107 protein-coding genes (1 of these 107 cut by a window edge) are annotated in these 110,776 nt (G+C 68.3%); 69 read left to right on the forward strand and 38 right to left on the reverse strand.

Annotated elements, in window-relative coordinates:
- From dnaA to AC1PK7_RS00060, 12 genes are all read left to right on the forward strand, one after another.
- Positions 1 to 1,341: a chromosomal replication initiator protein DnaA gene (gene dnaA, locus AC1PK7_RS00005; protein ID WP_242157788.1), complete on the forward strand. Its 1,341-nt coding sequence runs from the start codon at positions 1 to 3 to the stop codon at positions 1,339 to 1,341.
- A gap of 274 nt (positions 1,342 to 1,615) precedes the next feature.
- Positions 1,616 to 2,716, forward strand: coding sequence for a DNA polymerase III subunit beta (gene dnaN / locus AC1PK7_RS00010; RefSeq protein ID WP_010340416.1), 1,101 nt, complete (start codon positions 1,616 to 1,618; stop codon positions 2,714 to 2,716).
- Between the two features lie 500 nt (positions 2,717 to 3,216).
- Positions 3,217 to 4,317, forward strand: a complete 1,101-nt coding sequence (recF, locus tag AC1PK7_RS00015; protein ID WP_481099429.1) for a DNA replication/repair protein RecF — start codon at positions 3,217 to 3,219, stop codon at positions 4,315 to 4,317.
- Between the two features lie 112 nt (positions 4,318 to 4,429).
- The gene (gene gyrB, locus AC1PK7_RS00020; protein ID WP_010340414.1) at positions 4,430 to 6,892 is read left to right on the forward strand and encodes a DNA topoisomerase (ATP-hydrolyzing) subunit B; all 2,463 of its coding nucleotides are present in this window, start codon (positions 4,430 to 4,432) and stop codon (positions 6,890 to 6,892) included.
- Positions 6,893 to 6,971: 79 nt separating this feature from the next.
- Entirely contained in the window at positions 6,972 to 7,817 is an 846-nt protein-coding gene (locus tag AC1PK7_RS00025) for a CPBP family intramembrane glutamic endopeptidase (protein ID WP_481099430.1), read from the forward strand.
- Positions 7,818 to 7,885: 68 nt separating this feature from the next.
- The gene (locus tag AC1PK7_RS00030) at positions 7,886 to 8,692 is read left to right on the forward strand and encodes a M48 family metallopeptidase (protein ID WP_481099431.1); all 807 of its coding nucleotides are present in this window, start codon (positions 7,886 to 7,888) and stop codon (positions 8,690 to 8,692) included.
- A 159-nt stretch (positions 8,693 to 8,851) separates the two neighbouring features.
- Positions 8,852 to 10,045: a tetratricopeptide repeat protein gene (locus AC1PK7_RS00035; RefSeq protein WP_019800189.1), complete on the forward strand. Its 1,194-nt coding sequence runs from the start codon at positions 8,852 to 8,854 to the stop codon at positions 10,043 to 10,045.
- A 152-nt stretch (positions 10,046 to 10,197) separates the two neighbouring features.
- Positions 10,198 to 10,872 carry an energy transducer TonB gene (locus AC1PK7_RS00040; protein WP_010340410.1) on the forward strand — a complete coding sequence of 225 codons (675 nt, stop codon included), beginning with the start codon at positions 10,198 to 10,200 and terminating at the stop codon, positions 10,870 to 10,872.
- 97 nt (positions 10,873 to 10,969) lie between these two features.
- A complete protein-coding gene (exbB, locus tag AC1PK7_RS00045) occupies positions 10,970 to 11,734 on the forward strand; it encodes a TonB-system energizer ExbB (RefSeq protein ID WP_010340667.1) in 765 nt (254 codons plus the stop codon).
- Between the two features lie 40 nt (positions 11,735 to 11,774).
- The gene (locus AC1PK7_RS00050; RefSeq protein WP_010340666.1) at positions 11,775 to 12,200 is read left to right on the forward strand and encodes an ExbD/TolR family protein; all 426 of its coding nucleotides are present in this window, start codon (positions 11,775 to 11,777) and stop codon (positions 12,198 to 12,200) included.
- Positions 12,201 to 12,203: 3 nt separating this feature from the next.
- Positions 12,204 to 12,617: an ExbD/TolR family protein gene (locus AC1PK7_RS00055; protein WP_026143210.1), complete on the forward strand. Its 414-nt coding sequence runs from the start codon at positions 12,204 to 12,206 to the stop codon at positions 12,615 to 12,617.
- Positions 12,618 to 12,941: 324 nt separating this feature from the next.
- Entirely contained in the window at positions 12,942 to 13,349 is a 408-nt protein-coding gene (locus tag AC1PK7_RS00060; protein ID WP_481099432.1) for an ExbD/TolR family protein, read from the forward strand.
- Between the two features lie 202 nt (positions 13,350 to 13,551).
- On the opposite strand, the gene AC1PK7_RS00065 is transcribed toward AC1PK7_RS00060, so the two are convergent.
- The 4 genes from AC1PK7_RS00065 to AC1PK7_RS00080 all read right to left on the reverse strand — a co-directional run bounded on the left by AC1PK7_RS00065 (position 13,552) and on the right by AC1PK7_RS00080 (position 16,577).
- Entirely contained in the window at positions 13,552 to 14,304 is a 753-nt protein-coding gene (locus AC1PK7_RS00065; RefSeq protein ID WP_481099433.1) for a pyridoxine 5'-phosphate synthase, read from the reverse strand.
- A 14-nt stretch (positions 14,305 to 14,318) separates the two neighbouring features.
- Entirely contained in the window at positions 14,319 to 14,585 is a 267-nt protein-coding gene (locus tag AC1PK7_RS00070; protein WP_010340662.1) for a hypothetical protein, read from the reverse strand.
- Between the two features lie 102 nt (positions 14,586 to 14,687).
- A complete protein-coding gene (cls, locus tag AC1PK7_RS00075) occupies positions 14,688 to 16,160 on the reverse strand; it encodes a cardiolipin synthase (protein ID WP_481099434.1) in 1,473 nt (490 codons plus the stop codon).
- Between the two features lie 9 nt (positions 16,161 to 16,169).
- Positions 16,170 to 16,577 carry a hypothetical protein gene (locus AC1PK7_RS00080; RefSeq protein ID WP_481099435.1) on the reverse strand — a complete coding sequence of 136 codons (408 nt, stop codon included), beginning with the start codon at positions 16,575 to 16,577 and terminating at the stop codon, positions 16,170 to 16,172.
- Between AC1PK7_RS00080 and AC1PK7_RS00085 the strand changes: the two genes are divergently transcribed.
- Positions 16,564 to 17,649, forward strand: coding sequence for a PA0069 family radical SAM protein (locus AC1PK7_RS00085; protein WP_481099436.1), 1,086 nt, complete (start codon positions 16,564 to 16,566; stop codon positions 17,647 to 17,649). The two genes, AC1PK7_RS00080 and AC1PK7_RS00085, sit on opposite strands and share 14 nt — an antisense overlap.
- A 153-nt stretch (positions 17,650 to 17,802) precedes the next feature.
- Here AC1PK7_RS00085 and AC1PK7_RS00090 read toward each other — a convergent pair whose 3' ends face one another.
- The 5 genes from AC1PK7_RS00090 to AC1PK7_RS00110 all read right to left on the reverse strand — a co-directional run bounded on the left by AC1PK7_RS00090 (position 17,803) and on the right by AC1PK7_RS00110 (position 22,201).
- Positions 17,803 to 18,510 carry a 2OG-Fe(II) oxygenase gene (locus tag AC1PK7_RS00090; protein WP_209029996.1) on the reverse strand — a complete coding sequence of 236 codons (708 nt, stop codon included), beginning with the start codon at positions 18,508 to 18,510 and terminating at the stop codon, positions 17,803 to 17,805.
- 206 nt (positions 18,511 to 18,716) lie between these two features.
- Positions 18,717 to 18,989: a hypothetical protein gene (locus AC1PK7_RS00095; protein ID WP_481099437.1), complete on the reverse strand. Its 273-nt coding sequence runs from the start codon at positions 18,987 to 18,989 to the stop codon at positions 18,717 to 18,719.
- A gap of 217 nt (positions 18,990 to 19,206) precedes the next feature.
- Positions 19,207 to 19,530, reverse strand: a complete 324-nt coding sequence (locus AC1PK7_RS00100) for a hypothetical protein (protein ID WP_481099438.1) — start codon at positions 19,528 to 19,530, stop codon at positions 19,207 to 19,209.
- A gap of 282 nt (positions 19,531 to 19,812) precedes the next feature.
- Positions 19,813 to 20,829, reverse strand: coding sequence for a class 1 fructose-bisphosphatase (locus AC1PK7_RS00105; RefSeq protein ID WP_481099439.1), 1,017 nt, complete (start codon positions 20,827 to 20,829; stop codon positions 19,813 to 19,815).
- A gap of 169 nt (positions 20,830 to 20,998) precedes the next feature.
- A complete protein-coding gene (locus AC1PK7_RS00110; protein ID WP_010340653.1) occupies positions 20,999 to 22,201 on the reverse strand; it encodes an amino acid aminotransferase in 1,203 nt (400 codons plus the stop codon).
- 129 nt (positions 22,202 to 22,330) lie between these two features.
- On the opposite strand from AC1PK7_RS00110, the gene AC1PK7_RS00115 reads away from it, so the two are divergent.
- Together AC1PK7_RS00115 and AC1PK7_RS00120 are read left to right on the forward strand one after the other, a co-directional pair.
- Positions 22,331 to 24,457, forward strand: a complete 2,127-nt coding sequence (locus AC1PK7_RS00115; protein ID WP_481099440.1) for a TonB-dependent receptor family protein — start codon at positions 22,331 to 22,333, stop codon at positions 24,455 to 24,457.
- 293 nt (positions 24,458 to 24,750) lie between these two features.
- Positions 24,751 to 25,221 (forward strand): hypothetical protein, encoded by a 471-nt coding sequence (locus tag AC1PK7_RS00120; RefSeq protein ID WP_481099441.1) that lies wholly within the window; start codon positions 24,751 to 24,753, stop codon positions 25,219 to 25,221.
- A 27-nt stretch (positions 25,222 to 25,248) separates the two neighbouring features.
- On the opposite strand, the gene AC1PK7_RS00125 is transcribed toward AC1PK7_RS00120, so the two are convergent.
- Both AC1PK7_RS00125 and AC1PK7_RS00130 read right to left on the reverse strand, forming a co-directional pair.
- Complete coding sequence (locus AC1PK7_RS00125; RefSeq protein WP_481099442.1) at positions 25,249 to 26,013, reverse strand: SDR family oxidoreductase; 765 nt, start codon at positions 26,011 to 26,013, stop codon at positions 25,249 to 25,251.
- Between the two features lie 314 nt (positions 26,014 to 26,327).
- Positions 26,328 to 28,226 carry a sigma-54-dependent Fis family transcriptional regulator gene (locus AC1PK7_RS00130; RefSeq protein WP_481099443.1) on the reverse strand — a complete coding sequence of 633 codons (1,899 nt, stop codon included), beginning with the start codon at positions 28,224 to 28,226 and terminating at the stop codon, positions 26,328 to 26,330.
- A gap of 245 nt (positions 28,227 to 28,471) precedes the next feature.
- Here AC1PK7_RS00130 and adh point away from each other — a divergent pair, with 245 nt between their 5' ends.
- The 3 genes from adh (at position 28,472) to AC1PK7_RS00145 (ending at position 31,554) form a co-directional block, all read left to right on the forward strand.
- On the forward strand, positions 28,472 to 30,001 hold the full coding sequence (gene adh, locus AC1PK7_RS00135) for an aldehyde dehydrogenase (RefSeq protein WP_010340648.1): 1,530 nt from the start codon (positions 28,472 to 28,474) through the stop codon (positions 29,999 to 30,001).
- 126 nt (positions 30,002 to 30,127) lie between these two features.
- Complete coding sequence (gene adhP, locus AC1PK7_RS00140; protein WP_481099444.1) at positions 30,128 to 31,156, forward strand: alcohol dehydrogenase AdhP; 1,029 nt, start codon at positions 30,128 to 30,130, stop codon at positions 31,154 to 31,156.
- Entirely contained in the window at positions 31,156 to 31,554 is a 399-nt protein-coding gene (locus AC1PK7_RS00145) for a DUF779 domain-containing protein (protein WP_481099445.1), read from the forward strand. The genes adhP and AC1PK7_RS00145 overlap by 1 nt, the downstream gene beginning before the upstream one ends.
- A gap of 191 nt (positions 31,555 to 31,745) precedes the next feature.
- On the opposite strand, the gene AC1PK7_RS00150 is transcribed toward AC1PK7_RS00145, so the two are convergent.
- On the reverse strand, positions 31,746 to 32,048 hold the full coding sequence (locus AC1PK7_RS00150; RefSeq protein WP_481099446.1) for a hypothetical protein: 303 nt from the start codon (positions 32,046 to 32,048) through the stop codon (positions 31,746 to 31,748).
- 162 nt (positions 32,049 to 32,210) lie between these two features.
- On the opposite strand from AC1PK7_RS00150, the gene AC1PK7_RS00155 reads away from it, so the two are divergent.
- Both AC1PK7_RS00155 and ku read left to right on the forward strand, forming a co-directional pair.
- On the forward strand, positions 32,211 to 32,606 hold the full coding sequence (locus AC1PK7_RS00155) for a hypothetical protein (RefSeq protein WP_481099447.1): 396 nt from the start codon (positions 32,211 to 32,213) through the stop codon (positions 32,604 to 32,606).
- Positions 32,606 to 33,586 (forward strand): non-homologous end joining protein Ku, encoded by a 981-nt coding sequence (gene ku, locus AC1PK7_RS00160; protein WP_481099448.1) that lies wholly within the window; start codon positions 32,606 to 32,608, stop codon positions 33,584 to 33,586. Before AC1PK7_RS00155 ends, ku begins: the two co-directional genes overlap by 1 nt.
- Positions 33,587 to 33,628: 42 nt before the next feature.
- Here the strand turns inward: ku and lldD are convergent, their stop codons facing one another.
- From lldD to AC1PK7_RS00180, 4 genes are all read right to left on the reverse strand, one after another.
- Positions 33,629 to 34,789: an FMN-dependent L-lactate dehydrogenase LldD gene (lldD, locus tag AC1PK7_RS00165; RefSeq protein WP_481099449.1), complete on the reverse strand. Its 1,161-nt coding sequence runs from the start codon at positions 34,787 to 34,789 to the stop codon at positions 33,629 to 33,631.
- Positions 34,790 to 34,802: 13 nt separating this feature from the next.
- Positions 34,803 to 35,603 (reverse strand): transcriptional regulator LldR, encoded by an 801-nt coding sequence (gene lldR / locus AC1PK7_RS00170; protein ID WP_481099450.1) that lies wholly within the window; start codon positions 35,601 to 35,603, stop codon positions 34,803 to 34,805.
- Positions 35,604 to 35,705: 102 nt separating this feature from the next.
- Positions 35,706 to 36,161, reverse strand: coding sequence for a DUF2214 family protein (locus AC1PK7_RS00175; protein WP_481099451.1), 456 nt, complete (start codon positions 36,159 to 36,161; stop codon positions 35,706 to 35,708).
- A 10-nt stretch (positions 36,162 to 36,171) separates the two neighbouring features.
- Complete coding sequence (locus AC1PK7_RS00180; protein ID WP_481099452.1) at positions 36,172 to 36,753, reverse strand: methyltransferase family protein; 582 nt, start codon at positions 36,751 to 36,753, stop codon at positions 36,172 to 36,174.
- Between the two features lie 224 nt (positions 36,754 to 36,977).
- Between AC1PK7_RS00180 and AC1PK7_RS00185 the strand changes: the two genes are divergently transcribed.
- The 3 genes from AC1PK7_RS00185 (at position 36,978) to fabV (ending at position 40,268) form a co-directional block, all read left to right on the forward strand.
- Positions 36,978 to 38,075, forward strand: coding sequence for a sensor histidine kinase (locus AC1PK7_RS00185; RefSeq protein WP_481099453.1), 1,098 nt, complete (start codon positions 36,978 to 36,980; stop codon positions 38,073 to 38,075).
- Positions 38,072 to 38,704: a response regulator gene (locus AC1PK7_RS00190; RefSeq protein WP_010340637.1), complete on the forward strand. Its 633-nt coding sequence runs from the start codon at positions 38,072 to 38,074 to the stop codon at positions 38,702 to 38,704. Before AC1PK7_RS00185 ends, AC1PK7_RS00190 begins: the two co-directional genes overlap by 4 nt.
- Before the next feature lie 358 nt (positions 38,705 to 39,062).
- On the forward strand, positions 39,063 to 40,268 hold the full coding sequence (gene fabV, locus AC1PK7_RS00195; RefSeq protein WP_481099454.1) for an enoyl-ACP reductase FabV: 1,206 nt from the start codon (positions 39,063 to 39,065) through the stop codon (positions 40,266 to 40,268).
- 330 nt (positions 40,269 to 40,598) lie between these two features.
- Here fabV and AC1PK7_RS00200 read toward each other — a convergent pair whose 3' ends face one another.
- Positions 40,599 to 41,621: a PfkB family carbohydrate kinase gene (locus AC1PK7_RS00200; protein ID WP_481099455.1), complete on the reverse strand. Its 1,023-nt coding sequence runs from the start codon at positions 41,619 to 41,621 to the stop codon at positions 40,599 to 40,601.
- Positions 41,622 to 41,916: 295 nt separating this feature from the next.
- Between AC1PK7_RS00200 and AC1PK7_RS00205 the strand changes: the two genes are divergently transcribed.
- From AC1PK7_RS00205 to AC1PK7_RS00275, 15 genes are all read left to right on the forward strand, one after another.
- Entirely contained in the window at positions 41,917 to 44,694 is a 2,778-nt protein-coding gene (locus tag AC1PK7_RS00205) for a TonB-dependent receptor (RefSeq protein WP_481099456.1), read from the forward strand.
- A gap of 256 nt (positions 44,695 to 44,950) precedes the next feature.
- Positions 44,951 to 48,790, forward strand: a complete 3,840-nt coding sequence (locus tag AC1PK7_RS00210) for a LamG-like jellyroll fold domain-containing protein (protein WP_481099457.1) — start codon at positions 44,951 to 44,953, stop codon at positions 48,788 to 48,790.
- Between the two features lie 880 nt (positions 48,791 to 49,670).
- Positions 49,671 to 49,919 (forward strand): hypothetical protein, encoded by a 249-nt coding sequence (locus tag AC1PK7_RS00215; protein ID WP_481099458.1) that lies wholly within the window; start codon positions 49,671 to 49,673, stop codon positions 49,917 to 49,919.
- Positions 49,920 to 49,929: 10 nt separating this feature from the next.
- Positions 49,930 to 50,811, forward strand: a complete 882-nt coding sequence (locus tag AC1PK7_RS00220) for a hypothetical protein (protein ID WP_481099459.1) — start codon at positions 49,930 to 49,932, stop codon at positions 50,809 to 50,811.
- Positions 50,780 to 51,676, forward strand: a complete 897-nt coding sequence (locus tag AC1PK7_RS00225; protein ID WP_481099460.1) for an AbiTii domain-containing protein — start codon at positions 50,780 to 50,782, stop codon at positions 51,674 to 51,676. The genes AC1PK7_RS00220 and AC1PK7_RS00225 overlap by 32 nt, the downstream gene beginning before the upstream one ends.
- Positions 51,677 to 52,270: 594 nt before the next feature.
- Positions 52,271 to 52,921: a hypothetical protein gene (locus AC1PK7_RS00230; protein ID WP_481099461.1), complete on the forward strand. Its 651-nt coding sequence runs from the start codon at positions 52,271 to 52,273 to the stop codon at positions 52,919 to 52,921.
- A gap of 451 nt (positions 52,922 to 53,372) precedes the next feature.
- Positions 53,373 to 53,621 (forward strand): SymE family type I addiction module toxin, encoded by a 249-nt coding sequence (locus AC1PK7_RS00235; RefSeq protein WP_481099462.1) that lies wholly within the window; start codon positions 53,373 to 53,375, stop codon positions 53,619 to 53,621.
- A 261-nt stretch (positions 53,622 to 53,882) separates the two neighbouring features.
- Positions 53,883 to 54,200 (forward strand): hypothetical protein, encoded by a 318-nt coding sequence (locus AC1PK7_RS00240; RefSeq protein WP_481099463.1) that lies wholly within the window; start codon positions 53,883 to 53,885, stop codon positions 54,198 to 54,200.
- Positions 54,201 to 54,217: 17 nt separating this feature from the next.
- Positions 54,218 to 54,559 carry a hypothetical protein gene (locus tag AC1PK7_RS00245; RefSeq protein WP_481099464.1) on the forward strand — a complete coding sequence of 114 codons (342 nt, stop codon included), beginning with the start codon at positions 54,218 to 54,220 and terminating at the stop codon, positions 54,557 to 54,559.
- A 237-nt stretch (positions 54,560 to 54,796) separates the two neighbouring features.
- On the forward strand, positions 54,797 to 55,066 hold the full coding sequence (locus AC1PK7_RS00250) for a hypothetical protein (RefSeq protein ID WP_481099465.1): 270 nt from the start codon (positions 54,797 to 54,799) through the stop codon (positions 55,064 to 55,066).
- Positions 55,067 to 55,102: 36 nt separating this feature from the next.
- Positions 55,103 to 55,510, forward strand: coding sequence for a hypothetical protein (locus AC1PK7_RS00255; RefSeq protein ID WP_481099466.1), 408 nt, complete (start codon positions 55,103 to 55,105; stop codon positions 55,508 to 55,510).
- Between the two features lie 17 nt (positions 55,511 to 55,527).
- Positions 55,528 to 55,884 (forward strand): hypothetical protein, encoded by a 357-nt coding sequence (locus tag AC1PK7_RS00260; protein ID WP_481099467.1) that lies wholly within the window; start codon positions 55,528 to 55,530, stop codon positions 55,882 to 55,884.
- A 91-nt stretch (positions 55,885 to 55,975) separates the two neighbouring features.
- Complete coding sequence (locus tag AC1PK7_RS00265) at positions 55,976 to 56,365, forward strand: hypothetical protein (RefSeq protein ID WP_481099468.1); 390 nt, start codon at positions 55,976 to 55,978, stop codon at positions 56,363 to 56,365.
- A gap of 7 nt (positions 56,366 to 56,372) precedes the next feature.
- Positions 56,373 to 56,618, forward strand: a complete 246-nt coding sequence (locus tag AC1PK7_RS00270; protein ID WP_481099469.1) for a hypothetical protein — start codon at positions 56,373 to 56,375, stop codon at positions 56,616 to 56,618.
- Between the two features lie 88 nt (positions 56,619 to 56,706).
- Complete coding sequence (locus tag AC1PK7_RS00275) at positions 56,707 to 57,165, forward strand: T6SS immunity protein Tdi1 domain-containing protein (protein ID WP_481099470.1); 459 nt, start codon at positions 56,707 to 56,709, stop codon at positions 57,163 to 57,165.
- Positions 57,166 to 57,501: 336 nt separating this feature from the next.
- Here AC1PK7_RS00275 and AC1PK7_RS00280 read toward each other — a convergent pair whose 3' ends face one another.
- Complete coding sequence (locus AC1PK7_RS00280; RefSeq protein ID WP_481099471.1) at positions 57,502 to 58,179, reverse strand: hypothetical protein; 678 nt, start codon at positions 58,177 to 58,179, stop codon at positions 57,502 to 57,504.
- A 253-nt stretch (positions 58,180 to 58,432) separates the two neighbouring features.
- Between AC1PK7_RS00280 and AC1PK7_RS00285 the strand changes: the two genes are divergently transcribed.
- From AC1PK7_RS00285 to AC1PK7_RS00320, 8 genes are all read left to right on the forward strand, one after another.
- On the forward strand, positions 58,433 to 58,867 hold the full coding sequence (locus AC1PK7_RS00285; protein WP_481099472.1) for an Imm26 family immunity protein: 435 nt from the start codon (positions 58,433 to 58,435) through the stop codon (positions 58,865 to 58,867).
- Positions 58,868 to 58,967: 100 nt separating this feature from the next.
- Positions 58,968 to 59,249, forward strand: coding sequence for a hypothetical protein (locus AC1PK7_RS00290; RefSeq protein WP_481099473.1), 282 nt, complete (start codon positions 58,968 to 58,970; stop codon positions 59,247 to 59,249).
- 60 nt (positions 59,250 to 59,309) lie between these two features.
- Entirely contained in the window at positions 59,310 to 59,768 is a 459-nt protein-coding gene (locus AC1PK7_RS00295; RefSeq protein ID WP_481099474.1) for a hypothetical protein, read from the forward strand.
- Positions 59,769 to 59,910: 142 nt separating this feature from the next.
- Positions 59,911 to 60,171, forward strand: a complete 261-nt coding sequence (locus AC1PK7_RS00300) for a hypothetical protein (RefSeq protein WP_481099475.1) — start codon at positions 59,911 to 59,913, stop codon at positions 60,169 to 60,171.
- A 267-nt stretch (positions 60,172 to 60,438) separates the two neighbouring features.
- Entirely contained in the window at positions 60,439 to 60,831 is a 393-nt protein-coding gene (locus tag AC1PK7_RS00305) for a hypothetical protein (protein WP_481099476.1), read from the forward strand.
- A gap of 118 nt (positions 60,832 to 60,949) precedes the next feature.
- Positions 60,950 to 61,390: a hypothetical protein gene (locus tag AC1PK7_RS00310; RefSeq protein WP_420008444.1), complete on the forward strand. Its 441-nt coding sequence runs from the start codon at positions 60,950 to 60,952 to the stop codon at positions 61,388 to 61,390.
- Between the two features lie 312 nt (positions 61,391 to 61,702).
- A complete protein-coding gene (locus AC1PK7_RS00315; protein WP_481099477.1) occupies positions 61,703 to 62,167 on the forward strand; it encodes a DUF3828 domain-containing protein in 465 nt (154 codons plus the stop codon).
- A gap of 30 nt (positions 62,168 to 62,197) precedes the next feature.
- Positions 62,198 to 62,416: a MafI2 family immunity protein gene (locus AC1PK7_RS00320; protein ID WP_481099478.1), complete on the forward strand. Its 219-nt coding sequence runs from the start codon at positions 62,198 to 62,200 to the stop codon at positions 62,414 to 62,416.
- 114 nt (positions 62,417 to 62,530) lie between these two features.
- Here AC1PK7_RS00320 and AC1PK7_RS00325 read toward each other — a convergent pair whose 3' ends face one another.
- Positions 62,531 to 63,268, reverse strand: a complete 738-nt coding sequence (locus tag AC1PK7_RS00325; protein WP_481100956.1) for an OBAP family protein — start codon at positions 63,266 to 63,268, stop codon at positions 62,531 to 62,533.
- A gap of 387 nt (positions 63,269 to 63,655) precedes the next feature.
- Here AC1PK7_RS00325 and AC1PK7_RS00330 point away from each other — a divergent pair, with 387 nt between their 5' ends.
- The 7 genes from AC1PK7_RS00330 (at position 63,656) to AC1PK7_RS00360 (ending at position 73,125) form a co-directional block, all read left to right on the forward strand.
- Positions 63,656 to 66,034, forward strand: coding sequence for a TonB-dependent receptor (locus AC1PK7_RS00330; protein WP_481099479.1), 2,379 nt, complete (start codon positions 63,656 to 63,658; stop codon positions 66,032 to 66,034).
- Positions 66,035 to 66,795: 761 nt separating this feature from the next.
- Positions 66,796 to 69,057, forward strand: coding sequence for a TonB-dependent receptor (locus tag AC1PK7_RS00335; protein ID WP_481099480.1), 2,262 nt, complete (start codon positions 66,796 to 66,798; stop codon positions 69,055 to 69,057).
- Positions 69,057 to 69,347, forward strand: coding sequence for a hypothetical protein (locus AC1PK7_RS00340; protein WP_481099481.1), 291 nt, complete (start codon positions 69,057 to 69,059; stop codon positions 69,345 to 69,347). Before AC1PK7_RS00335 ends, AC1PK7_RS00340 begins: the two co-directional genes overlap by 1 nt.
- On the forward strand, positions 69,337 to 69,609 hold the full coding sequence (locus tag AC1PK7_RS00345) for a hypothetical protein (RefSeq protein ID WP_029562102.1): 273 nt from the start codon (positions 69,337 to 69,339) through the stop codon (positions 69,607 to 69,609). The genes AC1PK7_RS00340 and AC1PK7_RS00345 overlap by 11 nt, the downstream gene beginning before the upstream one ends.
- Positions 69,606 to 71,153, forward strand: a complete 1,548-nt coding sequence (locus AC1PK7_RS00350; protein WP_481099482.1) for a PepSY-associated TM helix domain-containing protein — start codon at positions 69,606 to 69,608, stop codon at positions 71,151 to 71,153. Before AC1PK7_RS00345 ends, AC1PK7_RS00350 begins: the two co-directional genes overlap by 4 nt.
- A gap of 202 nt (positions 71,154 to 71,355) precedes the next feature.
- Positions 71,356 to 72,537, forward strand: coding sequence for a GGDEF domain-containing protein (locus tag AC1PK7_RS00355; protein WP_481099483.1), 1,182 nt, complete (start codon positions 71,356 to 71,358; stop codon positions 72,535 to 72,537).
- 60 nt (positions 72,538 to 72,597) lie between these two features.
- Positions 72,598 to 73,125, forward strand: a complete 528-nt coding sequence (locus AC1PK7_RS00360) for a hypothetical protein (protein WP_481099484.1) — start codon at positions 72,598 to 72,600, stop codon at positions 73,123 to 73,125.
- 40 nt (positions 73,126 to 73,165) lie between these two features.
- Here AC1PK7_RS00360 and AC1PK7_RS00365 read toward each other — a convergent pair whose 3' ends face one another.
- Together AC1PK7_RS00365 and AC1PK7_RS00370 are read right to left on the reverse strand one after the other, a co-directional pair.
- Complete coding sequence (locus tag AC1PK7_RS00365) at positions 73,166 to 74,806, reverse strand: carboxylesterase/lipase family protein (RefSeq protein WP_481099485.1); 1,641 nt, start codon at positions 74,804 to 74,806, stop codon at positions 73,166 to 73,168.
- A 97-nt stretch (positions 74,807 to 74,903) separates the two neighbouring features.
- Positions 74,904 to 75,872, reverse strand: a complete 969-nt coding sequence (locus AC1PK7_RS00370) for an alpha/beta hydrolase (protein WP_481099486.1) — start codon at positions 75,870 to 75,872, stop codon at positions 74,904 to 74,906.
- Positions 75,873 to 76,308: 436 nt separating this feature from the next.
- Between AC1PK7_RS00370 and AC1PK7_RS00375 the strand changes: the two genes are divergently transcribed.
- The 9 genes from AC1PK7_RS00375 (at position 76,309) to AC1PK7_RS00415 (ending at position 84,390) form a co-directional block, all read left to right on the forward strand.
- Positions 76,309 to 77,133, forward strand: a complete 825-nt coding sequence (locus AC1PK7_RS00375; protein WP_481099487.1) for a 2-keto-4-pentenoate hydratase — start codon at positions 76,309 to 76,311, stop codon at positions 77,131 to 77,133.
- A 36-nt stretch (positions 77,134 to 77,169) separates the two neighbouring features.
- Complete coding sequence (locus AC1PK7_RS00380) at positions 77,170 to 78,165, forward strand: TRAP transporter substrate-binding protein (protein WP_481099488.1); 996 nt, start codon at positions 77,170 to 77,172, stop codon at positions 78,163 to 78,165.
- A 10-nt stretch (positions 78,166 to 78,175) separates the two neighbouring features.
- Positions 78,176 to 78,694, forward strand: a complete 519-nt coding sequence (locus AC1PK7_RS00385; RefSeq protein ID WP_481099489.1) for a TRAP transporter small permease — start codon at positions 78,176 to 78,178, stop codon at positions 78,692 to 78,694.
- A gap of 2 nt (positions 78,695 to 78,696) precedes the next feature.
- The gene (locus AC1PK7_RS00390; RefSeq protein WP_209029945.1) at positions 78,697 to 79,980 is read left to right on the forward strand and encodes a TRAP transporter large permease; all 1,284 of its coding nucleotides are present in this window, start codon (positions 78,697 to 78,699) and stop codon (positions 79,978 to 79,980) included.
- Between the two features lie 210 nt (positions 79,981 to 80,190).
- Positions 80,191 to 81,249, forward strand: a complete 1,059-nt coding sequence (locus AC1PK7_RS00395; RefSeq protein WP_010343057.1) for a LacI family DNA-binding transcriptional regulator — start codon at positions 80,191 to 80,193, stop codon at positions 81,247 to 81,249.
- A 123-nt stretch (positions 81,250 to 81,372) separates the two neighbouring features.
- Positions 81,373 to 81,765, forward strand: a complete 393-nt coding sequence (locus AC1PK7_RS00400) for a VOC family protein (RefSeq protein WP_481099490.1) — start codon at positions 81,373 to 81,375, stop codon at positions 81,763 to 81,765.
- A 155-nt stretch (positions 81,766 to 81,920) separates the two neighbouring features.
- Entirely contained in the window at positions 81,921 to 82,775 is an 855-nt protein-coding gene (kduI, locus tag AC1PK7_RS00405; protein ID WP_010343055.1) for a 5-dehydro-4-deoxy-D-glucuronate isomerase, read from the forward strand.
- A gap of 61 nt (positions 82,776 to 82,836) precedes the next feature.
- Positions 82,837 to 83,592: a 2-dehydro-3-deoxy-D-gluconate 5-dehydrogenase KduD gene (gene kduD, locus AC1PK7_RS00410; RefSeq protein ID WP_481099491.1), complete on the forward strand. Its 756-nt coding sequence runs from the start codon at positions 82,837 to 82,839 to the stop codon at positions 83,590 to 83,592.
- Positions 83,593 to 83,733: 141 nt separating this feature from the next.
- Positions 83,734 to 84,390 (forward strand): RpiB/LacA/LacB family sugar-phosphate isomerase, encoded by a 657-nt coding sequence (locus tag AC1PK7_RS00415; protein ID WP_481099492.1) that lies wholly within the window; start codon positions 83,734 to 83,736, stop codon positions 84,388 to 84,390.
- 81 nt (positions 84,391 to 84,471) lie between these two features.
- Here the strand turns inward: AC1PK7_RS00415 and AC1PK7_RS00420 are convergent, their stop codons facing one another.
- On the reverse strand, positions 84,472 to 84,990 hold the full coding sequence (locus tag AC1PK7_RS00420) for a hypothetical protein (protein ID WP_010343052.1): 519 nt from the start codon (positions 84,988 to 84,990) through the stop codon (positions 84,472 to 84,474).
- Positions 84,991 to 85,244: 254 nt separating this feature from the next.
- Positions 85,245 to 86,135 carry a phenylalanine 4-monooxygenase gene (gene phhA, locus AC1PK7_RS00425; protein ID WP_481099493.1) on the reverse strand — a complete coding sequence of 297 codons (891 nt, stop codon included), beginning with the start codon at positions 86,133 to 86,135 and terminating at the stop codon, positions 85,245 to 85,247.
- Between the two features lie 127 nt (positions 86,136 to 86,262).
- Here phhA and AC1PK7_RS00430 point away from each other — a divergent pair, with 127 nt between their 5' ends.
- Entirely contained in the window at positions 86,263 to 86,742 is a 480-nt protein-coding gene (locus AC1PK7_RS00430) for an Lrp/AsnC family transcriptional regulator (protein WP_010343045.1), read from the forward strand.
- 233 nt (positions 86,743 to 86,975) lie between these two features.
- On the forward strand, positions 86,976 to 89,183 hold the full coding sequence (locus AC1PK7_RS00435; protein WP_481099494.1) for a TonB-dependent siderophore receptor: 2,208 nt from the start codon (positions 86,976 to 86,978) through the stop codon (positions 89,181 to 89,183).
- Positions 89,184 to 89,284: 101 nt separating this feature from the next.
- Here AC1PK7_RS00435 and AC1PK7_RS00440 read toward each other — a convergent pair whose 3' ends face one another.
- The 5 genes from AC1PK7_RS00440 to AC1PK7_RS00460 form a co-directional block, all read right to left on the reverse strand.
- Positions 89,285 to 90,319, reverse strand: a complete 1,035-nt coding sequence (locus tag AC1PK7_RS00440) for a patatin-like phospholipase family protein (RefSeq protein ID WP_481099495.1) — start codon at positions 90,317 to 90,319, stop codon at positions 89,285 to 89,287.
- A 200-nt stretch (positions 90,320 to 90,519) separates the two neighbouring features.
- The gene (locus AC1PK7_RS00445; protein WP_481099496.1) at positions 90,520 to 91,533 is read right to left on the reverse strand and encodes a TIGR00266 family protein; all 1,014 of its coding nucleotides are present in this window, start codon (positions 91,531 to 91,533) and stop codon (positions 90,520 to 90,522) included.
- 104 nt (positions 91,534 to 91,637) lie between these two features.
- The gene (locus tag AC1PK7_RS00450) at positions 91,638 to 92,468 is read right to left on the reverse strand and encodes an acid phosphatase (protein WP_481099497.1); all 831 of its coding nucleotides are present in this window, start codon (positions 92,466 to 92,468) and stop codon (positions 91,638 to 91,640) included.
- Positions 92,469 to 92,664: 196 nt separating this feature from the next.
- A complete protein-coding gene (locus AC1PK7_RS00455) occupies positions 92,665 to 93,447 on the reverse strand; it encodes a rhomboid family intramembrane serine protease (RefSeq protein ID WP_481099498.1) in 783 nt (260 codons plus the stop codon).
- Positions 93,448 to 93,549: 102 nt separating this feature from the next.
- Entirely contained in the window at positions 93,550 to 94,503 is a 954-nt protein-coding gene (locus AC1PK7_RS00460) for a TerC family protein (RefSeq protein WP_017913055.1), read from the reverse strand.
- A gap of 258 nt (positions 94,504 to 94,761) precedes the next feature.
- Between AC1PK7_RS00460 and AC1PK7_RS00465 the strand changes: the two genes are divergently transcribed.
- The 3 genes from AC1PK7_RS00465 to AC1PK7_RS00475 all read left to right on the forward strand — a co-directional run bounded on the left by AC1PK7_RS00465 (position 94,762) and on the right by AC1PK7_RS00475 (position 98,033).
- A complete protein-coding gene (locus AC1PK7_RS00465; protein WP_152180921.1) occupies positions 94,762 to 95,943 on the forward strand; it encodes a class I SAM-dependent rRNA methyltransferase in 1,182 nt (393 codons plus the stop codon).
- A gap of 87 nt (positions 95,944 to 96,030) precedes the next feature.
- Positions 96,031 to 97,188 carry a glycerate kinase gene (locus tag AC1PK7_RS00470; protein ID WP_481099499.1) on the forward strand — a complete coding sequence of 386 codons (1,158 nt, stop codon included), beginning with the start codon at positions 96,031 to 96,033 and terminating at the stop codon, positions 97,186 to 97,188.
- Positions 97,189 to 97,631: 443 nt separating this feature from the next.
- The gene (locus tag AC1PK7_RS00475) at positions 97,632 to 98,033 is read left to right on the forward strand and encodes a DUF2628 domain-containing protein (protein ID WP_371180758.1); all 402 of its coding nucleotides are present in this window, start codon (positions 97,632 to 97,634) and stop codon (positions 98,031 to 98,033) included.
- A gap of 45 nt (positions 98,034 to 98,078) precedes the next feature.
- Here the strand turns inward: AC1PK7_RS00475 and AC1PK7_RS00480 are convergent, their stop codons facing one another.
- The 6 genes from AC1PK7_RS00480 to AC1PK7_RS00505 all read right to left on the reverse strand — a co-directional run bounded on the left by AC1PK7_RS00480 (position 98,079) and on the right by AC1PK7_RS00505 (position 103,408).
- Positions 98,079 to 98,810, reverse strand: a complete 732-nt coding sequence (locus AC1PK7_RS00480; RefSeq protein ID WP_481099500.1) for a DUF6882 domain-containing protein — start codon at positions 98,808 to 98,810, stop codon at positions 98,079 to 98,081.
- A complete protein-coding gene (locus tag AC1PK7_RS00485) occupies positions 98,807 to 100,249 on the reverse strand; it encodes an amino acid permease (RefSeq protein ID WP_481099501.1) in 1,443 nt (480 codons plus the stop codon). Before AC1PK7_RS00485 ends, AC1PK7_RS00480 begins: the two co-directional genes overlap by 4 nt.
- Before the next feature lie 248 nt (positions 100,250 to 100,497).
- Positions 100,498 to 101,118: a response regulator transcription factor gene (locus tag AC1PK7_RS00490; protein ID WP_481099502.1), complete on the reverse strand. Its 621-nt coding sequence runs from the start codon at positions 101,116 to 101,118 to the stop codon at positions 100,498 to 100,500.
- Positions 101,115 to 102,185: a sensor histidine kinase gene (locus tag AC1PK7_RS00495; protein ID WP_481099503.1), complete on the reverse strand. Its 1,071-nt coding sequence runs from the start codon at positions 102,183 to 102,185 to the stop codon at positions 101,115 to 101,117. The genes AC1PK7_RS00490 and AC1PK7_RS00495 overlap by 4 nt, the downstream gene beginning before the upstream one ends.
- Positions 102,186 to 102,227: 42 nt before the next feature.
- Positions 102,228 to 102,956 carry an MgtC/SapB family protein gene (locus tag AC1PK7_RS00500; RefSeq protein WP_371180763.1) on the reverse strand — a complete coding sequence of 243 codons (729 nt, stop codon included), beginning with the start codon at positions 102,954 to 102,956 and terminating at the stop codon, positions 102,228 to 102,230.
- 125 nt (positions 102,957 to 103,081) lie between these two features.
- Positions 103,082 to 103,408 carry a hypothetical protein gene (locus AC1PK7_RS00505; RefSeq protein WP_481099504.1) on the reverse strand — a complete coding sequence of 109 codons (327 nt, stop codon included), beginning with the start codon at positions 103,406 to 103,408 and terminating at the stop codon, positions 103,082 to 103,084.
- Positions 103,409 to 103,794: 386 nt separating this feature from the next.
- On the opposite strand from AC1PK7_RS00505, the gene AC1PK7_RS00510 reads away from it, so the two are divergent.
- Together AC1PK7_RS00510 and AC1PK7_RS00515 are read left to right on the forward strand one after the other, a co-directional pair.
- Positions 103,795 to 105,384, forward strand: coding sequence for a DNA recombination protein RmuC (locus AC1PK7_RS00510; protein WP_481099505.1), 1,590 nt, complete (start codon positions 103,795 to 103,797; stop codon positions 105,382 to 105,384).
- Between the two features lie 522 nt (positions 105,385 to 105,906).
- Complete coding sequence (locus AC1PK7_RS00515; protein ID WP_481099506.1) at positions 105,907 to 106,449, forward strand: glutathione peroxidase; 543 nt, start codon at positions 105,907 to 105,909, stop codon at positions 106,447 to 106,449.
- Between the two features lie 685 nt (positions 106,450 to 107,134).
- Here the strand turns inward: AC1PK7_RS00515 and AC1PK7_RS00520 are convergent.
- The 4 genes from AC1PK7_RS00520 to AC1PK7_RS00535 all read right to left on the reverse strand — a co-directional run.
- The gene (locus tag AC1PK7_RS00520; protein WP_420008187.1) at positions 107,135 to 108,106 is read right to left on the reverse strand and encodes an IS110 family RNA-guided transposase; all 972 of its coding nucleotides are present in this window, start codon (positions 108,104 to 108,106) and stop codon (positions 107,135 to 107,137) included.
- Between the two features lie 918 nt (positions 108,107 to 109,024).
- Positions 109,025 to 110,107 carry an MlaA family lipoprotein gene (locus AC1PK7_RS00525; protein WP_481099507.1) on the reverse strand — a complete coding sequence of 361 codons (1,083 nt, stop codon included), beginning with the start codon at positions 110,105 to 110,107 and terminating at the stop codon, positions 109,025 to 109,027.
- A gap of 3 nt (positions 110,108 to 110,110) precedes the next feature.
- Positions 110,111 to 110,428, reverse strand: coding sequence for an STAS domain-containing protein (locus AC1PK7_RS00530; RefSeq protein WP_481099508.1), 318 nt, complete (start codon positions 110,426 to 110,428; stop codon positions 110,111 to 110,113).
- Positions 110,418 to 110,776, reverse strand: partial view of an MlaC/ttg2D family ABC transporter substrate-binding protein gene (locus tag AC1PK7_RS00535; RefSeq protein WP_209249430.1) — the 3' portion only. 310 nt of this gene lie beyond the right edge of the window; only the last 359 of its 669 coding nucleotides appear in the window; its start codon lies beyond the right edge, outside the window — the gene reads right to left on this strand; it ends in the stop codon at positions 110,418 to 110,420. Before AC1PK7_RS00535 ends, AC1PK7_RS00530 begins: the two co-directional genes overlap by 11 nt.

Genomic DNA, 110,776 nt, shown 5'->3' on the forward strand with positions numbered 1-110,776 from the left:
ATGGATGCTTGGCCCCGTTGCCTGGAACGTCTGGAAGCCGAATTTCCAGCCGAGGACGTTCACACTTGGTTGAAACCGCTGCAAGCCGAACAGCGCCATGACAACAGCATGGTGCTGTACGCCCCGAACGCCTTCATCGTCGAGCAGGTGCGCGAGCGCTACCTGCCGCGTATCCGCGAACTGCTGACCTATTTCGCCGGCAGCGGCGAGGTGCTGCTGCAGGTCGGCTCGCGCCCGCGCGCGCCGGAACCGGTCGCCGCCCCGCCCAGCGAGACCGCCGCCGCGCGCACGCCCGCGCCGCCGTTGCTGGAGCCGTTCGCCGGCAATCTCGATTCGCACTACACCTTCGCCAACTTCGTCGAAGGCCGCAGCAACCAGCTCGGCCTGGCCGCGGCGGTGCAGGCCGCGCAGAAGCCCGGCGACCGCGCCCACAACCCGCTGCTGCTGTACGGCGGCACCGGCCTGGGCAAGACCCACCTGATGTTCGCCGCCGGCAACGCCATGCGCGAGCAGAACCCGAACGCGCGAGTGATGTACCTGCGCTCGGAGCAGTTCTTCAGCGCGATGATCCGCGCGCTGCAGGACAAGACCATGGACCAGTTCAAGCGCCAGTTCCAGCAGGTGGACGCGCTGCTGATCGACGACATCCAGTTCTTCGCCGGCAAGGACCGCACCCAGGAAGAGTTCTTCCACACCTTCAACGCGCTGTTCGACGGCCGCCAGCAGATCATCCTGACCTGCGACCGCTATCCGCGCGAGGTCGAGGGCCTGGAGCCGCGGCTGAAGTCGCGCCTGGCCTGGGGCCTGTCGGTGGCGATCGATCCGCCCGATTTCGAGACGCGCGCGGCGATCGTGCTGGCCAAGGCGCGCGAGCGCGGCGCGGAGATCCCCGACGACGTGGCGTTCCTGATCGCCAAGAAGATGCGCTCAAACGTGCGCGACCTGGAAGGCGCGCTCAACACGCTGGCGGCGCGCGCCAACTTCACCGGCCGCGCGATCACCACCGAGTTCGCCCAGGAGACCCTGCGCGACCTGCTGCGCGCGCAGCAGCAGGCGATCGGCATCCCCAACATCCAGAAGACCGTGGCCGACTACTACGGCCTGCAGATCAAGGACCTGCTGTCCAAGCGACGCACGCGCTCACTGGCGCGGCCGCGGCAGGTGGCGATGGCGCTGACGAAGGAACTGACCGAACACAGCCTGCCGGAGATCGGCGATGCGTTCGCCGGGCGCGACCACACCACCGTGCTGCACGCCTGCCGCCAGATCAAGCACCTGATGGAGACCGACGGCAAGCTCCGCGAAGACTGGGACAAGCTGATCCGCAAGCTCAGCGAGTAGTGCGGCGGCCGGGGTAGCGGACGCCGGATAAATCGGTGCATGACTTCGCGACAAATCCGGGAGAAACTGTGGATAAAGCGCGACGCGGCGGCGACGGCAAAACTATCCACAGGTTTCCCCACCAGTTCCGGGACAGTAGTACACGGGATTGGGAGCGTCAAAAACTCTTTGTATTCAGTGGTTTGAGCTACATTTGCACCGAATTTCGCTCTACCATCACCACCAAGCTTTTGATTTATTCCACATCTTTTAAAGCATAGGGGCACGGAACCACATGCGTTTCACACTGCAGCGCGAAGCCTTCCTCAAGCCGTTGGCGCAAGTCGTCAATGTGGTCGAACGCCGCCAGACCTTGCCGGTTCTGGCCAACTTCCTGGTGCAGGTGCAGGGCGGCCAGCTGTCGCTGACCGGTACCGATCTGGAAGTGGAAATGGTCTCGCGCATTGCGGTCGACGATGCCCAGGACGGCGAAACCACGATCCCGGCGCGCAAGCTGTTCGAGATCGTGCGAGCCCTGCCTGACGGCAGCAAGGTCACCGTGTCCCAGTCCGGCGACAAGATCACCGTGCAGGCCGGGCGCAGCCGCTTCACCCTGGCCACGCTGCCGGCCAACGACTTCCCCTCGGTCGACGAAGTGGAAGCCACCGAGCGCGTGGTGGTGCCGGAAGCGGCGTTGAAGGAGCTGATCGAACGCACCGCGTTCGCGATGGCGCAGCAGGACGTGCGGTATTACCTCAACGGCCTGCTGTTCGACCTGCGCGACCAGACCCTGCGCTGCGTGGCCACCGACGGCCACCGCCTGGCGCTGTGCGAAACCGAGCTGGAGAACGCCGGCGGCGCCAAGCGCCAGATCATCGTGCCGCGCAAGGGCGTGACCGAGCTGCAGCGCCTGCTGGAAGGCGGCGAGCGCGAAGTCGAGCTGGAAGTCGGCCGCGCGCACGTGCGGGTCAAGCGCGACGATGTCACCTTCACCTCCAAGCTGATCGACGGCCGCTTCCCCGATTACGAAGCGGTGATCCCGATCGGCGCGGACCGCGAGGTCAAGCTGGATCGCGAAACCCTGCGCGCGGCACTGCAGCGTGCAGCGATCCTGTCCAACGAGAAGTACCGCGGCGTGCGCGTGGAGGTCTCGCCGGGCCAGCTGAAGATCAGCGCACACAACCCGGAGCAGGAAGAGGCGCAGGAAGAAGTGGAAGCCGATACCAAGGTCAGCGACCTGGCGATCGGCTTCAACGTGAACTACCTGCTCGACGCGCTGTCCGCGCTGCGCGAGGAGTTCGTGGTGATCCAGCTCCGCGACGCCAACTCGTCGGCACTGGTGCGCGAAGCCAGCAGCGCCCGCTCGCGTCACGTGGTGATGCCGCTGCGTCTCTGACGATCCCGCTTCGTGTTCCACGTGGAACACGTGCGAAAGCAACCCGGCCTTGTGCCGGGTTTTCTTTTTTGAGCACTGGACGACCGGTTTGTTGGTGCGAGAGCGACGCCTGATGCGGCTTCCGGAAATACGTTCCCCGTCGTGGGACATACGGCGATGGAGCGTCTCTACTGCTGCGGCTGGCCAGATCGATAACTCCGTAGGGCGTCGTGCAGCCTGGTAGCGGTGCATCGCCCGTAGGACGGCGTCCCAGCTGGAGCCACAGAATCCGCATAGGACCCAACTTCGCTGGGAACGCCCTCTGCTCTCCGGCTAGACCTGATTTGCATAGCCCGCGGGACGGCTCCCACGCGACGGCTCCATCGGTCCATTGAGATGGCACTCCCTGCCCTGACAGTGGAGGCTCACCGACACTCACAGACCATTTTGGGTATGCTGCCGCCCTGCCCCAACCTCGATCTGCGTGCGCCCGGTGCGAGCGCCCTCGCTTCTATCCCCGCATGCACGTCTCCCGTCTCGATTTCCATCACCTGCGCCGGTTCGCGACGCTCGAGTTGGCGCCCGCGCCCGGGCTGAACCTGATCACCGGCGACAACGGCGCCGGCAAGACCACCGTGCTTGAGGCGATGCACCTGATGGCCTACGGCCGCAGCTTCCGTGGACGCGTGCGCGATGGCCTGGTTCGACAGGGGCAGGACGCGTTGGATGTCTTCGTCGAATGGCAGGAACACGCCGGTGACGCAGGTCCGACTCGTCGGCGTCGCGCCGGCCTGCGCCACAGCGGCCAGGAATGGCGTGGCCGCCTCGACGGCCAGGACGTCGCCCATCTCGGGACGCTGTGCGCCGCGCTGGCAGTGGTCACCTTCGAGCCAGGCAGCCATCTCCTGGTCAGCGGCGGCGGCGAGCCCCGGCGTCGCTTCGTCGATTGGGGCTTGTTCCACGTGGAACCTGATTTCCTGTCGCTGTGGCGACGCTATGCCCGCGCGCTCAAGCAGCGCAATGCCCTGCTCAAGAGCGGTGGCAGCGGCGCTGCGCTGGATGCCTGGGACCACGAGCTGGCCGAGTCCGGCGAGCCGCTGACCTCGCGTCGCCAGGACTACCTGGACCGCCTGCTGCAGCGCCTGCTCGCCCTCGCCCCGGATCTGGCGCCAGCGCTGGGCATCGCGCATTTGCAGTTCGCGCCCGGCTGGCGGCGCCAGGAGGTGTCGCTGGCCGATGCGCTGCTGCTCAACCGCGAACGCGACCGTCAGCTCGGCTATACCTCGGCCGGTCCGCACCGGGCCGACTGGAGCCTCAGCTTCGCCGAGATTCCCGGCCGCGACGCGCTCTCCCGCGGCCAAGCCAAGCTCACCGCGCTGGCCTGCCTGCTGGCGCAGGCCGAGGACTACGCCGAGCAGCGCGGCGAGTGGCCGGTGATTGCCCTGGACGATCTGGCTTCGGAACTGGACCGCCACCATCAGGCCCGCGTACTGGAGCGGCTGCGTGCCGGGCCGGCCCAGGTCTTCGTCACCGCCACCGAAACCCCGCAGGCACTGGCCGATGCCGGCCTACCGATCGCGCGGTTCCACGTGGAACATGGGCAGATCCTGGCCGTCTCCTAGGCCGCCGCGGGTCCGGCGGCCCGGGCTGCTATAATTTCTGCCAATCCCCTATCCAGCGGCGCGAACCGGCCCCCGCCTGTCTTCGCCGCCTCGTGGAGCCTACGGCACCCGCATGACCGACGAACAGAACACCCCGCCCAGCAACGGCAACTACGACGCCAACAGCATTACCGCCCTGGAAGGGCTGGAGGCGGTCCGCAAGCGGCCCGGCATGTACATCGGCGACGTCCATGACGGCACCGGCCTGCATCACATGGTGTTCGAGGTCGTCGACAACTCCATCGACGAAGCCCTGGCCGGGCATGCCGACCACGTCGCGGTGACCATTCACGCCGATGGCTCGGTTTCGGTGTCGGACAACGGCCGTGGCATCCCGGTCGGCAAGCACGCGCAGATGAGCGCCAAGCTCGGTCGCGAGGTTTCGGCGGCGGAAGTGGTGATGACCGTCCTGCACGCCGGCGGCAAGTTCGACGACAACAGCTACAAGGTGTCCGGCGGCCTGCACGGCGTGGGCGTCAGCGTGGTCAACGCGCTGTCGGAGAAGCTGCTGCTGGACGTGTTCCAGGGCGGTTTCCACTACCAGCAGGAATTCAGCAATGGCGCGGCCGTCGCCCCGCTGGTCAAGCTCGGCGAGACCACCAAGCGCGGCACCACCGTGCGCTTCTGGCCGTCGGTGGTGGCCTTCCACAACAACGTGGAATTCCACTACGACATCCTGGCGCGCCGCCTGCGCGAGCTGTCCTTCCTCAATTCCGGGGTCAAGATCGTGCTCGCCGACGAGCGCGGCGAGGGCCGGCGCGACGACTTCCACTACGAGGGCGGCATCCGCAGCTTCGTCGAGCATCTGGCGCAGCTGAAGACCCCGCTGCACCCGAACGTGATCTCGGTCACCGGCGAGCACAACGGCATTACCGTGGACGTGGCGCTGCAGTGGACCGACTCCTACCAGGAGACGATGTACTGCTTCACCAACAACATCCCGCAGAAGGACGGCGGCACCCACCTGGCCGGCTTCCGCGGCGCGCTGACCCGTGTGCTCAACACCTACATCGAGCAGAACGGCATCGCCAAGCAGGCCAAGATCAACCTGACCGGCGACGACATGCGCGAAGGCATGATCGCGGTGCTGTCGGTGAAGGTGCCGGACCCGAGCTTCTCCAGCCAGACCAAGGAAAAGCTGGTCAGCTCCGACGTGCGCCCGGCGGTGGAGAACGCCTTCGGCGCGCGCCTGGAAGAGTTCCTGCAGGAAAACCCCAACGAGGCCAAGGCCATCGCCGGCAAGATCGTCGATGCCGCCCGCGCCCGCGAGGCCGCGCGCAAGGCGCGCGATCTGACCCGTCGCAAGGGCGCGCTGGACATCGCCGGCCTGCCCGGCAAGCTGGCCGACTGCCAGGAAAAGGATCCGGCGCTGTCGGAGCTGTTCATCGTCGAGGGTGACTCGGCAGGCGGCTCGGCCAAGCAGGGCCGCAACCGCAAGAACCAGGCGGTGCTGCCGCTGCGTGGCAAGATCCTCAACGTCGAGCGTGCGCGCTTCGACCGCATGCTGTCCTCCGACCAGGTCGGCACGCTGATCACCGCGCTGGGCACCGGCATCGGCCGCGACGAGTACAACCCGGACAAGCTGCGCTACCACCGCATCATCATCATGACCGACGCCGACGTCGACGGCGCACACATCCGCACCCTGCTGCTGACCTTCTTCTACCGGCAGATGCCGGAGCTGATAGAGCGCGGCTACGTCTACATCGGCCTGCCGCCGCTGTACCGGCTCAAGCAGGGCAAGCAGGAGCTGTACCTGAAGGACGACAACGCGCTCAACGCCTACCTGGCCAGCAGCGCGGTCGAAGGCGCGGCGCTGGTCCCGGCCAGCAACGAGCCGCCGATCACCGGTGCGGCGCTGGAGAAGCTGCTGCTGCTGTTCGCCAGCGCCAACGAGGCGGTGGCGCGCAATGCGCACCGTTACGACCCGGCGCTGCTGAGCGCGCTGATCGACCTGCCGCCGCTGGACGTGGCCCAGCTGGAGAGCGAGGGCGAAGCGCACCCAAGCCTGGACGCGCTGCAGGCGGTGCTCAACCGCGGCAGCCTGGGCTCGGCGCGTTACGCCCTGTCCTTCGAACGCGGCAGCGAGCAGAAGCCGGCGATGTTGAAGGTGATCCGTCGCCACATGGGCGAAGAGCTCACCAGTTGGGTGCCGATGGCCGCGTTCGAGAGCGGCGAACTGCGGGCCTTGCGCGAGGTCGCGCTGGCGCTGCACGGGCTGGTGCGCGAGGGCGCGCAGATCGTGCGCGGCAACAAGACCCAGGCCATCAGCAGCTTCGCCCAGGCGCATGCCTGGCTGTTCGAGGAGGCCAAGAAGGGCCGCCAGATCCAGCGCTTCAAGGGCCTGGGCGAAATGAACGCCGAGCAGCTGTGGGAGACCACGGTGAACCCGGACACGCGCCGCCTGTTGCAGGTGCGCATCGAGGACGCGGTCGCCGCCGACCAGATCTTCAGCACCCTGATGGGCGACGTGGTCGAACCGCGCCGCGACTTCATCGAAGAGAACGCGCTGAAGGTCGCCAACCTCGACATCTGACCGTGGCGGTGCCCGTCCCCGGCTCGTGCCGGGGTGCGCGTTCCGCTGCGCCTTCCGCCCGCTCCCGCCCAGGACCGCGATGACCGCACCGCCGTTGCCCGCCACCCCGCTGCCGTTGCCGTCCGCGCCGCCGGCCCGCCCGCGCCGGCCGATCCTCGGGTTCTTCCTCGACGTGCTGCTGGCGGCGGTGGTGCTGCTGGCGGTGAGCGTCCTGAGCGGCCTGGTCTGGGGCGTGATTCGCGGCTTCCAGCTGGCGATGGAACTGAAGGCGCACGGCATCCCCGCCGATCGTCTGGCATCGGTGGTGGCGCAGCGGGTCGGCCAGCCGGGCGCGCTGGCGCAACTGCTGATCGCCTTGGTCAGCACGCTCTCCGCGGCGCTGTTGCTGTACTTCCTGCGCCGCCCGGCCAGCGCTGCCGAGCGGCGTGCCTCGTGGCAGGCGGCGCGCACCCCGTCGACCTGGGGCTGGGTGCTGCTGGTCGCGGTCGGGGTGTTCGTCGGCAGCGCGGCGATTTCCGCGCTGGCGGCGCAGATCGGCATCAAGCCGGTGCCGACCAACCTGCCGTTGATGCAGGACGCGATGGCGCAGATGCCGCTGTTCCTGATCGTGTTCGCCGTGGTGATCGCCCCGGCCTACGAGGAACTGCTGTTCCGCCGCGTGCTGTTCGGGCGGCTGTGGGACGCAGGCCGGCCGCGGTTGGGCATGCTGCTCAGCGGCGCCGCCTTCGCCCTGGTGCACGAAGTGCCGGGGACGACCGGCAACAGCCTGGCCGCGACCGCGCAGCTGTGGCTGGTCTACGGCGGCATGGGCGCGGCGTTCGCCTGGCTGTACAAGCGCACCGGCACCTTGTGGGCGCCGATCGCCGCGCATGGCCTCAACAACGCCATCGCGGTCGCCGGGCTGTACTGGTTTGGCGCAACCTGAAGGTTTGTTTGACGAAATGTTAAGACGCGGCCCTCCACACTGCGACGCGTGTCAGGAGGGGGGACCGTATGAAGCAAGTGGTACTTGGCGCGTCGCTCGCGATGCTGCTGGCAGCGTGTGCGACGACGACATCGCCAACCGGGCGCACCCAGGTCGTCGGCGGCATCTCGCAACAACAACTCGACCAGATGGGCGCGCAGGCGTTCGCCGAAGCCAAGGCCAAGGAACAGCTGGACACCGATCCCAAGCGCAACGCCTACGTGCGCTGCGTGGTCAACGCGCTGGTCGCGCAATTGCCCGACCAATGGCGCGGCACCGGCTGGGAAACCGCGCTGTTCAACGACAAGGAACCCAACGCCTTCGCCCTGCCCGGCGGCAAGGTCGGGGTCAACAGCGGCATCTTCAGCGTGGCCAAGAACCAGGACCAGCTGGCCGCCGTGCTCGGTCACGAGATCGGTCACGTCATCTCGCGTCATCACGAAGAACGCATCACCCGCCAGCTCGGCGCGCAGGCTGGCCTGAGCGTGATCGGCGCGCTGGCCGGCGCCCGCTATGGCCAGGGCGCGGCCGATACCGTCGGCCAGGTCGGCGGCATGACCGCGCAGACGCTGTTCCTGCTGCCCGGCTCGCGCCAGCAGGAAGCCGAAGCCGACGTCGTCGGCCAGCGCCTGATGGCGCAGGCCGGATTCGACCCGGCGCAGGCGGTGGATCTGTGGAAGAACATGATGGCCGCCGGCGGCGATCGTCCGCCGCAATGGCTCTCCACCCACCCCGATCCCAGTGCCCGCATTGGCGAGCTGCAGCGTGATGTCGCTGCGCTGGAACCGGTGTATGCGCAGGCGCGCAGCGCCGGCAGGACGCCCAAGTGCGGCTGAGCCTGGCGTCGTCCCTGCGCCGGCCGCCGGCACTGTCACAGAAAACGCATCCAAAAACGTTTTCACGGCGTACAGGTTTCTGATAGGTTTGCTGGCTCGGCCGAGGAATGGCCGCTCCGTCTTCCGTGCCGCTCCGGGCGGTATCCACCGAGGTGACCCATGAAATTCCGCATTCGCAAGCAAGCGTTGTTGTCCCTGGTGATCGCCGCCGCCCTCGGTGGCGCGGTGGTGACCGATGCCGCTGCGCAGAGCGATCGCACCGACCACCGTTCCTCGCGCAATGCCAAGAGCGAGAAGGCGGCGGTGTTGTTCCCCAATGCCGAGCGCAAGGAGCCCAACGGCAAGCCGTCGTCCAAGCTCGGCAGCAAGCTGCAGAAGCTGATCGATACCTACAACAAGGGCGAGGACTACGCGTCGGTGCGCAGCCAGGCCGATGAGATCCTGGGCAACAGCGGCGCCAACGAGTACGACAAGTCGGTCGCCGCGCAGCTGGCCGCGCAGGCCGCCTACAACCTCGACGACAGCAAGGCCGCGCAGGCGTACCTGAAGCAGGCGATCCAGTTCAACGGCCTGGACAACAACGGCCACTACCAGTCGATGCTGATGCTGGCGCAGCTGCAGCTGCAGGACGACCAGACCGCCGAAGGCCTGGCCACGCTGGACAAGTTCCTCGCCGAAACCAAGTCGACCCGCCCGGAAGACCTGATCCTCAAGGGCCAGGCCCTGTACCAGGCGCAGCGCTACCAGGAAGCGATCCCGGCGCTGAAGCAGGCCATCGCCGCGTCGCCGGAACCGAAGGACAGCTGGAACCAGCTGCTGATGGCGTCCTACGCCGAGGCCGGCCAGACCGGCGAGGCGGTCAAGGCCGCCGAGGCGCTGGCGGCCAAGTCGCCCAACGACAAGAAGGCCCAGCTCAACCTGGCCAGCATGTACATGCAGGCCGACCAGATGGACAAGGCCGCAGCGGTGATGGACAAGCTGCGTACCTCCGGTCAGCTGACCGACGAGAAGGAGTACAAGCAGCTGTACTCGATCTACGCCAACACCGACGGCCATGAGAAGGACGTCATTGCGGTCATCAACGAAGGCATGCAGAAGGGCATTCTGAAGCCGGACTACCAGACCTACCTGGCGCTGGCGCAGTCGTACTACTACACCGACCAGCTGCCGCAGGCGATCGAGAACTGGCAGAAGGCCGCGCCGCTGTCCAAGGACGGCGAAACCTACCTCAACCTGGCCAAGGTGCTGCATTCGGAAGGCCGCGTGGCCGAGGCCAAGCAGGCGGCGCAGCAGGCGCTGGCCAAGGGCGTCAAAAAGCCGGAAGACGCCAAGAAGATCATCAACCTGAAGTAGCACGCAAAAAAAGCCCCCGATTACCAGTGCTGAAAGTAGTGCAGGTAACAGGGATTGGTATAAGCTTGGAGGTTCCTGCGGTGTCATCGCCGCGTGAACTTGGGTCCCGCTCCACCGCGGGATCCGCCCCCCTTTAATCGAGTCATTGGCGCATGACGGAACAACTGGTCATCCATCGGCATTACGACAAAGATGACGCCTCCGGCCTCAGCTGGCCGCGCATCATCGGTATTGCCTTCGTAATCGCGCTGCACCTTGCAGCGCTGATGTTGCTGCTGATTCCGGCCGTTGCGCCCAAGGCGGTGGCGGAGAAGGAACGCAACATCATGGTCACCCTGGTGGACGCACCGCCGCCGCCGCCCCCGCCGCCGCCGCCGCCGCCGAAGCCGCCGGAAACTCCGCCGCCGCCGGTGAAGAACCTGGCGCCGCCGAAGCCGACCCCGCTGCCGCCGCCGCCGGAAGCCCCGGTGATCGACGTGCCGACGCCGCGCGACACGGACATCGCCACGCCGCCGTCGCCGCCCGCGCCGCCGGCCGCACCCTCCGACATCAGCGCTAGCGTCGATATCTCGTCGAAGAACATGAACCCGCCGAAGTACCCGCCGGCTGCATTCCGGTCGGGCGCACAGGGCGAGGTGATCCTGATCATCGACGTCGACGCCAGTGGTAACGTCACGAACGTTGCCGTCGAGAAATCCAGCCGCAACCGCGACCTGGACCGCGCCGCCATGGAAGCAGCGCGCAAGTGGCGGTTCAATGCCGCTGTCGTCAATGGACAGAAGACCGCCGGCCGCGTCCGCGTCCCGGTCAACTTCGCGCTGAACTGATACAAAGGTTGCGCGGACCGGCGCACCGCCGGTCCGCAAGCCCTGTCTACTCTTTGCACCACCCTCATCACCACCACACACAACAAAGGTAAGCGTCATGCTGCAGGAAATTTTCATCGCCGCTGCTGCGGGGGGCAACAACGCATCGAACGCCCTGTCGCAGATGGGCTTCGAGCACCTGATCACCGAAATGACCTCCAAGCCGGGTGACTTCGCCGTCTCCTGGGTGGTGCTCATCACCCTGATCATCATGTCCGCCTCGTCCTGGTACTGGACGATCATCAACATCTTCCGCGCCACCCGTCTGAAGAGCCAGGCCGACCGCGTCACCAGCCTGTTCTGGGACACCCCGAACGCCCAGGACGCCATCCGTGCGATGGAAGAGCAGCCGGCCTCCGAGCCGTTCTCGAAGATCGCCCTGGACGCTGCGCAGGCCGCCGCGCACCACCAGCGCGCCGAAGCCGGCACCGGCACCGGCCTGGGCGAGACCCTGAGCCGTTCGGAGTTCGTCGACCGCGCCCTGCGTCAGGCCGTGACCCGCGAAAGCACCAAGCTGCAGTCGGGCATGACCCTGCTGGCGACCGTCGGTGCGACCGCGCCGTTCGTCGGTCTGCTGGGTACCGTGTGGGGCATCTACGGCGCGCTGATCAAGATCGGTGCCACCGGTTCGGCCTCGATCGACGCCGTCGCCGGCCCGGTCGGTGAAGCGCTGATCATGACCGCGATCGGTCTGTTCGTCGCGATCCCGGCCGTGTTCGCCTTCAACTTCTTCAGCAAGGTCAACAGCTCGGTGATCGCCAAGTTCGACACCTTCGCTCACGACCTGCACGACTTCTTCGCCACCGGTTCGCGCGTTCGCTGATCCCGGCTAAGTCGTCCACGCAACGTTAACGGAGCCCGTTATGGCTTTCAGTAGTGGTAACAGCGGCGGCCCCATGGCCGACATCAACGTCACGCCCCTTGTGGACGTGATGCTGGTGCTGCTGATCATCTTCATCATCACGGCACCGCTGATGTCCCACAAGGTCAAGGTGGAGCTGCCCCAAGCCAACTTGAAGCAGGATCCGGACAAGGACGACAAGCGTTCGAATCCGATCACCCTGGCGGTCAAGGAGGATGGGTCGCTGTACTGGAACGATGAGCCGATCTCCAAGGAAGCCCTGGAGTCGCGCTTCTCGACCGCTGCACAGCAGACCCCGCAGCCGCCGCTCAACCTGCGTGGCGACCGCACCACCAAGATGCGCACGATCAACGAGATCACCAAGATCGCGCAGAGTCAGGGCATGCTGGACGTCGGCTTCGTTGCGACCAAAGAGAAGGGGAACTGAGCCATGGCGTTCAGCTCAGGAGGCGGCCGTGGTCCCATGGCCGACATCAACGTCACGCCGCTGGTCGACGTGATGCTGGTGCTGTTGATCATCTTCATCGTCACCGCGCCGATCATGACGTACCCGATCGACGTGGATCTGCCGCAGCGGGTCATCAACCCGCCGCCGCAGTTGCGCGATCCGCCGCCGCCGATCGATCTGCGGATCGATGCGTCGAACCAGGTGTTCTGGAACAACAGCCCGGTGGCGGTGACTGCGCTCCCGCAGATGATGGAAAACGAAGTCCAGCGCGATCCGACCAACCAGCCGGAACTGCGCATCGATGCCAATCCGGATTCCGAGTACGAAGTGATGGCCAAGGTGCTGGCCGCCGCCAAGAACTCGGACATGAAGAAGATCGGCTTCGTGCAGCAATAAGCTTCACCGCAATCCGTTTCACCGCAACACCTCAGTCATGACGCGACTGCAAACGCCACCGGAAACGGTGGCGTTTTTTTTGCGTGCACGGTGGGCTGCCCTGCCCGTTGCGACGATGCCGGCCTGCGGTCCGGCATGTAGCGCGGTATGTCGTCCCGAGTGTGGACGTGCCTCCCTGCTCGACGGCCACCCGGCCTGGGCCGTTGAGGAGCTTCGCCGCCGGACCAAGCCGAATCCGCCCTGCGCCTTGTCTCCGCCTCTCGCACACCGCCGCGCCGCGGGTGTAGGCTGGTGGCGCGACACCACACCCACAGGAGGCTGGCCATGGCGTTCAGTGCTGCAGGGAATCGGGGACCGCTGGCGGAGATCAATGTCACTCCGCTGGTCGATGTGATGCTGGTGCTGTTGATCATTTTCATCGTCACCGCGCCGATGCTGGCGCGACCGATCACCATGGACTTGCCGCAACGCAATTCGACGCCGACGCGACCGCTGCCACCACCGGAGCCTATCGAGTTACGCCTGGACGCTGGCGGGCAACTCTTCTGGAATGCCATGCCCCTGCCCTTGCGCGAACTGCAGCCGCGGTTGCAGGAAGCGATGGCACAGGCCGGCAACAACCCACCGGATGTGCGCATCGATGCCAGCCCGGACGCCGACTACGAGGCCATGGCCAAGGTGCTGGCGGCGGCCAAGAACGCCGACGTGCAGCGCATCGGTTTCGTGCAGTAACAGGCAGCCGGTGATGCGACGCCACCGTTGTCGGTGGCGTCGCCCACTCGGGCACCGCACGGCGCGCCGCCTGGGGGAGACAGCCAAAAACCCACGATGACTGGATTGCGCCGAGCGCGACAGCCCTGCGGGACGGGATGGCCGCGCCCGCCAAGCGGCCAGTCTGTCAAGGAAACGCCCTGCCTCGCGTTGCCGGCGTCGCTCAGCGTGCGCCGGCCAGCACCGCCAGATAGGCCTTCACCGTGGCGTGGAGGCCGGCGTAGAGCGCCTCGCCGATCAGCGCGTGGCCGATCGACACTTCCAGCACGTCCGGGACCGTCGCCAGGAACGCGCCGAGATTGGCCTGGGCCAGATCGTGGCCGGCGTTGACGCCCAGCCCGGCGGCCTGCGCGCGGCGTGCGGCGGCGGCGAACGCCGCAGCCGCGGCGCTGTCGCCCTGCTCCCACGCGGCGGCATAGGGACCGGTGTACAACTCGATGCGGTCGGCGCCCAGTTCGGCCGCCACCGCCAGGTCGGGGTTGTCGGCATCGACGAACAGGCTGACCCGGCAGCCCACGGCCTTCAGTTCCGCGATCAGCGGGCGCAGGCGGTCGCTGTCGCGGCCGAAGTCGAAGCCGTGGTCGGAGGTGAGTTGGCCGTCGCCGTCGGGCACCAGGGTGGCTTGCGCCGGGCGCGTCTGCGCGCACAGCGCGATCAGCCCGGGATAGCCGGGCCGCGGTGGCGCGAACGGGTTGCCCTCGATGTTGAATTCGACGTCGCGCTCGCGGGTCAGCTCGGCCAGCGCCAGCACGTCCTCGGCATGGATGTGGCGCCGGTCCGGGCGCGGGTGCACGGTGATGCCGTGCGCGCCGGCATCCAGACAGGCGCGCGCGGCGTCGAGCACGCTGGGCAGGTCACCGCCGCGCGAATTGCGCAGCACCGCGATCTTGTTGACGTTGACGCTGAGCTTGGTCATCGCCGACGAACCGCTTACGGCGCCGCGGCGTCGTCGCTGGCGGCGGCCGCGGCGCGGCGCGCCTCGGCCTGCTCGCGCAGCCGGCGCAGTTCGGCCGGGTCGATCATCGGCATCGCATCGCGCTGGCTGGCGTCGCCGATCTTGGCCACGTACCAGCCGCGTGCCCAGGCCAGCAGAAAGGCCAGCGCGGCCAGCAGGCTCACCACCAGCAACCACATGTGCGGCGTCGTGAACGCCAGAACGAAAGCACCCAGCGCGAGCGGCAGAAAGAGCCAGTACATGACGATCTCCCCAAGGATGGCGCAGTGTAGCGCCGCCGGGCGTGCCGGTTCCACGTGGTGCGGCGGTCGGCGCGCGCCGGCCCCGGCGCCGGGGCGCCGCGCTTACAGCAGCGGCGAGGTCAGCCGCGCCACCGCCTCCGGCAGCCGGTAGCGCCACAGCGAGCGCTTGCGGTCGTCGCGCACGCGCACCGCATCGGCCATCTCCCCTTCCAGCAGCTCGGCCAGTTGCCTGGTCAGCCCGCGGTCGCGGAACAGCGTGGCGACCTCGAAATTGAGTCGGAAACTGCGGTTGTCGAAGTTGGCGCTGCCGACCAGGCACAGGTCCTCGTCGGTGATCAGCGCCTTGGTGTGCAGCATGCGCGGGCCGTACTCGTAGATCCGCACGCCGGCCTGCAGCAGTTCGTCGAAGTACGAGCGCGCGGCCAGCGTCACCAGCCGCGAGTCGCTGCGCTTGGGCACCAGCAGGCGCACGTCCAGCCCGCCCAGGGCCGCCGAGGTCAGCGCCATGCGCGCGGCCTCGCCCGGCACGAAATACGGCGTGACCAGCCACACCCGCCGCTGCGCCTCGTAGATCGAGGCGACCTGCAGGCGGTGGATGCTCTCCCAGGACGAATCCGGCCCCGACACCAGCACCTGCGCGTGGATGCTGCCGGCATCGCGGCTGGGCATGTCGCTGGGCCAGATCCGCGCCATGTCGAAGGCGTCGCGGCCCTGCCGGGTGGCGTACAGCCAGTCCTCCACGAACACCAGCTGCAGGCTGCGCACCACGTGGCCTTCGCAGCGCAGGTGCAGATCGCGGTAGGCATCGGCGCGCAGCGCTTCGTTCTCCTCGTCGGTGACGTTGATGCCGCCGGTGAAGGCGATGCGGCCATCGATCACCACGATCTTGCGGTGGGTGCGCAGGTTGACCCAGGGCCGCTTGAACTTGAACGGTCGCAGCAACTGGGTGGGATGGAACCAGGCGACCTCGGCGCCAGCCTCCAGCAGCGGCCGCAGGAAGCGCTTGCGCACCTGCGAGGAGCCGACCGCATCCAGCAGCAGGCGCACGCGCACGCCAGCGCGGGCGCGCTCGACCAGCGCGTCGCGGATGCGCGTGCCGGTGCGGTCGGGATTGAAGATGTAGTACTCCAGGTGCACGTGATGCTGTGCGGCGCCGATGTCGCGCACGATCGCGTCGTAGGTGGCGGCGCCGTCGACCAGCCACTGCACCGCAGTGGCCGAACTCGGCGCCAGGCCGGTGGTGGCCTGGGCGATCTTGGCCAGCTCGGTGCAGTCGGCATCCGGCGGACACACGCTGCTGTAGTGCTCCATGCCCGAGCGCGAGCGGCCGCGGCGCAGGCGCTGCCGCTTCACCTTCTGCGGGCCCAGCAGGTAATAGATGACGAAGCCCAGGTAGGGCAAGGCGGCCAGCGACAGCACCCAGCTCAGCGTCGCCGCCGGCTCGCGCTTCTGCAGCACGATCCAGCCGCTCAGCCACAGGATGTACAGCAGGTAGGCGGCGGTGAGGTAGGCGCCGATGTGGGGGATGCCGGTCAGCCGGTCCCAGGTGTTCTGCAGAGTCGCGATCACGAGCATCGGCGGATTCTAGAGGGTGGCGCGGAGGTTGCGGCGAAGGCGATGCCGGCCCGGCACCTTGGCGACGGGCCGGATCGCGCGGGTTTGCTGTCTGGCGTGCTGGTAGCCATCGGCTCTGCGACCCTGCGCTGCGCTGCGGGTGTATGACAGCAGGCGTTCGCGGCAACCGGGTGACACCAAGGCGTCGGCGTTCGCGTGCGCCCGCGACAAGGCCCCGGTTCGGCGAATGGCAGCGTCATCGCCGAAGAGCGACATGCCACCGGCCCGCCGTGGAACGTCGATCTGCTGCGCCGCCGTGCGCAACGGACGGAGGTGCGCCACACTGATTGCGTCGCCTGAAAGATTCAGCGCCGCCGTCGGTGCCGTCGCATCCGCCGAGACGGTCGGCGCGTAGCCTATGCCGATGAGCACCGCCATCAAGGGCCGCGGCGCCGGCAGCCACCTGCCGGGCCGCTTCGAACGGACCGTCAGCCAGGCCGAGGACGACGGCTGGCATCCCGACGACAGCGAGGAATTCGCCGCTCCGCGCCTGCGCACGCAGGTGAGCGAGGAGACCGCGCGCAGCATCATCAGCCGTAATCAGTCGCCGGACGTGGGCTTCGCGCAGTCGGTGAATCCTTACCGCGGCTGCGAGCACGGCTGCAGCTACTGCTTCGCCCGTCCTAGCCACGCCTATCTGAACCTGTCGCCGGGGCTGGACTTCGAGACACGGCTGTTCGCCAAGACCAATGCCCCGGAACTGCTGCGCCGCGAGCTGGCCAAGCCCGGCTATGTGCCCAGCCCGATCGCGCTGGGCATCAACACCGACGCCTACCAGCCGATCGAGCGCAAGCTGCAGCTGACCCGGCGCCTGATCGAGGTCTTCGCCGAAACCCGCCACCCGTTCTCGCTGATCACCAAGAACGCGCTGGTCGAGCGCGACCTGGACCTGCTGGCGCCACTGGCCCGCGACAACCTGGTCAGCGTGCACTTCTCGGTGACCTCGCTGGATCCGCGGCTGTCGGCCAGGCTGGAGCCGCGCGCCTCGGCGCCGCACGCGCGGCTGCGCGCGATGCGCACCCTGCATGAGGCCGGGGTGCCGGTCGGAGTGATGGTGGCGCCGGTGATCCCGTGGATCAACGACCATGCGCTGGAAGCGGTGCTGGAGGCGACCCGCGCCGCCGGCGCCGAGTCCGCCGGCTACGTGCTGCTGCGCCTGCCGCACGAAGTGGCGCCGCTGTTCCGCGATTGGCTGCAGGCGCACCATCCCGACCGCGCCGCGCACGTGATGAGCACGGTGCAGCAACTGCGTGGCGGCAAGGACTACGACAGCACCTTCGGCAAGCGCATGCGCGGCGAAGGCGTCTACGCCGACCTGCTGGCGCGGCGCTTCGCCCTGGCGCACAAGCGGCTGGGCTACGCCGAATCCCCGCGCCGCCGTCTGGACTGCAGCCACTTCGTCAAACCGCTACCGCCGCGCCCGTCGTCGCCGCAGGGTGTGTTGTTTTGAGCGGGGATTGGGGATTGGGGATTGGGGATTCGTAAAAGCTGCTTTCTTGGCGTGAATTGCAATGGCGGTGGGCCGCGGCATCGCGCCGCTTTTGCGAATCCCGAATCCCGAATCCCGAATCCCTGCTTTCAACGAATCCCCATTCCCCATTCCCTATTCCCTGCCGTAAAGCGCCTGGGCCGACTGGAACAGGATCCAGCTCGTGGCGATGAACTTGTCGCCGCGCTGCGGGCGGTTGCCGCGGTGGGTGTGGGTGAAGGCGGTCGGGGCGATCAGCAGGCTGCCGGCGCGCGGGGCGATCTTGCGGCGCTGGAACAGGAATTCGGTCTCGCCCTCGTCGAAATCGTCGTTGAGGTACAGGGTCCACAACAGGTGCCGGTGCAGGGTCTCGGCGCCGGGATCGCGCGGGTACAGTTCGCAGTGCCAGTACGGATAGCCGCCCTCGCCCGCCTCGTACCACTGCAGGTTGATCGCGCCCGGGCGCAGGCAGGTGCGCGCCAGGTTGGACAGCGCCGCGTCGTCGAGCAGGGCGAAGTCCTCGGCGCCGAGCCGGTGCGGCTGGCCGTCCGCGCCTGGCACCTGCAGCATCAGCGGCGAGATCAGGGTCTGCGGATACTTGCGCAGATAGCCGAGCAATCCGCCGAACACCGCCTGCTGCAGCCGTTGTTCCACATCGCGCCACGGCTCCAGGCCGCTGATGCGCAGGTCGCGGCTGCGCTTGAGCTCGGGAAACACGCCGCTGCCGACCTCGCCGGGCCGCAGTTGGGTGCTGCCGCGCAGGCGCCGCAGGATGGCGGCGCAGTCCTCGCGGGACATGGCGCCCTCGAACACTTCGATGAAATCGGGATGCGTGTCGGACATCGCGCGACCTTACCAGCGATTTCGCGGGGTTGCAGCCGCAGCGAAGCGGCCGCGAGCTGCGGACGGCGCCGGCCGGTGGACCGCATCACCGCAGCGCACGTGCGGATTGGGCTTGCGCGTGCGGCGAAAGCGGCGAGGACGGCGTCCATGCCACCTCCAGCCGCGCGGCCATGCGTCAGCGGAACACGCGCTGCCGTGGCTGATGCCTAGCGCGTGTCGCCCGGCGCTGGATTGCCGCGGATCGCGATGCCAAGCAGGGCCAGCCACACTGCCAGCGCCAGCAGGGTGGGCAGTTCGAAGCGACTGGAGTTGTACAGGGTGAAACTCCGGGCGGCGAAGAACAACAGCGTCCACAACGCCAGGTTGATCAGCACGATCCGCTTTCGCCAGCGATGGCGGGTGAACAGCGCGATGACGGTGGGCATCAGCGCGACCGGTGCGGTGGCGAAGAAGAACAGCACGACGAGGGTCTGGTTCATGGGTTTCCTCCTGCCCGGTACGGCAAGGTGCACGCGATGAACAGCCAACGGTTCTCGCGCTGCGCGTGCCGCTGGGCGCAGCCTACCTCAGCAAGGCAAGCGCGCCGCCGCCACCATGCCGGCCCCAGGCTCGGCAGTGGACGGCCCAGTGGTACCACGACAAGCATCCTTTGCCAAAGCGCGACAGGCGTCCATGCCAACCCTGGTGTGGACCCAGTCAGTACGAAAGATCGATGTACTGAACCCTTTTCGCGCCGAATGCACTGCATCCTTCGCTGGTCGCATAGTGCAGGACGACCGGAGTCCTGGTACTCGCCGCAGTGAGAATGGCGGAATATTTTTCTTTCGCGATCGAATCTGCCGAAAAATCGATCACCCATCTGCCATCGGCCGGGCACTCGTTATTCGTCGGTTGATTCTCCAGCCAGATGGATGCGTAATTGCCTTCGACCACGAACCGGACGATTTTTCCCTGTTGCGCGGTGTCGGCCAACGCACTACCGCAGACCAGCAACAATGCTGCTCCCAGCATGATTTTCATTGCATTCCCCCTGGATTAATCGAGTTTCTTCGGATATCAACACCGCGACACCCATGTCGGCGAAGTCCTGCACGTGACAGGCCGTCATCGGTACGCCGCGTCGAACCACGTCAGTGCGAACGTCGCGCAACATCCCCGTTTCTGTTCCAGCGCCCGCAAGACACCCCTGACAGGCAACTGGACGCATGTGTTCGTGCGCGACCCCGCCGACTATACGCCATCGTCAGCGGCAGCCGCTATCGGCGGACCGCCGATAAAACGGCTTGCCCGACTGCAAACTTCTCAAGGACGCTGCGCGTCGTGTTCCACGTGATACCGCACCGCCTCGGCCACCTCGTTCCTGGAGCCCAGGAATACCGGCACGCGCTGGTGCAGCTGTTCCGGCTGCAGGCCGAGGATGCGGGCGCGGCCGGTGCTGGCGGCGCCGCCGGCCTGCTCCACCAGCATGCCCATCGGGTTGGCTTCGTACATCAGCCGCAGCTTGCCGGCCTTGCCCGGGTCCTTCTTGTCCCAGGGATAGATGAAGATGCCGCCGCGGGTGAGGATGCGGTGCACGTCGGCGACCATGCTGGCGATCCAGCGCATGTTGAAGTTCTTGCCGCGCACGCCTTCGCTGCCGGCCAGCAGGTCGGCCACGTACTGCTGCATCGGCGCTTCCCAATGGCGCTGGTTGGACATGTTGATCGCGAATTCGGCAGTGTCCTCGGGGATGCGCATGTCGGCCTGGGTCAGCAGGAAGCTGCCCTCCTCGCGTTCCAGGGTGAAGGCGTGGGTGCCGTGGCCCAGGGTCAGCACCAGCATCGTGCTGGGGCCATAGATGCAGTAGCCGGCGGCGACCTGCGCGGTGCCCGGCTGCAGGAAGTGCTCGTCGCCGGGGGTGTCGGTGCCTGGGGGCGCGCGCAGCACCGAGAAGATGGTGCCGACCGAGACATTGACGTCGATGTTGGAGCTGCCGTCCAGCGGATCGAACAGCAGCAGGAAATCGCCGCTGGGGTACTTGTCGGGCACCGGCTGGCAGTGGTCCATCTCTTCCGAAGCGCAGGCGGCGAGGTGCCCGCCCCAGGCGTTGGCTTCGAGCAGGATGTCGTTGCTGAGCACGTCCAGCTTCTTCTGCGCCTCGCCCTGCACGTTGCCGGTGCCGGCATCGCCGAGCACGCCGCCCAGGGCGCCCTTGCTGACCGCGATGGAGATGCGCTTGCAGGCGCGGGACACGATCGTGATGAGCTGGCGCAGTTCCGGGCCGATACGCCCGGCATGCTGTTCTTCGATCAGGAAGCGGGTCAGCGACGTTCGCGACATGGGCAGGACGGCCTTGGGTGAGAAAGGGGATCGCCATTGTCGCGGGTTGCGCCGTAGATTTCGATCAACGGCGTTCTGCGAGCCTGCCTGCGCTACCGACGTGGCCACCCCGCAGGCACAAAAAAGCCGGAAGCGCAGGCGCTTCCGGCTCGGTGCGGGACCGCGGGACTCAGCCCTTGTGCACGGTCGCCACGGCCTGGGTCACGTAGTCCAGGTTCTTCTGGCTCAGCGCGGCCACGCAGATGCGGCCGGTGCCGACGGCGTAGATGCCGAACTCCTCGCGCAGCCGGTCCACCTGCGCCTTGCTCAGGCCGGAGTAGGAGAACATGCCGGCCTGCTGCTGGATGAAGCCGAACTCCGGCGCGCCGAGGGCGGCCAGCTTCTGCACCATGCCGGCGCGCAGGGCGTGGATGCGCTCGCGCATCTCGGTCAGCTCCTGCTCCCACATCGCGCGCAGTTCCGGGCTGTTGAGCACCCCGGCGACCAGTGCGGCGCCGTGCGTGGACGGGCTGGAGTAGATGGTGCGGATGATGCGCTTGACCTGCGACTGCACCGCCTTGCTCTCGGCGGCGTTGGCCGAGACCACCGACAGCGCGCCGACGCGCTCGCCGTACAGCGAGAACGACTTGGAGTACGAACTGGCGACCACGTAGTTGTCGATGCCGACCTCGGCCAGCAGGCGCACCGCGTAGGCGTCGGCGTCGATGCCCTTGTCGAAGCCCTGGTAGGCGATGTCCACGAACGGGAACAGGTTGCGTTCCTTCAGCAGCTCGGCCACGGTGCGCCACTGCGCCTGGCTCAGGTCGGCGCCGGTCGGGTTGTGGCAGCAGGCGTGCAGCAGCACCACGCTGCCGGGGGCGAGCGCGCGCAGGTCGGCGAGCATGCCGTCGAAGTTCAGGCCGTGGCTGGCCGGATCGAAATAGGTGTAGTCGACCACGTCGAAGCCGGCGGCGGTGAACACCGCGCGGTGGTTCTCCCAGCTCGGGTTGCTGATGGCGATGGTCGAGGTGGACAGCAGCTTCTTCAGCAGGTCCGCACCCACGCGCAGCGCACCGCTGCCGCCCACGGTCTGCGAGGTGGCGACGCGGCCGGCCGCCAGCAGCGGCGACTCGGCGCCGAACAGCAGTTTCTGCGTGGCCAGGTCGTAGGCGGGCAGGCCGTCGATCGGCAGGTAGCCGCGCGGCTTGGCTTCCTGCGCCAGCTGCTGCTCGATCTGCTGCACGGCGCGCAGCAGCGGGATGCGGCCGTTTTCGTCGTAGTAGATGCCCACGCCCAGGTTGACCTTGGTCGGGCGGGAGTCGGCGTTGTAGGCCTCGGTCAGGCCCAGGATCGGGTCGCCTGGGACCTGTTCCACGTTTGCAAAGAAGGACACGGCGGTACTCGTTCGGTGGCGGAGGTGGGGGCCGGAAGGACCGGAGCCGGCACGGTCAAACACCTCATCCTAACAAACGCTGCCGCGCTTGGCCGGTGCGGCCGGGCGGCAGTTGGGCGATGATGGGCCATGTCTTCTTCCCTGCCCTCTGCCCTGCTCTGCGGGGCCTGTGCCTTGGCGCTGTCGTCCCTGGTCCACGCCGCTCCCGGCGAGGAGCCGGCCACCACCCTGCCCGCCTTGCAGGTCCAGGCCGCCCGCGTCGGCGGCGTGGCCGATTTCGACCTGCCGGCGTCGCTGACCACCACCGGTCTGGGCGACAGCGACCGCCTCGGCATACTGGCGTCCGAGGCGCTGGTCGGGGTGCCCGGCCTGCTCGCGCGCGATCGCCAGAACTATGCGCAGGACACCCAGCTGTCGATCCGCGGCTTCGGCGCGCGCTCGGCGTTCGGCGTGCGCGGCGTGCGCCTGCTGCTGGACGGCATCCCGGCGACGATGCCGGACGGCCAGGGCCAGTTGTCCAACTTCAACCTGTTCGGCAGCGAGCGGGTCGAGGTGCTGCGCGGGCCGTTCTCGGCGCTGTACGGCAATTCCTCCGGCGGCGTGGTGCAGCTGTGGAGCGCCGACGGCCAGCCGGACGATCCGTGGCGGTTGCGCAGCGCGCTCGGCAGCCACGGTACCGCCGCGCTCAGCGCGCAGGCGCTGGGCCAGCAGGGCGAGGTCCACTACAACCTGGCCGCCACCCATTTCAGCACCGACGGCTACCGCGACCACAGCCACGCCCAGCGCACCACCTTCAACGCCAAGCTCGGCATCGACCTGGCGCCGGGGCGGCGCCTGGACCTGCTGCTCAACGCGCTGGAGGCGCCCGATGCGCAGGATCCGCTGGGCCTGAGCCGCGCCCAGGCCGCCGCCGACCCGCGCCAGGCCACCGCCGCGGCCGACCAATTCGACACCCGCAAGTCCACCCGCCAGCTGCAGGCCGGCGCCATCTTCACCCAGCAGGTGGACCAGCAGATCTGGCGCCTGATGGGCTACGCCGGGCGCCGCGACGTCACCCAATACCTCTCGGTCCCGGTGAGCGCGCAGAGCAACCCGCTCAACGCCGGCGGGGTGATCGACCTGGACGGCGACTACGGCGGCCTCGATGCGCGCTGGGCCTGGCAGGGCCAACTGGCCGGACGCCCGTTCCAGTTCACCGTCGGCGCCAATGCCGACCGCCAGCAACAGCACCGCACCGGCTACGAGAACTTCGTCGGCAGCACGCTCGGGGTGAAGGGCCGGCTGCGCCGCGACCAGCAGGACCGGGTGGAGAACGTGGACCAGTTCGCCCAGGCCTGGTGGCAGTTCGCCGAGCGCTGGTCGCTGCTGGCCGGCCTGCGCCACAGCCAGGTACGGTTCCGCTCGGACGACGCCTACATCGTCGGCCGCAACCCCGACGACAGCGGCCGCACCGACTATGCCGCGACCACGCCGGTGGCCGGACTGGTGTTCCGCGTCACCGACGACCTGCGGCTCTACGCCTCGGCCGGGCGCGGCTTCGAGACCCCGACCTTCAACGAGTTGGGCTACCGCCGCGACGGTGGCGCCGGCCTGGCCCTGGACCTGGCCGCGGCGCGCAGCCAGAACCTGGAACTGGGCGCGAAGTGGCGCAACGCCGCCGGCGCCAGCTGGGACGCGGCGCTGTTCCGCGCCAGCACCGACGACGAACTGGCGGTGGCCAGCAACACCAACGGCCGCAGCACCTACCGCAACATCGGCCGTACCCGCCGCCAGGGCGCCGAGACCAGCCTGACCCTGCCGCTGGGCGACAGCGCACAACTGCAGCTGGCCTACACCTGGCTGCAGGCGACGGTGCGCCAGGCCTACCTGACCTGCGCCAGCAGCGGCTGCGCGACCCCCACCGCGGTGGTGGCCGCCGGCACCCGCCTGCCCGGCGTGCCGCAGCAGCAACTGTTCGCGCGCTGGCAGTGGCAGCCGCGCGCCTGGCAGTTCGCGGTCGAGGGCGTGGCCGCCGGCGACACCGTGGTCAACGACCTGGCCAGCGAGGCCGCGCCCGGCTACGCCCTGCTCAACCTGGAGGCGGCGCGGCGCTGGACCACCGCGCACGGCACCCTGCGCACCTTCGCGCGCATCGACAACGCGTTCGATCGCCGCTACATCGGCTCGGTCATCGTCAACGACGGCAATGGCCGTTACTACGAGCCGGGGCCGGATCGCAGCTATACCGTCGGGTTGCAGTGGGACTTGCCGCACTGAGTTGGTCTTAGGCGGGGAGCATCTCGCAGCGCCATCCGAGCGTGGCGTTTTTCGGTAGTTCGCTGATCGCCGCTAGCGATGGGCGGCACCATGGGACGCGGGATTCCTGTTCGGCGGCGGCACAGGACTGCTTCGTCGAGCAGCGCCGGGGCCCCTGCCCTGACCTGTCCGCAGGTCCTGCGGCACACCGTGGCATGCGCGCTTCACAAACCGCCGCCGGCGACGCTTAGACGCAGTGACGGCAGCGCCGCATGGATGGCCCATGCAGGCGTCGATGTCGCGGAGGGATTGCCGTGGAAGACAAGCTCGACCGGTTGCTGAGCGACGTCGCCCGGCTCAAGCAGGCGCTGCAGACGCGGAAGACCCCGGCCGAGCGCGCGTTCCGACTCCTGGAGAAGATGCTGGCGCCGTTGGCGATGGCGGTGTTGGCGTTCTACGGCAATGCCGCCGCGGACAAGATTTCCGCAGGCCAGTTGGCGCTGGCAAAGCTCAGCGTGGAAGACAAGAACAGGGAATTTGCGCGCTCGTTGCAGAGCAAGTACGTGGAACTCTTCTACGCCGACATCACCTCGGGCGATCCGGTGCGGCAAGGCCACGCGCTGGGCCTGCTGCGCCTGATGGATCCACCGCTGGCGCTGCAACTGGCGGCGTTCGTCGCGTCCAGCCCCGCGGCGCCGCCGGCGCTCAAGGAGCAGGCCGAAACCACCGGCCGGCAGATCCGGCGCGAACCCCGCGCGCCGTCGGCACCTGCACGGCCGCGATGAGCCAGGCCGACGGCAGATGCGCGCCGCTCAACTGCGGTTGATCGACACCCCGCCGTCGACCAGCATCGCGCTGCCGGTCATGAACGCAGCCTCGTCCGAGGCCAGGAACAGGGCGGCCCGCGCCAGTTCGTCAGGCTGCGCCAGGCGCTTGAGCGCATGCAGCTGCGCGACCTGCGCCAGCGCCTCTGGCGTGCCATTCATCGCCTCCGCCATCGGCGTCTGCGTGCCACCCGGCAGCAAGGCGTTTACCCGGATCGCCTGCGGTCCGAACTCCGCCGCCAGCGCCTGGGTCAGGCCGATCAGGCCGGCCTTGCTGGCGGCATAGGCGGCGGTGCATGGAAAGCCGACGGTGTGGCCGACGAAGGTCGAAGTGAAGATCAGCGATCCGCCACCGCGCGCCAGCATCGCCGGAATCTGATGCTTGGCGCCGAAGAATGCGCCGCTGAGATTGACGTCGAGCGCCTCGCGCCAGGCCTGCGCGTGCAGCTGCGTGGTCGGCACCAGGGTGCCCAGGCTGCCGGCATTGTTGAAGCCGATGTCCAGGCCGCCGAAGCGCTCGCTGGCCAACGCCACCAACGCCTGCGCATAGGCCTCCTCGCAGACGTCGCCGGCCAGCCACGCGGCCTGGCCGCCGGCCTCCTCGATCTCCGCGGCGAGTGTCTGCAGCAGCGCACCGCGGCGCGCGCCCAGCACCACGCAGGCGCCTTCGCGCGCGAACAGGTGCGCGGCGGCGCGGCCGATGCCGGAACTGGCGCCGGTGATGAGCGCGATCTTGCCGTGCAGGCGTTGCATGTGATGCTCCATGGTCTTGAAGGAACCTGGAGCATCGGCGGCGCCACCGCGCGCTGCTCGCCGTGTTCGGACGCGGCAGTCGCGGGCGATGTGTACTGCTTGAAACAGACGGTGGATGCGAGAGCGACGGTCAACCGTGACGCGGCGTTCTGCAGGATCTGTCGAAAATCGGCAAGAAGCATTGCTGTCCTGTAGGAGCGGCTTCAGCCGCGACTGGCGTGACCGATGGAGTCGCGTCGCGGCTGAAGCCGCTCCTGCGAGAAACCCGACGTCGACAACCGCGCGGCGCAGCTGGCACGCAGCGAAACGCGATCTCAGTGCGCGCCCAACTGCAGCCGCCGGTACAGCGTGCTGCGGCTGATGCCGAGCCGGCGTGCGGCCTGCGAGACGTTGCCGTTGCAGGCGTCCAGAGCCTGGCGCATGGCGCCGAGCGCGAGACTGTCGAGGTCGGCATCGGGCAATGGCATCGCGTTGCCGGCATTGCTGCCCTGCTCTGCCGCGCGCACGCCGGGCAGATAGGCCGGCAAGGCATCGGTATCGACCAGCGCGTCCGGCTCGCTCAGCGCCACCAGCGTGCGCAGGCAGGCCACCAGCTGGCGCAGGTTGCCCGGCCACGCATAGGCGCTCAGCGTCGCCAGGGCGGCCTCGGTCAGGCGCCTGCCCTGGCCAAGCCGTGTCCACAGCTCGGCGACCAGCGTGCGCCGGTCCGGATGCGCGCGCAGCGCCGGCACCTGCACGCAGTGGTGGGCGATGCGGTAGTACAGGTCGGGGCGGAAGCGCTGCTCGGCCATCGCCGCGTCCAGGTCGCGATGGGTGGCGCAGATCAGTGCGAAATCCAGCTTCACCGGTTTGCCGCCGCCCAGCGGCAGCAGTTCGCGTTCCTGCAGCACGCGCAACAGGCGCGGCTGCAGGGCCAGCGGCATGTCGCCGATCTCGTCCAGGAACAGCACGCCGCCATCGGCCTGACGCAGCAGGCCGGGGTTGCCGTGCTTGCGCGCGCCGGTGAAGGCGCCGTCCTCGTAGCCGAACAATTCCGCTTCGATCAGCCCTTCCGGTAGCGCCGCGCAGTTGACTGCCACGAACGGGCGTCCAGCGCGTGCGCTGCGCCGGTGCAGTTCGCGCGCGAACACTTCCTTGCCGGTGCCGGTCTCGCCCTGCACCAGCACCGGCAGTTGCGCGTCGAGCACGCGCCGCGCGCGTTCCAGCGCCAGCTCCTGTGCGGCGTCGAACAGCGGTGCGTCGGACGCCGCCGCGGCTGAGGGGCGCGACGACGCGGTCACCGTGATCGGCGCCTGCTGCGGGCGCCGCCGCGGACGATCGTCGGCCGGGCTGTCGATGCGCCCATGCAGCGCCCGTCCCTGCAGGTCGAACACGCTGCCCTGCTGGCGCAGCCGCGACAGCGGTTCCTCGAACAGCGCCTCATAGGGCGTTCGCCCGAGTTCGTGGCGTTCCAGCCCGAACAGCCGCAACCCGGCCTGGTTGGCCGCCACCAGGCGGCCGTTGCGGAAGGCCAGCAGCGCCTCGCGTGCGGTGCCGAGCAGCGCGGGGTCGTGGTGCACGCGCAGCAGTTCGCAGCCGGGAATGCCGTCGTCGAAATAGCGGTGCTCGATGTTGGCCACCGCCATCCGCGCCAGCGCCAGCGCGTGCATGTGCTGCACGCTGGCGTCGCCGGAGATGTCGAGCACGCCGGCGAGGGCGCCGTACGGATCGAAGATCGGCACCGCGGCACAACTGAGGATCTGGTGCGGGGCGAAGTAGTGTTCGCCACCGCGCACTTCCACCGAGCGGCTTTCGACGATGGCGGTGCCGATGGCGTTGGTGCCGACCTGGGGTTCGCTCCAGCATGCGCCGGGCATCAGCGCCACCCTGCCCGCCTTGTCGAGGAAGCGCGGGCTGCCTTCGGCATCGAGGATCCAGCCGGCCTCGTCGGTGAGCAGCACGATGCTGCCGGTGGCCGCGGCGTCGCCCGCCAGGCCTTCCAGCTCGGCGCGGGCCAGCCGCCACAGGCGCTCGTGCGCCTCGCGCAGGGCCCGCAGGCGCGAGGCCTCCAGTGGTTCGATCGCCGGTTTAGCGTCCGCGGCCAGGCCCAGGCGCTGGCAGCGTTGCCACGACTGCAGGATGGTGTCGGGCACCTGCCCGACCGGCGCGCCGCCGCGTTCGAAGAAGGCCCGGCGGGCTTGGCCGAGTTGGTGTTGCGAAGGGTGCTGCGCCATGTCCGGCTCCGCTGTCGCAGATTGCGACACCTGGTGATACGGGTGTTCCGATAAACAGCACATCCGCCGACGCAGCGCAATCGACAGACGTGACGCGACGCAGCAAAACCGGGCGGGGTGCGTCGATGTGTCGCGGTGCGAACGCGTGACGCGGCGCAGCACGCAAAACCTGGCATCGGTCTTGCGCATGTGCAGCTACCCGGACGGGCCTGCCCTGTCCTTCTCGACCGCCGAAGGAGAACACGATGAACGCCGTCAGCACCGCCAAGCCGCATGCCACCGATCCGCAGTCCATCTTCAAGTCGCGCTACGGCAACTTCATCGGCGGCAAATGGGTGGAGCCGAAGAGCGGGCAGTACTTCGACAACAGCACCCCCATCACCGGCAAGGTGTTCACTTCGGTGGCGCGCTCCAACGCCGAGGACATCGAGGCCGCGCTGGACGCCGCGCACGCCGCCAAGGACGCCTGGGGCAAGACCTCCAGCACCGAGCGCAGCAACGTGCTGCTGAAGATCGCCGACCGCATCGAGCAGAACCTGGAGCTGCTGGCCTATGCCGAGACCTGGGACAACGGCAAGCCGGTGCGCGAGACGCTCAACGCCGACGTGCCGCTGTGCGTGGACCACTTCCGCTATTTCGCCGGCGCGGTGCGCGCGCAGGAAGGCGGCATCTCCGAGATCGACCACGACACCATCGCCTACCACTTCCACGAGCCGCTCGGCGTGGTCGGCCAGATCATTCCGTGGAACTTCCCGCTGCTGATGGCGTGCTGGAAGCTGGCGCCGGCGCTGGCCGCCGGCAACTGCGTGGTGATGAAGCCGGCCGAGCAGACCCCGGCCTCGATCCTGGTGCTGATGGAGGTGATCGGCGACCTGCTGCCGCCGGGCGTGCTCAACGTGGTCAACGGCTTCGGCCTGGAGGCGGGTAAGCCGCTGGCCAGCAACCCGCGCATCGCCAAGATCGCCTTCACCGGCGAGACCACCACCGGCCGGCTGATCATGCAGTACGCCAGCCAGAACCTGATCCCGGTAACGCTGGAACTGGGCGGCAAGTCGCCCAACATCTTCTTCGCCGACGTGATGGCCGAGGACGACGATTTCCTCGACAAGGCGGTGGAAGGCTTCGTGCTGTTCGCCTTCAACCAGGGCGAGGTGTGCACCTGTCCGTCGCGCGCGCTGATCCAGGAATCGATCTACGAGAAGTTCATGGAGAAGGCGCTCAAGCGCGTGGCGGCGATCAAGCAGGGCAACCCGCTCGATCCCAACACCATGGTCGGCGCGCAGGCCTCCAGCGAGCAGCTGGAGAAGATCCTGTCCTACATCGACATCGGCAAGCAGGAAGGTGCCGAAGTGCTGATCGGCGGCGAGCGCAACGCGCTGGATGGCGAGCTGGCCGGCGGCTTCTACGTCAAGCCCACGGTGTTCAAGGGCCACAACAGGATGCGTGTGTTCCAGGAGGAGATCTTCGGCCCGGTGGTGTCGGTGACCACCTTCAAGGACGAGGCCGAGGCGCTGGCGATCGCCAACGACACGCTGTACGGCCTGGGTGCCGGCGTGTGGAGCCGCGATGCGGCGCGGCTGTACCGCATGGGCCGCGCGATCCAGGCCGGGCGGGTGTGGACCAACTGCTATCACGCCTATCCGGCGCATGCTGCGTTCGGTGGCTACAAGCAGTCGGGCATCGGCCGCGAGAACCACAAGATGATGCTCGACCACTACCAGCAGACCAAGAACCTGCTGGTCAGCTACTCGCCGAAGGCGCTCGGCTTCTTCTGACGCGCGGGCAGGGCGGCGGCACGCGCACAGGCGTGCCGTCGCGTTGCCGCCAACTGATCTGGATCAAGGCACTCCGTCGCCGGTCGCGCGATGGTGACATCACCCGTTTTTCTCAGGAGCGTTGCAATGGACAAGACGATGAAAGCCGCCGTGGTGCGGGAATTCGGCAAGCCGCTGGCGATCGAGGAAGTGGCGGTGCCGCGGCCGCAGGCCGGCGACATCCTGGTCAAGATCGAAGCCTGCGGCGTGTGCCACACCGACCTGCACGCGGCCGAAGGCGACTGGCCGGTGAAGCCGAACCCGCCGTTCATTCCCGGCCACGAGGGCGTGGGCCACGTGGTGGCGGTCGGCGCCGGCGTGGATCACGTCAGGGAAGGCGACCGTGTCGGCATTCCGTGGCTGTACTCGGCCTGCGGCCATTGCGAGCACTGCCTGGGCGGCTGGGAAACCCTGTGCGAAACGCAGCAGAACACTGGCTACTCGGTCAACGGCGGCTTCGCCGAGTACGCGCTGGCCAACGCCAACTACGTCGGCCACCTGCCGAAGAACATCGGCTTCGTCGAAGTCGCGCCGATCCTGTGCGCCGGCGTCACCGTGTACAAGGGCCTGAAGGTCACCGACACCAAGCCTGGCAACTGGGTGGTGATCTCCGGCATCGGCGGCCTCGGCCACATGGCGGTGCAGTACGCCAAGGCGATGGGCCTGAACGTGGCCGCGGTGGACGTGGACGACGCCAAGCTGGCGCTGGCCACGCGCCTGGGCGCGACGGTGACGGTGAACGCGCGCACCACCGACCCGGTGGCCTACCTGAAGAAGGAGATCGGCGGCGCGCACGGCGCGCTGGTCACTGCGGTCTCGCCGAAGGCGTTCGAGCAGGCCATCGGCATGGTCCGCCGCGGCGGCACGCTTTCGCTCAACGGCCTGCCGCCGGGCCAGTTTCCGCTGGACATCTTCGGCATGGTGCTCAACGGCGTGACCGTGCGCGGCTCGATCGTCGGCACGCGCCTGGACCTGCAGGAGTCGCTGGAATTCGCCGAGCAGGGCAAGGTGGCCGCGACCGTGGCCACCGACACCCTGGACAACGTCAACGATGTGTTCGCACGCATGCATGCCGGCAAGATCGAAGGCCGCATCGTGCTGGACATGGCCGCCTGATGGACGCGTCCGCGCCCGCCGACGCGCTACCGCCGCCGCAGGTGCTGGCGACGCTGCCGGCGCTGCAGCTGATCGCCAAGCTGCGGGCGCGGCACGGCGCACTGCTGTTCCACCAGTCCGGCGGCTGCTGCGACGGTTCCTCGCCGATGTGCTATCCGCAGGACGACTTCATCGTCGGCGACCGCGACGTGCTGCTGGGCGAGATCGGGCAGGCGCCGTTCTACATCAGCCCGTCGCAGTTCGCCTACTGGAAGCACACCCAACTGATCATCGACGTGGTGCCCGGCCGCGGCGGCATGTTCTCGCTGGAGAACGGCGAGGGCGTGCGCTTCCTGGTGCGCTCGCGCCTGTTCACCGACGGCGAGTACGCCGCGCTGGAGGCGGCGGGGAAGGTGTAGGAGCGGCTTTAGCCGCGACAGGGCGTTTCTCGATCTCGCGTGGTCGCGGCTGAAGCCGCTCCTACAGTAGGAACCCCGGTGTGGGAGCCGCTGTTGCGATTCCCCATTCCCTATTCCCCAATCCCGGCTCCATCGCGGCTGAAGCCGCTCCTACCGATGTGATGCATCGCGCCGACGGTGCCCTCGGCGCCCTACGACGCCTTCGGCGGCTTCGCCGGCACGAACGGCGAGACCGGGTCGCTGGCGGGGAAGGTTTCTTCCAGCGCTTCGTCCTGGTTGGCGTCGGCGTGCCGTCCGTGCGCGGTGTCCGGTGTGGAGTGCGCCGGCGTGTCCGGCGGGGCAGGGCGATCCTCGCCGGTGCGTGGTTCGTGCTCGACGATGGTCTCGGGCCGGTCGCCGGCGCCGCGGTCTTCGCTGAGCTGCGTCTCGCGTTTGCCGCGTTGTTCGCCGGGGAGGGGGGCCGCGCGGCGCAGCGGGTCGGTGGGCGTGGACATGTCCGGTTCCTCCAGAGGAATGACGGCGGAGGTCCAGTTCACCGCCGCGGCAGTGAAGCCATTGCGAATCGCAGCCCTTGCACGCGTCGGTCACGAACCGCTAACGGGGCGGGCGCTACTGCTGCGCATCCCCCCGCCGACGTTGCCGCCCGGAGCCTTGCCATGCGCCCCAGCGACCGCCCCGACCCGCTGCTGTTCAACGCCCATCTGGATCCCTTGCCGAGCGTGCCGCCGCTGCGCCGCCGTGGCGCCGCGCCGCGCCCACACGATGCGCCGGACTACCGCCGCTACAGCCTGGCCGACTATCGCCAGCGCCGTGCGCGCCACCGCACCCCGTGGCGCGATCTGTGCCCGGCCTATGCCTTCGCCCTGCAGACCCACGCCCGCGGCTGGCCGCGCGGGCCGGAGGCCGAGACCGATGGCGAACTGGCCGCGCACTGGGACCTGATGCGCGGCGACTCGCGGCTGGACTGGGACCAGGCGCGGCAGGTGGTCGAGGACGCCTGGCAGGCGCTGGACCACCTGCCGGCGCAGGCGACCGGCATGGAGGCGCACTGATGCCGCGCCCGATCTGGACCGGCACGCTGTCCTTCGGCCTGCTCAACGTGCCGGTGTCGTTGATGTCCGGCGAACGCCGGGTCGACCTGCACTTCCGCATGCTCGACGCGCGCGACAAGCGCCCGATCCGCTTCGAGCGGGTCAATGCCGACACCGGCGAGGAAGTGCCGTGGAAGGACATCGTCAAGGCCTACGAATACAGCAAGGGCAACTACGTGGTGGTCGAGCAGCAGGACATCGCCTCGGCCGCGCCGGAAAGCCACGAGGCGGTGGAAGTGGAGGCCTTCGTCGACGCCGCCGAGATCGACCTGCGCTATTTCGAAAAGCCCTACGTGCTGGTGCCGGGCAAGAAGGCCGAGAAAGGCTATGTGCTGCTGCGCGAGACCCTGCGCAGCACTGGCAAGGTCGGCATCGCGCGGGTGGTGATCCGCACCCGCGAATACCTGTCGGCGGTGATGCCGCTGCAGGACGCGCTGGTGCTGATCCTGCTGCGCTATCCGCAGGAACTGGTGGACCTGGACGACTACACGCTGCCCAGCGGCAAGGCCGCCGACTACCGGATCAGCGCCAAGGAAACCGAGATGGCGGCGCAGCTGATCGACTCGATGTCCGGGCGCTGGGACCCCGACGCCTACCACGACGAATTCCGCGAGCGGCTGCATGCGGTGATCCAGAAGCGGATCAAGGCGCAGGAGGGCACTACCCAGGTCGACGAGGACGCCGAGGCGCCGCACCGCGAGGACGCCACCACCAACGTGGTCGACTTCATGTCGCTGCTGCAGAAGAGCCTGGAGGCCAAGCAGCGCACGCCGGCCAAACAGGACGAGCGCGTGCCGGTGCGCAAGACCGCGGCGAAGAAGAGCGGCAAGCCGGCCAAGAGCGCGGCCGGCAAGGCCAAGAAGGCGACGCGCGCCAAACCGGCGGCGGCCAAGGCCAAGCCGGCTGCGCGCAAGGCCCCGGCGCGACGCAAGGCCGGCTAGGGCAGGTCGGTCGCGGCGGCGACAGGGCCGCCGCGACCGGCTTTACGCCGAGACCATCGCCTCGCGCGTCACCTGCGCCAGCGACTCGCGCGAAATCGCCGCGATCGACTTGGCGCCGGTCAGGGTCATCGCCACCTGCATCTCCTTCTCGATCAGGGTCAGCAGATGCTCCACGCCGGCCTGGCCGGCGGCGGCCAGCGCATAGACGAAGGCGCGGCCGAGCAGCACCGCGTCGGCGCCGAGCGCCAGCATGCGCACCACGTCCAGGCCGCTGCGCACGCCGGAGTCGGCCAGGATCTTCAGCTCGCCCTTCACCGCATCGGCGATCGCCGGCAACGCCCGCGCGCTGGACAGCACGCCGTCGAGCTGGCGTCCGCCATGGTTGGAGACGACGATGCCGTCGGCGCCGAAACGCACCGCATCGCGCGCGTCGGCCGGGTCGAGGATGCCCTTGATCAGCATCGGCCCGGTCCAGAATTCGCGGATCCACTCCAGGTCCTTCCACGAAATCGACGGATCGAAGTTGGCGCCGAGCCAGCCGATGTAATCGGCCAGCCCGGTGGGGTGGCCGCGGTAGGTGGAGATGTTGCCCAGGTCGTGCGGGCGCCCGCGCAGGCCCACGTCCCAGGCCCAGCGCGGATGCGTGACCGCCTGCAGCATGCGCCGCAGCGGCGCGTTGGGGCCGCTCATGCCCGAATGCGCGTCGCGGTAGCGCGCACCCGGCACCGGCATGTCCACGGTGAACACCAGGGTGGTCACGCCGGCCGCCTTGGCCCGCTCCAGCGCGTTGCGCATGAAGCCGCGGTCCTTGAGCACATACAGCTGGAACCACATCGGCCGGTCGATCGCCGGCGCCACTTCCTCGATCGGGCATACCGAAACGGTGGACAGGGTGAACGGCACGCCCTTGGCCGCCGCCGCCCTGGCCGCCTGCACCTCGCCGCGGCGCGCGTACATGCCGGTCAGGCCCACCGGCGCCAGCGCCACCGGCAAGGCCAGGCGTTCGCCGAACAGCTCGGTGTGCAGGTCCAGCGCCGACATGTCGCGCAGCACCCGCTGGCGCAGGGCGATGTCGCCGAGGTCGGACACGTTGCGGCGCAGGGTGTGTTCGGCATAGGCGCCGCCGTCGATGTAGTGGAACAGGAACGGCGGCAGCCGGCGCTGGGCGGCGGCACGGTAGTCGGTGGCGGCGGAAATGATCATCGGGGCAGGGCGGTCAGGGAGAGGAGGGCAGGCGCGAGGCACGCGCGCGGCGTGCATCGTCCTCGTCGAGCGTGCGCAGCGCGCTGTGCACGAATTCCAGGTGGGCGTGCGCGGCGGCGCGGGCGCGTTCTGGGTCGCCGGCCAGGATCGCGTCGCGCAGCGCGCGGTGCTGGGCGTGCAGGGCGGCGAAGATGCGCGGCGAGGCGAACAGCTGCTGCCGGCTCTGCGAGATATTGGCCTGTAGCAAGTCGAACAGGCCACGCATCACCTGCAGCAGCACGCGGTTGTGGGTGGCCTCGGCGATGGCCAGGTGGAAGTCGGCGTCGGCGTGCGCCTGGGCGGTGGCATCGGCCTGCGCGTGGGTCTGCAGCAGCGCCTCGAACGCGGCGTCGATGCGCGCGCGGTCGTCGTCGGTAGCGCGCAGCGCCGCGTGCCAGGCGGTGGCGCCTTCCAGCGCATGGCGGGCCTCCAGCACGTCGAAGCGGTACTCCGGGTCGGCGTGCAGCAGCGGCAGGAACGGCTGCAGCGGCGCCACCACCTGGTCCTCCGGAGTCGGTGGCCGTTGCACGTAGGTGCCGCCGCCCACGCGCGCCCGCAACAGCCCCTGGCTGGCGAGCTGGGCGATGGCCTCGCGCAGCACCGGGCGGGACACGCCCAGTTCCGCGGCCAGGGCCCGCTCGGCGGGCAGGCGCGCGTCGACCGCCAGGCCGCGTTGCGCGATCAGTGCGCGCAACTGGGCGGCGACCCGGTCGCTGAGCCGGGCAGGGGGCTCATCCGCGGCGTCGGTGCTGGCGGCAATGGACAGATTGGTCATACCAATTGCGTGAAAGTGAGCGCGCGGTCTGGCCATTAGGCGCCACGTTTCACGCAACGTCAATCACCGCAGCACGATACGGCGCTTAATTGGTCATACCAATCAGAACATCCGATAGCGCGCCATCGCCGCGGCCAGCACCACCAGCACGGCCACCAGGGCCAGTTCCAGCCCGAGCAAGCGCTGCAGCGTGCGCACCTGCGCGGGCGGCGGCGCCCAGTCCGGCTGCCGCCGCGCCTGCCGGCGCCAGCGCAGCAGGCGCAGCGTCGGCACCAGCGAAAGCAGGCCGATCGCCGCGAAGGTGCCGAGCTTGGCCCAGAACCAGGGGTTGTGCAGGTAGTAGTCGGCGCCTTTGAGTCCGTAGCGCACGCGCAGCGCGCCGATCGCCAGGATCAGCAGCGCGGCCACGCCGTACATCGCGTCGATGCGGACCAGCCGCGTCAGCTGGATGCGCGCCAGCGGCGTGCGCAGCAGGGCCCATTCCGCCACCAGCGCGGCGATCAGCAGCAGCATCGCCAGGTGGTGCAGGGCGGCCAGCAGCAGGTCGACAGTGCCCATCGACGCGGCCTCACCACACCCACGGCAGCAGCCGCCAGCTGTGCGCGGCGTAGTCCGGGTAGTCCTCGGGGAAGGCCTGGGTCAGCATCGCTTCCTCGACCTGGATGCGGCGCAGGAATGCCCAGGTCACCGGCAGCACGATTGCCAGCAGCGACAGCACGTTGCCCATGCCCAGCGCCAGCCCGTAGAACGCCAGCAGCGCGCCGGTGTAGGAGGGATGCCGCAGATAGCGGTACGGCCCATGGCGGACCAGGCGGTGGCCCTCCTGGATGGTCACGTCGACGGTGAACCAGCGCGCGAGCACCCGGATCGACCACAGCCGCAGCGCCAGCCCGCCGCCCAGCAGCACGCAGGCCGTCCAGCGCAGCGGCTCCTGCAGGTGCGGCGCATACCGCCACACGCCGAGCATCGACAGCACCACGCCCAGCGCCACCGCCGCGTACAGCACACGCCACAGCAGGCGCAGCGTGCCCTGGTCGCGGGCACCGCCGTCGGCGGCGCGGCGGCGGCGGCTGAGCAACATCTCGTAGGCGCCCCAGCTCAGGCCGAGCAGCATGAACAGCAGATCCGGATGGCGCAGGGTCAGGGGCATGGCGGCGTCCTCGTGGCGGCGTGCAACAGCGGCATTGCGTGGCAAGGTGGATGAACCGGGCCCGTCCTGCGTGTCGATCGTCCGGCATGCAGCGGGGATGGACACAGTGTGCCGTGCGCCCGGTGGTGCGGCAGTGGCCGCAGGTCATGCCGTCCGCCTGCCGGAAGTCACTTTCTGCGCCCGCCCCATTGCCGTGGCATCGGCCCGCGGTCAGCATCGGCCGCATGAACCGATTCCTGCGCGACCTGATCGAACCCAAGCGCCTGGCCGGGCTGCTGACCGTGGCCACCGTGCTGTGGTCGTTCCAGTTCGCGACGCATGCGTTGGCCGTCTGGCGCTGGCTCGCGGCGACGCTGTTCCTGCTGCCGCTGCTCGGCGCCCACTACCTGCCCGCGCGTTGGCGCGACGCCGCGCTGTGGGTCGAAGCGGCCGCGGCGATGGCCCTGGTCTGGCTGGAGCCGCACGTCGGCACCGCGCCGGTGCTGCTGGTGGTGGTGGTCGCGCAGGTGGCGTTGCAGTGGCCGCCGCGGCCGGTGCTGGCGCTGGCGCTGCTGGCCAACCTGGGCACGTTCCTGGCGCTGTCCGCCGCCGGCATCAGGCATCCGCTGCTGACCACGCTGATCTACGCCGGCTTCCACGCCTTCGCCGGCCTCAGCGCGCACTACGCGCGCACCGCCGAACTGGCGCGCGAGGCGCTGGCGCGGGTCAACGCCGACCTGCTGGCCACCCGCGCGCTGCTCGCCGACAGCACCCGCGACGCCGAGCGCCTGCGCCTGGCCCGCGAACTGCACGACGTGGCCGGACACAAGCTCACCGCCCTGCGCATCCAGTTGCGCCTGCTGCTGGCCGATCCGGCGCTGGCGCAACGCCCGGAGGTGGCGACGGTGGAGCGGCTGTCCGGCGAACTGCTGGCCGACATTCGCGCGGTGGTGCAGTCGCTGCGCGACGAACGCGGCGTGGACCTGGAGACGGCGTTGTGCGCCCTGGCCGCACCGTTCCCACGGCCGCAACTGCAACTCCAGATCGATCCAGCGCTGCGCATCACCGATCCGCACCTGGCCGAGACCCTGCTGCGGCTGGTGCAGGAAGCCCTGACCAATGCCGCGCGGCACGCCGACGCGGCGCATGTGCGGGTGCGCCTGGGCCAGGACCGGCAGCAGCTATGCCTGGACATCGAGGACGACGGCCACCGCGCCGAGCGCATCCGCGAGGGCAACGGCATCGCCGGCATGCGCGAGCGTCTGGCCGCGCTGCACGGGCGCCTGGAACTGGGCCGCACGCCGCTCGGCGGCATGCAGCTGAGCGCGAGGCTGCCGCTGTGAGCGCGCTGCGGATCGCCCTGGCCGACGACCAGGTGCTGGTGCGCGCCGGCCTGCGCGCGCTGCTGCAGACCCAGGGCATCGTCGTCGCCTGCGAGGCCGACGACGGCCAGGCCTTGCTCGACGTGGTGGCGGCCACGCCGGTGGACGTGGTGCTCAGCGACATCCGCATGCCGGGCATGGACGGCATCCAGGCGCTGCAGCAACTGCGCGCGCGCGGCGACCGCACGCCGGTGCTGCTGCTCACCACCTTCGACGACTCGGACCTGCTGCTGCGCGCCACCGCCGCCGGCGCGCAGGGCTTTCTGCTCAAGGACGCCGCGCCGGAAGACCTGCGCGAGGCGATCGCGCGTGTGGCCGCCGGCGAGACCCTGCTGCAGCCGGTCAGCACCGACCCGGTGCGCGCGCGCTACCGCTACCGCGACGAGGACGCCCCGCGCGACACCTTCAACGAACGCGAAGTGGCGATCCTGCGCCTGCTCGCCGGCGGCTACTCGAACAAGGAGATCGCGCGCAGCCTGTTCCTGGCCGAGGGCACGGTGAAGAACTACGTCTCCACCATCCTCGACAAGCTCGGCACCCGCGACCGCACCCGCGCCGTGCTCAAGGCGATCACCTTGCGCATCATCTGATGCGTGCACCAGCGGCAGGGCTGCGGCGGCGATGGGCAGCGCGTCGGGACTGAAGTCCCTCCCACAACGCTGCCACCGCGCCGTGTCGCAGCCTGCCGTAGGAGCGGCTTCAGCCGCGACAACCGACGGCGCGATGCGTGGTGCGCCGACCAGCGTGATTCACCTCGCGCCAGCGCAGCGCCCGCCACCACGCTGCCTGCCTTTGTAGGAGCGGCTTCAGCCGCGACGCGACACCACCCGAACGCGCGCACACACCCGCAGTACGCTCCATACCCCGCCGTGTGCTGCCACCGGGACTTCTGTGCGCCCGCCGCAGACATTAAGATGCCGCGGGCATTGTGCCGACGAGGAATTCACGTTGATCATCCATCCGAAAGTCCGCGGTTTCATCTGCACCACCACGCATCCGCTCGGCTGCGAGCGCAACGTGCTCGAGCAGATCGCCGCCACGCGCGCGCGCGGCGTGCGCCACGATGGGCCAAAGAACGTGCTGGTGATCGGCGCGTCCAGCGGCTACGGCCTGGCCTCGCGCATCACCGCCGCGTTCGGCTTCGGCGCCGCCACCCTCGGCGTGTTCTTCGAGAAGCCCGGCAGCGAGAAGAAGGCCGGTACCGCCGGCTGGTACAACGCCGCCGCCTTCGACAAGCAGGCCAAGGCCGCCGACCTGTACAGCAAGTCGATCAACGGCGACGCGTTCTCCGACGAGGCGCGCGCCAAGGTCATCGAGCTGATCAAGCAGGACATGGGCGGCCAGGTCGACCTGGTGGTGTATTCGCTGGCCTCGCCGGTGCGCAAGCTGCCGGGCACCGGCGAAGTGAAGCGCTCGGCGCTCAAGCCGATCGGCCAGACCTACACCGCCACCGCCATCGACACCAACAAGGACGCGATCATCGAGGCCTCGATCGAGCCGGCCACCGAGCAGGAGATCGAAGACACCGTCACCGTGATGGGCGGGCAGGACTGGGAACTGTGGATCGATGCGCTGGATGCGGCCGGCGTGCTCGCCCCGGGCGCGCGCACCGTGGCCTTCAGCTACATCGGCACCGAGATCACCTGGCCGATCTACTGGCACGGCGCGCTGGGCAAGGCCAAGGTCGACCTCGACCAGACCGCGCAGCGCCTGCATGCGCGCCTGCAGCAGCACGGCGGCGCGGCCAACGTGGCGGTGCTGAAATCGGTGGTGACCCAGGCCAGCGCGGCGATCCCGGTGATGCCGCTGTACATCTCCATGGTCTACAAGATCATGAAGGAAAAGGGCCTGCACGAAGGCACCATCGAGCAGGCCGACCGCCTGTTCCGCGAACGCCTGTACCGCGAGGACGGCCAGCCGGCCGCCACCGACGACGAGAACCGCCTGCGCCTGGACGACTGGGAATTGCGCGACGACGTGCAGGACGCCTGCAAGGCGCTGTGGCCGCAGGTGACCACCGAGAACCTGTTCCAGCTCACCGACTACGCCGGCTACAAGCACGAGTTCCTCAAGCTGTTCGGCTTCGAACGCCAGGACGTGGACTACGACGCCGACGTCGACCCGGACGTGAAGTTCGATTGCGTGGAGCTCTGAGGAGCCAGGAATGGGGAGTGGGGATTCGGGCGTCGTCGTGATCCCGGATCCTGGAGAGAACATGCGGCCGGCAGCGATGTCGGCCGTTTTCTTTCGCGCCTCGCATCGCCAACGTGCGATGGCCGGTCGCGGCTGAAGCCGCTCCTACAAGAGCACGCGCTGCACCCGTAGGAGCGGCTTCAGCCGCGACAAACGAAGCCGCGATGCCCGAACTGCCCGCACACCACCAAGCCTAAAAAATCCGCCACACCGTAACGCCAATCCGCACGCAAACCCCGCAGCGCCAGCGCCTTCACGATTCCCCACTCCCCATTCCCCATTCCCGGCCCCTCACCGCCTCACATCGAACCGCGTCGCTCCCACGCAGGCCTGCACCTCGGCCTCGCTCAGCGCCAGCACGTCGCCCGGCAGCGTGTGCTTGAGGCAGCCGGCGGCCAGGCCGAAGCGGATCGTGGCGGTGTCGTCCCATCCGCGGCTCAGCCCGTGCAGCACGCCGGCGGCGAAGGCGTCGCCGCCGCCGATGCGGTCGACGATGCCGCTCAACTCTTCGGCCGGCGCCTGCGCGACGCTGCCGTCGCGGCGCAACAGCATCGCGCCCAGGCTGTGCCGGTCCACGCTGTGCGCCACGCGCTGGGTGCAGGCCATCGCCTGCAGCTGCGGGAACGCGGCGAAGGCATCGCGCGCGCCCGCTTCCACCCGCACCTGCACGCTGTCCTGCGGATAGCGGTGGCCCAGCACCACTTCAAGGTCGCGGTAGTCGGCGAACAGCAGGTCCGCCTGCGCCAGCAGCTGGCGCAGGATGCCCGGCGCATCGCCGTTCCAGGCTTCCCACAACTTGGGCCGGTAGTTGCCGTCGAACGACACCCGCACCCCGGCCGCGCGTGCCGCCTGCGCGGCCGCCAGCGCCGCCACCGCGCCGCGTTCGCCCAGCGCCGGGGTCACCCCGGACAGGTGCAGCCACTGCGCGCCTCGCAGCAGCGCAGGCCAGTCGTGCTGGTCGCCCGCATCCAGCGCGAAGGCCGACCCGGCGCGGTCGTAGGTGACCTCGCTGGGCCGATGCCCGGCGCCGGTGCTGAGGAAGTACAGACCCATGCGCCCGGGCACGAAGCGCACTCCGCCGGTGTCCACGCCATGCCGGCGCAGTTCGCCGGCCGCAGCCTGGCCCAGCGGGTTGTCGGGCAGCACGCTGACCACCGAGACGGCATGGCCGAAATGCGCCAGCGCCACGCCCACATTGGCCTCGGCACCGCCCACCTGCACCTCCAGCCGCGGCGTCTGCAGCAGCCGTTCGTGGCCGGGCGCGCCCAGGCGCAGCAGCAGTTCGCCGAAGCAGACGATGCGGGAAACGGTCATGGCGGGCGGGTCCGGGCGGCCGAAGGGACGCCAAGCATGCCGCGAAACGCGCACCTCGGCCAGAAAAACTGACTAGCGGTGTCATTTTCGTGCGGCAGCACGCGGTTCGGCACTGGTCCGCGTCGCGATCATGCGCTATCTCATTGACTGAAAAGACCCTGCGGTCGCAGGCCACTCTGTTGCGCTGCAAGATGCCGCAATGTTTCGCAACTGTTAACGTTGGTTTTGACTAGCGGTGTCATCGCGACAACGCCCGTAGTTCAACGCCGTCATGGAACCCTTGGGAGGGGAGGACATGCAATCACGTACCGAACGCCGGAAGACACCGGTTACCTTGCTCGCGCTGTCGATCGGCCTGGCCCTGCAGGCCGGTGCGCTGCAGGCGCAGGAGGCGCCGGCGTCCGCGCCGCCCGCCACGGCCTCGGCCGACGCCACCACCGAGCTCGACACCGTCGTCGTCACCGGCTACCGCGCCAGCGTGGAGAAGGCGCTGGACATCAAGCGCGCCGAAAAGGGCATGGTCGACGCCATCGTCGCCGAGGACGTGGGCAAGTTCCCCGACACCAACCTGGCCGAATCGCTGCAGCGCATCCCCGGCGTGGTCATCACCCGCGACGCCGGCGAAGGCCGCAACATCTCCGTGCGCGGCCTTGGCCCGGACTTCACCCGCGTGCGCATCAACGGCATGGAAGCGCTGACCACGGTCGGCGCCAGCGACCAGAGCGGCGGTACCAACCGCGGCCGCGGCTTCGACTTCAACGTGTTCGCCTCGGACCTGTTCACCCAGATGGTGGTGCGCAAGACCGCCTCGGCCGACGTCGAGGAAGGCTCGCTGGGCGCCACGGTCGACCTGCGCACCGCGCGGCCGTTCGACTACGACGGCTTCACCTTCGCCGCCAACGGCCAGGCCACCTACAACGGCATGTCGCAGAAGGCCGATCCGCGCATCGCCGCGCTGGTCGCCAACACCTGGGCCGACGGCACCTTCGGCGCGCTGATGTCGGTGGCCTATTCCGAGCGCCAGGTGCTCGAGGAAGGCAGCGGCACCACGCGCTGGGCCAACGGCCCTAGCAATAACGGCTACAGCGCCGCCTCGCCGTTCGCCGCGGCCAACAGCGCCAACGTGTTCAGCCCGCGCATCCCGCGCTACACGCAGATGGAGCACGAGCAGAACCGCCTGGGCGTGACCGGCTCGCTGCAGTGGAAGCCCAACGACAGCACCGAGTTCTCGCTGGACGGCCTGTACTCGAAGATCGACGCCAAGCGCGACGAGCACTACATCGAGGCGATCAGCTTCAGCCGCGGCCGCTCGCAGAACGGCAAGCCAGACATGATCGTGCGCGACGGCTACGTCGACCCGGCCTCTGGTGCGCTGCTGTACGGCCGCTTCGACAACGTCGACATCCGCTCGGAGAACCGCCACGACGAGTGGAACACGGTCTTCAAGCAGCTCACCCTCAACGGCGAGCACCGCTTCAGCGACACCTTCAAGATCACCGGCGAGATCGGCAGCTCCAGTTCCAAGCACCGGAACCCGATCCAGACCACGATCATCATGGACAAGAACAACGTCGCCGGGTACAGCTACGACTACCGCAACAGCTACACCTCGCCGGTGTTCAACTACGGCATCGACCCGACCGCCGCCAACGGCTGGACCCTGGCCGAAGTGCGCATGCGTCCGCAGTCGGCCAACAACAGCTTCGACACCGGCTCGTTGAACTTCGAGTGGAACCTGGGCCCGAACTTCACCCTCAAGGGCGGCGTGCTGGCCAAGAACTACGGCTTCGACACCAAGGAGTTCCGCCGCGCCTCCGAAACCAGCGTGCCGACCTTCGCCACCGGCAACCGCATCGTGCCGGTCGACCTGGTGACGCTGGCCGGGCTCAAGGGCATCGAGGGCACGCCGTCGACCTGGGCGGTGCCCGACCTCAACGGCATCGCCGATGCGCTGGGCATCTACAGCGGCACCGGCACCTGGACGCTGACCGAGCGCGCGGTCAACACCCGCAGCGTGGAAGAAAAGGACCGCGGCGCCTGGTTGATGGGCGACTTCGCCTTCGACATCGGCGCGATTCCGTTCTCCGGCAACGTCGGCGTGCGCTACGTGAAGACCAACCAGTCCTCCACCGGCTACGCCCTGGTCGGCACCAACCTGATCAACACCACGGTCGAGCGCGACTACCACGACACCCTGCCGTCGCTGAACCTGGTCGCCGAGATCACCCCGGATTTCCTGATCCGCTTCGGCGCCGCCAAGGTGATGACGCGGCCGGGCCTGGGCAGCCTGACCCCGGGCGTGACCGTCGCCGTGGCCGGCGGCGCGCGCACGGTCAGCGGCGGCAATCCGAACCTGGATCCTATCCGCGCCAAGACCGCTGATCTCGGTTTCGAGTGGTACCTGCAGGAAGGCGCGATGCTCGGCCTGGCGCTGTTCTACAAGGACATCGACAGCTTCGTGCAGACCGCGCGCACCATCGCCCCGTACTCCAGCAGCGGCCTGCCGGTCAGCCTGCTCGATGGCACCGGCGCGGCGGCCAGCGACGACTTCGTCTTCAGCGTGCCGCTCAACACCCCGGGCGGCAAGCTGAAGGGCGCCGAGTTCAACTACATCCAGCCCTTCAGCTTCCTGCCGGGCAAGTGGGCCAACTTCGGCACCCAGTTGAACTACACCTACGTACAGTCGAAGATCCAGTACGTCACCGGCACCGGCGCGCTGTCGTTCAACACCGACCTCACCGGCCTGTCGAAGAACTCGTACAACGCCACGCTGTTCTACGAAGGCGAGCGCTTCAGCGGCCGCGTGTCGCTGACCCACCGCGACGGCTACCTGACCCAGGTGCCGGCCACCGAAACCGGCTTCGACATGCACGGCATGCGCGGCACCAATGTCGTCGACGCCAAGCTGACCTACAAGATCGACGAGAAGATCGACATCAGCCTGGAAGGCTCGAACCTGACCAACGTGCCGTACTACGAGTGGGTGCAGACCAGCGCGGGCGGCGCGCAGCTGCCGCTGACCTACAGCGAGACCGGCCGCCAGTACGCGATCGGGGTGCGTTACAAGTTCTGATGTCTGCGTGCGCCGGTGCCGCGCTGCGGCATCGGCAACGCCCCGCTGCCCGCATACTCGCGGGCTGGGGAGGGAGATCGACGCGCGCCGTCGCGGTGCGCGCCGATCGCAAAGGAGCGAGATGAAACAGGCAATTCGCAGTGGCGCCGTCGCCGACCACATCGTCGCGGCTGAAGCCGCTCCTACGCGCGCACCGGCTCCTCGCAGGAGCGGCTTCAGCCGCGACAGCTGGCCTCGGTCTTCCACTGCAGTCCCCATGCGCCTGCGCAGCATGCTCCACGGTTTCGCCCTGCTGTGCGGACTCGTGTGTCCCACCATCGCCACAGCCGCCACTCCCGAACTCCTGTTCCGCGTCTCCGCCGACCACGGCCTGGACGCCGATGTCGCCCAAGGCGACCCGACACCCAACTTCCGCGACAAGATCGCCCTGGTGCCCACCGGCGTCTCCGGGCAGGCGATCGAATGGGCCGACGACGGCGTGCTGTCCTGGAACGCCCCCGGCAACCTCTACACCCAGCGCGGCACGCTGTCGTTCTTCTGGCGCTCGCGCTACCCGGTGGGCGAAGCCCCGTTCGTGATCTTCCGCGTCGGCTATGCCGACCACACCAGCTGGGACATGGCCTGGCTGCGCATCGACTGGAATGGCCACGGCTTCGATGCCTTCGTCACCGACGCCAACCTGGCGCGTACCCGCGTCTCCTTCAAACTCGACAAGTTCCCCGCGCCCAGCGCCTGGACCCACCTGGCCTTCGCCTGGGACGAGACCCGCGGCGTGCGCCTGTACGTGAACGGCAAGGAGGCGGCGCGCGTGGACTGCACGCAGGCCTGCGCCGATGGCGGCTCGCTCGACTTCGACGCCGCGCTCGACCAGCTCGGCCTGGCCGCACGCGTGCTGGCGCCGCACCAGGTGCAGAGCCGCTACAACTTCCTGCGCGGCAGCGACGTCGACGAGATCCGCGTCTACGACCGCATACTCGACGCCGCCGGCGTCGCTGCGCTGGCCAAGCAGCAGGAGCCGCGCAGCGCCGAGACCGTGCCCGAGAATGCTGCGCGCAACGCCTGGCTGCACCGCTTCGGCTGGGACCACGGCCGCGCCCCGCCGGCGCTGGATGCGCCATCCACGCGCATTCGCAAGGTCGAGTTCGCCGATGCCAAGGACCTCAAGGAGTGGATGTGGAAGGCGACCGACGGCATCGCCGAGACCACCTGGCCCGGCGTCTACAACCGCTCGCGCCTGCCCGGCCGCAACGACTACTTCCAGTTGCCCGACTGGAACGTCTACGTCGAAGGCGGCAAGGCGCTGGACCTCGCGCTGCCCGACGAACCGTTCAACCGCATCGAACTGCGCGGCGCCGCCTACGGCCAGGCCACCTATGCCGCCGATGGTGCGACGCCCACGCCGCTGTTCGCGCGCGCCCAGGGCACCGTGCGCAGCGTCGACCAGTTCGAACGCCGCCGCGGCGGCCACCTGCGTTTCACCAACGTCGCCCAGGAAACCCCGATCCAGGAGATCTGGGCCTACGACGTGGGCGCCGGCGCCGAGCCGGCCAACCCCAGCGCCACGCTGCGCTACACCGTGCACAGCGACATCGCCCCGGACTACGCCAACCTCGCCGCGCTGCGCGCCTACATCGCTGGGCGCTACCCGCCGGCCGAGCGCAGCACCGTGGTCGCGCTGCCGACCAAGGCGCCGTCGCGCAAGCGTGCCGACGACAAGACCGCGGTCCAACCGCTGCCCATCGTGCACGTGCTCATCCCCTCCAACCTCGGCGACGCACCGGCCGCGCAGCCGCTGATGCGTAGTTGGTCGTACGGCTGGGAGAACATGCACGACGGCCTGGACGGCATCGCCATCGACCTGCCGGCGCTGCAGCTGCCGGCTACGCACAACGGCCTGATCCCGCTCAATATCCGCGTCAAGGATCCGATCTGGCCTGGCCGCGACATGCTCGACGTGTCGGTCTCGGTCGCGCCCGGACAGGCGCGCACGCTGTGGCTGGACCTGCGCGACCGCATCCTGACCGACGACAGCCTGATGCTCAGCATCGCCTCGGCCGCCCCCGGCTTCGACGCGCGCGCGCTGGACGGCGCGCAACTGCGCCTGCTGTTCAAGCCGCGCGACCAGGCGAAAGTCGAGCACATCGCCGACCGCTTCAACCAGGTCAAGGACAACTGGGGCTTCCTGGTGGAGGAACACACCACCTCCAAGCGCCAGCGCCTGTACGCGCGCCTGGATGCCGACATCCACGACCTGCTGCGGGTGGACCCGGATAACGCGCTGGGCCGCCAGTACTGGGCCGACATCAGCTACGGCAACCAGGGCCCGCTGCCGGTGCAACTGCCGCAGCCGCCCAAGGGCGTGCCGGGCTGGGCGTTCTGGCAACTGGAAGACCTCAAGGCCACGCGCCGCTACATCAACTGGTGGATCGACGAACGCCAGGTCGACTACGGCGATTTCGGCGGCGGCATCTCCGACGACTCCGACCTCACCCAGCAATGGCCCGGCGTCGCCCTGATGGGCGTGGACCCGGACAAGCTCAACGCCTCGCTCACCGCCCTGTCCGACGCCAACTACCGCAACGGCATGTTCACCGACGGCCTCTCCACCATCGAGACCGACGAACTGCATTCCTACGAGGACGGCATCAACATCAACAGCGAAATGCTCTACCTCAACTGGGGCGACCCGCTGACGGTGGAGCGGCTGATGCGCACGGTGAAGGCGTTCGAAAACATCATCCAGGTCAACCCGCAGGGCCACCTGCTGTTCGCCAGCAATTGGTTCGGCGGGCGCAAGGTCTACCGCGAACCGAACTGGCAGTGGCAGAAGCCCTACTCGTTCCCGATCCTGCACCCGGCACTGCTGCTGGGCGGCTACAACGCCGACCCCAACAGCCGCCGCATCGTCACCGGCCTGGCCGACGGCTACCTGGCCCACGCCTATACCGACGCCAAGGGCCAGTGGGCGCTGCCCAACGAGATCAACTGGGCCACCGGCAAGACCCGCGGCGGCAGCCTGTTCGACGGCAGCGGCGGCCCCGACACCCTGCACACCTTCTGGGCCGCCTACCGCTGGACCGGCGACACGCGTTATCTCAAGGCCATCGACTACCGCGTCGCCAAGGCCGGCCCCGGCGGCCTGTCCCTGCTCAACGAGAACTTCCTCGACGTGCTCGGCAAGCGCGACAGCTGGGGCGCCAGCCTGACCAAGACAGCGGCCGATGCCGAGGCCGACGACGCCCCGGATTTCGCTCACCACGTCGCCTGGGAACAGAGCGGCGACCCGCGCTGGCTGGAAACCCTGTACCGCGCCGAGACCCGCGACAAGCTGCAGACCTTCTACATGAACACCGAAGGCCACTGGTGGAGCGACCGCGTCGAATCGCCCACCGTGAACCTGCAGCGCGCCCGCCTCGGCGGCGTCGCCCTCAAGCGCAACCAGACCTACCCCGGCCACACCGTCAGCTGGCGCTTCGCCGATCCCGAAGGCGCGGTGCAGGTGGCGCTGCTGCTGCCCAAGCCGCGGCAGGATCGCTTTACCGTCATCGGCTACAACACCAGCGGCAAGACGCAGCGGGCGCAGATGACCGGGTGGAACGTCGCCGCCGGGCAGTGGCGGATGCGTGCGGGCGTGGATCGCGATGGCGATGGGAAGATCGATGGCAAGGCCGCTACGCGTGAGTTTGCGTTCGAGAAGAGCGGGGCGGTGGACGTGGAGTTCCCGGCCGGGCAGACGGTGGTGATGGAGTTCGAGCTGGTCGCGCCGGCGGCGGTGCCGGTCGAGCTACGGCCGGATCTGGGGATCGGGCGTGGGGATGTGCGGGTGACCGCGGATGCCATCGAAGTCACCGTGCATAGCCTGGGGCATGTGGATGCGCCGGCTGGGTTCGTGGTGTTGGAGGATGCGCGGGGCAGGGAATTGGCGCGGGCGGGGTTTCCTGCGTTGGAGGCGCCGCGCGATCTGGAGCCGAAGACGGCGCAGGTGCGGTTGGTGGTGCCGGGTGGAAAGAGCGCCAAGGGAGTTCGGCTGCGTATCGTCACCCAGGGCGACGTGGCGGAACTGACCCATCGGAATAATGTGGTGGATGTGCCCTGATCTAATCATGGTGCCTTTCGACGACACCATCTGCCCTAGCTAGGCACCTTCATCTGGGATGTTCCGGGCCGACGACTGCATTTGTCTCCCTATAAAGTGTGACGTCGTGCTAGAACAGTATCTTCTGCGGGAGAGAACGGACTTCCATTCGGAACTGATTGGACGGTTGCACCTGCGCGATAAGCGTCGCAGAGCATCAGTCTGCAATGGGAAAGCTAGGACGCCACATCTACTCAGGGGAAATCGATGTTTACCAAAGTCTCCATCATCGCGGTGCTGGCCGGGTTTGCCATGTGGCTGGCCGCGGCATCCGCGGGTGCCCAAGTCCGCGCACCCTGCGCATATCACTCTTTCAGTCACGGTGGCCACTACGCGTCGGGCCACTGTTTCGCATAAGGGCGGTAGCTATCTTAGTCCAAGCGCCAACAATTAATATCGCCGAAATAATTACTGATTTCTAAATTAATAGGTAATGGCAAAGAAATAAGCTAATTAAGGTTGTCGAAATTTAATGGTATCCACTCCGTGTCCGCTTTTTCAAAAAAGCACTCTGACCCCGATTTTCTTCTCACGTCAAACGTTAGCCATATTTACTAAACACATAGGTTAGCAATGAACCAAAACGATCAAAGGCTCGCACTGGCATTAAAAATTAGATTTGGAACCGCCCCATCTGAACCAAATGAACAACAGCTTGCGGCAATCAAGAGAGACATTCAAACCCTAGTAGCTCGGGGAAGGGCGCCAACAGACGCTGATTGGCAAGTAATTGTCTCAAAGCACTGCCCGGGGGCGGGAAAATACAAATATGCAGGCGCTGACAATTCTGACTTGACAACCCTACTTCAGATGGCAACAAAAAAATAACGCGGAGACAAACATGACCATACTTGATCTTAAAAAAGAAATTGAGGCGGCCCTGCTTATTACGAGTTGGTCGCCGACTGGCTCTGATCTGAGGGAAATAGCCAGAAAAATACGGGAAAAGAAAGGTAGCCTCACAAGAGGCGAGCTTGAGGTAATTGTTTCTGGCGTCGTTGGCTCATTCACACACGCAATGATGGAGGGCGTGGACAACTCCGATTTGATAACTATTTTGATGATGGCTACAAAAATTGAGAACAAATGAGCAGGCCATCTTGGAAGCTGAAGGACGGCTATCAATACTTAAAGACGAGTATTTGCGCTTCCTAACGCCGGTAGCGGTAAAGATTAATTCGGAGGGTTACAACCCTACTATTGAAGAGCTGCTGCAGTGTCAGCAACTAGGTAGCAGATATTTCAATTATTTGGAGAGCTTTGTTGGTACAAGTGATCTACTAGGTGCCCACAATAGCGGTCTTTGGGTTACAGGATTTGCAGAAACGTGTAAATCCGTTCTTGGCGCCTACGTTGTCCACATCAACTTTTTGAGGAGTTACAGAGAGACCTTAGGGGGCGTGGACGTCGAGCCAGATCAATTCGCATTTGCGAACATGCAGAGGGTAGTAAAGCAGTATCTTGTTGCGGAATGTTCGGCGCAATTGGAATCTTTGTATGTGAAAAATAATTTACCTACTTCGGGGTTCAAAGTGAAAGCTCATGGGGATATTCAAAAAACGCCAACATGGCAGATTGTCACTAGTGTTGCAATTGGCATAATTTCAGTGGTTGCCATATTGTTTCTGTCCGTGGCTATACCAAACCCTACAGCGTGGCAAGGCTTCGTTTTTCGCGGATGTTTGGCTCTGGGCCTGGCTGCCGTTGCGGTGATTGTCCCGGGCTTTTTAAATGTAAATGCACAAGTCAGGGGTGCTGGAAGTTACTTCAAAATTTTTGCTGGGGGCGCAATCGCCATATTCATTGTTATTTGGCTAGTGAATCCACCGAAAGTTAATTCAGAAAACCAAGATCAGAAAACTGAGCGAAATACAGCTAACTATTCGTTCAACGGGACGTCGTCGCTCTTCCGGCGCCGCCGCCTGTTAACTTTAACGTTAGAGGGCACACATGACATCTCTGGTACTAGAACTGCAGCGTGATGCACTTGATAAGTCAGTAGGCACCGCCGACCTTCTTCGGAAGGCACTAGTCGTAGCGCGGAAGCTAAAGGTCACGGATTTGGTCGAGTGGCTCAGCCATGAACTAAACGGCTATCCCGAAGGAAAGGATGTTCCCGAGTACCGGAACCTGCGCGGCGAACTGAAGGTTCATAATCCTTACCACGGCTGGGTCCCGCTGATGATGAAGGATGCCAGGCAAGCTGAGCTTCTCTCAAAGCGTGGCACGTCCCAGGCAATTTCGGAGTTGGAGAGTATTGCGAACGGCGACGGAGGCGTGGTCTACGTGCGCTTGCCGAAGAAGATCGAGCACAGCCTGATGAAGGGCATGGACGTCCCACTTGAGCCAGCCGTTATTCTTTCAAAGACCCAGATCCATGGCCTCGTGGATAAGGTTCGTAACACCGTCTTAGAATGGGCTCTCGGGCTCGAAGAGCAAGGAATAATGGGCGAAGGCATGAGTTTCTCGCCAGAAGAGCAGCGGCAGGCGAGCAACGTGACTCTGCATGTTGCTAGCTTGGGAAGCGTCATTGGCACGATGCACAACTCGCAGATCCAGCAAGGCACTCACAACTCAACCCAAACCTACACACAAACGCTGGACCTCGATGCTGTGGCCCGAGTCATCGGCGAACTGCGTAGCCGCCTTGACGAGGCGCAGCTGCCAGTGGAAGAGGGCGCGCAGGTCAAATCGGATATTGCTTGTGTGGAGGCCCAACTTGCTGCACCCAAGCCGAACGTGAACGTCATTAGGGAAAGCCTGCGCAGCACGAGGTCCATCCTTGAAGGCTTGGCCAGCTCAGCGATCTTCCAAGGCATCATTACGGCGCTCGGAGCACTTAGCTAATGCCCTCTAAGAGTGGGAATAACGGGGCTAGGTTCACTTCTTAAGTCAACCTAACCCTGTTTTCTCCACTGGAATTGGCGAGTAAAGTCGAGAAACCCCAGCTGGCCCAAGACGGGTACTGCGTAGCCTGTCAGCATCGGCTAGCGTTCTTGCTGTTCCGCCGGCGCGCAATCGACCACAATGCTGCCTAACAGTTCGTCCAAGCCGACGCCGCTTCGCGGCACGGCTTAACTCAGGTGTTAGGCCCTAGAGGAGAGCTCGATGCAGTCGTTCAAACATTCTGAAACGTGCATCTGCTGTCAGCGGTCGTTCCAGTTCGGCCGCGGGGTGTCCGCGGGACGCCCCCTGCCTGGGTACAACATAGTAGTCTGCCGCAATTGCTACGATAGCAACTGGGATGGCTGGGCCCCGCACTACGAGTGGCTCATCATCAAGCATCTCCGAGAGCAAAGCGTCACACCGCCGCCCCGGAGCAAAGATGGTTGGCTTCCTCATAATTGGCCGGAGGCGGCCGGTGGGGCCTAACAATTCGTCCAAGCCGACGCCGCTTCGCGGCACGGCTTACTCATGTGTTAGACCGGATGAGGGAGAGAAATGGATCGCCCGTCAGAAGAACTACGCCACCTAGTACGTCGCCACATTGAGCTTCTGATCGATTACGAGCATTTCCTCGAACGCAATCCGGAGCACACTCACACGCCGCTGTTTCGGGCGCGGTATGAGCCGGTGATGATTGAGCGCGCCTGCCCCTTGGAGCGTGACCCTGGCGGCTTCATGGAAATGCTTGTCGCTCCGGGGAGTCGACAGCAGGGGCTTCGCAACATCAGTAACGAGACACGCGACTGCCGAAAGCTGATCATCCTGGACCCGTACATCTTTTCCGGCCCATCTGCTCGCGCCGCCGACATTGCCGCCGACCTTGAAGAAGCATTGTTCTCCCGGCGGAAGAGCATCCAAAGCGTGCATATCGTGTACAGCGACAAGCCAGGGGATCGAACAGGTGCCGTCCGCGACGCCGTGCTGTCGATGTTCGAACGGCATAAAACGTTCGTTAGTGAAGCCCGTAGCCACGCGCTACATGATCGCGTTTGGATCTACGATCGCACCAGCGCGCTGGTAGTCGGGACTTCGCTGAACGGGATCGGCAACCGCTTAGCATTCATGCTGCCGCTGCCCAATGAAGACTTATTGCACCTTCTGAGCTATCTCGACGACAACGGGCTATCTAGGCATATCCCAGCGTAGCTTGCGTGCGCAAATAATGGGGTCAGGTTCACTTATAGATCAGTAGCGGGGTCAGGCTTACTTTTACTTCTCGTTAGAGATCTTCCCTGCTTGACATCTAAAGAAGTCAGTAGCAATCTCCATTCCAAGGAGCGTAGAAACTCCTCTAACAGCGGTACCCACCTCCGACAAACCGGTGGGTTTTTTGTGCCTGATCCTCAGGCACAACCGACGCGATGCCTACGTCGGGAGGGCGGCTAATACAACACCCTTCGGGGGAATACGCCCGCCGTCTGTTAGCGGTTTCTAACCTCCCGACATCCCGTCGTCGGTCGGCGGCGGGTTTCTGGCCGTCAAGGAGGGCTTCGCCATGCATCCACCGTCATCCCGTCCCGCCCCTGCCCGCAAGCGGGCAACACGGAAGGCAACCTGCTGCCCGAACTGGACCATCGTCGAGTCCGAGCTCATCCCCATGCTGACGCCCGAGCAGATCGCCGTGGCCGACGCCGCCGATCTCGCCCGCCAGAAACGCCCCCCGCGCCGCACGCGCCCGCCGCAGCACTGCACCGTCGGCTACGGTCACTACGCCAACGGCAAGCGCATGCCGGCGGTGCACCTCGCCGGCCGCTGGATGGAGGAACTGGGCTTCGCCATTGGCAAGAAGCTACACGTGCGCGTGCGCGACGGCGAACTGGTGGTAAGCCTGGCCACGGAGGACTGACGTGGACATCCTGCACCTGCCGGAACAGAGGTCAGAGTTCACTTTGTTGTGCGCGGCACTTTTGGAAGTTCGCGGACGATTGTGCGCTTGCGTGGCAATGCCATTAGCGACGTCCGGCGGAGAAGGCTGCGGAACTAGGTACGCAGTTGATCGAGTGATGCATCAAGCGAATTCCTAGCAAGGCTGCGCGCTATTGTGGGCAGAGCACAGACAGGTCTACTCTGATCCAACTGTCTGGTCGATCACATTAGGGGGTGTGATATGAAGTGTGGACTGCTGTCGTTGATTCTGCTGGCGGGCCTTGCGGCATGTCACTCCGCGCCGTCGCCGCGGCCGGCCGTCGCACATGGGGATGGCGCATCGCCGGACCGTCCCGTCGATCTGTCTTCGGCGCATAGCGAAGGCGCGGGCATCGCCGCGCAACGCACATGGCTCGATCAGCACTACCCCGGCGCGCGCATCAAATCGCAGTCGCTGTTGTTCGAGCCGTCGGCCATGGACCTCATCACGATCGTGCTGCCCTCCGGCGAGGAGCGTGAGGTCTATTTCGACATTTCGTCCTACTTTGGGAAGTGGTGAGTGGCGCAAGGCATGTCATGCAGGCATTTGTCATCGGATTCCTGGCGCTGATTGCGTGCGCCGGAGCGGCCTTCGTCGTGGCGGTCGTCTTCCCATCCCGCCTGGCGTTGCGGCTGTTCCTGTTTACGTCGACCATGACCTTCCTATGCCTGTTTTGCGTCGCCTGGTTTCTACGGGATGGATTGGGACCGGACGCGGTCACATCGCAGGGAATGCTGGCGGCCTTGCGTGTCGCCGACAGTGCCTGGTTTCCGGCGTTGTGCTGGGCGCTCCTCAACGGTTTGGCCCATTTGGTCTATCGATGGAGACGCGGAAAACGTGGAGAACGCACCGCACTGGGCGACATGCGCTCCGGGTGAAGCGTGGCGACTAGCTCGCCTTACAATAGGTGCTGAGTCGCGAAGCCGATCGCTTCGCGCATTCCGCCGTAGACACGCCCGCCGTTCCAGTGATTGGTAGCGACGACCGCAATCACTGGCTCGGCGAGGATCGCGCCACGCCGCGCTTCTGCGGCAACAGGAACAAACGGGCCGCAGATGGACGATACAGCGATTCGGTTAGGAATTGTGGCCCTTGTCTTTTTCACATGTGCTTCGGTGAACTATTCCGCTTTCCGGATGGCCGGTGGCCTGCCTGGGAGGATGAAGACACTTGGCGTGATGTTTGGCGCTGTCGGCATCTTTTTGATGGTTCTGGTGGTGCTATGCGTCTTCATCTCCCTGCTTCAATACTTCATCGGCGGCGGCACCTATGTGGTCGTAAGGCTGCTTGATCCACTCCTCTTGGGCGTAGGGTTCTGCACCACCGGCTCTCTCATTACCCTGGTGCTTGGCACGCGAGGCAGGCATGACAAAAAAACCCGCTGACTCAATCGGACCTACTGCGCTCAGTGGAGCGACGCAATGCAAGCGGACATCGCTTTGAACGCCACCAACGTTGTTGCCCGCAACTTCGCCCGATGCGCTGCATACGACGACTGCTCGTTCGTCGGTCGTCTCAATGAAGAGATGCGCTGGGACTGGGACGAGTACTGGCTTCTGGAGAAGGCACTGTATGACCTGGCGACCGATGGCGAACTTGAGCGCGAGACGGCATGGCCTCTGTTCCGGATCTTCAGCTTCGTGCTGATGCTCCTTGGTTGTCACTTCAATCCCAACGACGTCTTTGCGCTCAAGGGCGCCTCCGACGAAGATGTCCACGATCTGCGCGACCGACTCCAGTTGGTTTTTGAAGGCTTCTATGCTGGCAGCATGCCGGCACATGACAGGCTTGACCCGTCTAACCCGTTGTTGATGTCGACTCACCACTAAGCACATCAGGCGCACTTATGGATCTGTCCCAATTGGAATTTCACGACGCGGTGCTATTGGGCGTTTCCCTCGACCCGGTCGAGCGCGCTGCCGAGATACGACTCGCCTACTATCCATCGAGCCAATCGCGCGAGCGGGTATTGGGCATCCTTTGCTTTCGCGGAGTGGCGCGCCTCAATCAGATCACGGACCTGGACGCTTTGCAGCAGCACGCCGGACCCGGCAACATCAGTCAGTTCGTCACTGGCGAGCAGCCCGGTGTCAGTCATCTCTACCATGTTCGCGGATTGATCGAAATCGCAGCGACATCAGTTGCATTCCTGGATGTGCCTGAGAACTCACAGAAACCAGCATTGGCGCTTGATGTCGCTTGAATTGGAATCCAGCCGGCAAGGACCGTACCAATGAGTTCGTGGTCTCCGCTGCTGATTTTTTGCCTTGGCAAGCGATCCATTGAGGCAACCTATGCGCCCTGACCGCCCCAAAGCCGTTTCTGTCTCGGTCGCCCTGCTTGTCGCGACGCACATGATCGGGCTAGCGCAGATGATCGGTCTGTCAGGCACGCTGGATGTGCCGCTCTGGCTGCCTTACAGCGCCTTGGCGGCCCTCTATTCACTGTTGATTTTTCTGATCGTGATGCTGATGCGTGGCAGCCAGCTGGCGCGCACTACATACACAGTAGTTGGCTTACTTGGTCTGGTTTCTACGGCAAGCTCCGCCAATCATCTCGGCATGGGCTGGTTGATCGTGGCGGCAAAGCTCACTGCTCTGACATTGCTGTACATACCTTCCAGCGATGCATGGTTTGCCGCCCGAAGCGGTGGCGAGACACATTCTTCAAAAAAGACAGCTTGAGCGCCTGATGACCACATTCCAATTCCAACCCCGCTGGAAGGAAGAACTCGTCTGCATCGGGCCGGGTGGCGCGTTCGTGCTGGACTTCCCGATGGGCGTGCCGACCGTCTACGTGCCCACCGAGCATGCCTGGGCGCAAAGTGCACCCGAATGGGCGCGCGACTTGTGGCCGGTGTTCAAGGCCGAGCTGGAAGCTTGGTGCCAGGCGCGCGACGTACAGTTCTTCCTGGACGGGTCGGCCAAGTGCTACTGAGCCATCGCCACGGCCGAGGTGAGAACCACGCCAGCAAGCGGAAGTGCGCGGATTGGTATCCTGGCGCGCCATCGCAGCAAGGTCTCCAATGAGCCAGAGTACAGAGCGCGCTGACGCGACGAACATCCCGCTGTACCACTTGATCGCGTCGGAATCGCACGAGGTCCTCGGTCCGTGGGCGGACGCGTTCCCGGCGTATACCGTCGTGGTCGGCTACTCGAGTCTCGGTCACTTCTTTCTGCATGACCCGGCCAGCCAAGATTACGCGGTGCTGCACCCGTTCAAGGCTGCCGGCAAATCCTATGGCGCGCACGCGTCCACCACGGCGTTCGAGGTGGCCATGCTGCGCGATCCGGGCTTCGAGGCGTACGTGTTGCGCGGCGACCATGTGCGAGCGATCGCGGCGCGTCTTGGCCCGTTGAAGCCCGGGCAGATCTACATCCCGCAGCCGTATCCGACGCTGGGCGGCACGGAAGCGCCCGAGACGTACGACAAGGGCGATGTGTGGGTGTTCGCGGATCTCGTCGCGCAAAGCGTGGGCTTGTGACGTGAACCCGAGCGATTTCGTAAGGCACGGCTGATACGGATGGCGCGCGCAAGTCGCCGATCGACACGTGTGTTGTGCGTGCTTGCCGGCGCGCTACTTGGTGTTGCCGCGTTCTGCGTGGGCGTTGACCCTGCGTCGCCGCTACGGTCGGGCGCGTGCGTACTGCTTGCGATCGGCGCCAGCGTCCATGTGGTCTCCGCGTTCCTGGGCAGCGACGCCTGGCGGAGTCGCTTGATCGGGCTATGGCCGGGCATCTGAAGGCCCGCTTTCGAGAAGCCGGGCGGCACGGCCTCGCCGCCCGGATCACATGCAACGCGAACGCCGTAGACGCTCGCCTCAGTGCTTGGCGGCCTTGCGTCGGTACACACCATTGAAGCTCACATTGGCGCCGCCGCACTGCAGGTTGTCCGAGACCACCAGCAGGTCGCCGACCAGCTGCAGGCGGACCTTGCAGTCGCCCTCGTCGAGCTCCAATCGGTTGCCTTCCGGAAACCCCCGCGCGGTGACGGCGCCGATGTTCGGGCCGCCCGGCCGGTCTTCGGGGCTCGGGTTGGCGCTGGGCCAGTAGGCGTCGCCGTTGGCGGTGATGGTGCCGTCGCCGTTGGCGATCAGTTGCAGGCCGTTGTCGCCGTCGTGCCACTGACCGACCCAGGCCTGCGGCTTCGGCGCGGCCGTCGTCGGCAGCGGCTGCACGCTGGACGCCGCCACCCAGCCGGCGCTGCCGCCGACCTTGTTGGGGTAGAACGCGCAGACGAAGCCGCCCTGGCGCTGCGCCAGGATCACCGTGTCGTCCTTGACCACATAGGCGCGCTGCCGGCACGCGGCCTCGCCCTTGGCCGGGCAGCCGTCGTCGTCGTTGAGCAGGTACAGGCGCGGCACCGCGACCTTGGCGAGCGAGAACCCGGCCGTGCTCATGGGGAAGCCGCCGTTGCGGCACATCGCCGCGTCCTCGTCCGGCGCCGCGTAGGCCAGGGCGGGAACCGCCAACAGGGCGAGCAGCCAGGTCTTGTGCATCAGAGTCGCTCCAAAGGTGGGGCGACAGTGTGGGCCAACGGGGGTGAACCGGTGGCGAGCGAACCGGCAGGCGAGGGCGTCGTGGTGCCTGCCAGGCACTGCCGCCAGGGGGGGGCAGTGGTCCAGCCGCAAGCCAGTCGGCTTGCGACGCCCACGCGGAAAAACGTCTCGGCCTGTAAGGGAGATGCCATCAGGCACGTTGCAGGGATTCCCCTTTACGGCGATCCAGGTTTCAGACGCAGACGGTAGTGGAATGGCAGTGAAGTACCGGGCAGGCGATGTCTTTGCGATCCCGTTGGACACGGGAACGTATGCGTTATGCCAGGTGCTGTGGGCGCCGCAGGGCGACTATCGCCAGGTGGTCGGCTTCTGCGTGCTGGAACGGCATGCCTCCACGCCGGCGCTTGGCCCGTCGCCGGGACAGCCGCTGCCCGCGCGCGACGGGGACCAGGACATCCGCTTGCTGTTCACCGGCACCCAGAAGCTCAAGCGCGGCGACTGGCAGATCATTGGCCACGCGCCGCTGCCCAGCGACATCGTGGACCTGCTGACCTTCCACATCGCCGGGGAGCTGCACGAGGGCGACAGCTTCGTGCGGCTGCTGGCGGTGGATGAGTACGCCCGCTATCCGTCGATGTCGGTGCTTGGATTCGAACTGGTGCACCGGCTGCTCAGCGGCAGCCAGTGAGCCGTTGACGGCCACCGGCCGCTCGGCGAGCATCGCATGCAGGCCCAACGCAGGGGCGTGGCCGGCGCCGTACATCACTCTGTCTGGATCAGCTGACATCATGCCCGCAAGCCTGTTGACCGAGATCGTCCTGCGCCCGCTGCTGGAGATCGTCCTGTACGGCCTGTGCTATGTGGTCGGCATGATCGTGGTGCCGGCGTTCTCGTTCGGCTACTACAGCGTCGAACCGTGGAGCAGCAAGCAGCGCAGGAAATCCGGCAAGCGCAGTGCCTATCTGGCGCCTCGCGTGGTTTCGGCCGACACGGCGGCCTTTTGGGGCGGGTTCATCCTGGTGGGCGTTGGGCTGTTGGGCTATGCGCTGTGGCAGGCGGCGGGCGCTTAACCCCGAAGCCACACCGCGTTACGCTTCCTGGACATCGACTGCAACGGATTGCATCCGCTCATGCCTCACTCCGCCGCCTGCTTCACCACGCGACACACGCTGTCGGCGCTGCGCGATCAGATCGACGAACGCCCGGAACTGGAGATGGCGTTGGAGTGCATGATCGAGGTGGAAGAGGAACATTTCCCGGACCCACCGACCTTTGCGGCGCTGTCGCATCTGGCGCAGTGCACGGCGTGCCAGGCCTGGAGAACCGCCTGGATGGACGCGCAGTTCCCGGAGCGTGTGGTGTGGCGCAAGCGAATCGCTCGCTACTGCTGCAGCAGCATGTTCGCCGCGGTGACCAAGCCGGACAGGACGGTACGGATCGAATTCGAGCTGTTCCGCGGCGAGGATCCGACCTGGTACCTCAACGACGCGATCTGTGTGCGGTTCTGCCCGTGGTGCGGGCAGCGTCTGCCCGATCGGCCTTTCGAGCCGGATCTGGAGTCCGAGCAGGAGCCGGGACACACACCGTGACACTGTGCCGCCGCCGCGTCGCCATGACGGCTTCAGGGCTGCCGCGACGGTCGATCGTCCTGTGGCTGCTCAACCGGCTTGCGGATCCGTCGCACGACCACGCTGCTTGCCGCATGGCGACGTCGGCGCATGGCGGTGTGCGATGAAGCAGCGACTGCTCGCTCTCGCGATCGCGCTGCTGTCAGCCGGTTGGGTGCTGCCGCTGTGGTGCGGTGTCGAGGCGTGGCTGACGTTCTGGCAACGCGAGGGCATAGCGTCGCTGCAGCGCGGTCCTTCCGGCGACTCCTTTCCGTACCTGGCCTTCGCCTCGGCCTGCTGCAAGGCCGCCAGCGTCTGGCTTGCCGTCGCAATCGGCATCTGGGCGTATCTGGGCGCGCGTGCCTGTCTACGGCGGATGCGATGAGTTGTCATGCGCGCGTGCTGCAATGGGTCCGGCCAGTCGCTGCACCACGGTGTCCTGCCCCGGTGGCCGGGCGTTGCGAGAGACGCCCATGTGCCGCAGGCGGCGGTGCCGGCCGCCACCGGGTTGCATGACGTGCCGCACCGCTGTCCACCTGGATGGCCGTGCGTGCGTTACCCTCCTGGACCGCCCATCCGCGCCCGCTCGCCCTGACGCAGCCACGCCGATGCGTGCGTCCGCCATCCGATCGTTCGAGAGTCAAGCTGCCGCATGCATCCTGTCATCCACTTCCGCTCCCGCCTGCTTGAGGTGAGCGCCGAGCCGGAGAATCCGATCAATCCGATCCGCGGCAGCTCGCTGCTGGACTGGCTGCGTGTCCGCGTCGGCGACAGCATGGTGCTGTCCGAGCCGGACCCGGAAGACTGGGGCTGGGCCTCCGAAGCCGAATGCCAGGGGCGCACCTACCTGGTCGGCGCCTACGCCGAGGAAGAGGTCGATGGCAACCATACCTGGATGTTGCAGATCGAGAAGGAGCGCTCGTTCTGGGAGCGTCTGCTCGGCCGCCATGCGATGCATGACGACGATCCGTGCTTTGTGCGGTTGCATGCGCTGATCGCCGCCGAACCGCGGTTCACCGACGTGGTGGTGGAACGCGAACCCTGACGGCCTCCGCCGCCTCGATGCCGGCGCAGCACGGTGCGCGACGGTGGGTGCCTGGCTGCAGCACGCCCGCCATCGTGCTTGGGTATGCTCGCAGGTCCGTCCACGTCCGCGTGCTCCGATGCCGAGTCGAACCCTGTCGCTGTTTCCGCTGCTGTTGATCGGCATTGCGCCCGCGCTGATGGCGGCGCCCAAGCACTGTCTGCCGTACGGGCCTACCCAGGTCACTCTGTCCGGCACCTTGGCGCCATCGCCCACCGCGTCCGCGGCGCCCACTGCGCCGCATGCCCACGCGCATGTCGATGCCGCTGCGGCAGCGCCCCAGGAAGAGGTGCTGATCCTGCCGCAGCCGCTGTGCGTGGCGGCATCGGCGGACGGGCGCCAGCCGCGGCACGAGCAGGTGCGCCAGTTGCGGCTGGCGGTCACTGCTGACCAGGCGGCGCACCTGCGCGAGGAAGGGAGCGGCCAGGTGGTGCGGGTGACCGGAAGACTGGCGCATGCGCCGGCCGGTCCGGATGCACCGCCGCTGCGCCTGAGCGTGCTTGGGGTGGATAGCGACTGAAGGACCGCCCTGGTACGCGCTTTTGCTTCGACTCAGTGAAATGTGTCGTGGTCTTGTAGGAGCGGCTTCAGCCGCGACGGGCATTCCCGGTAACGCCTGTCGCGGCTGAAGCCGCTCCTACGCGGGTGGAGTCTCGGTGAGATCGGATGTCTCCTGTTACCCAGGCCACCTGATTGCTGCGTCCACGCCGGTTGCTGGCGCGCACGGGGAGCGCGCATTGACGGCGCGCAGTGCCTCGTTGAGGATCGCCATGCCGCGCCTGGCGGCTCAAGGTGTCGGCGATCGATGAGGGGAATCCGTTTTCTGTGTGCGATGAGCCTGTGGTTGAGCGCGTTCACCGCCATCGCGGGCGAGTCGCCGGCGCGCACGGTCCAGACGTTCTATACCTGGGCGATCGTGCCCGAGCACGCCGACGGGGACGTTGCGCAGGTCCGGCACCTGCTGGGGCGGGACTTGTTCGCGGCGCTGCAGGCGCAACGCGCCTACGAGGCGGCCTGCGCCAAACTGGTGCCCGCAGACGTCAAACCGCACATGCTCGACCAGAGCCCGTTCTTCCTGTGGCCGGACCAGCCCACTGCGCTGGTCTCGACGATCGCCCAGGTCACCGGCGACACCGCGCAGGTGCGCGCCCGCCTGGCCGTCGACGGCCAGCAGTGGACGGACACGGTGGTGCTCGGCCGCCAGGACGATCGCTGGGTGATCCTCGACATCGCCTGGCAGGAAGGGACACTCACCCGACGTCTGACCGAATTCGCCGCGCAGCCGTGCACGCAGTGATGGCCACCGGCGCGGACGAGAGAAGGCACGATGGATGACGTCGGCAGCCGTGCCGCGTTGCTGCTGAGTCTGCAACGCGGCCTGCTCGGCGAGGGGCACCCGCAACTGCGGCAAGCCTCGATCGAGGCCGATCGGGCGCGGCGCGTGGTCCGATTGCGCTTCGAATACGATGGCCCGCCCATGGAAGCGCCGCACGAAAGCTGCTCGCGCGCCGCCACCGAGGTGATCTCGGACTTCCCGGCAGGCTGAACCTCGAAGAAGCGCATGTCGCCGTGCCGATGCCGGCGCCGCTGCAGGCCCTGCAGCACGTGGCATACCGCCGTGCAGAAGCGGATCATTCGGCCTGACTGGCGCCGCCGGTCCCTACCGTTCCTCCGTGCCCGCCTCCACCACCCCGGGAATCGGCGTGGCCGCGGGAAACGCGTCGCGCAGCAGGTCCACGCCCTGCTGCGGCTTGGCCAGCGGCGTCAGATCCTGGCGGTCGGCGCGCAGTTCGGCGCTGCGGTGCGGGGCGATGGCATCGCGGCGGGCCTGCAGGTCCGGTTGCAGTTCGCCGTCGCGGTTGAACGACCAGGCCAGCATCGGCTCGCCCAGCGGCAGGGCGTCGCCGGCGGCATCGCCGTCGCGCGAATGCCAGGTGTGCCAGGTCTTGCCGTAGCTGTTGAGCTTGCTGCGCATCAGCGCCTTCTCCGCGGTCAGCGGCAGCCCGGGCGCGGACAGCTGGCCGGACAGGATCTCGCCGTTGTGCGGATGCCAGTAGCGGCGCTCCTCGGGCGGGAGTTGCTGGAACAGCCGCTCGGAAATGATGTACTCCACGCCGGTGAGGTTGGCCTGCGCGGTGTCGCCGTCGAACAGGGCGCACTGGGCGAAATCCTCGTTGGCCTGGCGGCAGAAGTGGTGGGCTTCCATCTGCTGGTGCGGATGCTCGCGCATCGGATGGAAGCCGACCAGGTGGATGTCCAGCACCGCGGCCGGGCCACTGTCCTGCAGTGCCTTGGCGCCGGCTTCCAGGACCCGGGTCTTGGCGCTCTCGGCCGCGCCGGGCGGTTGCGTGGCGGGTTCGGTGCGGTCGCGCCCGCAGGCGGCCAACGTCAGCAACAGGGGAGCGAACAGGATGCGGCGCATGCGGTGTCTCCAAAGGCGGCGCGCCGGCGTGGGCCGCATGGCCCGGACGCGTGGCGCACGACAAGGGGCAGCATCGGCTGCGCCACGTCGATCGGCCGTGGCCGGGGTGTCTGCACGGTGTCGTGACGCGCAGAGCCGACCATGTGGTGTCGCGCATGCAGGTCCGCGGATGTCCGCTGCAGCGGCTTCGCGCGACGTCGGGCGGTCACGCGTCGTTGCGCCGTGGCCGCCGCGCGGTCATTGCAATGGCGTTGCAACACAGACGACATATCGTGCCGCGCTGCGCCACCGTATGGCGCATGCCGTCGCGGGCTGCTGCGCAAGCCGAACGGACTCGATTCTGCGCGCTCACAAGGATCCGACATGCTGCTCTCCTCTCTCTCCCCGCGGCCGCTGACCGCGCGCGCCGCGCCGGCCCGTACCCGCCTGGCGCAGGCTTGCGCCGCCCTGGTGCTGGCCTCGGTCGCCGCCGCGGCCGCCGCGCAGGACAGCGCGCCGTCGCTGGCCGGCAGCGAGACCCGCCCGGCCAATGCCGCCGGCACTGGCGACGCGGCGACCTCGCTGGACACCATCATCGTCACCGCCGAGCACCGCGAGCAGAACCTGCAGGAGGTGCCGGTGTCGGTGGGCGTGGTGCAGGGCGAGGCGATGCGCGACTTCACCGCCGGCGGCGACGACACGCTGCTGGCGCTGTCCGGCCGCGTGCCCAGCTTCTATGCCGAGACCACCACCGGCCGCATCTTCCCGCGCTTCTACATCCGCGGCCTGGGCAACATCGACTTCTACCTTGGCGCCTCGCAGCCGGTGTCGATCATCCAGGACGACGTGGTGCTGGAGCACGTGGTGCTGAAGTCCAACCCGGTCTACGACGTGGACCAGGTGGAAGTGCTGCGCGGCCCACAGGGCTCGCTGTTCGGCCGCAACACCACCGCCGGCATCGTCAAGTTCGACAGCATCAAGCCCAGCGACGACTACACCGGCCGCGTCACCGCCAGCTACGGCAGCTACGACACCGTTTCGGTGGACGGCGGCATCGGCGGCCCGATCAACGACGTGCTGTCGTTCCGCGTGTCCACGCTGTATCAGCACCGCGACGACTGGGTGGACAACACCTACACCGGCCCCAGCGCCGACGGCACGGTCACCCCGAAGAAGGACGCGATGGGCGGCTACGACGACCGCAACGCGCGCCTGCAGCTGCTGCTGAAGCCGAGCGAGAACTTCTCGCTGCTGGGCTCGTTCCACACCCGCGACTACGACGGCACCTCCACGCTGTTCCTGCGCGGCGCACTGCACAAGGGCTCGAACAGGGTCGACGTGCCGCGCGACCAGGTGGCCTACGACGAGGCCCACGACAACCCGCAGGCGTACAAGACCCACGGCGCCTCGCTGAAGGCGATCTACGACTTCGGCGGCGTGTCGCTGACCTCGATCAGCGCCTACGAGACCACCTCCGGCTACAGCCGCGGCGACACCGACGGCGGCGCCGCAGCCAACTTCCCGGTCAACGGCGTGCCCAACGGCTACGGGCAGTCGATGGGCCAGGTGCGCGATCTGGACCAGTACACCCAGGAACTGCGCCTGGCCAGCGAAGGCGACGCCCCGCTGCAGTGGCAGGCCGGCGCGTTCTACTTCGACGGCAAGGACACCACCGATTTCTACCAGCGCGCCTACTTCCTCCAGACCGCCGCACGCAATCCCAACAACTGGGTGCGCCTGCACAACCGCAACACCTCCTGGGCCGGCTTCGGCCAGCTGACCTACAAGGTCACCGACGCATTGACCCTGACTGCCGGCGTGCGCCAGACCCGCGACAGCAAGGAGACCAAGCTGCTCAAGACCGCCGACACCGCGGCCGGCGTGGTCACCTACAAGGGCCGCCGCGACGTGCGCCTGGCCGACACCCAGCCGAGCTGGGACCTGAGCGCGATGTACGAGATCAACCCGAACGTCAACGTGTACGTGAAGGTCGCCCGCGGCTTCCGCGGCCCGACCATCCAGGGCCGTTCGGCAGTGTTCAATTCCGACTTCACCACCGCCGACTCGGAAACCATCCTGTCGTGGGAAGCGGGCATCAAGAGCAACTTGTTCGACAACCGCTTGCGTTTGAACGTCACCGGCTTCACCTACACCGTCGACGACATCCAGCTCAACGGCAACGACTCCAACGGCAACGGCGTGCTGTTCAACGCCGACAAGGCCAAGGCCTACGGCATGGAAGCGGACCTGGACTGGCGCCCGATCCCCAACCTGTCGCTGACCGCCGGCCTGAGCCTGCTGCACAGCGAGATCCAGGACAAGCGCGTGTACGCGCAGGTGTGCGGCCTGAACGGCGTGGTGGTGTGCACGGTGAAGGACCCGACCATCCGCATCGGCAACAACACCTTCGCCCAGATCGACGGCAACCCGCTGCCGAACGCCCCCAAGTACAACGTCAACCTGGCCGCCCGCTACGACATCCCGGTCAACGACGGCGGCGCCTTCTTCGTCGCCACCGACTGGAACAAGCAGGGCTACACCAGCTTCGTGCTGTACGACTCCACCGAGTTCACCTCCAACGGCAACTTCGAAGGCGGCCTCAAGCTGGGCTACACCGGCGATTACGGCGCCTGGGAAGTGGCGGCGTTCGCCCGCAACATCACCAACGAGAAGAACCTCAAGGGCGTGATTGAGAACTACATGGCGGCCGTGTACAACGAACCCCGCATCGTCGGCGTCTCCTTCAACCTGCACTGGCACTGATCGCAGGCATTGCAGCACACGCGCCGGCAGCACACGCCGGCGCCAGCGGGCGGGAGGGCGATGGTCCTCCTGCCCGTTTTGCGTTTGGTAGGGGCACGTTGCGTCGCTGTGACGATAGCCGTCGCCGTCGCCGTCGCCGTCGCCGTTGCTGTTGCTGTTGCTGTTGCTGTTGCCTGGCTTTGGCTCTTGCTTTTGATTCACCGGGTTCCCTTCCGAAGCGGCGGCCATCGCGGGGAAACACCCGAAGGGCGGCGTACATGGATGTACGCCGTCCGCGGCAGGGGCAGGATGCCCCTTCCGCGGATCCCCGTGATGGACGCGGACCCGGAGCGCGCAGCGCGGAGGGCGCAAGGCAGGGCGCGCTTTCTTTTGGTTACCTTTTCTTTGCGCGAGCAAAGAAAAGTAACTCGCCCGAAAGGGCGAAAGCCTTTGCTGTTGCTTCAAAGCATGAGTGTCAGACAAGAAAAACCGTAGGAGCGGCTACGGCGGCGACCGCGACCTCCACGGTAAAGCCCGGTCGCGGCTAAAGCCGCTCCTACGACCGCCCGAGGCCCTCGAGGCCCGAGGTCCCGACCCCGACGCCTGCGGCCTGCGGCAAACCCGCCACCCATCCCAAATCCCATAGCGCCCCCGCCCCCGCTCTGCTAAAGTCCGCGCCCAGCGCTGCCGGGTCCGGCAGCCGGGCACAGCCGCCGCCATGCCTTCATCCGTGCGTTTTTCGGGGGGAGTGGTGCATGCGCGTCGCGCGATCGGTGTTGTCCTTGTCTGTCGTCTCCATCCTGCTGGGCTGGGCGCCCACAACGCGCGCCGCAGGCGGTGAGGCCGCGCCTCCCCCCGATCCCACCACCCTCGACCAGATCGTCGTCACCGGCGAGAAGAGCGGCCGCAGCGTGCAGGACACCACCAGCTCGGTCGCCGTCACCACCGAAGCGCGCATCGAGCAGGAGAACCTGCAGAACGCCTACGAGGTGTTCAACCGCACCGCCAACATGGCCCAGACCTACGGCGATGCCGGCTTCAGCATCCGCGGCATCCGCAACATCGACGGCGGCAGCGATGCACCGCTGGCCACCATCTACCTCGACGGCGCCGCCCTGCCATGGAAAGCGATCAGCTGGGCGCCGCTGAGCCTGTGGGACCTGCAGCAGGTGGAAGTCCTGCGCGGCCCGCAGTCCACCCTGCAGGGCGAGAACGCCCTGGCCGGCGCGATCGTCCTGCGCACCGCCGAGCCGACCATGGACTGGCAGGGCAAGCTGCGGGTACTGGCCTCCGACCCGTCCGACCGCAGCCTGGCCGGCGCCATCGGCGGCCCGATCGTCGCCGACGAACTGGCGTTCCGCGCCTCGGTGGAGCAGCGCAGCTTCGACGGCTACACCTGGAACCTCACCCGCCAGGCCGCCGACGACGCGCAGGTCTCGGCCATCTACCGCGGCAAGCTGCTGTGGACGCCGTCGGCGATCGCCGGGCTGAAGGTGCAGCTGGGCTACACCCGCTCGCACCGCACCGGGCCGTACATGTACAGCTACGTACGCACCGACCTGCCCGACTACTTCGTGCACCGCTATACCACCAACAACACCCCGGACCGCACCCGCAGCGACAGCGACATCGTCACCCTGCAGGCCGACTACGCGCTCTCCGACGCCTGGTCGCTGTCCTCGGTCAGCGCCTGGAACAAGGTCACTTCGTCCAGCCTGTGGGACATGGACCATGGCCCGGACAACGCCGGCTACGCGCGTCGCCAGCTCGACGACACCACCGCCTCGCAGGAACTGCGCCTGCACTACGCCGGCACCGCGGTGCAGGGCCTGCTCGGCGCGTACTGGGCGCGGCACGTCGAAGACAACGACGCGCAACTGCTGAACAACGTCGCCACGCCGACCACCACCATCGCCGGCCTGCTGCGCAGCGCCGGCTTCCCGGCCGCCACCGCCACCGCGATCGCCACCCGCTACGCGCAGGCGCTGCCGGTGATTCCGGTCGACTACGTCAGCGCCAGCCCGACCCGCTCCAGCAACCGCGCGCTGTTCGCCGACGGCCAGTGGCAGATGGGCAGCGGGTTCTCGCTGCTCGGCGGGCTGCGCTACGACCGCCAGCGCTACGCCATGGCCTCCGACACCACCGCCGCGTTCGCCGGCCGCTATCCGGATCCGGCCGCCTTCGCCGCCAGCGGCACCGCGTTGTATCGGGCCATCGTCGCGATCAACCAGGGCGTGGCCGGCATCGTGCGCTCGGCCAACGGCGAGGTGGCCTGGAACACGCGCGACTTCGACGCCCTGCTGCCCAAGCTCGGCGTGCGCTACGACTGGAACCCGGACCTGTCGGCCAGCCTGGTGGTGCAGCGCGGCTACCGCTCCGGCGGCTCCAGCTTCAACTCCGCGCGCAGCCAGGCCTTCCCCTACGACCCGGAATACACCTGGAACTACGAGGCCGCGCTGCGCTCGCAGTGGCTGGACCGGCGCCTGACCCTCAACGCCAACGCCTACTACATCGACTGGAAGGACAAGCAGACCACCGCCTACTTCGGCCTCAACAGCTTCGACTTCAACACCGTCAACGCCGGCCGCGCGCATCTGTACGGCGCCGAGCTGGAGGCCAGCCACCGCCCCAACGAGGCCTTCGACTGGTACGGCTCGCTGGGCTATGCGCGCACCCGCTACGACAGCTTCGCCACCATCGCCGGCGCCTCGGTCATCGACTACGCCGGCCGCGAGTTCGCCTACGCGCCGCACTGGACCGCGGCGCTGGGCGCCAACTGGCGCTTCGCCGAGGGCTGGCTGGCCAACCTCAACGCCAGCTTCCGCGACCGCGTGTACACCGACATCGGAGCCGGCGCGGTGCAACTGGCCTCGCGCACGGTGGTCAACGCCAAGTTCGGCTACGAGAACCTGGACTGGAGCGCGTGGATCTTCGCCAACAACCTGCTCGACCGCGACTACGTGCAGTACCGCTGGGCCACCGAGCCGGTCGCGATCCTGGGCGCGCCGCGCGTGGTCGGCATCGGCTTCGAGGCACGCTGGTGATGCTGGCGGTCGCCACCGCCGGCTACCTGCTGGCCGCCGCGCTGGCGGCGCTGGCGTTCTACCTGGCCACCGCACACCAGCGGCTGCGCCCGGCCTGGCGCCGGCACGCGCGCGCGCTGCGCGTGGCTGGCACCCTGCTGTGCGTGGCGGCGCTGGGCGCGGCGATCGCCGCGCTGGGCGTGTGGGCCGGCGTCTTCGCCGCGTTGAGCGCGACGATGCTGGCGGCGGTGGCCTTGCCGTACCTGGATGCGTGGCGGCAAGTGCACCGAGGGGCTGGCGATGTGGGCTAGGTGGCTGGCGGCGATAGTGCTGGGCCTGCCGCTGGCGGTGGGTGCCATCGGCCTGTGCGTGCTGCTGTGGCCTGGCAATCTGCAGGTGCATACGCTGCCCTGGCTGTTGCTGGTGTTCCCGGCGTGGGTCGGCGCGATGTCGCTGGCCTTCGTGTTCCGCAGCGGCGCGCGCGCGTGGCTGTGGCTGGGCGGTGCGACCGTGCTGTGCTACGTGGCGCTGTTCCTGCTCAAGGCCTCCCATCTCGTGCAGGTGACGCCATGAAGGCCGCGACCCTGCGGCAGTTCCTGTCGGCGCACAGCTGGATGGGCCTGCTCGCCGGTATGGCCTTGTTCATTGCCTTCTATGCCGGGGCGATCAACGTGTTCACCCACGATCTGGAACAGTGGCCGCGGCCGTCTGACGTGCAAGCCCAGGCGCTGCCGCCGGAACAGGCCGCGCAGGCGCTGGCCGATGCGGTGCTGGCACGGCATCCGGCGCTGGCCGAGTCCTACACGCTGATGCTGCCGGGCGAAGGGCGCGCGTTGCCGCAGCTCTATGCGTTCGGGCCGGCCGCACAACAGGCCTTCGGCGGCATGGTGCAGTTCCAGCCGGGCGCCGATGGGCAACCGCTGCAACTGCCGCAGCGCAGCGGCTTCGTCGATTTCCTGTACGACCTGCATTTCACTGCCGGGCTGCCGCGCACCTTCGGCACGTATCTGTTCGGCGTGGTCTGCCTGCTGTACGGGCTGGCCCTGGTCAGCGGCGTGGTGCTGTATGCGCCGGTGCTGCTCAAGGACCTGTTCGCGCTGCGCCGCGGCCGCAACGTCAAGCGCCTGTGGCAGGACGCGCACAACGCCATCGGCATGCTGTCGCTGCCGTTCCACGTGATCTTCGCCTGGTCCGGCGCGGTGCTGACCCTGGGCGTGCTGCTGCTGGCGCCGTTCCAGTATCTGGTGTTCGACGGCAAGCTGATGCAGGTGCTGCAGCCGGATTTCGAACTGGCGCCGCACGTGCAGCCCGCGCACGTGCCTGCGCCGATGCTGCCGGTGGCCGAGCTGGTGGCGCGGGCGCGCGCGGCCAATCCCGGCTTCGTGCCGGAGAGCCTGTCCTTCCACGATGCCGGCGACGCCAACGCGCAGGTCGAGCTCTACGGCCACCAGGACCAGCGCCGCCTCAACACCCTCGGCGGCGTGGCCCTGCGGGCGGCCGACGGCACTGTGCTGCGGGTGCTGTCGCCGCAGACCATGTCGCCGGGCGTGGCCGCGCTGCGCGGCCTGCAGACCCTGCACTTCGGCAACTACGGGCGCTGGCCGCTGCAGTGGCTGTACTTCCTGCTCGGCCTCGGCGGTGCGTTCCTGTTCTACAGCGGCAACCTGCTGTGGGTGGAAGCGCGGCGCAAGCGCCGCCAGCATGCGCAGCCGTTGCGTACCCACGTCATGGCACGGCTCACCACCGGCGTCTGCCTGGGCTGCGTGGCCGGGGTGTCGGCGCTGTTCGTTGCCGCGCGCCTGCTGCCACCGGGCATGGAGCGCGGCGCGTACTACGTGGTGTTCGCGCTCGCGGTGGCCTGGGCGCTGCTGCGGCCGACGGCGCGCGGCGCCTACGAACTGCTGCTCGCCTGCGCGGCGCTGACCGCGCTGGTACCGCTGGCCGGCTTGCGCGGCGACGCCGGTTGGGTGGCGCCGTGGAGCAGTGGCACCCTGCTGGCGATCGATGCCTGCGCGCTGGTATTGGCCTGGGCCTATTGGCAGATGGCGCGCGCGGCGTACCGTCGTGGGCAGGGCGGCGATCCGCACAGCGTGTGGGCGTTCCCGCCGCCGCGCTGAGGCACCGCAGTGCGCTCCATGCGGCGCAGTAGGGTGCCGCTGTCACGCAATCGATCGCCCCGAAAGTGGACAATCGCGCGCCGGTGCTTTTTCATGGTCTCGACGTGGGCACCGCAGCGTCCGCACGAAATGGAGTCGGGTTCCACGACCTGATGTGACCCGCTCCGCACTTCGCGCCGCGCTGCCGTCGACAGGGGACTGCATGCACGAGCGTTACCAGGAGCCACACGACACGCCGCCGGGCGAGGCCTACGCGGCGCAACTGCGCAAGGGATTCGCCGCGCTGCGTTTCGATCCTCCACTGGAACGGGCGTACCGCCATTACACCGCCACCACGTTGGGCTTCGCGCAGCGCGTGGCGGCCTCGCTGGGCGTGTTGATCGCGCTACTGCTGCTGGGCTGGGACGCGGTGCATTTCGGCTGGCGCGGCGGCGGCGGCCTGTTGGGCTATGCGATCGCGGTGCGCGCGGCGACGCTGCTGGCGTTGCTGTGGGTGGCGGCGGCGATCCACCGCGCCGACACGCATGGCCCCGGCCGCGCCGCGCTGCTGCTGCTGGTCGGCGGTACCGGGCTGGTGCTGTCGAGCATCGGCTACCCGCCGCAGGAGCTGCGCTACGCGGCGGCGGTGATGACCCTGGTGCTGGTGGCCGGTTTCTTTCCGCTGGGCCTGGCGCTGTGGCAGAGCGTGGCGGTAGCGCTGTTGCTGTGTGCGATCAGCGCCGCGGCCGGCCACCTGCTGCTGGACGGCGCGACCCGGGATGCCTACCTGCGCCTGCAGTGGCTGCTGTGGACGGCGGTGCCGGTCGGCGCGGTCGGCGGCTACCTGCGCGAGCACTCGCGCCGCGAGGGCTTCCTGCAGCGCCGCGTGCGCGACGACGAGGCCTTGCGCGACGCGCTGACCGGTCTTGGCGATCGCCGCCGCTTCGAGGAGCACCTGGCGGTGGCGCTGGCCGAAACCCGGCGCCTGCAGCGCGGGTTGGCGTTGATCCTGGTCGAACTGGATGGATACGCCGCCTTCGTGCAGCGCTACGGCGCGCACGAGGCCGATCGCGCCGTGGTGGACGTGGCCGAGGTGCTGCAATGCCTGCTGCGGCCGATGGATGTGGCCATGCGCATCGAGGCCGACCGCTTCGCGCTGGTGCTGTACGACGCCAGTGGCGCGCACCTGCGGCAGGTGGCGCCGGCCTTGCGCGACATGGTCGAACTGCTGGCGATCGCGCACGCCGACATGGCCAACGAACGGCTCGGAGTCAGCGTCGGCGCCTTGCTCGCCGCGCCCGCCGATACCGCAGCCACGCTGATGCAACGCGCCGAGGCGCTGCTGCAGCGCGCGCGCATCGGCGGCGGCAACCAGGTGGTGCTGGCCGAGGAGACCGGTTGGTAGTCCTGCCCCGCGCGACATGCAATGCTAGCGGCTGCGCATAGCCCTTCGCCGAGGTGATCGATGCGTCTGGTGAAGCCGTTGCGGGTACTCGCGCTGTGGTTGGTGATCCCCTTGGGGGCGATCGTGCAGTTGCAGATGGTCGGCATGATGCGGCACAACTACAAGGCCGTCGGCGCGATGCGCGATCAACTGCAGCGCAGCGGGCTCGCCCAGGTCACCTCCTTGCGCGGGATACCGCAATTCTGCGAGGACGTGGGATTCCTCGATGGGTTCTTCTATTCCTATGCCGTCGATGTGGCGAGGATTCCCGACACCTACTGGGCCACCGCCACCGCGCGGCGGCATTGGCAGCGCGGTCCCTTCGACCTCGATAAGCAGTTCAAGCTGGAACAGTGGGCCGAACCCGAATCCCCGCTGATAAAGGGTTGCCCCAAGTTCCCCGTGGCAACGTCCTCGCGTTTCGTGGTCACCTTCTTTTACGACGAATCGGGCAAGCTTGGTCCGCAGACCGAGTTCACCAAGGGCGCGGGGGTGATGGTCTACGACACCCGGACATCCAGGCTGTACTGGAAGTACTCTGGCTCGTAGCGGACGGTCGTGCGGCTGCCATGGAGGACGGCGCGCCCGCTCACAACGTCCCGCGCTGCACGAACGGCACCTGCTGGTACAGGCGCCGCTCGCCGCCGCGCGGGTCGTGCGCCAGGCGGCTGTCGCTGTCGAACAGCAGGGTCTCGCGTTGGGCCAGCGAATACGGTTCCCAGCGTGGCAGGCCGGCGTGGTTGGGATCGCCGTGGCGGGCGAAGGCCAGCAGCGCTGTGCTCATCGCATCGGCCATGCGCTGCGCGTCGGCGCCATCGCCGGTGCGCGATCCGGGCTGGCGGATGTTGTCGAACACCAGCGGGATGTCCAGGGTGTGGAAGGCGCCGAACTTGCCGCCGTCCAGCGGCGAGCCCCAGTCCAGTTGATAGACCCAGGTCGGTGCGCCTTGCCGCGCGCGCGCCTCGGCTTCCTCCACCGCGCCGCGCCAGGAGCGGCCGGCGGTGGTGGCAGCGAAGAACACCTCGCTCGGCGTGTAGTGCGGATACAGCCGCCGGTACTCGGCGATCACCACCTGCGGCGACAGGTCAACATACTGCTCCTGCGCCAGCTTGGCCGGCAGCGTGTCCCAGGTCAGCGCGAAGTTGGCCGGATCGTGGCCGAGGAAGGCGCGGGTCTCGTCGTGGGTGTTGCCGATCACCATCGGGATGCGCGCCGACTGCGGCGGCGCGTCCGGCCAGAACGGATGGCGGTGCAGCACCTGCGCATCCAGCACCGGGCCCAGGTACAGCGCGGTGTCCTCCGCGCGCGATGGATCGCGGATGCGGGTGGCCTCGAGCACGCGCTGCAGTGGCAGCGTGTGCAGCGCGTCCAGTTGCGCTGGCGCCAGCTGCAGGGCTTGCAGCAGCAACTGCGCGCGCTGGCCGGCGGCCCGCGGCCCGGCGGCGGTGACCTGCTGCCCGCTCATGGTCCAGGCGCGGTGGAACAGGCCCTGCGCGGCCGGCATCGCCATCAGCGTGGCGATCTTGGCGCCGCCGCCGGACTGGCCGAACACGGTGACGTTGCCGGCATCGCCGCCGAACTCGGCCGCGTGCGCGCGCACCCACTGCAGCGCCTGCACCAGGTCAAGCTGGCCGATGTTGCCGGAGGCGGCATAGGCCGGCCCCCCGAACGGCGCCAGGTACAGATAGCCGAAGGCGTTGAGGCGGTGATTGACGCTGACCACCACCACGTCGCCGCGCTGGCACAGGCGCATGCCGTCGTACAACGGGTCGCTGCCGGAGCCGTTGTTGTAGGCGCCGCCGTGGATGTAGAACAGGATGGGACGGCGCGCGCCGTCGCGTAGGCCGGGCGTCCAGACGTTGAGGAACAGGCAGTCCTCGCTGACCGGCTCGGACCCGCGCTGTGGCGCCGATGCGCCGTAGGCGCTGCAGTCGCGCACGCCGTGCCAGGGCCGTTCCTGCAGCGCCGGCTGGAAACGTCGCGGCGCGGTATCGGCGCCGTAAGGAATGCCCTTGAACACGCACACGCCCTGATCGCGCACGCCGCGGACGCGGCCGCTGCGGGTGCGCGCCAGCGGTGCCGCTGGCGTCGGCGCCGATGCGCTCGCGAGGCCGGGCAGCACGCCACCGACGGCCAGCGCGCCGAGCGCGCCGTTGCGCAGGAAGCGGCGCCGGCCCTGGTCGTCGAGCGCGGTGGGATGCGGGGCGGGCAGGCGAGGGCGGGCGGTCATGCGTGGACGGACTCCTGATGAGGCGATCGGGGACGCGCGTGCGGCGTGGCGGCGCGATCGCCTGGCGGGGCAGCCAACGGCGCGCAGGCCATGTGGTTCACTTTCCCCCCGCCGGCGGCGGGATCGGTGCGCGGGCGCGCGGATCGTCCTGCACGTTGCGCATCCAGCTCAGCGCCAGTTGCGGCCATGCCGCCAGCGGCAGGCCGGCGATGCCGCGGACACCGAAGCCATGGCCGCCGTGCGCGAACAGGTGCAGCTCGGCCGGTATCCCCGCCTGGCGCAGCGCCTGGTAGAACAGCAGGCTGTTCTCCACCGACACCACCGGGTCGTCCTGCGCCTGCACCAGAAAGGTGGGCGGCATGCCGGCGTGCACGCGGTTCTGCAGCGAGTAGGCGGCCATGGTCGCCGCGTCCGGGTGGCGGCCGAGCAGCCGCAGCCGCGAGCCGGTGTGCGCCGCGGTGCCGCTGCCCATGTCGATGACCGGGTACAGCAGTAGCAGGAAATCCGGGCGCGCGCTGACCCGGTCGATCGCATCGCGCGCCGGATACACCGCGTCGTCGTAGCGGGTGCCGAGGCTGGCGGCGACGTGGCCGCCGGCGGAGAAGCCGATCGCGCCGATGCGCTGCGGGTCCACCCCGTAGTCGGCGGCATGCGCGCGGATCAGGCGCAGCGCGCGCTGCGCATCGGCCAGCGGCTGATCGCGCGCCGCGGCGTCGTCGACCGCCGCGTCGGGAAGCCGGTAGCGCAACACGAACAGGGTGATGCCGGCCTGTTCGGCGAAGATGGGCACCAAGGCCGTGCCTTCCTTGTCCAGCACCACGCGCGCGTAGCCGCCGCCAGGCGCCACCAGCAGCGCACTGCCGTTCGGGTGCTTCGGTCGGTACACCACCATGTAGGGCTGGTAACGGCCGCTGAGCGCGCGGTCAGGCAGGGCCGGGTCGTCGCTGCGCTCGACCAGGTGCGCTTGCTCGGGTCCGGCCGTCGACCCCGGCGCCGGACCGGACCACAGCGGCAACCGCGCCGCTATCTCGGCGGCGCTCTCGCTGGCCGGCCGCTCGGCCGCCATGGCTGCGCCGGGAGAAAACGCACAGCACAGCGCGCCGGCCACGGCCAGCAATGCGGTCCAGACACACGCTCCGCGACGGCGGACAACAGCGACTGGCGGCCGCGCGCTTGTCGCATAGCGCAGATCCGCGTGGCACGCATCTTCGTGGAATGACTGCAGTTTCATTGGTTCCTCGCCGGTCGTGGCATGGGCATGGCGCTCAGTCTGCGGCACCGTGCGGCACCACCAACGCGCCGTCACACCGCCGTTGCCGATGTGTTTGCTTTTGCCATTGCCGTTGACCAATCCCGAATCCCCAATCCCGAATCCCGGCCGCCCAAAGGCGGCCCTTTGCCGCACCGCACATTGCCAATGACACCGGTTTACCATATACAACGGCGCAACGCGCTGTCGATGCGCGGCGCAGCAATTCCGATCCCCCACATTCCTTGCGGAGATGCCCTTGAGCCTTCCTTCCGGCCCGTCGCAGACGCCACCGCCCGCGTTGGCCGACATCGCGGCCCGCTTCGTCCAGGCCCGTCGCCAGGGCCGCGCACTGCCCGATTTCCCCGGCGTCATCCCCGACGATCTGGAGACCGCCTACCGCGTGCAGGACTTGGCGATCGCGCAATGGCCGGACCGCGTGGTCGGCTGGAAGGTCGGCTACATCGCCCCCGATCGCCGCGACCACTCCGGGGACGAGCGCCTGCTCGGCCCGATCTTCGCCGCTGCGCTGTGGAATGCCACCGGTGGAACAGCCGACATCCCGGTGTTCGATGGCGGCTTCGGCGCGGTCGAGGCCGAGTACGTGCTGCGCCTGGACGCGGACGTGCCGGCCGACCAGTTGCACTGGACCGCGGAGCAGGCCGCGCAGGTGCCGGCGACGCTGTTCGTCGGGGTCGAGGTGGCGAGCAGCCCGCTGGCCACGATCAACCAACTGGGGCCGCGCGTGGTGATCTCCGATTTCGGCAACAACAACGGCCTGCTGCTGGGGCCGCAGGTGCCCAACTGGACCACGCTGGACGAGACCGCGCTGCGCGCCGAGACCTGGATCGAGGGCCAGTGCGTGGGCACCGGCGGCGCCACGCTGCTGCCGGGCGGGCTGCGCGCGGCGTTCGCGTTCGCGCTGGCGCGCTCGGCCAGGCGCGGCCGGCCGCTGCGCCGCGGCGAGCTGATCGCCACCGGCAACGCCACCGGCATCCACGACATCGCCATCGGCCAGCAGGCGACGATCCGCTTCGATGGCTATGGCGAACTGCATTGCAGGGCGGTCGCAGCCTAGGCTGCGCGCTGACCACGACGCGCGGGAGGGCGCAGCATGATCACTCGTAGACGATTCCTGGGTGCGGGCCTGACCGCGGCGGCCGCGGCCGGCGTGCCGCTGGGCGCGCTGGCGCAGCGCGGCGACACCCGCCTGCTCACCGCCACCGACGTGCACGTGGCCGACTACCCCACCGTGGAGGCGGTGCGCTGGTTCGGGCAGACCCTGGAACAGCAGACCGGCGGCCGCCTGCGCCTGCGCCAGTACCACTCCGGCCAGCTCGGCCGCGAGGCGGAGGCGATCGACATGGCGCGCTTCGGCGCCATCGACATCACCCGCGTCTACTCCGGCGCGCTGAACAACACCTTCCCGCTGACCCAGGCGCTGTGCCTGCCGTACGTGTTCGACTCGGTGGCGCACCTGCGCCGCGCGATCGACGGTCACGTCGGCGACAGCATCCTGCGCAGCTTCGAACAGCGCGACCTGGTCGGGCTGGCGATCTACGACTCCGGCGCGCGCTGCTTCTACAACACCAAGCATCCGCTGCGGCAGCCCAAGGATCTGCACGGGCTCAAGCTGCGCGTGGCGAACTCGGACATCTTCCTCAAGCTGATGCGCATGCTCGGCGCCAACCCCACGCCGATGTCGCTGGGCGAAACCTTCTCGGCGATGGAAACGCACATGATCGACGGCGCCGAGAACAACATGCGTAGCTTCCAGTCCAGCCGCCACTTCGAGGCCGCGCACTACTGGTCGCAGAGCGATCACTCCTACGCGCCGGACGTGCTGGTGATGTCGCGGCGCAGTTTCGAGGCGCTGGCGCCGGACGAGCGCGCGCTGGTGTTGGAGACCGCGCGGCAGTCGGTGACGGTGATGCGCCGGCTGTGGGACGCCTCCGAGGCGCAGGCGCGGCAGCAGGTGATCGACTACGGCGTGGCCATCAATGAGGTCGACATGCCGGCCTTCCGCAAGGCCGCCGCGCCGCTGCTGGCCGAGTACCGGCAGCAGCCGGAGATCGAAGCCCTCTACCGCCGCATCCGCGATTTCGCCTGAGCCCATGCCGATGACCGACCACGACCCCGCCCTCCCGGTGCCGCCGCTGCAGCGGCTGCTGGACCGGATCGCCAACCTCGCCATCGGCATCGCCGCCGCCGCCCTGCTCGGGCTGGTGGTGGTGCAGGGCTGGCAGGTGTTCACCCGCTACGTGCTCAACGACTCGCCGAGCTGGACCGAGCCGGTGACGCTGCTGCTGCTGAGCACGGCGATGAGCCTGGGTGCCGCCGCCGGCGTGCACACCCGCCGCCATTTCGGCTTCTTCCTGCTGGCCGAGACGTTGCACGCCAACCTGCGCCGTTTCATCGACCTGCTGCGCCCGCTGCTGGTGGCGGCGATCGGCGCGGTGATCGCGTGGTGGGGCGCGGTGCTGCTGCTGGACGGGCTGGACATCAAGATGGCCGGCGCGCAGATGCCGCAGAGCATCAACTACCTGCCGCTGTCGCTCGGCGGCGCGCTGATGAGCGTGTTCGCGCTGTACCAGGCCTGGCGGGTGCTGCGCCCGGGCACCACCGTGGGGAGGAACTGAGCATGGCCATCGCCATCCTGTTGGGATTGTTCGTGGTGCTGCTGCTGATCGGCGTGCCGGTGGCGTATGCGCTGGGCGCGGCGGCGCTGGCCACGCTGCTGTATCTGGACCTGCCGGCGGTGGTGCTGGTGCAGCAGATCTCCGCCGGCAGCGGCTCGGCGTCGCTGATCGCGATCCCGTTGTTCATCTTCGCCGGCGAACTGATGCTGCGCGGCGGCATCTCCGACCGCCTGATCGCGCTGGCGTCCTCGCTGGTGGGGCGCATGCGCGGCGGCCTGGGCCAGGTCAGCGTGCTGTCCTCGCTGTTCTTCGGCGGCGTGTCCGGCTCGGCCATCGCCGACGTCTCGGCGGTCGGCGGCACCATGATTCCGCAGATGATCAACCGCGGCTACGACCGCGACTACGCGGTCAACGTCAGCATGACCGCGGCGCTGGTGGCGCTGCTGGTGCCGCCCTCGCACAACCTGATCCTGTTCTCGGCCGCGGCCGGCGGCGGCCTGTCGATCGCCGACCTGTTCGCCGCCGGCATCGTCCCAGCGCTGCTGATGACCGCGGCGATGATGCTCACCGGCTACGCGGTGGCGCGCTCGCGCGGCTACGGCACCGAGGCGTTCCCCGGCTGGCGCGCGGTGGCGCTGCGCCTGGTCGGCGCGCTGCCGGGTCTGGGCCTGGTCGCGCTGATCTTCGTCGGCATCCGCGCCGGCATCTTCACCGCGGTGGAGAGCGCGGCGATCGCGGTGGTGTACGCGTTGCTGGTCACCGCGCTGCTGTACCGGCAGCTGCGCTGGGCCGAGTTCTTCGGCGCGGTGACGCATGCCGCGCGCACCACCGGGGTGATCCTGTTCGTGATCGCCACCGCGGCGGTGTTCGGCTGGCTGCTGGCCTACCTGCAGGTGCCGGCGGCGGCGGTGCACTTCCTGCAGTCCATCGCCCACAGCCAGCACACGGTACTGCTGATGATCGTGGTGATGCTGCTGCTGCTGGGCATGTTCATGGACCTTGCGCCGAAGATCCTGATCTGCACGCCGATCTTCCTGCCGGTGGCCAAGGCCTACGGCATCGACCCGATCCACTTCGGCCTGGTGATGGTGCTGGCCGGCGGCATCGGCCTGATCACCCCGCCGGTTGGCTCGGTGCTGTTCATCGGCACCTCGATCGGGCAGATCACCGTGGCCCAGAGCATGCGCACCATCTGGCCGTTCTGGCTGGCGGCGCTGTGCGTGCTGCTGATCGTGGCGTTCTTCCCGGAGCTGTCGCTGTGGCTGCCGCGCGCGCTGCGCGCCTGAGCCGGGCAGCCGGCGCCGGGTCGCGTCATGGCGCGCCACCGGCGTGAAACGCACGCCGCTGCGGCCGCGGCAGGCGCCTGGCGTCGACACCGGCGCCAGGCCGGGTCGGGTCGGCGCCGACGCGCTGCGTTTACCCCGGTTCCGTGACCGTACGCTGGAGCGAGCATGACACCCAGTAGAATCCCCTCTCTTTCGTCCGGTTTTCCGTCCATGGCGCCGAACAAGCCCCGCCCCGCCGATGCTCCCGCTTCCGCCCACGGCAAGGCCGCGACGATCAACGACATCGCGCGCCTGTCCGGGGTGTCGAAGAAGACCGTGTCGCGGATCATCAACAACTCGCCGCTGGTGCGCAAAGACACCCGCGAGAAGGTCGAGGCGCTGATGCGCGAGGTCGGCTACGCGCCGGACCCGCTGGCGCGCGGGCTGGCGTTCCGCCGTTCGTTCCTGATCGGCATGGTCTACGACAACCCCACCGCGCAGTACATCGTGGACATGCAGTACGGCGCACTGGACGCGCTGCGCGGCTCCAGCTTCGAGCTGGTGGTGCATCCGTGCGACAGCCGCAGCCCCGGCTACATCGAGGGCGTGCGCCGCTTCGTGCAGCAGCAGAAGCTGCACGGGGTGATCCTGGTGCCGCGCGCCTCCGAGGACCAGGCCCTGGCCGACATGCTCGCCGGCATCGGCGTGCGCTACACGCGCATCGCCTCGCTGCCGCTGGACGACACCTCGCAGATGGTGGTCACCCACGACCGCGACGGCGCCGCCGAGGCCGCCGACTACCTGCTGTCGCTGGGCCACCGCGACATCGCCTTGATCACCGGCCCCAGCGCCTACCGCTCCGCGCACGAGCGCACCGCCGGCTTCATCGACGCGCTGACCCGGCGCGGCATCGAACTGCCGCCAGCACGCATCGTCGAGGCCGGCTACACCTTCGAATCGGGCGTGGCCGCGGCGGAGAAGCTGCTGCTCGGCAAGCAGCGGCCCAGCGCGATCTTCACCGGCAACGACGAGATGGCCGCCGGCGTGTACAAGGTCGCCCTGCGCGCCAACATCAACATCCCGCGCCAGCTGTCGATCATCGGCTACGACGACAGCCCGCTGGCCTCCCGGCTGTGGCCCTCGCTGACCTCGGTGCGCCGGCACACCCGCGACACCGGCCGCACCGCCGCGGCGATGCTGATCCAGCCCGAGGGCACGCCATCGCTGGCGGTGGCCAGCGTGCGCCCGCACCTGATCGTGCGCGATTCCTGCCAGCCGCCGGAAGACTGAGCCCGCCGCGGCCGGTGTAGACTGCCCGGCGACCGTGCGGACACCGCTCCGCCCATCGAAGGCCCGCTCCGTCCCGGCACCGCCCGCGCGGACCCACGCGGCCCTCCTGCGAGGAGCTTCGCCATGTCGTCCCCCGTCCCTGCCGCCGCCGCGGTCCGTTTCGGCCGCCTGGCGCCGACCGTGCCCGTCGCCGAGATCGCCCGCGCCGTCGCCTTCTACACCGAGCGCCTGGGTTTCCGCAGCGTGTTCCAGAACGGCAGCCCGGTCGGCTTCGTGATCCTGAAGAAGGACGCCGCCGAACTGCACCTGACCCTGCGCCCCGACCACCGCGGCAGCACCAGCAACGTCGCCCACCTGATCGTCGACGACGCCACGGCCCTGTACGACAGCCTGCAGGCGCAGGGCGTGCGCATCATCAAGGCGATTCGCGACGCCGACTTCGGCCTGCGCTGCTTCGTCTTCGCCGACCCCGACGGCAACCGCATCGACGTGGGCGAGCCATTGCCGCCTGGCTAGCACGCCGTCAGCGAGCGGCGCAGCGCTCTTATCCCCAATCCCGAATCCCCAATCCCGGCCCTTCGTGCACTGCGGAATGACACCGGTTTACCAGACCCGCTAGACTGTCCTCCGTGGCGGGCTGCCGCATGCCGTCGCCTGCACTGGAGAGGCCCATGTCCCTGTACTGCAAGACCCACTACGCCACCCATCCCGACGCGATCAAGGGCGCCAGCAACGACCAGTTGCGCGACCTGTACCTGCTCGACGGCCTGTTCGTGGACGACGCGGTGACCCTGAAGTACACCCACTACGAGCGCTTCGTGCTCGGCGGCGCGGCCCCGCGCACGCGGGCGCTGACGCTGCCGGCGCAGACCGAGCCGGCCTCGGCCGCCGGTCACCCGTTCCTGGAGCGGCGCGAGCTGGGCGTGATCAACGTCGGTGCCGGCAGCGGCACCGTCACCGTCGACGGCACCGCGTATCCGCTGGGCCCGAAGGATGGCCTGTACGTGGCGATGGGCAGCGCCGAGGTGGTGTTCGCCTCCGACGACGCAGCCAACCCGGCGCAGTTCTACCTGGCCTCCACGCCGGCGCACGCGCGCTTCGCCACCAAGCGCCTGTCCATCGCCGAGGCGGTGGCGCTGGACCGCGGCGCGCTGGAGACCAGCAACGAACGCACCATCTACCAGTACATCGTGCCGGCCACCTGCCAGTCCTCGCAGCTGCTGCTGGGCCTGACCGTGCTCAAGCCGGGCAGCGTCTGGAACACCATGCCGCCGCACCTGCACGACCGCCGCAGCGAGGTCTATTTCTACTTCGACCTCGGCGCCAACGACCGCGTCTACCACTTCATGGGCGAGCCGGACGCGCAGCGCCACATCGTGGTGCAGAACAACGAGGCCGTGGTGTCGCCGCCGTGGTCGATCCACATGGGCGCCGGCACCGCCAACTACGCCTTCATCTGGGCGATGGGCGGCGAGAACCTCGACTACACCGACATGCACGTGCTGGACATCTGCCAGCTCAAGTAGGCCGCCGTCGCGCGCGCCGCTCCCATTCCCGTCGTCCGCAGTCCCTCAAGGAGTCCACGCAATGACCCACCCGTTCAGTCTCGAAGGCAAGGTCGCCCTGGTCACCGGCGCCAACACCGGTCTCGGCCAAGGCATCGCCGTGGCGCTGGCGCAGGCCGGCGCCGACATCGCCGCCGCCGGCATCGCCGCGCCCACCGAGACCGAGGCCAAGGTCACCGCGCTGGGCCGCCGCTTAGTCGCCATCGAGGCCAACCTGATCAGCATCGAGCCGGTGCAGCGCATCCTCGACGAGACCCTGGCCGGGCTCGGCCGGCTGGACATCCTGGTCAACAACGCCGGGCTGATCCGCCGCGCCGACGCGGTGGACTTCAGCGAGCAGGACTGGGACGACGTCATGAACGTCAACATCAAGTCCGCGTTCTTCATGTGCCAGGCCGCCGGCCGCCACTTCATCGCCCAGGGCAGCGGCAAGATCATCAACATCGCCTCGATGCTGTCGTTCCAGGGCGGCATCCGCGTGCCCTCGTACACCGCCAGCAAGTCCGGCATCGCCGGCATCACCCGCCTGCTGGCCAACGAGTGGGGCGCCAAGGGCGTCAACATCAACGCCATCGCCCCGGGCTACATGGCCACCGACAACACCGCGCAGCTGCGCGCCGACGCCGCGCGCAACCAGGCGATCCTGGACCGCATCCCGGCCGGTCGCTGGGGCGTGCCGGAAGACCTGGGCGGCACCGCGGTGTTCCTGGCCAGCAGCGCCTCGGACTACGTCAACGGCACCGTGATCCCCGTCGACGGCGGCTGGCTCGCCCGCTAACGCTCCTCCTTCTCCCTTCGGGACCTCGGCCCCCTTTTTGGGGGAAGGTGCCCGTAAGGGCGGATGAGGGTACGTCAGCCGCCGACCCATGTTCCGCCCAACCTGCCCCCATCACCCAATCCCCCACCCCAAAGGACCCCCATGAAAATCGCCCTAATGAACGAGTTCAGCCAGGCCGCCAAGAACCCGGTGATCCTGCAGCAGCTCAACGACGTCGCCGCCGCCCAGGGCCACAGCGTGTTCAACGTCGGCATGGACGGCGACGCCGACCACCGCCTGACCTACATCCACCTGGGCATCTGCGCCGGCCTGCTGCTCAACGCCGGTGCGGTGGACTTCGTGGTCGCCGGCTGCGGCACCGGCCAGGGCGCGATGATGTCGCTCAACGCGCACCCGGGCGTGTTCTGCGGCTACTGCATCGAGCCGACCGACGCCTACCTGTTCGCCCAGGTCAACAACGGCAACGCGCTGGCGCTGGCCTTCGCCAAGGGCTACGGCTGGGGCGCGGAGATCAACGTGCGCTACATCTTCGAGAAGGCCTTCAGTGGCGAGCGCGGCATGGGCTACCCGGCCGAGCGCCGCGAATCGCAGCAGGCCAACGCCGGCATCCTGACCCAGGTCAAGCAGGCCCTGGCCAAGTCCTACCTGGACGGCCTGCGCGCGCTGGACCCGGAACTGGTCAAGCAGGCCGTGGGCGGCGCACGTTTCCAGCAGTGCTTCTTCGACAACGCCAAGGACGCCGAGCTGCGCGCCTTCGTCGCCGGCGTGCTGGGCAAGGCCGAGGCTGCGGCGGCCTGAGGTCGCGCAGACGCCCGGGCGGGCGCGCCCAGGTGCTGTTCGCAAAACGCCCCGCACCCGCGGGGCGTTTTGCATACGGTCTTACTGCACCAACAGCAGGCCTTCGGCCAGCGGATAGTTCCGCTCCGGGCAGGCGATATGCATGCTGTCTACCACGTAGAACGTCTGGCCCAGCTTCTGCTCGGTGTGCACGACATAGGTCAGGGTGCCGCGCGGCGCGTAGAGTTTGGCAAGGATGCCGTGGCCAACCAGCAGTCGCTTCAGGTCCTTGGCGAAGTTGTTGGCGATGGAGTTGGTCTGGCTCTGCGCGCCGACCTGGCACGCCATCAGCACGATCTCCTCGAACGAGTCCTTGCCCAGCCCCTTGTTCAACAGTTGCTGCAGGAACGCCTCCGGCGTCAGCCCGGCAAAGACGTTGACGTTGCCGTGCGAATTGATCACCAGGCGCTTGCCGCGCGTCTTGTTGCTGGGCGACAGCGACGTCGCATCGAGCAGGGTCAAGGCATGCGACTGGGTTTCGCCGAAGTGGGATTGCAGGGCCTTCAGCTTGGCGCCGCGCTGATCCGCTTGATCGCCGTCCAGGCCGACATAGATGAGCATGATGAAGTCTCCCGACGCGCAGGACCGCGCACGAACGTGGCGCGGGAGCGCCCGGATCTCCGTGGTGGCCGCGTCGTGACGCACCGATGTCGCTCGCCGTGCAGCGTAGGTTCGGCGTGCAGGGCGCGGGATCGGGCCGAATCCGATTTGCCGGGGCGCGCAGACCGATGCGCAGGACCGGCCGCGCTCGGGCATCCGCGCCGCACGAGCTTGGGAGGCGGATGCAACGCGCGCTTGCGACGCGCGTGCCTACCTCACACGTCGCCGCCGTCCGCCCAGCCTTCGCCGCTGCCGGCATGGAACACGCGGTCCTGCGCCTGCACCTGGCCCGCCGGCAGATGCGCCTGGTCGGCCAGTGCCGCATAGATCGGAGTGAAGTCCGGCGCGGTCGCCTGCATCAATTGTTCGAAGCTGTCGATGACGAAGTAGGTCTTCTGGTAGGTGTCGATGCGGTAGCGGGTGCGCATGATCCGCTGCAGGTCGAAGCCGATGCGGTTGGGCGCATCCGATTCCAGCGAGTACAGCGATTCGCCCTTGGACGAGACGATGCCGGCGCCGTAGATGCGCAGGCCGTCCGGGGTGTCGATCAAGCCGAACTCCACCGTGTACCAGTACAGCCGGGTCAGGTTCTGCAGCGCGTCCGGGCCGATCGCGTGTGCCTTCACCCCGCCGCGGCCATAGGCCTGCATGTAGTCGGCGAACAGCGGGTTCATCAGCAGCGGCACGTGGCCGAACAGGTCGTGGAACAGGTCCGGCTCGGCGATGTAGTCGATCTGCTCGGGACGGCGGATCCACCAGGTCACCGGGAAGCGGCGGTTGGCCAGATGGTCGAAGAAATCCAGTTCCGGCAGCAGCCCTTCGACGCCGACCAGCGTCCAGCCCGTGGTCGCCTGCAGCACCGCGTTGAGGTCGTCGAAGCGCGGGATCGCCTGCGGCGTCATGCCCATCGCGTCCTGCGCCTGCAGGAATTCGTCGCAGGCGCGGCCGACCAGCAGCTCGCGCTGGCGCGCGTACAGCGTGCCCCAGGTGGCATGGTCGTCGGCGCTGTAGCTCTCCCATGGCTGGGTCACCACCGACGTGGTGTAGACCGGCACGTAGCCCTTGTCGGTCTGCTGGTGTTCGACGCGGCGCGGTGCGGTGTCCATGGTCGACGCTCCGGAAAGGAATAGCCACGATGGTAGGCGTGCAGCCGCGCAATGGGCTTGCGAAGTTGCGCCGTTCCGCGCGATGCGCGCAAGATTGTTGCGTAGATGCCATGTTGCAGAGCAATAAATGACCGGATCGCCGACCTTCGACCGTACCGACCTGCGCCTGCTCGCCCTGCTGCAGCGGGAAGGCCGTGCCAGCAACGCCGAGCTGGCCGCGCAGGTGAACCTGTCGCCCTCGGCCTGCCTGCGCCGGGTGCAGCGGCTGGAAGCCGAGGGCGTGGTCGCCGGCTACGCCGCGCGGTTGGTGCCGGCGGCGATCGGCCTGGGCCTGCAGGCCTTCGTCCGCGTGCAGTTGGAAAAGCACGGGCAGAGCGGCATCGCCCATTTCGCCGACAGCGTGCAGGGCTGGGACGAGGTGGTCGCCTGCCACGCGCTGACCGGCGACATGGACTACCTGCTGCACGTCTACGTCCGCGATCTGGCGCACTTCTCCGCGTTCCTGCTGGACAAGTTGCTCAATGCCGCCGGCGTTGCCGACGTCAATTCCAGCTTCGTGCTGCGCACGGTCAAGGACTTCGCCGGCCTGCCGCTGCCGCGCGGCTAGCGGCACGACGCGGATGTGCCGCCGCGTGTCGGCGCATGGCAACCCTTGTTAAGTTGTTGCTAACGATTTACATTTGCGTTCTGCGACGGCCATCCACGGCCACAGCCCCTCCGCCAGCCCTGCCGGGCCAGCCACGCCGGTTCCCCGCCGTGGGGTGCGGCTGCGCCTGTCCTTTTCCTGCCACCCGCGGCGCGACCGTGTCGCCCCGTGCCCCAACTTCGCGAGATCGATCCATGCTTTCCTCCGCTCCACGCCGCCTGCTGTCCCTCGCCGTGCTGTCCGCGCTCTCCGCCGCCTCGGCACCGCTGCTCGCCGCCGACGCCGAGGCCGCTGACTCGGCCGATGTGCAGCCGACCACGCTGGACAAGGTGGAGGTCAGCGGCAGCCCGAGCCGCGCGCAGCCGTCCACCACCACCCGTCTGCCGCTGACGCTGCAGGAGACGCCGCAGTCGGTGAGCGTGCTGGGCCAGCAGCGGCTGGAGGAGGAATCGCTGTTCAGCATCAACGACGTGATGCGCAATGTCACCGGCGTCAACGTCTCCTTCTACGACACCCAGCGCCCGCTGTACTTCGCGCGCGGCTTCCAGATCACCGACTTCCAGGTCGACGGCCTGCCCACCTACAGCGGTTCCACCAACCAGGAATACGACATGGTCTTCTACGACCGCGTCGAGGTGATCCGCGGCGCCAACGGCCTGCTCAGCGGCGCCGGCATTCCCTCGGCCACGGTCAACCTGCTGCGCAAGCGTCCGGGCAAGACCTTTGATGCCGCGTTCGCGGCCTCGCTCGGCACCTGGGACTTCCGCCGCACCCAGGCCGACGTCACCGCGCCACTGACCGCCGACGGCCGCTTCCGCAGCCGCTTCGTCGCCGCCTGGCAGGACCGTGGCTACTACTACGACCACTACAGCGACCAGAAGATGTCCGGCATGGCGGTGCTGGAGGGCGACCTGACCGACACCACCACGGTCACCGTCGGCTACCAGCGCCAGGACAACGACCCGGTCGGCGCGACCTGGGGCACGGTGCCGTACTTCTTCGCCGACGGTGCGTACGCCGACCTGCCCACGTCCACCAACCTGGCGCCGAAGTGGACGCGCTGGCAGCGCAACACCCACACCACCTTCGCCAACCTGGAACAGCGCTTCGGCGAGAACTGGCTGCTGAAGGTCAACCTGGCGCGCACCGAAGGCGAGGTCAACAACCTGCGCGTGTACGGCAGCGGCTATCCCAAGCGCGACGGCAGCGGCATCTACCTGCGCGCGGCCGCCGGTCGGACCACCGACACCCGCGACGGCCTGGACGTGTACCTGTCCGGCACGTTCCCGCTGTTCGGCCGCGACCACGACGTGGTGATCGGCGGCAGCTGGCAGGATCTGCAGTCGACCACGCCGACCCTGGCGCTGCGCTATCCGGGCGACTGGACCACCTGCGGCCGCGAGCGCTGCTACTACATCCCCAACGTCTACGACTGGCGCGGCGACGTGGGCCAGATCACCACCACCCGCACCGGTGCGCGGCGCGAGGCACGCACCACCCAGCGCGGCGTGTATGCCTCCACCCGGCTGCGCCTGGCCGAGCCGCTGTCGTTGATCGCCGGCGCGCGCCTGAGTTCCTGGCAGACCCGCACCCAGGCCTTCGCCGCCGACGGCAGCTACACCGGCACCAGCGGCCGCTACCGGGTCAGCGACGAGGTCACGCCCTACGTCGGCCTGGTCTACGACATCACCCCGGCCATCTCCACCTACGCCAGCTACACCGAGATCTTCAATCCGCAGAACTACAAGGACAAGGACAACAACCTGCTGGCGCCGGTGCAGGGCTCCAACCTGGAAGCGGGCATCAAGGCGCAACTGGCCGATGGCCGCGCGCTGCTCAGCGCGGCGGTGTTCGAGGCCAGGCAGGACAACTACGCGGTGCGCGACATGACCCAGCCGGAAGCCTCGCTGCCCGACGGCAGTTCGGCCTACATCGGCGTCGACGGCACCAAGAGCCGCGGCTGGGAAGTGGAATACAACGGCGAACTGCGCCCGGGCTGGACGCTCAACGCCGGCTACACCCGCGCCAAGGTCACCCGCGCGCCGACCGACGCGATCTACGCCAACCTGCCGGAAGACTACCTGCAGCTGTCCACCCAGGTGCGCCTGCCCGGCGCCTGGCAGCGCCTGAGCCTGGGCGGCGGCGTGAGCTGGCAGAGCGCGGTGCGCGGCTACAACATCCAGCGCCCGGTCGGCGACGGCAGCGCTGCCACGCGCCCGGTCACCGTGGTGCAGGATCCGTACGCGCTGGTGCACTTCAACGCCAACTACCAGCTCAGCTCGCAGTGGACCGCGACCCTGGCGGTGACCAACGCACTGAACAAGAAGTACTGGGCCAACCTGGATTACCAGAACTACGGCGAGCCGCGGTTCGTGAGTTTCACGCTGCGCTGGCGGTACTGAGTGGCGGTGGGTGCCGGTGGGACTGCGCCTGGTAGGAACTGGCGCTAGCGGTCGCACCCTCACCCCCGGCCCCTCTCCCGGTGGGAGAGGGGGGCGACGCCTCAGTCCTTGGGCTTGCAGGGATCGTCGCGGCGCAGCAGGCGGCCCAGCCGCGACTGCGGTTCGCACGGCGGCGGCGCCGGTTGCGCGGCCTTTGCCGCCGCGGCGGCGGCGTCGCTGCGCTGCTGCTGCAGTTGCGCCAGCTTGGCCTTGATCTGCGGCATCGCCGCCAGTGCGGCCTTCTCGCCTTCCAGGATCGCGGCGTTGCGCTGGGCGAAGTCGGCGGCGCCGATGTCGTTGACCTTGGGCCGGATCACGATGTCGGCACGGCCCAGTTCCTGCTGGCCCAGGCGCTGGCCCATGATCGCGATCGACTGGTTGACGGTGCCGAGCATGCTGCCCGGGTTCTTGCCGCTGGCCTTGCTGGAGATGTCCACGGCGATGACGAAATCGGCGCCGAGCTGGCGCGCCGCATCCACCGGCACCGGGCTGACCACGCCGCCGTCCACGTAGTGGAACTTGCCGATGGTCACCGGTTCGAACACGCCTGGGATGCTGCTGGACGCGCGCACCGCCTGGCCGGCGTTGCCGCGCACGAACACGGTGCGCTCGCCGTCTTCCAGCCGCGTGGCGACCGCGGCGAACGGCTTGGCAAGCTTCTCGATCGGCTTGCCCTTGAGCTGGGCGTTGACGTAGTCCTGCAGCGCCTGGCCCTGCACCAGGCCGCCGGAGAACAGGCGCATGTCGCGGATGCTGCTTTCGTCCAGCGCCACCGCCGCCTGCTGCATCTGGAACGCGTCCATGCCGCTGGCGTACAGCGCGCCGACCACGCTGCCGGCGCTGGTGCCGGACACCACCGTCGGCTCCAGGCCGTTGGCCTGCAGCATCTTGATCACGCCGATGTGGGCGAAGCCCTTGGCCGCACCGCCGCCCAGGGCGATGCCGATGCGCAGCGGCTTGGCCGCCGGCGCAGGTAGCGGCGCCGGTCCGGTCACCACCCGGGCCGGCGGGGCCGGCTTGGGTTCGCCGCCGCAGGCGGCAAGCAGGCCGAACAAGGACAGGGACAGCAGCAGGCGCGGGGAACGGAACACGGTCATGGAAGCGTCGCGGAAAGGAAAAGAGGAAGGAGCCGGCGCGAGCATAGCGGCATCCTCCTGCACCGCCCACGACTGGAGGTCATGCGGGGGTGGTCCGGGCGCTTCAGTGACGGCGCGGAGGTCGAGTCTGCGAGGCGCTTCGCGCCCCGGACCCTCACCCCAACCCCTCTCCCGGGGGGAGAGGGGCTGAGCATGCCGTCTTAGAACCTGTTGTCGCCGTCCAGGATCCGGCCGAAGTCGCCCAGCACCGAGCCTTCGCCGCGGTTCTGCCCGCCGCCCTGCGGTGCGGCGGCGAGCATGCGTCCGGCCAGGCGCGAGAACGGCAGCGACTGCAGCCAGACCTTGCCGGGGCCGGTGAGGGTGGCCAGGAACATGCCTTCGCCGCCGAAGAACATGCTCTTGATGCCGGTGACCGGGCGCACGTCCATGTCCACCGAGGCGTGGAACGCGACCACGCAGCCGGTGTCCACGTCCAGCCGCTCGCCGGCGGCCAGTTCGCGCTCGACCACGCAGCCGCCGGCGTGCACGAACACCCAACCGTCGCCCTCCAGCTTCTGCATGATGAAGCCTTCGCCGCCGAACAGGCCGGTCATGATCTTGCGCTGGAAGTGGATGCCCAGCGACACCCCGCGCGCGCCGGCCAGGAAGCTGTCCTTCTGGCAGATCAGGCGGCCGCCGTGCTGGTCCAGCTTCATCGCCAGCACCGTGCCGGGGTAGGGCGCGGCGAAGGCGACCTTGGCCTTGCCCTGGCCCTGGTGGGTGAACACGGTGGTGAACAGGCTCTCGCCGGTGACCAGTCGCTTACCGGCCGACAGCAGCTTGCCCATCAGCCCGCCCTGGTTGGCGCCGGAACCGTCGCCGAACACGGTGTCCATCTGCACCGCCGCGTCCTTGAACATCAGTGCGCCGGCCTCGGCCACCGCGCTCTCGCCCGGGTCCAGCTCGATCTCCACGAACTGCATTTCGTGGCCGACGATGCGGTAGTCGATTTCGTCGGCGCGGCCGCCGGCGGCGGGCGGCGGTGGCAGGCCCGGCGGCAGGAAGGACGCGCCGCCCTGCAGCGCGGCGATCTGCGCCACCGGCAGCCAGCCGCTCTGGCCCTGGCACCAGGCCAGCGCAGTGGGGTTGTTGCGGGCGAAGGCGACCGCGTCGGCATCGTCGAACGGGCCGGAGCGGGTCTGTTCGCTGCCGGTCAGGAAATACCACTGGGTCATGGGTGCAGGTCCTTGGCGGGAAGTCGCGCGAGTCTAGCCTGCCGCCCCGGACCGTTCGCATCTGCCCAAAGGCAGGGGGCGGTGCAGGCGGCCGAACGCCGTGCCTACAACGCGCTGGCCGGCCGCACCTGCAGGGCGCCGGCCTCCGCGGCGCAGTCGCCGGCCGGCACGCGCCCGGCCGCGCGTGCGGCGGCGATCTCGCCGCGGGCCGCGGCCAGGTCGGCACGGAAAGCCGGGTCGTCGTGCAACCGCGCCACCGTGGCCGCGCCAATGAACCGGCCGGCGAGCACGTCGCTCTGCCAGTGCACGTTGCACACCAGCCGGCTTTCGCCGTAGTTGCGGCCGCGCGCGATCAGCGCATCGGCGCGCTCGGGCGCGATCTCGCTCAGGGTCAGCGCCCAGGCCCAGCCGATGGCGCTGTGTCCCGACGGATACGAGCCGCTCTGGCGCAGGTCGTCCAGATCGCCCGGGGTGCACACCGCCTGCTGGTTGCGCAGGAACGGCCGCGCGCGCTGGTACTGGCGCTTTGCCGCCTTGGTGGCGGCGCTGGCGTCGATGCGGCTGCGCTCCAGCAGGGTGTACAGGTGCGGGGTGTGCTGCGCGTCGATCGCCACGCCCAGCGCGCAGGCGAACTGACCGGCGCCGGTCGGGAAACTCAGATCGGCATCGCGCGCGGCCTGCTGCCAGCGCGCGCTGCCGCGCAGGGCCAGCGCCTCGCGGTTGACCGCCAGGTCCAAGGCCTCGCCCGGTGAGCCGGCCGCCGGGGGCGCCGGTAGCAGCTGCAGGCTGTCCGGCACCGCGGTGGCCGGCAGATAGCCCACCGCCTTGGCCGGGACAGGTGCCGGCGCACGCAGCGCGGGGCCGCTGCAGGCGGCCAGGGCGAGTGCCAGCACGGCGGCGGCGGAGCGGACACGGCAGGCGGGCGACACGGACATGCGAACTCGGACAGCGATGGCGGACCGGTCAGTGTACGGCGCGGCGCAGTGACGGGTCGCCCGTGGCGACATGCCGCGGCGCGCGACCGCTGTAGGAGCGGCTTCAGCCGCGACGGGCGTTCCCGGGAAGGCGTCGCGGCTGAAGCCGCTCCTACGGATGCCGACGGACGTATGGCCGGCATGGCCTTTGCCCGCCTCAGCCCCCGTCACGCTCCCCGCGCGGCGGGAAGCGCAGCACGACCCCGCGCGGCGCCTGCGGCGGCTGCCACAGCACCGGCACCTGGGTCGGCGCTGGCGGTTCCAGTTCGTCGTCGGCGACGAGGAGGTCGTCGGTGTCTTCCTCGTCCTCCCAGCTGTAGCGCTTGCGCGGCGGCAGCGGATCGCGGTGGCGCAGCAGCAGCGCCGCGACCACCCCGCCCACCGCGCCGCCCAGGTGCGATTGCCACGACACCCCGTCCTCGTGCGGCAGCACCGTCACCAGCATGCCGCCGTAGAACAGGAAGGCGATCATGCTGGCGGCGATCGCGGCACGGTCGCGGCGCAGCAAGGCCAGTACGAACACCAGGAACAGCAGGCCGTGGGCGACGCCGCTGGCGCCCAGGTGATGGCTGCCGGGATCGCCCAGCCACCAGGCGCCCAGGCCCGAGCCCAGCCACAGCAAGGGCAGCCCGGCCAGGGTGGCGCGCGGATACACGCTGCCGGCCAGGGTGCCCAGGATCAGCAGGGCGCCGGCATTGGCCCCCAGATGCTCGAGCGAGCCGTGCAGCAGCGGTGCGGTGAGCACGCCGAGCAGGCCGGCGGCCGTGTGCGGTGCCACCGCCCAGGGCCGCCAGTCGAACAGGCCCTGGCTGGCGAACACCGCCACCAGCACCGCCACGAAGGCCAGGCTGACATTGAACGCGCGCAGGATCCGTGCGCGGTCGAAGCGGCCCTGCGTATCGGGCTCGGGCGTGGGCGAGGGGAGCGAAGAGGTGTCCATGCTCCCTGGATGGCGGCGCCGGGCGTCCAAGGCAAGGCGCCGCCGGTGGGAGGGACTGGCCGCGGCCGCGGGACAATCCGTGGCCGCGGCACAGGTGCCGGGTCAGTGCGCCGGCTTGGCCGGGCGCAGCAGGCTCAGCACCACGGTGGCGCCGATCACCACCGCCACCGCCAGCAGCGACACCAGCACCGGGATCTTGTACAGGTCGATGATCAGCATCTTGGTGCCGATGAACACCAGCACGATCGCCAGGCCGTAGGGCAGCAGGTGGAAGCGGTCGGCCATGCCCGCGAGCAGGAAGAACATCGCGCGCAGGCCCAGCACCGCGAACACGTTGGAGGTCAGCACGATGAACGGGTCGGTGGTGATCGCGAAGATCGCCGGGATGCTGTCCACCGCGAAGATCACGTCGGTGATCGCGATCAGCATCAGCACCGCGAACAGCGGGGTGAACCAGCGCTTGCCTTCCTGGGTCACGCTCAGCGCGTTGCCGTGGTACTGCGGGGTCAGGCGCAGATGCTTGCGCATGAAGCGCAGCACCGGGTTGGCTTCCAGGTCGGGCTCCTTGCCCGCGGAGAACCACATCTTGATGCCGGTCAGCAGCAGGAACGCGCCGAACACGTACAGCAGCCAGTGGAACTTGGTCAGCAGCACCGAGCCGGCGAAGATCATCACCGCGCGCAGCACGATCGCGCCGAGCACGCCGATCACCAGCACGCGCTGGCGCTGCTCCTCCGGCACGGCGAAGTAGCTCATGATCATCAGGAACACGAAGATGTTGTCGACCGCCAGCGACTTCTCGACCAGGTAGCCGGTCAGGAACTCAAGCCCCAGGCGGTTGCCGGTGGCCACGTCGATGGTCTCGCGCAGGTACCACCACAGGCCCGCGTTGAACGCCAGCGCCAGCGCGATCCAGCCGATGCTCCACCACAGCGCTTCCTTGAAGGTGACCTTGTGCGGACCGCCGTGGCGCATCAGCACCAGGTCCGCCAGCAGCGCCACGACCACCACGATCGCGAAACCGCTCCACAACCACACGTTGCCTATCGTTTCCATTGGGAATCTTCCGTCAGTGAACAGGGAACCTTGGGGCCGCGGCGGCGGAGGCGTTCCGGACGGAGACGACGGATGTCGTCCAGAGGGTGCCTTCGCCACTGCGGCGAAGGTCTCGCTCGCAACCGGCGGACCGGTTGCCGTTGCACCGGAGCCCGCGGGCTCGAATTGACGGCGACAACGTCGGGAGCTACTCCCCTTCTGCGGGCATTCTTGCGGCTGCCGGCGGTGCCGTCAATCGGGGCGGCTACAATGGCGTTCATGAATAGTCCCCTGCCCGTAGTCCGCCTCAAGAACGCCTGGCGCTCCAGCCATCCTTGGATCTTCCAGAAACTGGTCGAAAAACCCGCCGCCAGGCCCAAGCCGGGCGCGCTGGTGGACGTGGTCGGGGTGGATGGCGACTGGATCGGCCGCGGCTTCTACAACGGCCACTCGCGCATCGCCGTGCGCATCCTCGAGACCCACCCCGACATCGCGGTCGACGAATCGTGGTTCGCGCGCAAGATCGCCGAGGCGGTGTCGCTGCGCCGTGACGTGCTCAAGCTGGACGCGGTCAGCGACGCCTGGCGCGTGGTGCATGCCGAGGGCGACGGGCTGTCTGGGCTGGTGGTGGATCGCTACGGCGACCTGCTGGTGGTGGAATTCTTCAGCGCCGGCATGTTCCGCCACCGCGAGTGGATCTACGCCGCGCTGCGCGCGCAGTTCCCCGGCGCGCGCTTCTACAGCTTCGCCGAGGAGCACGTGCAGAAGCAGGAGAGCTTCGACTACCGGCCGGTGTCCAGCAGCGGAGAGCGCCCGGAGCCGGCGATCATCAGCGAATACGGCGTGCGCTTCCGCGCCGATCCGGCCGGCGCGCACAAGACCGGCTTCTTCGCCGACCAGCGCGAGAACCGGCAGTGGCTGAGCCAGCAGGTGGAGGGCAAGCGCGTGCTCGACCTGTGCTGCAACACCGGCGGCTTCGCGGTCTACGCCAAGGTCCGCGGCGCCACCGAGGTGGTCGGTGTGGACATCGACGAGGACGTGATCGAGATCGCCAAGGGCAATGCCCGCCTCAACGACGTGCGGCCCAAGTTCGTGCAGGCCGACATCTTCCCGTACCTGCGCGACGCCGCCGCCCGCGGCGACCAGTACGACGTGGTGATCCTGGACCCGGCCAAGATGACCCGCGACCGCGACCAGGTGATCCCGGCGCTGAAGAAGTACCTGGACATGAACAAGCTGGCGCTGGGCGTGGTCGCCCCGGGCGGCCTGTTCGCCACCTTCTCCTGCACCGGCCTGGTCGCCGAGCACGAGTTCCTGGACATGCTGCGCCGCGCCGCCTACTTCTCCGGCCGCACCATCCAGATCCTGAAGGTGGCCGGCGCCGGCGCCGACCACCCGTTCATGGCCCACGTGCAGGAGTCGCGCTACCTCAAGGCGGTGTTCTGCCGCGTGCTGGACTAGCGCGCCGCGCATGCGCCAGGCCGAACCGCGATGCCTGCGTGACGGCCTGATCCGGGCGCGCCGGCCGGCGCTCGCCGCCGCCGCTGCATGAAGATCGTCATCGCCCCGGACGCGTTCAAGGAAAGCCTGTCGGCGGCGCAGGCCGCGGCGCAGATCGCGGCCGGCTTCCGCAGCGTGTTCCCGGACGCACAGTACGTGCTGCTGCCGTTCGCCGATGGCGGCGAGGGCACCGTGGACGCGCTGGTCGCCGCTGGCGGTGGACGCCGGGTCGCCTGCACGGTGACCGGGCCGCTGGGTGAACCGGTGGCGGCGCAGTTCGGGTTGAGCGAGGACGGCGACACTGCGCTGATCGAGATGGCCGCGGCCAGCGGGCTGATGCTGGTGCCGCCGCAACGGCGCGACCCATGCCTGACCGGCACCCGCGGCGTCGGCGAACTGATCCTGGCTGCGCTGGATGCCGGCGCGCGCCGGCTGCTGATCGGCATCGGCGGCAGCGCCAGCAACGACGGCGGCGCCGGCATGGTGCAGGCCCTGGGCGCCCGCCTGCTGGACGCGCACGGCCGCGACCTGGCCGCCGGCGGCGCGGCGCTGGGCGCGCTGGCGCGCATCGACCTGGACGAGCTGGACCCGCGACTGCGCGACTGCACCATCGAGGTCGCCTGCGATGTCGACAATCCGCTGACCGGGCCGACCGGCGCCTCGGCGGTGTTTGGGCCGCAGAAGGGCGCTACGCCAGCGATGGTCGCCCAGCTCGACGCCGGCTTGCAGCACTACGCCGAGGTGATCGAACGCACCCTGGGCGTGGCGGTGGCGCAACTCCCCGGAGCGGGCGCCGGCGGCGGCATCGGCGCGGCCTTGGTCGCCTTCTTCGGCGCGCGCCTGCGGCCGGGGGTGGAGATCGTCGCGCAGGCGCTGGGGCTGGAAGCGCAGCTGGCCGGCGCCGATCTGCTGGTCACCGGCGAGGGCCGCCTGGACGGGCAGAGCGCGCAGGGCAAGGTACCGGTGGGGATCGCCCGCATCGCGCGGCGCCACGGCGTGCCGGTGCTGGCCATCGCCGGCGGCCTGGGCGACGGCGCGGCGGATCTGCATGCGCAGGGGATCGACGCGTTGTTCGGCGCGGTGCAGCGGATCTCCACCCGCGAGGCGGCCCTGGCCGACGCCGCGGATGCCCTGCGCGCGGCGGCACGCAACGTGGCTGCCGCGATCGCGCTGGGCCAGCGCCTGGGCGTCTCCCGGACGCAATAGCAGCCCGTTCCGCTGGTTCGGCTTGCGGCGCACTGCAAGCCGCGGCGTTGGTTCGCGATACGTCAGCCCCTGTGGGAGGGACTTCAGTCCCGACGCGATGACGTGTGCTTGCCGCAGGATCCCGCGAGGCCGCTGCTCAGCGCGTCGCGGCTGAAGCCGCTCCCACACATGGGCACCCGCCAGCGGATGCGTCACGCGCAGGCAAGCCGTGTGGGAGGGACTTCAGTCCCGACGCGGTGAACCGGCAGTTGTCGCAATGCGGGGGAAGGAACCCATCCCAAGGCCAGGCATGGGTCCGCGCCGGGGTCCGCTTTCGCCAATCCCAAAATCCCCAATCCCCACTCCCTTCCCCGCACCAAACGGGTGCTACAGGCCGCGCCTATTTGGCGCACGCCGCCCCATTCAGGTAAACTGAAAACGTTTACAACACGGATGCTTCCGCCATGGAAACCCCCAATCTCCCGCAACGCGCCCCGCTCAGCCCCAAGTGGCAGTTCCGCTTCGACTTCTTCGACCGCCATGGCGCCCCCTCCACGCCCGAGTACAAGGCCGCGTTCAAGGCGCTGCCGTTCATGGAGCGGTTGAAGATCAACATGAACTTCTTCGCCCTGTTCTTCGGCTTCATCTACTTCTTCGTCCTCGGCATGTGGCGCAAGGCGCTGGGGCTGATCGGCATCTCGCTGGTGCTGGGCATCGTCGCGGCGTTCCTGCCCGACGCGCTCGGCCGCGGCCTGGGCATCGCCTACTCGCTGCTGGTCGGCATGGCCGCCAACTACGCCTACTACCTGGACCAGCGCAAGGGCAGCGTCAGCTGGAACCCGTTCGAAGGCGTGCGTTGGTGGTAATGGCCGGGTGTGGCGGCGCGAGCATGCGCCGCGCCGCCACGTCAGTCAGCGCCTGCGCTTCCAGAACTGCCAGGCAGGCGCCGGCTTCGGCGTGATCGCCGCGGCGGTTGCCTGCGCCGCGGCCAGTTGCCCCTGCACGCCGGTCAGTCGCTCCTGCGCATCGAACGCCAGGACGATGCGGGTGTTGCCGCGGGTCGCCACGGTCTGCGCGGGTTCGCGCTGCAGCGCAAAGCCCTGGTCGGCCAGAAAGCCGTCGGTCATGGCCCGGTGGTCGAGTTCGAACTGCATCGGCAATTCGCCGAGCAGACGCAGCACGCGGGCGTCGTCGCAAGGCGCGAAGACTGCGGCCGGCACGTCCTCGAGCAGGAAGAACAGGGCGCCGCCATCGTACGGCGCGCGGTAGTAGCAGCGCCCACGCAGGGCGCCGGCGAGCAGGGCGATGTGGTGGCCGGCGTCCGCGCCCACTGCCGAGGATGGTTCGACTAACTCTTCGATGCCTTCGCGCTCGCCGTACGCGCGTAGCGCGATCGCGTCGGTCAGCAGGGCCGGCGGCAGGTTGCTGGCGGTGTTGGCCCAAGCCCACAGCCAACTGGCGCTGGCCTCGGCGGCCGTGCCCAGCAACTGCAACGGAAACGACAGATCCTCGCCGAAGTGCACCCGGCCTTCGCCCAGGTCCACCTGCCAGCGACGATCGGCCAGCACGTCGGCCAGCGCCAGTTGGCGGGCATAGGCACTGCCGATGTGGCGTGCCAGCGCCGCCCGGAATGCCGGACTCATCGCGGGGTCTGCGCGCGCTGCAGCAGGCTGTTGCGGCGGCCATACAGCAGGTAGGCGACCACGCCCAGCGCGTTCCACAGCCCGAACCAGATCTGCGTGGTGTGCGGCAGGCTCCAGAACAGGTACAGGCAGCCGCCGATCGCCAGCGGCCCGACCAGCCACGCCAGCGGCGTGCGGAAGGTGCGGGCGCGGCCGGGTTCGCGGCGGCGCAGGACCAGCATGCAGGCGGCCACGGCGATGAAGGCGGCCAGGGTGCCGGCATTGGCCAGCGCGGCGATCTCGTCCAGCCGCGCCACGCCGGCCAGCGCCGCCACCAGCGCCGCGGTGAACAGGGTGGTCGCCACCGGCGTGCCGGTGCGCGCGTTGACCTTGGACAGCCCGCGCGGCAGCAGGCCGTCGCGCGACATCACGAAGAAGATCCGGCTCTGCCCGTACAGGAACGCCAGCAGCACGGTCGGCAGTGCGATCACCGCGACCACGCCGATCGCCGCCGCCGCCTTGCCGTGGCCTAGCTCGCGCAGAATCAGCGCCAGCGGCTCGGCGCTGGCACCAAACACGTCGTAGCGCATCGCACCGACCGCGGCCAGCGCCACCAGGATGTAGATCAGGGTACAGCCGATCATCGAGCCGACGATGCCGATGGCCAGGTCGCGCTTGGGGTTCTTGGTTTCCTCGGCGGCGGTGGAAATCGCATCGAAGCCGTAGAAGGCGAAGAAGATGATCGCCGCCGCCGCCATCACCCCGTGCGCGACGCCGTCGGCGCCGACCGTCTTGGGGAAACCGTAGGGCATGAACGGGTGCAGGTTGGCGCTCTGGAACGCCGGCAGCGCCACCGCCACGAAGATGCCCAGGGCGATCAGCTTCAGTACCACCAGCACCGCGTTGAGGGTGGCGCTCTCCTTGGTGCCGGCCATCAGCAGGCCGGCCACGGCGAAGGTGATCAACACCGCCGGCAGGTTGACGATGCCGCCGGCGTGCGGCCCGGCAGTGAGCGCCGCCGGCAGATTCAGATCCATGCCGCTTTGCGCGCTGGCCCAGTGCAGGAAGCCAACGAAATAGCCCGACCAGCCCACCGCCACCGTGCTGACCACCAGCGAGTACTCCAGGATCAGGCTCCAGCCCACCACCCAGGCGATCGCCTCGCCAAGCGCGACGTAGCTGTAGGTATAGGCGCTGCCGGCGGCCGGCATCATCGTCGCCATCTCCGCATAGGCCAGCGCCGCGCAGGCGCAGATCGCCCCGGCCACCGCGAACGACACCAGCACCGCCGGCCCGGCCAGTTGCGCGCCGACCCCGATCAGGGTGTAGATGCCGGTGCCGACGATCGCGCCGATGCCCAGCGCCACCAGATGCGGCCAGCTCAGCGAGGGCACCAGCCGGCGACCGGCCTCGTGGACGGTGACCAGGTCGAGCGACTTGCGCCGGAACAGGAACGACATGCGGGCCTCGGGTGCGGAAGTGACAAGCCCGGCAGTGTCGCCGAATGCAGTGCAGCAAAGCTATGCCTGTGGCGCGGTATGGCACGGCGCTTGTGCGGGTCGATGCGAAGCGGTGTCCGGCTTTATCGCGCGGAGACCGCTGTATCTCTCTGTCGCGTAGGAGCGGCTTCAGCCGCGACGGGCGTTCCCGATGACGCCTGTCGCGGCTGAAGCCGCTCCTACCGAATACCTGTGCGTCAGGACGTGTTCTACCGACCCAGCCGCTCCGCCAGCCGCACCAGCTCCGCCAGCGAGCCGACCTCGAGCTTGCGCATCGCATTGCCGCGGCGCACCTTCACCGTGATCTCGCTGAGCTGCAGTCGCGCCGCCACCTGCTTGTTGAGCAGGCCCTGCACCACCAGTTCCACCACCTCGCGTTCGCCGGCGCTGAGCCGCGCCCAGCGTGCCTGCAGTTCGGCCTGCGCGGCCTCGGCGGCGCGGCGCGCGCGGTCGCGGGCGATGCCCTGGCCGATCGCATCGAGCAGGTCCTGGTCGCGGAACGGCTTGGTGAGGAACTCGATCGCGCCGTTCTTCATCGCCTCCACGCTCATCGGGATGTCGCCATGGCCGGTGATGAAGATGGTCGGCAGCGCCAGCCCGGCCTCGTGCATGGTGCGGTGGAAGTCCATGCCGCTCTGCCCGGGCATGCGGATGTCCAGCACCAGGCAGCTCGGCGCGTCGGCGCGCGGATGCGCCAGGAAGTCGCGGGTCGAGGCGAAGGCGTGCACCTGCAGATCCACCGAGGCGAACAGGTCTTCCAGCGCGGCGCGGATCGAGGCGTCGTCGTCGATCAGGTACACCACCGGGCGGGCGGTCGTGTCGGTGGTCATGGCCGCACTCCGTTGGCGGTGGGCAGGCACACGTGGAACACCGCGCCGCACGGTCGCCCCGGTTCGGCCCAGATGCGGCCGCCGCCGGCCTCGACGATGCTGCGGCTGATGCTCAGGCCGATGCCGATGCCGCCCTGCTTGGTGGTCCAGAACGCATCGAACAGGTGCGCCTGCGCTTGCGCGGACAGGCCTTCGCCGCTGTCGGCCACGCTCAGCCGCACCGAGCGTGCGTCGTCGCGTTCGGTGACGATGCGCAGCGTCCGCTGTGCCGGCGGCGTGGCGGCCATCGCCTCGATCGCATTGAGCAGCAGGTTGCCGATCACCTGCTGGATCTGCACCGGGTCGGCCGATACCGGCGGCAGCAGCGCCGACAGTTCGGTGTGCACGCTGACCGCGCTGCGCTCCAGTTCGCCCTGCGACAGCGCCAGCACCTCGTTGACCGCAGCGTTGAGATCGAAGGCGCGCTGTTGCGGCGCCTCGCCGCGGGTCAGGCTGCGCACCCGTGCGATCACCTCGCCGGCGCGCTCGGCGTCGGCGAGGATGCGTGCCAGCGCCGCTCGCGCCTTGTCCAGGTTCGGCGGCTGCTGGTCGAGCCAGCGCTGACAGGCGTTGCCGCTGGTGACGATGGCCGCCAGCGGCTGGTTGACCTCGTGCGCGATCGAGGCGGTGAGGCTGCCCAGGCTGCGCACCCGCGCCAGCCGCAGCAACTGTGCCTGCGCCGCGTGCGCGGCGGCCTTGGCGCGCTCCATGCGCACCGCGATGGAGGCGGTCACCGCCACCACCACGATGCTGATCGCCGAGTTGATCACGCCGACGTGGTAGGCCCCGGCATGCGTGAGATGGAAGCTGAGCACGACCAGCACCACGCAGATGCCGGCCAGTACGCCGAGTCCGGCCGGTGCCAGCAGCCGCACCGCGCCGAGGATCGCCACGGTGTAGAACAGCGCCGCCGCCACCGCGTAGTCGGTGACCGTGTCGGCGACGAAGATCGCGCCCAGCGCCAGGCCCAGCGCGGCCAGGCCGAGCAGGCGGCGGTGCGGCGGCAGCGGCTTGAACCAGGCGATCATCGGCGGCGTGGCATGGAAGTGATGAGGTTGGGCATGGCTGGCTCAGGCTTCGGCGCCGGCGTTCCAGAACGCCTGTTGTACACCCGGTTCGCCCTCCAGGCGCTGCACAACTTCATCCAGTTCCTCGGCGCGCACCGCGGTGGCATACAGCGTCGCGGCGATCTCCACGTCCCGCTGCCCGAACGGATGCTGCTCGACCTCGCGCGCCGGGTAGTGCGCCTCCTCCAGCAGTTCGATCAGCCGCTCGCGCACCTCGCCGTGCACCTCGCGCGCGCAGATCGCATAGAACATGTAGGTGGCTTCCAGCGAGGATTCCTTCAGCGGATGCCGGTTGATGCGGTTCACCATCGGCCGTAGCAGGGTATTGCTGAGCAGCACGAACACGGCCGCCAGCACCGCCTCGGCGACCAGCCCGGCGCCAGCGCAGGCGCCGACCGCGCCCGATCCCCACAGCGTGGCCGCGGTGTTGAGCCCGGTGACGTTGGCGCCTTCCTTCATGATCGCGCCGGCGCCGAGGAAACCGATGCCGGAGACCACGTAGGCCACCACCTGCACCGCGCCCTGGGTACCGCCATGGATCTCGAACAGACGGTCGCCGAGCGAGACGAAGATCGCCGCGCCGACCGCGACCAGGGTGTTGGTGCGCAGCCCGGCGGTGCGCTGGCGCACCTGGCGCTCGAAGCCGATGATCGCGCCGAGCACGAAGGCGGCGGTGAGGCTCACCAGGGTGTCGAGCAGCGAGCCGAGATTGAACAGGCGAAGGGCTTCCATCAGGGCGCGTTCCGGTAGGTGAGGGGAGCGAGCACGGCGGCTCCGGGGAAGGGAGTGGGCAGGGACAGGGTGCCGATGATGCCGCGGCGAGATGGCAACTCGTACCGTTGGCACGCGCATGCGCTTCAGTGCATGCCGGGCCACCACGCCAGCGCGGCATGCAGCCAGTGCGCGGCCGGAGCGTTCGCCCAGACCTCGTGCAGGCGCCGCTGCGCCGCATGCGGCAAGCGCGCACGGACGCGGATGCGGTCGGCGACGGACAGCAGCGACAGCGCATCGGCCATCACCCGCGGCGACTGCGCGGACAGCGCCAGCGCGAAGGCGCGGGCGCCGTGGGCGGCGAGCAGATGGCGCAGCGCCTCGGTGCGGCGCATGGCGACCGCGGCGCGCAGCGCGCGCTGCAGGCAGCGCTGCAGGCGGAAACGACGGGAAAACAGCGAGAACACGAACATGACGACCTCCTTGCGGCGCGTGGCCGGAAAGGACGTCGCAGCGTGCGGGCAGCGGGCGTCTTCCGGCTCAGCGCCGGGCAGCGACCAGGCGAGGGGAGCGGTGGGGGAATGCGGCGCTGACGCCGCGTCGATGCGGATCGGGGTCCATGCTCGCCTCCGGTGTCAGGGGGAACGGATCGCGCGGAGCGCGACGGTCTGGCGCGGTGTCGGATGCCGCGTTACCGCCCACTGGCTGGGCCAGGAGCGGGTGGCGCAAAGCTTGGCATGCGGCTCATGCCCGTACCAGCCTGCATGAGGCCATGGCGGCGATACCAAGGTATATCCGCTCTCCTCCGCCTGCCGGCGCGTGGCGCAGCGATTGAGACGCGGCCGGCTACACTGGCCGCATGCAGAACGATGTCCATTTCCTGATCCTCGCCGGCCTGTTGTGTGCCGTCATCGCCCTGTTGCTGGCCGTGTTGCTGCGGCGGGGCAACCACACCGCGCTGGAGGCGGCCCTGCGCGAGGAGCAGCGCAGCGGCCGCGGCGAGCTGCGTGAGCAACTCGACAGCCTGGCCCGCCAGCAGGACGCGCGCAGCGAAGGTTTCGCCCGCAATCTGGCGGATCTGTCCACCCGCACCGACCAGCGCCTGGACCTGCTGCGCGAGGCGCTGACCGAGGACGCGCGGCGCGGCCGGGTCGAGGCCGGCGCCGCGCAGCAACGCATGGCCGAACTGCTGAGCCAGCGCCTGGTCGAGATCCGTGGCCAGCTCGACGCCTTCGGTCAGCAGCAGGACGCGCGCATGGCCCAGTTCGGCCAGCAGCAGGCCGAGTTGATCGCGCGCATCGACGCGCAGCTGGGTGCGCTGCGCGAGGCCTTGCTCGAGGACGCGCGCAAGGGCCGCCAGGAAGGCGCGGACGCGCAGCAGCGCTTTGCCGACACGCTCGGCCAGCGGCTGGGTGACCTGGTCCAGCGCAACGAGCAGCGGATGGGTGAGATGCGCGCCACCCTGGAGGAGCGGCTGAAGGAACTGCAGGCCGACAACGCGGCCAAGCTCGAACAGATGCGCGGCACCGTCGACGAGAAGCTGCAGACCACCCTCAACACGCGCCTGGATGCCTCGTTCAAGCTGGTCTCCGAACGGCTTGAGCAGGTCCAGCGCGGCCTGGGCGAGATGCAGCAGCTGGCCACCGGCGTCGGCGACCTCAAGCGCGTGCTGAGCAACGTCAAGAACCGCGGCGGCTGGGGCGAGGTGCAGCTGGAGAACATCCTCGAGCAGACCCTGACCCAGGAGCAGTACGCGCGCGGCGTCCGCGTGCGCCCGGAGCGCAACGAGATGGTCGATTTCGCCGTGCGCCTGCCCGGCCGCGGCCACGAGGACACGCCGGTGTGGCTGCCGATCGACGCCAAGTTCCCGCGCGAGGACTACGAGCGCCTGCTCGACGCGCAGGAGCAGGGCGATCCGGAACTGGTGCAGGCGACGGGCGCGCAACTGGAGCGCGCGATCCGGGTGCAGGCCAAGTCGATCGGCGACAAGTACATCGCCCCGCCGCATACCACCGATTTCGCGGTGATGTTCCTGCCTACCGAGGGCCTGTACGCCGAGACCCTGCGCCGCCCCGGCCTGGCCGACTTGCTGCAGCGCGAGCACCGCATCGTCGTTGCCGGGCCGACCACCATCACCGCCCTGCTCAACAGCCTGCAGATGGGCTTTCGCACGCTTGCCATCGAAAAGCGCTCCAGCGAGGTGTGGGGCGTGCTGGCGGCGGTCAAGAGTGAGTTCGGCAAGTTCGCCGGCATCCTGGAAAAGGCCGAGAAGCAGATCAGCACCGTCGGCAAGAGCCTGGGCGAGGCCAGCCGCAAGACCCGCACCATCGAACGCCGCCTGCGCGGCGTCGAGACCCTGGCCGATGCGCAGGCCGCGCCGCTGCTGGAACTGTCGCTGCCGCTGGACGATGCCGAGGCGGACGAGGCGGCGGGCGACGACCGGGAATGAGGGCTTGCGGTGCGCAGCGGCGAGTTGGGATGGCAGGGCGTCGTGGCGGTTTCGTCGACGCGGGATGGCGTGCGACCAGCACGCGCCATGTTGGATGCAGCGCCGCGACCTGGACGGGGCCAGCGCGGCCGCTTCGTATGCGCGCGCTGTGCCGATCGCGCAGCACGCAGGTGTCGTTGTCTTGCCTGCAGTGTCGATGCGATTCGACATCGCGGATAGGTTGTCGTCTCCAGGCCGCTCGCCTGCTCGCTCGCTGGCCGCTACGCGCGCTTCTGATCACGACGAGCGGCACATGTGTAGCGGCGGCTCTTGTTCCTCCTGTGGCAGTCGCGAGCAGGTTTTGCGGGCGCGGCTGTCGCGGCTGAAGCCGCTCCTACCGGAGCGCATGATCCGCAGCAAAAGCGGATGTCACGTGCCGACACGGGCGAGCTGTCGGTGCGCTGAGTCACGCGGTCACGGCACTGCGCATGCTGTGCCGGCAGCGACTATGCTGGCGCTTCCTTTCGACCGAGGTAGTGCCCCATGTCCGAGTCGCTGACCGCCATTCCGCTGATCCGCATCGATGGCCAGCCGGCCACCCTGGCCGAGTTCGCCGGCAAGGTGCTGCTGATCGTCAACGTCGCCTCCAAGTGCGGCCTCACCGCGCAGTACGCGGGCCTGGAAGCGCTGTATCGCGAGAAGCAGGCTGCGGGGCTGGAAGTGCTGGGCTTCCCGGCCAACGATTTCAAGGGCCAGGAGCCGGGCAGCGAGTCGGAGATCCAGCAGTTCTGCCAGCTCACCTACGACGTGACGTTCCCGATGTTCTCCAAGATCGCGGTTACCGGCGAGGACACCCATCCGCTGTACCGCGCGCTGATCGCCGCGCAGCCGCAGACCGAGGGCGAGGGCCCGATGCGCGAGAAGTTGGCCGGCTACGGCATCGAGCCGAATCCGGCGCCGGGCGTGCTGTGGAATTTCGAGAAGTTCCTGGTCGGCCGCGACGGCCAGGTCCACGCGCGTTTCGCTCCGGACGTCACCGCCGAGGATCCGCGCCTGCGCGCGGCGATCGACGCGGCGCTGGGGTAACGGTCTGCGGTGTTCGACGCGAAGAGGCGCCGCCTGTGAGCTGGACGCGTCGTTTGGGGTTGCAGATCGTTGTTGGCCGAGCCGAAACGTTGTCGGTGCTCCAGTGATTGTCGGCGTCGTTCATCGCGGCTGAAACTGAGGGCTTCGCCCCGCACCCTCACCCCAACCCCTCTCCCGAGGGGAGAGGGGCTAGCCCGCCATGCAAGGCTTGTAGCTGCTTGCCGTTGCCGTTGCCGTTGCCGTTTGCTGTTGCTTTGGCTGTTGCTTTGGACTTGCCGGGTTCCCTTCCGAAGCGGCGGCCAGCGCGGGGAAAAACCCGAAGGGCGGCGTACATGGATGTACGCCGTCCGCGGCAGGGCAGGGCTCGCCGGAAAAAGGCGAAGCACTGCTTCGCCCCGGCGGGCGGGCTGGCGCCGTGAGGCGACTGCCCCGGACTTGGCTGCGAAGCAGCCAAGCCCCTTCCGCGGATCCCCGCGCTGGACGCGGACCCGGAGCGCGCAGCGCGGAGGGCGCGAAGGCAGGGCGCGCTTTCTTTTGGTTACCTTTTCTTTGCGCGAGCAAAGAAAGTGCTTCTCAGCAGCCGAAGGCTGATCAAAGTAACTCGCCCGAAAGGGCGAAAGCCTTTGCTTTCGCTTGAGATTTTCTTGTCGGGCGAAAAGAAGAACCGTAGATACCGTCTTACCCCCTAGCAGGCAAGGCCCCTTTTCGGATCGAACGCCGTGCCCGATTTGAGAACCCCGTAGGCCAGGTGCAGGAGCTTGCGCATGGCGGCGCACACGATCTGCTTGCCGGCTTTGCCGCGTTCGCTCAGCCGCTGTTTCAGCGTGCGGATGATCGGGTTGTGGGTCATGGCCACCAGGGCCGGCATGAACAGGCCGGCGCGCAGGCGGGGCGAGCCGGTGCGCGAGATGCAGACGTGGCCTTTGCGCTCGCCCGACTCCTGCAGGCACGGATTCAGGCCCGCGAAGGCGGTCACCGCCGAGGCATCGGCGAAGCGCCTCACATCGCCAAGCTCGGCCAGCATCAAGGCCGCGCTGGTGTCGGCAATCCCCTGGATGCTCACCAGCAGCTCGCGCTGCCCACGCAAGGTCGGATCCTGGTCGATATGGTCATCGATGGCCTGCTCGATCTGGGCGATGTGGTGTTGCAGATCGGCCAGATGGACCTGGATCGAGTCCTTCACCTGAGCCGGAGCGACGTCCAGCCGGTTGCGCTCCATCTGCAGCATCTGTTGCAGATCTTGCCGCCGGCGCACCAGCGCTTTGAGCTGCTTGAGCGCCGGCGGATCAGGGGACCAACGGCGTAACTGCTCGCGGTGACGCAAGGCATAACTGGCGATCAGCTTGGCATCGCTGCGATCGGTCTTGACCCGGCTGAGTTGGCTGCGTGCGTACGCGGCCGTCTGCGCCGGGTTGAGCACGCACACCCGATAGCCGCGTGCGTGGAGGAACTCGGCCAGCGCCTGGTGGTAGGTGCCGGTGGCCTCCATGGCGATCCAGCTATCGGGCTGCGCATGCGTCTGCAGCCATGCCTGCAGGGCCTGGAAGCCCTTGGCATCGTTGGACAACTTGGCCTTGGTACGGTGCTTGCCATTGGTCAGATCGATGGCCACATCGAAACTGCGTTTGGCGACGTCGATGCCGATGACGGGAGACATACGCGATTCCTCCATCGTGTCAGGGTCATGATCGGCGCTGGGCCCGGTCCTGCCTTGTCGATGCGAGTTCACGCCCGGGGGCGGACTCTGGATACCGTTCGGACACACAAAGGCCAGCATGTGGAGGGCGGAGCCGATCTACGATGCAAGCTCGAAGCTTTAGGAGCGACTGGACCTCCTACACCTCCTCCGATGATCAGTCGGAAGACATGACGCCTGTTTAGGGGCGACATGTCCAGATACAAGGAGCGGCTTCAGCCGCGACAGCGAGAGTTCGCTCTACCTGTCGCGGCTAAAGCCGCTCCTAAGTTCGCTCTACCTGTCGCGGCTAAAGCCGCTCCTACGATTCAGCGGCCGCCACCGTGGCAGCAAGTGCAAGAGCAAAGCTTTCGCCTAGCGGCGAGTTACTTTGATCAGCCTTCGGCTGCTGAGGAGCGCTTCTTTGCTTGTGCAAAGAAAAGTAACCAAAAGAAAGCACACCCCGCAGCGCGCCTTCCGCGCTTCGCGCTCCAGGTTCGCAGCCACGACGGGCATTTTTCGACGGCACTGTCCGCTACGCGGCCAAGCCCGGGGCAGGCGCCTCACGGCGCCAGCCCGTTCGCCGGGGCGAAGCAGTGCTTCGCCTTTATCCGGCTCACCCATGTGCCGGCGAAAAACGACGCGCATCCTGCGCGTCGCCCTTCGGGTATTCGCCCGCCGCGGCTGCCGCGCCGAGGGGACCCCGGTAATCAACAGCAACAGCAGGAGCAACAGCAAAGCCGCCTGCACCCCTTAATCCGCCGCGATACTCGCTCATCCACTGCAAACCTCGCACTCATTCGCGCACATCGCGCCGCGGCCACAGGCGATACCAGCAAATCCTCAGGCACAAAAAACCCGGCCGAAGCCGGGCTTTTCGTAGGTGCGTCGCGCGGCGGACTAGCGACCGCCGCGCCACTCCGGGACCGGCATCGCGTCCACCGGCACCGTCGGATTGGTCTCTTCCTCGCGCAGATAGGCCGGCAGATCGTCGTCCTGCCGCTTGTGCCCGCGCATGTCGCTCTCGATCTGATAGTTGCGGCGCTGCAGCCACGCATCGCGGGTCAGCTGATACTCGTCTGGCGCCTGGTCGCGCATGCTGTCCAGCGACAGCAACTGCGCCCGCGTGTCGACCAACTGCAGGCCCTGCAGGCCGACGCGCACCCGGTCCTCCTCGATCTGCTGCAGCGGCGACAGCGGCGCGTCGCCGACCAGGCCGAACGCATCGCGTACCGTGCGCGGACCGAACAGCGGCAGTTCCAGGTAGCGCGAACGGCGCCAGCCCCACACGCCCAGGGTCTGGCCGAAGTCCTCGCTGCGGCGCGGCAGGTTGGCATCGGTGGCCGGGTCGAAGATGCCGCCGATGCCCAGCGTGCTGTTGATCAGGAACCGGCTCAGCGTCTGCCCCGCCTGCAGCGGCCGACCCTGCAGCAACTGGTTGACCATGGTCAGCGGCGAGCTGAGGTTGTCGAAGAAGTTGGTCACGCCCAGCCGCACCGGCCGCGGCACCACGTTGACGTAGGCCCGCGCCAGCGGCCGCGCCACGCCGCGATCGACCACGTTGTTGAAGGCATGCACCTTGCGGTTGAACTTCTCCCACGGGTCGTAGCTCTGCGGTGCGGGCACGCCCGCGGGCAGCGTCGGATCGGCGACCGGGTTGTACGGGTCGCCGCCGTACAGTGCGGCGTAGTCGTCCTCGGCCGAGGTCGGCGTGCCGTTGGCCGACGCAGTGCCCGTGGCATTCGCCGGGGGCGCCGCCGCCGGCGCGCTCGATGCTGCCGGGACGCTGGCGTCCATGCCGGTCGTGCCGTCCGAGGTGGCCGCCATGGCATTCGCATCGGTGAGCGCAACGTTGTCGCTGGCGGCCGGCGCCGACTGCGCCACGGGCGGCGGAGACGGGGGCGGCGTGCGCTTGGGCGCGCCGGCGCAGGCGCCCAGGGCGGCGGCCAGGGTGAGGGAAGTGAGGATACGCAGCACGTTCATGTGTCAGCTCGCCGCAGGGGGAGAGTGGAAATCCAGGGTCGAGGCCAGCCGGTAGGCGGCGCTCAGATCGGTCAGGCCGGCCGGGGCGCCATGGATGGCGACCTCGGCCTGGCCCTGGGCGCGCAGGCGCGCGGCAAGTTCGGCGAGCAGCGCCAGGCCGGCGCTGTCCACCCGCGACACCGCTCGCAGGTCCAGCACGCGTGCGCCCGGCAGCGCGCGCAGCGCCGCCGGCCACAACGCGGTGGCCGCGGCACGGTCGAGCACGCCGCTCAGCGCGAGCGTGTCGCCGTCGCGGCGCAGCTGCGGCGCATCACTTGCCACTGTTGCCCGCCGGCGCCGCCTGCAGCGTGCCGTTGCGCAACTCGGCCGCGACCTCGGCGATCGACTTGTTGCGCAGCGGGGTGTCGAACTGGTTGCGGAAGGTCTGCACGTAGGACACGCCCTCGACCATCACGTCGAAGATCTTCCAGCCCGCGCCGGTGTTGCGCAGCAGGTAGTCCACCGGCACCGGGTCGCCGCCGCTGCGCAGCAGCTCGGTGGAGACCTTGACGCCGCGGCCGCCCGGCAGCGGGGTTTCCGACTTCACCCGCACCTGCGGCTTGCCTTCGAAGGTCAGCAGCGAGGTGCCGTAGCGCTGCATCAGGTTGTCGGCCATCGCGTCGCCGAACA

It is taken from the genome of Xanthomonas sp. NCPPB 3174, from assembly GCF_056725205.1.

What these genes read in the sequence shown, in the direction of transcription:
- dnaA (WP_242157788.1), top strand. Translation starts at nt 1, where the DNA reads ATGGATGCTTGGCCCCGTTGCCTGGAACGTCTGGAAGCCGAATTTCCA.
- dnaN (WP_010340416.1), top strand. Translation starts at nt 1,616, where the DNA reads ATGCGTTTCACACTGCAGCGCGAAGCCTTCCTCAAGCCGTTGGCGCAA.
- recF (WP_481099429.1), top strand. Translation starts at nt 3,217, where the DNA reads ATGCACGTCTCCCGTCTCGATTTCCATCACCTGCGCCGGTTCGCGACG.
- gyrB (WP_010340414.1), top strand. Translation starts at nt 4,430, where the DNA reads ATGACCGACGAACAGAACACCCCGCCCAGCAACGGCAACTACGACGCC.
- AC1PK7_RS00025 (WP_481099430.1), top strand. Translation starts at nt 6,972, where the DNA reads ATGACCGCACCGCCGTTGCCCGCCACCCCGCTGCCGTTGCCGTCCGCG.
- AC1PK7_RS00030 (WP_481099431.1), top strand. Translation starts at nt 7,886, where the DNA reads ATGAAGCAAGTGGTACTTGGCGCGTCGCTCGCGATGCTGCTGGCAGCG.
- AC1PK7_RS00035 (WP_019800189.1), top strand. Translation starts at nt 8,852, where the DNA reads ATGAAATTCCGCATTCGCAAGCAAGCGTTGTTGTCCCTGGTGATCGCC.
- AC1PK7_RS00040 (WP_010340410.1), top strand. Translation starts at nt 10,198, where the DNA reads ATGACGGAACAACTGGTCATCCATCGGCATTACGACAAAGATGACGCC.
- exbB (WP_010340667.1), top strand. Translation starts at nt 10,970, where the DNA reads ATGCTGCAGGAAATTTTCATCGCCGCTGCTGCGGGGGGCAACAACGCA.
- AC1PK7_RS00050 (WP_010340666.1), top strand. Translation starts at nt 11,775, where the DNA reads ATGGCTTTCAGTAGTGGTAACAGCGGCGGCCCCATGGCCGACATCAAC.
- AC1PK7_RS00055 (WP_026143210.1), top strand. Translation starts at nt 12,204, where the DNA reads ATGGCGTTCAGCTCAGGAGGCGGCCGTGGTCCCATGGCCGACATCAAC.
- AC1PK7_RS00060 (WP_481099432.1), top strand. Translation starts at nt 12,942, where the DNA reads ATGGCGTTCAGTGCTGCAGGGAATCGGGGACCGCTGGCGGAGATCAAT.
- AC1PK7_RS00065 (WP_481099433.1), bottom strand. Translation starts at nt 14,304, where the DNA reads ATGACCAAGCTCAGCGTCAACGTCAACAAGATCGCGGTGCTGCGCAAT.
- AC1PK7_RS00070 (WP_010340662.1), bottom strand. Translation starts at nt 14,585, where the DNA reads ATGTACTGGCTCTTTCTGCCGCTCGCGCTGGGTGCTTTCGTTCTGGCG.
- cls (WP_481099434.1), bottom strand. Translation starts at nt 16,160, where the DNA reads ATGCTCGTGATCGCGACTCTGCAGAACACCTGGGACCGGCTGACCGGC.
- AC1PK7_RS00085 (WP_481099436.1), top strand. Translation starts at nt 16,564, where the DNA reads ATGAGCACCGCCATCAAGGGCCGCGGCGCCGGCAGCCACCTGCCGGGC.
- AC1PK7_RS00080 (WP_481099435.1), bottom strand. Translation starts at nt 16,577, where the DNA reads ATGGCGGTGCTCATCGGCATAGGCTACGCGCCGACCGTCTCGGCGGAT.
- AC1PK7_RS00090 (WP_209029996.1), bottom strand. Translation starts at nt 18,510, where the DNA reads ATGTCCGACACGCATCCCGATTTCATCGAAGTGTTCGAGGGCGCCATG.
- AC1PK7_RS00095 (WP_481099437.1), bottom strand. Translation starts at nt 18,989, where the DNA reads ATGAACCAGACCCTCGTCGTGCTGTTCTTCTTCGCCACCGCACCGGTC.
- AC1PK7_RS00100 (WP_481099438.1), bottom strand. Translation starts at nt 19,530, where the DNA reads ATGAAAATCATGCTGGGAGCAGCATTGTTGCTGGTCTGCGGTAGTGCG.
- AC1PK7_RS00105 (WP_481099439.1), bottom strand. Translation starts at nt 20,829, where the DNA reads ATGTCGCGAACGTCGCTGACCCGCTTCCTGATCGAAGAACAGCATGCC.
- AC1PK7_RS00115 (WP_481099440.1), top strand. Translation starts at nt 22,331, where the DNA reads ATGTCTTCTTCCCTGCCCTCTGCCCTGCTCTGCGGGGCCTGTGCCTTG.
- AC1PK7_RS00125 (WP_481099442.1), bottom strand. Translation starts at nt 26,013, where the DNA reads ATGCAACGCCTGCACGGCAAGATCGCGCTCATCACCGGCGCCAGTTCC.
- AC1PK7_RS00130 (WP_481099443.1), bottom strand. Translation starts at nt 28,226, where the DNA reads ATGGCGCAGCACCCTTCGCAACACCAACTCGGCCAAGCCCGCCGGGCC.
- adh (WP_010340648.1), top strand. Translation starts at nt 28,472, where the DNA reads ATGAACGCCGTCAGCACCGCCAAGCCGCATGCCACCGATCCGCAGTCC.
- adhP (WP_481099444.1), top strand. Translation starts at nt 30,128, where the DNA reads ATGGACAAGACGATGAAAGCCGCCGTGGTGCGGGAATTCGGCAAGCCG.
- AC1PK7_RS00145 (WP_481099445.1), top strand. Translation starts at nt 31,156, where the DNA reads ATGGACGCGTCCGCGCCCGCCGACGCGCTACCGCCGCCGCAGGTGCTG.
- AC1PK7_RS00150 (WP_481099446.1), bottom strand. Translation starts at nt 32,048, where the DNA reads ATGTCCACGCCCACCGACCCGCTGCGCCGCGCGGCCCCCCTCCCCGGC.
- AC1PK7_RS00155 (WP_481099447.1), top strand. Translation starts at nt 32,211, where the DNA reads ATGCGCCCCAGCGACCGCCCCGACCCGCTGCTGTTCAACGCCCATCTG.
- ku (WP_481099448.1), top strand. Translation starts at nt 32,606, where the DNA reads ATGCCGCGCCCGATCTGGACCGGCACGCTGTCCTTCGGCCTGCTCAAC.
- lldD (WP_481099449.1), bottom strand. Translation starts at nt 34,789, where the DNA reads ATGATCATTTCCGCCGCCACCGACTACCGTGCCGCCGCCCAGCGCCGG.
- lldR (WP_481099450.1), bottom strand. Translation starts at nt 35,603, where the DNA reads ATGACCAATCTGTCCATTGCCGCCAGCACCGACGCCGCGGATGAGCCC.
- AC1PK7_RS00175 (WP_481099451.1), bottom strand. Translation starts at nt 36,161, where the DNA reads ATGGGCACTGTCGACCTGCTGCTGGCCGCCCTGCACCACCTGGCGATG.
- AC1PK7_RS00180 (WP_481099452.1), bottom strand. Translation starts at nt 36,753, where the DNA reads ATGCCCCTGACCCTGCGCCATCCGGATCTGCTGTTCATGCTGCTCGGC.
- AC1PK7_RS00185 (WP_481099453.1), top strand. Translation starts at nt 36,978, where the DNA reads ATGAACCGATTCCTGCGCGACCTGATCGAACCCAAGCGCCTGGCCGGG.
- AC1PK7_RS00200 (WP_481099455.1), bottom strand. Translation starts at nt 41,621, where the DNA reads ATGACCGTTTCCCGCATCGTCTGCTTCGGCGAACTGCTGCTGCGCCTG.
- AC1PK7_RS00205 (WP_481099456.1), top strand. Translation starts at nt 41,917, where the DNA reads ATGCAATCACGTACCGAACGCCGGAAGACACCGGTTACCTTGCTCGCG.
- AC1PK7_RS00210 (WP_481099457.1), top strand. Translation starts at nt 44,951, where the DNA reads ATGCGCCTGCGCAGCATGCTCCACGGTTTCGCCCTGCTGTGCGGACTC.
- AC1PK7_RS00215 (WP_481099458.1), top strand. Translation starts at nt 49,671, where the DNA reads ATGACCATACTTGATCTTAAAAAAGAAATTGAGGCGGCCCTGCTTATT.
- AC1PK7_RS00225 (WP_481099460.1), top strand. Translation starts at nt 50,780, where the DNA reads ATGACATCTCTGGTACTAGAACTGCAGCGTGATGCACTTGATAAGTCA.
- AC1PK7_RS00230 (WP_481099461.1), top strand. Translation starts at nt 52,271, where the DNA reads ATGGATCGCCCGTCAGAAGAACTACGCCACCTAGTACGTCGCCACATT.
- AC1PK7_RS00235 (WP_481099462.1), top strand. Translation starts at nt 53,373, where the DNA reads ATGCTGACGCCCGAGCAGATCGCCGTGGCCGACGCCGCCGATCTCGCC.
- AC1PK7_RS00240 (WP_481099463.1), top strand. Translation starts at nt 53,883, where the DNA reads ATGAAGTGTGGACTGCTGTCGTTGATTCTGCTGGCGGGCCTTGCGGCA.
- AC1PK7_RS00245 (WP_481099464.1), top strand. Translation starts at nt 54,218, where the DNA reads ATGCAGGCATTTGTCATCGGATTCCTGGCGCTGATTGCGTGCGCCGGA.
- AC1PK7_RS00255 (WP_481099466.1), top strand. Translation starts at nt 55,103, where the DNA reads ATGCAAGCGGACATCGCTTTGAACGCCACCAACGTTGTTGCCCGCAAC.
- AC1PK7_RS00260 (WP_481099467.1), top strand. Translation starts at nt 55,528, where the DNA reads ATGGATCTGTCCCAATTGGAATTTCACGACGCGGTGCTATTGGGCGTT.
- AC1PK7_RS00265 (WP_481099468.1), top strand. Translation starts at nt 55,976, where the DNA reads ATGCGCCCTGACCGCCCCAAAGCCGTTTCTGTCTCGGTCGCCCTGCTT.
- AC1PK7_RS00270 (WP_481099469.1), top strand. Translation starts at nt 56,373, where the DNA reads ATGACCACATTCCAATTCCAACCCCGCTGGAAGGAAGAACTCGTCTGC.
- AC1PK7_RS00275 (WP_481099470.1), top strand. Translation starts at nt 56,707, where the DNA reads ATGAGCCAGAGTACAGAGCGCGCTGACGCGACGAACATCCCGCTGTAC.
- AC1PK7_RS00280 (WP_481099471.1), bottom strand. Translation starts at nt 58,179, where the DNA reads ATGCACAAGACCTGGCTGCTCGCCCTGTTGGCGGTTCCCGCCCTGGCC.
- AC1PK7_RS00285 (WP_481099472.1), top strand. Translation starts at nt 58,433, where the DNA reads ATGGCAGTGAAGTACCGGGCAGGCGATGTCTTTGCGATCCCGTTGGAC.
- AC1PK7_RS00290 (WP_481099473.1), top strand. Translation starts at nt 58,968, where the DNA reads ATGCCCGCAAGCCTGTTGACCGAGATCGTCCTGCGCCCGCTGCTGGAG.
- AC1PK7_RS00295 (WP_481099474.1), top strand. Translation starts at nt 59,310, where the DNA reads ATGCCTCACTCCGCCGCCTGCTTCACCACGCGACACACGCTGTCGGCG.
- AC1PK7_RS00300 (WP_481099475.1), top strand. Translation starts at nt 59,911, where the DNA reads ATGAAGCAGCGACTGCTCGCTCTCGCGATCGCGCTGCTGTCAGCCGGT.
- AC1PK7_RS00305 (WP_481099476.1), top strand. Translation starts at nt 60,439, where the DNA reads ATGCATCCTGTCATCCACTTCCGCTCCCGCCTGCTTGAGGTGAGCGCC.
- AC1PK7_RS00310 (WP_420008444.1), top strand. Translation starts at nt 60,950, where the DNA reads ATGCCGAGTCGAACCCTGTCGCTGTTTCCGCTGCTGTTGATCGGCATT.
- AC1PK7_RS00315 (WP_481099477.1), top strand. Translation starts at nt 61,703, where the DNA reads ATGAGCCTGTGGTTGAGCGCGTTCACCGCCATCGCGGGCGAGTCGCCG.
- AC1PK7_RS00320 (WP_481099478.1), top strand. Translation starts at nt 62,198, where the DNA reads ATGGATGACGTCGGCAGCCGTGCCGCGTTGCTGCTGAGTCTGCAACGC.
- AC1PK7_RS00330 (WP_481099479.1), top strand. Translation starts at nt 63,656, where the DNA reads ATGCTGCTCTCCTCTCTCTCCCCGCGGCCGCTGACCGCGCGCGCCGCG.
- AC1PK7_RS00340 (WP_481099481.1), top strand. Translation starts at nt 69,057, where the DNA reads ATGCTGGCGGTCGCCACCGCCGGCTACCTGCTGGCCGCCGCGCTGGCG.
- AC1PK7_RS00345 (WP_029562102.1), top strand. Translation starts at nt 69,337, where the DNA reads ATGTGGGCTAGGTGGCTGGCGGCGATAGTGCTGGGCCTGCCGCTGGCG.
- AC1PK7_RS00350 (WP_481099482.1), top strand. Translation starts at nt 69,606, where the DNA reads ATGAAGGCCGCGACCCTGCGGCAGTTCCTGTCGGCGCACAGCTGGATG.
- AC1PK7_RS00355 (WP_481099483.1), top strand. Translation starts at nt 71,356, where the DNA reads ATGCACGAGCGTTACCAGGAGCCACACGACACGCCGCCGGGCGAGGCC.
- AC1PK7_RS00360 (WP_481099484.1), top strand. Translation starts at nt 72,598, where the DNA reads ATGCGTCTGGTGAAGCCGTTGCGGGTACTCGCGCTGTGGTTGGTGATC.
- AC1PK7_RS00365 (WP_481099485.1), bottom strand. Translation starts at nt 74,806, where the DNA reads ATGACCGCCCGCCCTCGCCTGCCCGCCCCGCATCCCACCGCGCTCGAC.
- AC1PK7_RS00370 (WP_481099486.1), bottom strand. Translation starts at nt 75,872, where the DNA reads ATGGCGGCCGAGCGGCCGGCCAGCGAGAGCGCCGCCGAGATAGCGGCG.
- AC1PK7_RS00375 (WP_481099487.1), top strand. Translation starts at nt 76,309, where the DNA reads ATGCCCTTGAGCCTTCCTTCCGGCCCGTCGCAGACGCCACCGCCCGCG.
- AC1PK7_RS00380 (WP_481099488.1), top strand. Translation starts at nt 77,170, where the DNA reads ATGATCACTCGTAGACGATTCCTGGGTGCGGGCCTGACCGCGGCGGCC.
- AC1PK7_RS00385 (WP_481099489.1), top strand. Translation starts at nt 78,176, where the DNA reads ATGACCGACCACGACCCCGCCCTCCCGGTGCCGCCGCTGCAGCGGCTG.
- AC1PK7_RS00390 (WP_209029945.1), top strand. Translation starts at nt 78,697, where the DNA reads ATGGCCATCGCCATCCTGTTGGGATTGTTCGTGGTGCTGCTGCTGATC.
- AC1PK7_RS00395 (WP_010343057.1), top strand. Translation starts at nt 80,191, where the DNA reads ATGGCGCCGAACAAGCCCCGCCCCGCCGATGCTCCCGCTTCCGCCCAC.
- AC1PK7_RS00400 (WP_481099490.1), top strand. Translation starts at nt 81,373, where the DNA reads ATGTCGTCCCCCGTCCCTGCCGCCGCCGCGGTCCGTTTCGGCCGCCTG.
- kduI (WP_010343055.1), top strand. Translation starts at nt 81,921, where the DNA reads ATGTCCCTGTACTGCAAGACCCACTACGCCACCCATCCCGACGCGATC.
- kduD (WP_481099491.1), top strand. Translation starts at nt 82,837, where the DNA reads ATGACCCACCCGTTCAGTCTCGAAGGCAAGGTCGCCCTGGTCACCGGC.
- AC1PK7_RS00415 (WP_481099492.1), top strand. Translation starts at nt 83,734, where the DNA reads ATGAAAATCGCCCTAATGAACGAGTTCAGCCAGGCCGCCAAGAACCCG.
- AC1PK7_RS00420 (WP_010343052.1), bottom strand. Translation starts at nt 84,990, where the DNA reads ATGCTCATCTATGTCGGCCTGGACGGCGATCAAGCGGATCAGCGCGGC.
- phhA (WP_481099493.1), bottom strand. Translation starts at nt 86,135, where the DNA reads ATGGACACCGCACCGCGCCGCGTCGAACACCAGCAGACCGACAAGGGC.
- AC1PK7_RS00430 (WP_010343045.1), top strand. Translation starts at nt 86,263, where the DNA reads ATGACCGGATCGCCGACCTTCGACCGTACCGACCTGCGCCTGCTCGCC.
- AC1PK7_RS00435 (WP_481099494.1), top strand. Translation starts at nt 86,976, where the DNA reads ATGCTTTCCTCCGCTCCACGCCGCCTGCTGTCCCTCGCCGTGCTGTCC.
- AC1PK7_RS00440 (WP_481099495.1), bottom strand. Translation starts at nt 90,319, where the DNA reads ATGACCGTGTTCCGTTCCCCGCGCCTGCTGCTGTCCCTGTCCTTGTTC.
- AC1PK7_RS00445 (WP_481099496.1), bottom strand. Translation starts at nt 91,533, where the DNA reads ATGACCCAGTGGTATTTCCTGACCGGCAGCGAACAGACCCGCTCCGGC.
- AC1PK7_RS00450 (WP_481099497.1), bottom strand. Translation starts at nt 92,468, where the DNA reads ATGTCCGTGTCGCCCGCCTGCCGTGTCCGCTCCGCCGCCGCCGTGCTG.
- AC1PK7_RS00455 (WP_481099498.1), bottom strand. Translation starts at nt 93,447, where the DNA reads ATGGACACCTCTTCGCTCCCCTCGCCCACGCCCGAGCCCGATACGCAG.
- AC1PK7_RS00460 (WP_017913055.1), bottom strand. Translation starts at nt 94,503, where the DNA reads ATGGAAACGATAGGCAACGTGTGGTTGTGGAGCGGTTTCGCGATCGTG.
- AC1PK7_RS00465 (WP_152180921.1), top strand. Translation starts at nt 94,762, where the DNA reads ATGAATAGTCCCCTGCCCGTAGTCCGCCTCAAGAACGCCTGGCGCTCC.
- AC1PK7_RS00470 (WP_481099499.1), top strand. Translation starts at nt 96,031, where the DNA reads ATGAAGATCGTCATCGCCCCGGACGCGTTCAAGGAAAGCCTGTCGGCG.
- AC1PK7_RS00475 (WP_371180758.1), top strand. Translation starts at nt 97,632, where the DNA reads ATGGAAACCCCCAATCTCCCGCAACGCGCCCCGCTCAGCCCCAAGTGG.
- AC1PK7_RS00480 (WP_481099500.1), bottom strand. Translation starts at nt 98,810, where the DNA reads ATGAGTCCGGCATTCCGGGCGGCGCTGGCACGCCACATCGGCAGTGCC.
- AC1PK7_RS00485 (WP_481099501.1), bottom strand. Translation starts at nt 100,249, where the DNA reads ATGTCGTTCCTGTTCCGGCGCAAGTCGCTCGACCTGGTCACCGTCCAC.
- AC1PK7_RS00490 (WP_481099502.1), bottom strand. Translation starts at nt 101,118, where the DNA reads ATGACCACCGACACGACCGCCCGCCCGGTGGTGTACCTGATCGACGAC.
- AC1PK7_RS00495 (WP_481099503.1), bottom strand. Translation starts at nt 102,185, where the DNA reads ATGATCGCCTGGTTCAAGCCGCTGCCGCCGCACCGCCGCCTGCTCGGC.
- AC1PK7_RS00500 (WP_371180763.1), bottom strand. Translation starts at nt 102,956, where the DNA reads ATGGAAGCCCTTCGCCTGTTCAATCTCGGCTCGCTGCTCGACACCCTG.
- AC1PK7_RS00505 (WP_481099504.1), bottom strand. Translation starts at nt 103,408, where the DNA reads ATGTTCGTGTTCTCGCTGTTTTCCCGTCGTTTCCGCCTGCAGCGCTGC.
- AC1PK7_RS00510 (WP_481099505.1), top strand. Translation starts at nt 103,795, where the DNA reads ATGCAGAACGATGTCCATTTCCTGATCCTCGCCGGCCTGTTGTGTGCC.
- AC1PK7_RS00515 (WP_481099506.1), top strand. Translation starts at nt 105,907, where the DNA reads ATGTCCGAGTCGCTGACCGCCATTCCGCTGATCCGCATCGATGGCCAG.
- AC1PK7_RS00520 (WP_420008187.1), bottom strand. Translation starts at nt 108,106, where the DNA reads ATGTCTCCCGTCATCGGCATCGACGTCGCCAAACGCAGTTTCGATGTG.
- AC1PK7_RS00525 (WP_481099507.1), bottom strand. Translation starts at nt 110,107, where the DNA reads ATGAACGTGCTGCGTATCCTCACTTCCCTCACCCTGGCCGCCGCCCTG.